At 67.3% G+C, this 112,991-nt stretch carries 100 protein-coding genes (2 of these 100 only partly in view); 64 read left to right on the top strand and 36 right to left on the bottom strand.

What is annotated here, in order from left to right:
- From PYV55_RS12065 to PYV55_RS12025, 9 genes are all read left to right on the top strand, one after another.
- Window positions 1-1,006 carry the 3' portion of an MFS transporter gene (locus PYV55_RS12065; RefSeq protein WP_275851503.1) on the top strand. It extends 266 nt beyond the left edge of the window, so the window shows 1,006 of its 1,272 coding nt (coding positions 267-1,272); its start codon lies off the left edge, out of view; the stop codon is at window positions 1,004-1,006.
- Between the two features lie 30 nt (window positions 1,007-1,036).
- Window positions 1,037-2,476, top strand: a complete 1,440-nt coding sequence (locus PYV55_RS12060) for a NarK family nitrate/nitrite MFS transporter (protein WP_275851501.1) — start codon at window positions 1,037-1,039, stop codon at window positions 2,474-2,476.
- A 50-nt stretch (window positions 2,477-2,526) separates the two neighbouring features.
- Window positions 2,527-6,321, top strand: a complete 3,795-nt coding sequence (locus PYV55_RS12055) for a nitrate reductase subunit alpha (RefSeq protein WP_275851499.1) — start codon at window positions 2,527-2,529, stop codon at window positions 6,319-6,321.
- 17 nt (window positions 6,322-6,338) lie between these two features.
- Window positions 6,339-7,871, top strand: a complete 1,533-nt coding sequence (narH, locus tag PYV55_RS12050; RefSeq protein ID WP_275851496.1) for a nitrate reductase subunit beta — start codon at window positions 6,339-6,341, stop codon at window positions 7,869-7,871.
- A gap of 34 nt (window positions 7,872-7,905) precedes the next feature.
- The gene (gene narJ, locus PYV55_RS12045; RefSeq protein WP_275851494.1) at window positions 7,906-8,601 is read left to right on the top strand and encodes a nitrate reductase molybdenum cofactor assembly chaperone; all 696 of its coding nucleotides are present in this window, start codon (window positions 7,906-7,908) and stop codon (window positions 8,599-8,601) included.
- Window positions 8,598-9,314, top strand: coding sequence for a respiratory nitrate reductase subunit gamma (gene narI / locus PYV55_RS12040; RefSeq protein ID WP_275851491.1), 717 nt, complete (start codon window positions 8,598-8,600; stop codon window positions 9,312-9,314). Before narJ ends, narI begins: the two co-directional genes overlap by 4 nt.
- 70 nt (window positions 9,315-9,384) lie before the next feature.
- Window positions 9,385-10,221: a peptidylprolyl isomerase gene (locus tag PYV55_RS12035; protein WP_275851488.1), complete on the top strand. Its 837-nt coding sequence runs from the start codon at window positions 9,385-9,387 to the stop codon at window positions 10,219-10,221.
- Between the two features lie 87 nt (window positions 10,222-10,308).
- Entirely contained in the window at window positions 10,309-13,905 is a 3,597-nt protein-coding gene (locus PYV55_RS12030; RefSeq protein WP_275851485.1) for an LAGLIDADG family homing endonuclease, read from the top strand.
- Window positions 13,906-13,936: 31 nt separating this feature from the next.
- Window positions 13,937-14,533: a hemerythrin domain-containing protein gene (locus PYV55_RS12025; protein WP_275851482.1), complete on the top strand. Its 597-nt coding sequence runs from the start codon at window positions 13,937-13,939 to the stop codon at window positions 14,531-14,533.
- A 121-nt stretch (window positions 14,534-14,654) separates the two neighbouring features.
- On the opposite strand, the gene PYV55_RS12020 is transcribed toward PYV55_RS12025, so the two are convergent.
- The 4 genes from PYV55_RS12020 to PYV55_RS12005 form a co-directional block, all read right to left on the bottom strand.
- Window positions 14,655-14,981 carry a BTH_I0359 family protein gene (locus PYV55_RS12020; protein WP_275851480.1) on the bottom strand — a complete coding sequence of 109 codons (327 nt, stop codon included), beginning with the start codon at window positions 14,979-14,981 and terminating at the stop codon, window positions 14,655-14,657.
- Window positions 14,982-15,166: 185 nt separating this feature from the next.
- Complete coding sequence (locus PYV55_RS12015) at window positions 15,167-16,516, bottom strand: DUF3108 domain-containing protein (protein ID WP_275851478.1); 1,350 nt, start codon at window positions 16,514-16,516, stop codon at window positions 15,167-15,169.
- 309 nt (window positions 16,517-16,825) lie between these two features.
- Window positions 16,826-17,455 (bottom strand): response regulator, encoded by a 630-nt coding sequence (locus PYV55_RS12010; protein WP_275851475.1) that lies wholly within the window; start codon window positions 17,453-17,455, stop codon window positions 16,826-16,828.
- Window positions 17,452-18,669 (bottom strand): hybrid sensor histidine kinase/response regulator, encoded by a 1,218-nt coding sequence (locus tag PYV55_RS12005; RefSeq protein WP_275851473.1) that lies wholly within the window; start codon window positions 18,667-18,669, stop codon window positions 17,452-17,454. Before PYV55_RS12005 ends, PYV55_RS12010 begins: the two co-directional genes overlap by 4 nt.
- Before the next feature lie 145 nt (window positions 18,670-18,814).
- Here PYV55_RS12005 and PYV55_RS12000 point away from each other — a divergent pair, with 145 nt between their 5' ends.
- From PYV55_RS12000 to PYV55_RS11970, 7 genes are all read left to right on the top strand, one after another.
- Entirely contained in the window at window positions 18,815-19,261 is a 447-nt protein-coding gene (locus PYV55_RS12000; RefSeq protein WP_275851471.1) for a hypothetical protein, read from the top strand.
- 72 nt (window positions 19,262-19,333) lie between these two features.
- Complete coding sequence (locus PYV55_RS11995) at window positions 19,334-19,696, top strand: response regulator (protein WP_275851469.1); 363 nt, start codon at window positions 19,334-19,336, stop codon at window positions 19,694-19,696.
- Between the two features lie 58 nt (window positions 19,697-19,754).
- Window positions 19,755-21,881 (top strand): chemotaxis protein CheW, encoded by a 2,127-nt coding sequence (locus PYV55_RS11990; RefSeq protein WP_275851466.1) that lies wholly within the window; start codon window positions 19,755-19,757, stop codon window positions 21,879-21,881.
- Between the two features lie 18 nt (window positions 21,882-21,899).
- Window positions 21,900-22,379: a chemotaxis protein CheW gene (locus tag PYV55_RS11985; protein WP_275851463.1), complete on the top strand. Its 480-nt coding sequence runs from the start codon at window positions 21,900-21,902 to the stop codon at window positions 22,377-22,379.
- A 180-nt stretch (window positions 22,380-22,559) separates the two neighbouring features.
- Window positions 22,560-23,423 (top strand): CheR family methyltransferase, encoded by an 864-nt coding sequence (locus tag PYV55_RS11980; RefSeq protein WP_275851460.1) that lies wholly within the window; start codon window positions 22,560-22,562, stop codon window positions 23,421-23,423.
- Window positions 23,410-24,084, top strand: a complete 675-nt coding sequence (gene cheD / locus PYV55_RS11975) for a chemoreceptor glutamine deamidase CheD (RefSeq protein WP_275851458.1) — start codon at window positions 23,410-23,412, stop codon at window positions 24,082-24,084. The genes PYV55_RS11980 and cheD overlap by 14 nt, the downstream gene beginning before the upstream one ends.
- 23 nt (window positions 24,085-24,107) lie before the next feature.
- Window positions 24,108-25,220 carry a protein-glutamate methylesterase/protein-glutamine glutaminase gene (locus PYV55_RS11970; RefSeq protein WP_275851561.1) on the top strand — a complete coding sequence of 371 codons (1,113 nt, stop codon included), beginning with the start codon at window positions 24,108-24,110 and terminating at the stop codon, window positions 25,218-25,220.
- A 110-nt stretch (window positions 25,221-25,330) separates the two neighbouring features.
- Here PYV55_RS11970 and radA read toward each other — a convergent pair whose 3' ends face one another.
- The 3 genes from radA to PYV55_RS11955 form a co-directional block, all read right to left on the bottom strand.
- On the bottom strand, window positions 25,331-26,710 hold the full coding sequence (gene radA, locus PYV55_RS11965) for a DNA repair protein RadA (protein WP_275851455.1): 1,380 nt from the start codon (window positions 26,708-26,710) through the stop codon (window positions 25,331-25,333).
- A 52-nt stretch (window positions 26,711-26,762) separates the two neighbouring features.
- Window positions 26,763-28,253 (bottom strand): sensor histidine kinase, encoded by a 1,491-nt coding sequence (locus PYV55_RS11960; protein ID WP_275851452.1) that lies wholly within the window; start codon window positions 28,251-28,253, stop codon window positions 26,763-26,765.
- A 73-nt stretch (window positions 28,254-28,326) separates the two neighbouring features.
- The gene (locus PYV55_RS11955) at window positions 28,327-29,001 is read right to left on the bottom strand and encodes a response regulator (protein ID WP_144731525.1); all 675 of its coding nucleotides are present in this window, start codon (window positions 28,999-29,001) and stop codon (window positions 28,327-28,329) included.
- Window positions 29,002-29,113: 112 nt separating this feature from the next.
- Here PYV55_RS11955 and dcd point away from each other — a divergent pair, with 112 nt between their 5' ends.
- Window positions 29,114-29,680: a dCTP deaminase gene (gene dcd / locus PYV55_RS11950; RefSeq protein WP_275851447.1), complete on the top strand. Its 567-nt coding sequence runs from the start codon at window positions 29,114-29,116 to the stop codon at window positions 29,678-29,680.
- Between the two features lie 28 nt (window positions 29,681-29,708).
- On the opposite strand, the gene aqpZ is transcribed toward dcd, so the two are convergent.
- The gene (aqpZ, locus tag PYV55_RS11945) at window positions 29,709-30,395 is read right to left on the bottom strand and encodes an aquaporin Z (RefSeq protein WP_275851444.1); all 687 of its coding nucleotides are present in this window, start codon (window positions 30,393-30,395) and stop codon (window positions 29,709-29,711) included.
- Window positions 30,396-30,552: 157 nt separating this feature from the next.
- On the opposite strand from aqpZ, the gene ypfJ reads away from it, so the two are divergent.
- On the top strand, window positions 30,553-31,428 hold the full coding sequence (gene ypfJ / locus PYV55_RS11940) for a KPN_02809 family neutral zinc metallopeptidase (protein ID WP_275851441.1): 876 nt from the start codon (window positions 30,553-30,555) through the stop codon (window positions 31,426-31,428).
- Between the two features lie 50 nt (window positions 31,429-31,478).
- Entirely contained in the window at window positions 31,479-32,948 is a 1,470-nt protein-coding gene (locus tag PYV55_RS11935; protein ID WP_275851439.1) for a DEAD/DEAH box helicase, read from the top strand.
- 427 nt (window positions 32,949-33,375) lie between these two features.
- Here the strand turns inward: PYV55_RS11935 and PYV55_RS11930 are convergent, their stop codons facing one another.
- Complete coding sequence (locus tag PYV55_RS11930; protein WP_275851437.1) at window positions 33,376-34,227, bottom strand: symmetrical bis(5'-nucleosyl)-tetraphosphatase; 852 nt, start codon at window positions 34,225-34,227, stop codon at window positions 33,376-33,378.
- Window positions 34,228-34,252: 25 nt separating this feature from the next.
- Here PYV55_RS11930 and PYV55_RS11925 point away from each other — a divergent pair, with 25 nt between their 5' ends.
- The 3 genes from PYV55_RS11925 to PYV55_RS11915 all read left to right on the top strand — a co-directional run bounded on the left by PYV55_RS11925 (window position 34,253) and on the right by PYV55_RS11915 (window position 36,952).
- Entirely contained in the window at window positions 34,253-35,563 is a 1,311-nt protein-coding gene (locus tag PYV55_RS11925) for a hemolysin family protein (RefSeq protein WP_275851435.1), read from the top strand.
- 109 nt (window positions 35,564-35,672) lie between these two features.
- Complete coding sequence (locus PYV55_RS11920) at window positions 35,673-36,251, top strand: BPSL1445 family SYLF domain-containing lipoprotein (RefSeq protein ID WP_275851434.1); 579 nt, start codon at window positions 35,673-35,675, stop codon at window positions 36,249-36,251.
- A 122-nt stretch (window positions 36,252-36,373) separates the two neighbouring features.
- Window positions 36,374-36,952 (top strand): BPSL1445 family SYLF domain-containing lipoprotein, encoded by a 579-nt coding sequence (locus PYV55_RS11915; protein WP_275851432.1) that lies wholly within the window; start codon window positions 36,374-36,376, stop codon window positions 36,950-36,952.
- Between the two features lie 34 nt (window positions 36,953-36,986).
- On the opposite strand, the gene flhC is transcribed toward PYV55_RS11915, so the two are convergent.
- From flhC to PYV55_RS11885, 6 genes are all read right to left on the bottom strand, one after another.
- Entirely contained in the window at window positions 36,987-37,577 is a 591-nt protein-coding gene (flhC, locus tag PYV55_RS11910; RefSeq protein WP_275851429.1) for a flagellar transcriptional regulator FlhC, read from the bottom strand.
- Window positions 37,578-37,606: 29 nt separating this feature from the next.
- Entirely contained in the window at window positions 37,607-37,933 is a 327-nt protein-coding gene (flhD, locus tag PYV55_RS11905) for a flagellar transcriptional regulator FlhD (RefSeq protein WP_275851427.1), read from the bottom strand.
- A gap of 247 nt (window positions 37,934-38,180) precedes the next feature.
- Complete coding sequence (locus PYV55_RS11900; protein WP_275851424.1) at window positions 38,181-39,044, bottom strand: sulfurtransferase; 864 nt, start codon at window positions 39,042-39,044, stop codon at window positions 38,181-38,183.
- Between the two features lies 1 nt (window position 39,045).
- Window positions 39,046-39,207, bottom strand: a complete 162-nt coding sequence (locus PYV55_RS11895; protein WP_275851421.1) for a hypothetical protein — start codon at window positions 39,205-39,207, stop codon at window positions 39,046-39,048.
- Between the two features lie 342 nt (window positions 39,208-39,549).
- Complete coding sequence (locus PYV55_RS11890; protein ID WP_275851418.1) at window positions 39,550-40,686, bottom strand: aromatic ring-hydroxylating oxygenase subunit alpha; 1,137 nt, start codon at window positions 40,684-40,686, stop codon at window positions 39,550-39,552.
- Window positions 40,687-40,884: 198 nt separating this feature from the next.
- On the bottom strand, window positions 40,885-42,111 hold the full coding sequence (locus PYV55_RS11885; protein ID WP_275851416.1) for a helix-turn-helix domain-containing protein: 1,227 nt from the start codon (window positions 42,109-42,111) through the stop codon (window positions 40,885-40,887).
- A gap of 217 nt (window positions 42,112-42,328) precedes the next feature.
- Here PYV55_RS11885 and PYV55_RS11880 point away from each other — a divergent pair, with 217 nt between their 5' ends.
- The 11 genes from PYV55_RS11880 (at window position 42,329) to PYV55_RS11830 (ending at window position 54,591) form a co-directional block, all read left to right on the top strand.
- A complete protein-coding gene (locus PYV55_RS11880) occupies window positions 42,329-42,796 on the top strand; it encodes a (2Fe-2S)-binding protein (RefSeq protein WP_275851414.1) in 468 nt (155 codons plus the stop codon).
- A gap of 32 nt (window positions 42,797-42,828) precedes the next feature.
- Window positions 42,829-45,216: a xanthine dehydrogenase family protein molybdopterin-binding subunit gene (locus PYV55_RS11875; protein ID WP_275851412.1), complete on the top strand. Its 2,388-nt coding sequence runs from the start codon at window positions 42,829-42,831 to the stop codon at window positions 45,214-45,216.
- 11 nt (window positions 45,217-45,227) lie between these two features.
- Complete coding sequence (locus tag PYV55_RS11870; RefSeq protein ID WP_275851409.1) at window positions 45,228-46,019, top strand: FAD binding domain-containing protein; 792 nt, start codon at window positions 45,228-45,230, stop codon at window positions 46,017-46,019.
- Window positions 46,020-46,124: 105 nt separating this feature from the next.
- Window positions 46,125-47,042: an AAA family ATPase gene (locus PYV55_RS11865; protein WP_275851407.1), complete on the top strand. Its 918-nt coding sequence runs from the start codon at window positions 46,125-46,127 to the stop codon at window positions 47,040-47,042.
- Window positions 47,043-48,269 (top strand): vWA domain-containing protein, encoded by a 1,227-nt coding sequence (locus PYV55_RS11860; protein WP_275851406.1) that lies wholly within the window; start codon window positions 47,043-47,045, stop codon window positions 48,267-48,269.
- A 50-nt stretch (window positions 48,270-48,319) separates the two neighbouring features.
- Window positions 48,320-48,913: an SRPBCC family protein gene (locus PYV55_RS11855; RefSeq protein WP_275851404.1), complete on the top strand. Its 594-nt coding sequence runs from the start codon at window positions 48,320-48,322 to the stop codon at window positions 48,911-48,913.
- 52 nt (window positions 48,914-48,965) lie between these two features.
- Window positions 48,966-50,057, top strand: a complete 1,092-nt coding sequence (locus tag PYV55_RS11850) for an XdhC family protein (RefSeq protein ID WP_275851401.1) — start codon at window positions 48,966-48,968, stop codon at window positions 50,055-50,057.
- A 105-nt stretch (window positions 50,058-50,162) separates the two neighbouring features.
- Entirely contained in the window at window positions 50,163-50,414 is a 252-nt protein-coding gene (locus PYV55_RS11845; RefSeq protein ID WP_275851398.1) for an exodeoxyribonuclease VII small subunit, read from the top strand.
- Window positions 50,411-51,364, top strand: a complete 954-nt coding sequence (locus tag PYV55_RS11840; protein ID WP_275851394.1) for a polyprenyl synthetase family protein — start codon at window positions 50,411-50,413, stop codon at window positions 51,362-51,364. Before PYV55_RS11845 ends, PYV55_RS11840 begins: the two co-directional genes overlap by 4 nt.
- A gap of 95 nt (window positions 51,365-51,459) precedes the next feature.
- On the top strand, window positions 51,460-53,367 hold the full coding sequence (gene dxs / locus PYV55_RS11835) for a 1-deoxy-D-xylulose-5-phosphate synthase (protein WP_275851391.1): 1,908 nt from the start codon (window positions 51,460-51,462) through the stop codon (window positions 53,365-53,367).
- Window positions 53,368-53,508: 141 nt separating this feature from the next.
- The gene (locus PYV55_RS11830) at window positions 53,509-54,591 is read left to right on the top strand and encodes a TRAP transporter substrate-binding protein (protein WP_275851389.1); all 1,083 of its coding nucleotides are present in this window, start codon (window positions 53,509-53,511) and stop codon (window positions 54,589-54,591) included.
- A gap of 97 nt (window positions 54,592-54,688) precedes the next feature.
- Here PYV55_RS11830 and PYV55_RS11825 read toward each other — a convergent pair whose 3' ends face one another.
- From PYV55_RS11825 to PYV55_RS11800, 6 genes are all read right to left on the bottom strand, one after another.
- Window positions 54,689-56,521 (bottom strand): TRAP transporter large permease, encoded by a 1,833-nt coding sequence (locus PYV55_RS11825; RefSeq protein WP_275851387.1) that lies wholly within the window; start codon window positions 56,519-56,521, stop codon window positions 54,689-54,691.
- A 21-nt stretch (window positions 56,522-56,542) separates the two neighbouring features.
- Window positions 56,543-57,160, bottom strand: coding sequence for a TRAP transporter small permease subunit (locus tag PYV55_RS11820; protein WP_275851384.1), 618 nt, complete (start codon window positions 57,158-57,160; stop codon window positions 56,543-56,545).
- A gap of 195 nt (window positions 57,161-57,355) precedes the next feature.
- Entirely contained in the window at window positions 57,356-59,053 is a 1,698-nt protein-coding gene (locus PYV55_RS11815) for an ABC1 kinase family protein (protein ID WP_275851382.1), read from the bottom strand.
- Window positions 59,054-59,156: 103 nt separating this feature from the next.
- On the bottom strand, window positions 59,157-60,731 hold the full coding sequence (locus tag PYV55_RS11810) for an alkaline phosphatase D family protein (protein WP_275851380.1): 1,575 nt from the start codon (window positions 60,729-60,731) through the stop codon (window positions 59,157-59,159).
- A gap of 50 nt (window positions 60,732-60,781) precedes the next feature.
- Window positions 60,782-62,320, bottom strand: a complete 1,539-nt coding sequence (locus PYV55_RS11805) for a GGDEF domain-containing protein (RefSeq protein WP_275851378.1) — start codon at window positions 62,318-62,320, stop codon at window positions 60,782-60,784.
- Between the two features lie 55 nt (window positions 62,321-62,375).
- Window positions 62,376-63,353, bottom strand: a complete 978-nt coding sequence (locus tag PYV55_RS11800) for an NADPH:quinone oxidoreductase family protein (protein WP_275851376.1) — start codon at window positions 63,351-63,353, stop codon at window positions 62,376-62,378.
- A gap of 102 nt (window positions 63,354-63,455) precedes the next feature.
- Here PYV55_RS11800 and surE point away from each other — a divergent pair, with 102 nt between their 5' ends.
- The 15 genes from surE (at window position 63,456) to der (ending at window position 78,802) form a co-directional block, all read left to right on the top strand.
- Window positions 63,456-64,205 (top strand): 5'/3'-nucleotidase SurE, encoded by a 750-nt coding sequence (gene surE / locus PYV55_RS11795; protein ID WP_275851374.1) that lies wholly within the window; start codon window positions 63,456-63,458, stop codon window positions 64,203-64,205.
- A 10-nt stretch (window positions 64,206-64,215) separates the two neighbouring features.
- A complete protein-coding gene (locus tag PYV55_RS11790; protein WP_275851371.1) occupies window positions 64,216-64,983 on the top strand; it encodes a protein-L-isoaspartate(D-aspartate) O-methyltransferase in 768 nt (255 codons plus the stop codon).
- Window positions 64,984-64,996: 13 nt separating this feature from the next.
- Window positions 64,997-65,884, top strand: coding sequence for a peptidoglycan DD-metalloendopeptidase family protein (locus PYV55_RS11785; protein ID WP_275851369.1), 888 nt, complete (start codon window positions 64,997-64,999; stop codon window positions 65,882-65,884).
- Window positions 65,885-65,905: 21 nt separating this feature from the next.
- Window positions 65,906-66,940, top strand: coding sequence for an RluA family pseudouridine synthase (locus tag PYV55_RS11780; RefSeq protein WP_275851560.1), 1,035 nt, complete (start codon window positions 65,906-65,908; stop codon window positions 66,938-66,940).
- A gap of 135 nt (window positions 66,941-67,075) precedes the next feature.
- Complete coding sequence (gene scpB / locus PYV55_RS11775) at window positions 67,076-67,720, top strand: SMC-Scp complex subunit ScpB (RefSeq protein WP_275851368.1); 645 nt, start codon at window positions 67,076-67,078, stop codon at window positions 67,718-67,720.
- A gap of 61 nt (window positions 67,721-67,781) precedes the next feature.
- Window positions 67,782-69,170 carry a pseudouridine synthase gene (locus PYV55_RS11770; RefSeq protein ID WP_275851366.1) on the top strand — a complete coding sequence of 463 codons (1,389 nt, stop codon included), beginning with the start codon at window positions 67,782-67,784 and terminating at the stop codon, window positions 69,168-69,170.
- Between the two features lie 93 nt (window positions 69,171-69,263).
- A complete protein-coding gene (gene ndk / locus PYV55_RS11765; protein WP_275851364.1) occupies window positions 69,264-69,689 on the top strand; it encodes a nucleoside-diphosphate kinase in 426 nt (141 codons plus the stop codon).
- Between the two features lie 122 nt (window positions 69,690-69,811).
- Window positions 69,812-70,963 (top strand): dual-specificity RNA methyltransferase RlmN, encoded by a 1,152-nt coding sequence (gene rlmN, locus PYV55_RS11760; protein ID WP_275851362.1) that lies wholly within the window; start codon window positions 69,812-69,814, stop codon window positions 70,961-70,963.
- A 30-nt stretch (window positions 70,964-70,993) separates the two neighbouring features.
- Window positions 70,994-71,827, top strand: a complete 834-nt coding sequence (gene pilW / locus PYV55_RS11755) for a type IV pilus biogenesis/stability protein PilW (protein ID WP_275851360.1) — start codon at window positions 70,994-70,996, stop codon at window positions 71,825-71,827.
- A complete protein-coding gene (locus PYV55_RS11750; protein ID WP_275851358.1) occupies window positions 71,820-72,836 on the top strand; it encodes a helix-turn-helix domain-containing protein in 1,017 nt (338 codons plus the stop codon). Before pilW ends, PYV55_RS11750 begins: the two co-directional genes overlap by 8 nt.
- Window positions 72,836-74,149, top strand: a complete 1,314-nt coding sequence (ispG, locus tag PYV55_RS11745) for a flavodoxin-dependent (E)-4-hydroxy-3-methylbut-2-enyl-diphosphate synthase (RefSeq protein ID WP_275851356.1) — start codon at window positions 72,836-72,838, stop codon at window positions 74,147-74,149. Before PYV55_RS11750 ends, ispG begins: the two co-directional genes overlap by 1 nt.
- A gap of 93 nt (window positions 74,150-74,242) precedes the next feature.
- Window positions 74,243-75,574: a histidine--tRNA ligase gene (hisS, locus tag PYV55_RS11740; protein ID WP_275851354.1), complete on the top strand. Its 1,332-nt coding sequence runs from the start codon at window positions 74,243-74,245 to the stop codon at window positions 75,572-75,574.
- Window positions 75,575-75,592: 18 nt separating this feature from the next.
- On the top strand, window positions 75,593-76,285 hold the full coding sequence (locus tag PYV55_RS11735; RefSeq protein WP_275851352.1) for a YfgM family protein: 693 nt from the start codon (window positions 75,593-75,595) through the stop codon (window positions 76,283-76,285).
- Entirely contained in the window at window positions 76,282-77,430 is a 1,149-nt protein-coding gene (gene bamB, locus PYV55_RS11730; RefSeq protein WP_275851350.1) for an outer membrane protein assembly factor BamB, read from the top strand. The genes PYV55_RS11735 and bamB overlap by 4 nt, the downstream gene beginning before the upstream one ends.
- 28 nt (window positions 77,431-77,458) lie before the next feature.
- Window positions 77,459-78,802: a ribosome biogenesis GTPase Der gene (der, locus tag PYV55_RS11725; RefSeq protein ID WP_275851348.1), complete on the top strand. Its 1,344-nt coding sequence runs from the start codon at window positions 77,459-77,461 to the stop codon at window positions 78,800-78,802.
- Window positions 78,803-78,841: 39 nt separating this feature from the next.
- On the opposite strand, the gene PYV55_RS11720 is transcribed toward der, so the two are convergent.
- The gene (locus PYV55_RS11720) at window positions 78,842-80,284 is read right to left on the bottom strand and encodes a bifunctional serine/threonine-protein kinase/universal stress protein (RefSeq protein ID WP_275851346.1); all 1,443 of its coding nucleotides are present in this window, start codon (window positions 80,282-80,284) and stop codon (window positions 78,842-78,844) included.
- Window positions 80,281-81,048: a metallophosphoesterase family protein gene (locus PYV55_RS11715; protein WP_275851344.1), complete on the bottom strand. Its 768-nt coding sequence runs from the start codon at window positions 81,046-81,048 to the stop codon at window positions 80,281-80,283. The genes PYV55_RS11720 and PYV55_RS11715 overlap by 4 nt, the downstream gene beginning before the upstream one ends.
- A gap of 411 nt (window positions 81,049-81,459) precedes the next feature.
- Between PYV55_RS11715 and PYV55_RS11710 the strand changes: the two genes are divergently transcribed.
- From PYV55_RS11710 to PYV55_RS11700, 3 genes are all read left to right on the top strand, one after another.
- Entirely contained in the window at window positions 81,460-82,170 is a 711-nt protein-coding gene (locus PYV55_RS11710) for a TerC family protein (protein WP_275851342.1), read from the top strand.
- Between the two features lie 7 nt (window positions 82,171-82,177).
- Window positions 82,178-82,651, top strand: coding sequence for a hypothetical protein (locus PYV55_RS11705; protein ID WP_275851340.1), 474 nt, complete (start codon window positions 82,178-82,180; stop codon window positions 82,649-82,651).
- Window positions 82,652-82,779: 128 nt separating this feature from the next.
- Entirely contained in the window at window positions 82,780-84,090 is a 1,311-nt protein-coding gene (locus tag PYV55_RS11700; protein WP_275851338.1) for a lipase family protein, read from the top strand.
- Between the two features lie 60 nt (window positions 84,091-84,150).
- Here the strand turns inward: PYV55_RS11700 and PYV55_RS11695 are convergent, their stop codons facing one another.
- From PYV55_RS11695 to purE, 4 genes are all read right to left on the bottom strand, one after another.
- Window positions 84,151-85,107: an SGNH/GDSL hydrolase family protein gene (locus PYV55_RS11695; RefSeq protein WP_275851336.1), complete on the bottom strand. Its 957-nt coding sequence runs from the start codon at window positions 85,105-85,107 to the stop codon at window positions 84,151-84,153.
- An 89-nt stretch (window positions 85,108-85,196) separates the two neighbouring features.
- Window positions 85,197-86,408 (bottom strand): L-threonylcarbamoyladenylate synthase, encoded by a 1,212-nt coding sequence (locus tag PYV55_RS11690; protein ID WP_275851334.1) that lies wholly within the window; start codon window positions 86,406-86,408, stop codon window positions 85,197-85,199.
- 19 nt (window positions 86,409-86,427) lie between these two features.
- The gene (locus PYV55_RS11685; RefSeq protein WP_275851332.1) at window positions 86,428-87,600 is read right to left on the bottom strand and encodes a 5-(carboxyamino)imidazole ribonucleotide synthase; all 1,173 of its coding nucleotides are present in this window, start codon (window positions 87,598-87,600) and stop codon (window positions 86,428-86,430) included.
- Complete coding sequence (purE, locus tag PYV55_RS11680; protein ID WP_275851330.1) at window positions 87,597-88,097, bottom strand: 5-(carboxyamino)imidazole ribonucleotide mutase; 501 nt, start codon at window positions 88,095-88,097, stop codon at window positions 87,597-87,599. Before purE ends, PYV55_RS11685 begins: the two co-directional genes overlap by 4 nt.
- 102 nt (window positions 88,098-88,199) lie before the next feature.
- On the opposite strand from purE, the gene trxA reads away from it, so the two are divergent.
- Window positions 88,200-89,114 carry a thioredoxin gene (gene trxA / locus PYV55_RS11675; protein WP_275851328.1) on the top strand — a complete coding sequence of 305 codons (915 nt, stop codon included), beginning with the start codon at window positions 88,200-88,202 and terminating at the stop codon, window positions 89,112-89,114.
- An 11-nt stretch (window positions 89,115-89,125) separates the two neighbouring features.
- On the opposite strand, the gene PYV55_RS11670 is transcribed toward trxA, so the two are convergent.
- Complete coding sequence (locus PYV55_RS11670; protein WP_275851326.1) at window positions 89,126-90,178, bottom strand: sensor domain-containing diguanylate cyclase; 1,053 nt, start codon at window positions 90,176-90,178, stop codon at window positions 89,126-89,128.
- Between the two features lie 105 nt (window positions 90,179-90,283).
- A complete protein-coding gene (locus PYV55_RS11665) occupies window positions 90,284-91,204 on the bottom strand; it encodes a phosphoribosylaminoimidazolesuccinocarboxamide synthase (protein WP_275851324.1) in 921 nt (306 codons plus the stop codon).
- Between the two features lie 224 nt (window positions 91,205-91,428).
- Here PYV55_RS11665 and hpf point away from each other — a divergent pair, with 224 nt between their 5' ends.
- From hpf to hprK, 3 genes are all read left to right on the top strand, one after another.
- Entirely contained in the window at window positions 91,429-91,764 is a 336-nt protein-coding gene (gene hpf / locus PYV55_RS11660; protein WP_275851322.1) for a ribosome hibernation-promoting factor, HPF/YfiA family, read from the top strand.
- A 136-nt stretch (window positions 91,765-91,900) separates the two neighbouring features.
- Window positions 91,901-92,371 carry a PTS sugar transporter subunit IIA gene (locus PYV55_RS11655; protein WP_275851320.1) on the top strand — a complete coding sequence of 157 codons (471 nt, stop codon included), beginning with the start codon at window positions 91,901-91,903 and terminating at the stop codon, window positions 92,369-92,371.
- Window positions 92,372-92,427: 56 nt separating this feature from the next.
- Complete coding sequence (gene hprK, locus PYV55_RS11650) at window positions 92,428-93,390, top strand: HPr(Ser) kinase/phosphatase (protein WP_275851318.1); 963 nt, start codon at window positions 92,428-92,430, stop codon at window positions 93,388-93,390.
- Between the two features lie 26 nt (window positions 93,391-93,416).
- Here hprK and fur read toward each other — a convergent pair whose 3' ends face one another.
- Window positions 93,417-93,842 carry a ferric iron uptake transcriptional regulator gene (fur, locus tag PYV55_RS11645; protein WP_275851316.1) on the bottom strand — a complete coding sequence of 142 codons (426 nt, stop codon included), beginning with the start codon at window positions 93,840-93,842 and terminating at the stop codon, window positions 93,417-93,419.
- 83 nt (window positions 93,843-93,925) lie between these two features.
- On the opposite strand from fur, the gene PYV55_RS11640 reads away from it, so the two are divergent.
- The 8 genes from PYV55_RS11640 to PYV55_RS11605 all read left to right on the top strand — a co-directional run bounded on the left by PYV55_RS11640 (window position 93,926) and on the right by PYV55_RS11605 (window position 103,872).
- Complete coding sequence (locus PYV55_RS11640; RefSeq protein WP_275851314.1) at window positions 93,926-94,498, top strand: outer membrane protein assembly factor BamE; 573 nt, start codon at window positions 93,926-93,928, stop codon at window positions 94,496-94,498.
- A 90-nt stretch (window positions 94,499-94,588) separates the two neighbouring features.
- Entirely contained in the window at window positions 94,589-95,422 is an 834-nt protein-coding gene (gene dapB, locus PYV55_RS11635; protein ID WP_275851312.1) for a 4-hydroxy-tetrahydrodipicolinate reductase, read from the top strand.
- 26 nt (window positions 95,423-95,448) lie between these two features.
- On the top strand, window positions 95,449-96,192 hold the full coding sequence (locus PYV55_RS11630) for a MotA/TolQ/ExbB proton channel family protein (RefSeq protein ID WP_275851310.1): 744 nt from the start codon (window positions 95,449-95,451) through the stop codon (window positions 96,190-96,192).
- A 12-nt stretch (window positions 96,193-96,204) separates the two neighbouring features.
- Window positions 96,205-96,630, top strand: a complete 426-nt coding sequence (locus PYV55_RS11625; protein ID WP_275851308.1) for an ExbD/TolR family protein — start codon at window positions 96,205-96,207, stop codon at window positions 96,628-96,630.
- A 97-nt stretch (window positions 96,631-96,727) separates the two neighbouring features.
- Complete coding sequence (gene leuS / locus PYV55_RS11620) at window positions 96,728-99,442, top strand: leucine--tRNA ligase (protein ID WP_275851306.1); 2,715 nt, start codon at window positions 96,728-96,730, stop codon at window positions 99,440-99,442.
- 5 nt (window positions 99,443-99,447) lie between these two features.
- Window positions 99,448-100,056 carry an LPS-assembly lipoprotein LptE gene (locus tag PYV55_RS11615; RefSeq protein ID WP_144731337.1) on the top strand — a complete coding sequence of 203 codons (609 nt, stop codon included), beginning with the start codon at window positions 99,448-99,450 and terminating at the stop codon, window positions 100,054-100,056.
- 73 nt (window positions 100,057-100,129) lie between these two features.
- Window positions 100,130-101,185 carry a DNA polymerase III subunit delta gene (gene holA, locus PYV55_RS11610; protein WP_275851303.1) on the top strand — a complete coding sequence of 352 codons (1,056 nt, stop codon included), beginning with the start codon at window positions 100,130-100,132 and terminating at the stop codon, window positions 101,183-101,185.
- Between the two features lie 350 nt (window positions 101,186-101,535).
- Window positions 101,536-103,872 carry a protein-disulfide reductase DsbD family protein gene (locus PYV55_RS11605; RefSeq protein ID WP_275851301.1) on the top strand — a complete coding sequence of 779 codons (2,337 nt, stop codon included), beginning with the start codon at window positions 101,536-101,538 and terminating at the stop codon, window positions 103,870-103,872.
- A gap of 46 nt (window positions 103,873-103,918) precedes the next feature.
- On the opposite strand, the gene argB is transcribed toward PYV55_RS11605, so the two are convergent.
- From argB to PYV55_RS11590, 3 genes are all read right to left on the bottom strand, one after another.
- Window positions 103,919-104,809, bottom strand: coding sequence for an acetylglutamate kinase (gene argB, locus PYV55_RS11600; RefSeq protein ID WP_144731329.1), 891 nt, complete (start codon window positions 104,807-104,809; stop codon window positions 103,919-103,921).
- Between the two features lie 74 nt (window positions 104,810-104,883).
- The gene (locus tag PYV55_RS11595) at window positions 104,884-105,984 is read right to left on the bottom strand and encodes a glycosyltransferase family 4 protein (RefSeq protein WP_275851298.1); all 1,101 of its coding nucleotides are present in this window, start codon (window positions 105,982-105,984) and stop codon (window positions 104,884-104,886) included.
- A 107-nt stretch (window positions 105,985-106,091) separates the two neighbouring features.
- Window positions 106,092-107,069 (bottom strand): GMP reductase, encoded by a 978-nt coding sequence (locus PYV55_RS11590; protein WP_275851297.1) that lies wholly within the window; start codon window positions 107,067-107,069, stop codon window positions 106,092-106,094.
- A 240-nt stretch (window positions 107,070-107,309) separates the two neighbouring features.
- On the opposite strand from PYV55_RS11590, the gene PYV55_RS11585 reads away from it, so the two are divergent.
- Entirely contained in the window at window positions 107,310-109,769 is a 2,460-nt protein-coding gene (locus PYV55_RS11585; protein ID WP_275851295.1) for a UvrD-helicase domain-containing protein, read from the top strand.
- A 164-nt stretch (window positions 109,770-109,933) separates the two neighbouring features.
- Here PYV55_RS11585 and PYV55_RS11580 read toward each other — a convergent pair whose 3' ends face one another.
- From PYV55_RS11580 to PYV55_RS11570, 3 genes are all read right to left on the bottom strand, one after another.
- Entirely contained in the window at window positions 109,934-111,889 is a 1,956-nt protein-coding gene (locus PYV55_RS11580; RefSeq protein ID WP_275851293.1) for a PhoX family protein, read from the bottom strand.
- Between the two features lie 115 nt (window positions 111,890-112,004).
- On the bottom strand, window positions 112,005-112,805 hold the full coding sequence (locus PYV55_RS11575) for a BPSS1780 family membrane protein (RefSeq protein WP_275851292.1): 801 nt from the start codon (window positions 112,803-112,805) through the stop codon (window positions 112,005-112,007).
- Between the two features lie 112 nt (window positions 112,806-112,917).
- Window positions 112,918-112,991, bottom strand: the 3' portion of a protein-coding gene (locus PYV55_RS11570) for a homoserine kinase (protein ID WP_275851291.1). The gene runs 877 nt beyond the window's last position; 74 of the gene's 951 nt are visible here — the last part of the coding sequence; the start codon falls outside the window, past its right edge; the stop codon is at window positions 112,918-112,920.

The raw sequence follows: 112,991 nt of genomic DNA, 5'->3' as shown, positions 1-112,991 counted from the left end.
GCCGGCGATCTGGCTGATGAGCTACGCCACCGCGTTCTGGCATTTCATCGTCATCGGCCTGTTCGTGGGGCTGGCGGGCGGTGCCTTTTCGGTGGGCACACCCTATGTGGCGCGCTGGTTCCCCAAAAACCGCCAGGGCATGGCCATGGGGGTGTACGGCGCGGGCAACTCGGGCGCGGCCGTGAACAAGTTCGTCGCCCCGGTGCTGCTCGTGGCGTTCGGCTGGGCCATGGTGCCCAAGGTCTATGCGGCCATCATGCTCGGCGCGCTGGTGCTGTTCTGGCTGTTCAGCCACCAGGACCCCGCCCACCTGGTGCCCAGCAACGTCCGCTTCAGCGATCAGCTCAAGGCCCTGAAAGACCCGCGCGTCCTCAAATACTGCCAGTACTACAGCATCGTGTTCGGCGGCTACGTGGCGCTGTCACTGTGGATGGTGCAGTACTACGTGGGCGAATATGGCCTGGACATCCGCATCGCGGCGCTGCTCGCGGCCTGCTTCTCGCTGCCCGGCGGCGTGCTGCGCGCGATCGGCGGCATCCTGTCGGACAAGTACGGCGCGCACCAGGTCACTTGGTGGGTGATGTGGGTGAGCTGGATCTGCCTGTTCCTGCTCTCGTACCCGCAAACGGACTTCACCATCGTGACCGTCAACGGCCCCACGACCTTCCACATCGGCCTCGGCGTCTATGCCTTCACCGCGCTCATGGCCGTGCTGGGCGTGGCCTTTGCGTTCGGCAAGGCCAGCGTCTTCAAGTACATCAGCGACGACTACCCGCAGAACATCGGCGCCATCAGCGGCATCGTCGGCCTGGCCGGCGGCCTCGGGGGCTTCGTGCTGCCCATTCTGTTCGGCATCCTGCTGGACTGGACCGGCATCCGCTCCAGCGCCTTCATGCTCATGTACGGCGTGGTCTGGGTGTCGCTGATCTGGATGTATTGGACGGAGGTGCGCCGCGTCGACGTCATGGGCCCGCAAGGCGGTCGCAAGGCACACGCCGCACTCTGATCTGCAAGCTGAAAGTGAAAGGACCTCGTCATGTCAACCCCAAGCACAACCCATCTGCGCCCCGGCCGCACGCTCACGGTCTGGACGCCTGAGGACAAGGCCTTCTGGGAACGCGAAGGCGAGGCGATCGCCAAGATCAATCTGTGGATTTCAGTGCCCGCGTTGTTCCTGGCCTTTGCGGTCTGGCAGCTCTGGAGCGTGGTCGCCGTGAGCCTGCCGGCGCTGGGCTTCAAGTATTCGACCAACCAGCTGTTCTGGCTTGCCGCCTCGCCTGCGCTCAGCGGCGCCACATTGCGCATTTTTTATTCGTTCATGGTGCCGCTTTTTGGCGGGCGGCGCTGGACGGCGCTCTCCACGGCCTCGCTGCTGATTCCGGCCGTAGGCATAGGGCTGGCCGTGCAGGACAACACCACGAGCTACCCGACCATGCTGATCCTTGCGCTGCTGTGCGGTCTGGGCGGGGGCAATTTCAGCTCCAGCATGGCCAACATCAGCTTCTTCTTTCCCAAGGAGCGCAAAGGCTCGGCGCTGGGCGTGAACGCGGGCCTGGGCAACCTGGGCGTGTCGGTGGTGCAGTTCCTGAGCCCGCTCGTGGTTACGGCCGGCATCTTCGGCATCTTCGGCGGCGAGGCGCAGACCATCGTCAAGAACAACCAGACCGTACAGGTGTGGATGCAGAACGCCGCCTTCATCTGGGTGCCCTGGATCGCGCTGGCCTCGCTCGCCGCCTGGTTCGGCATGAACGACATCGCCGACGCCAAGGCCAGCTTCGCCGCGCAGGCCGCGATCTTTCGGAGCAAGCACAACTGGCTGATGTGCGTGCTCTACCTGGGCACCTTCGGCTCGTTCATCGGCTTTGCCGCGGGCTTCCCGCTGCTCATCAAGAGTCAGTTCCCTGCCGTCAATCCGCTTGCCTACGCCTGGCTGGGCCCTCTGGTGGGCGCGTTGATCCGCCCCGTGGGCGGATGGCTCGCCGACAAGGTGGGCGGCGCGCGCGTGACGCTGTGGAACTTCGCCCTCATGGCGCTGGCTGTGCTCGGCGTGCTGTATTTCCTGCCCAAGAGCGCAAGCAGTTATGCCCTGCCCTTCGGGCCACACGAAGGTAGCTTTGCAGGCTTCTTTCTCATGTTTTTGCTGCTGTTTTTCACGAGCGGCATAGGCAACGGCTCGACTTTCAGCATGATCCCCACGATCTTCCTGAACCTTAAGCTGCGCGAAGTGCGCGGCAAAGACGAAGCCGCCCGCGCCCAGGCCATCAAGGATGGCAACACCGAGGGCGCAGCCGCGCTGGGTTTTGCCGGTGCAATCGGCGCCTATGGTGGTTTTTTCATCCCCAAGAGCTACGGTAGTTCGATCGCTGCCACCGGCGGCCCCGAGCTCGCACTGTGGGCCTTTGCTCTGTTTTACGTGCTGTGCATCGTGATCACGTGGTGGTACTACGCACGCAAGAACGCCGAAATGCCGTGCTGAGTGCCCGGCCCCAAACACCACGACAAGACACCACGGACAAGGAGTTTTCGATGAGCCATTTTCTCGACCGCCTGACCTATTTTGCGCAGCCGCGCGAGGGCTTTGCCCAGGGCCACGGCCAAACCACCGGCGAAGACCGCACCTGGGAAGACGCCTACCGCAACCGCTGGGCGCACGACAAGATCGTGCGCTCTACGCACGGCGTGAACTGCACGGGCTCGTGCTCATGGAATATCTACGTCAAGGGCGGCATCGTCACCTGGGAGACGCAGCAGACCGACTACCCGCGCACCCGGCCCGACCTGCCCAACCACGAGCCGCGCGGCTGCGCGCGCGGCGCCAGCTACAGCTGGTACCTCTACAGTGCCAACCGCGTGAAGTACCCCATGGTGCGTGCGCGCCTGCTCAAGCACTGGCGCGCGGCGCTGGCCGTGGCGAAAAGCCCGGTCGATGCCTGGGCCAGCATCGTCGAAAACCCTGAGGCGCGGCGCGAATGGCAGCAGCAGCGCGGCCTGGGCGGCTTCGTGCGCAGCAGCTGGGACGAGGTCAACCAGCTCATCGCGAGCGCCAACGTCTACACCGCCAAGAAATACGGGCCTGACCGCGTGATCGGCTTCTCGCCGATTCCGGCCATGTCCATGATCAGCTACGCGGCTGGCTCGCGCTACCTGTCGCTGATCGGCGGCGTGTGCATGAGTTTTTACGACTGGTACTGCGACCTGCCGCCGGCCAGCCCGCAGGTCTGGGGCGAGCAGACCGACGTGCCCGAATCGGCCGACTGGTACAACTCCACCTTCATCATCGCCTGGGGCTCGAACGTGCCGCAGACGCGCACGCCCGACGCGCATTTTTTCACCGAGGTGCGCTACAAGGGCGCGAAGACCGTTGCGATCACGCCCGACTACGCCGAGATCAGCAAACTCTGCGACCTCTGGCTGCACCCCAAACAGGGCACCGACGCCGCCGTGGCCATGGCCATGGGGCACGTGATCCTCAAGGAGTTCTACTTCGACCGGCGCAGCAGCTATTTCGACGACTACGTGCGCCGCTACACCGACATGCCCAAGCTGGTGCAGCTCGAGGAACGCACCCTGGCGGACGGGCGCAAGGTGCTCGTGCCCGGGCGCTACCTGCGCGCGAGCGATTTTGCGGGCCAGCTGGGGCAGACGAACAACCCCGAGTGGAAAACGGTGGCGCTCGACCACAGCGACCAGGTCGTGCTGCCCAACGGCTCCATCGGCTTTCGCTGGGGGGCCGAAGGGCGCGACGACGCCGGCAAGTGGAACCTCGAAGACAAGGAAGCCTGCCACGGCAGCCAGGTGCAGCTCAAGCTCAGCCTGATGGAAGGCGAAGGCAGCGCCTACGAGGTCGGCGACGTGGCTTTCCCGTACTTTGGCGGCCTGGAGACGCCGCACTTTCCGGCCAACAAGCAGGTTGCGGCCGTGGGTGACGTGCTCGTGCGCAAGGTGCCCATGCGGCGCATTGCACTGGCGCAGCAGGGCGAGGGTGGCCACGCGCTCGTGGCCACGGTGTTCGACCTCACGGTGGCCAACTACGGCGTGGCGCGCGGTCTGCCGGGCGAGAACGCCGCGCTCGGTTACGACGACGACACCCCCTACACGCCCGCCTGGCAGGAGAAGATCACCGGCGTGCCGCGCGGCCAGGTGATCGCGGTGGCGCGCCAGTTTGCCGACAACGCCGACAAGACGCGCGGCAAGTCCATGGTCATCATCGGCGCCGCGATGAACCACTGGTACCACAGCGACATGAACTACCGCGGCATCATCAACATGCTGATGATGTGCGGCTGCATAGGCCAGAGCGGCGGCGGCTGGTCGCACTACGTGGGGCAGGAAAAGCTGCGCCCGCAGACCGGCTGGACGGCGCTGGCCTTCGCGCTCGACTGGGTGCGCCCGCCGCGCCAGATGAACAGCACGAGCTTTTTCTACGCCCACACCGACCAGTGGCGCTATGAAAAGCTTGGCGTCGAGGAAATCCTCTCGCCGCTCGCTGACCCATCCCAATTCGGCGGCAGCCTGATCGACTACAACGTGCGCGCCGAGCGCATGGGCTGGCTGCCCAGCGCCCCGCAGCTACAGACCAATCCGATCCAGGTGGTGAAGGATGCGCAGGCCGCGGGCCTGGACCCCAAGGACTACGCCGTCAAGGCGCTGCAGGACGGCAGTCTCAAGATGAGCTGCGAAGACCCGGACAACCCGCTCAACTGGCCGCGCAACATGTTCGTGTGGCGCTCCAACATCCTGGGCTCCTCGGGCAAGGGGCACGAATACTTCCTCAAGCACCTGCTGGGCACCACGCACGGCGTGCAGGGCAAGGCCCTGGGCGCGGACGACGCCAAGCCCGCCGAAGTGCAGTGGCACGACAAGGCCCCCGAAGGCAAGCTGGACCTGCTCGTGACGCTGGACTTTCGCATGAGCACGACCTGTCTGTATTCCGACATCGTGCTGCCCACGGCCACCTGGTACGAAAAGAACGACCTCAACACCAGCGACATGCACCCCTTCATCCACCCGCTGTCCACGGCGGTGGACCCGGCATGGCAGAGCAAGAGCGACTGGGAAATCTACAAAGGCTTCGCCAAGGCCTACAGCGAGGTCTGCGTCGGCCACCTGGGCGTCGAAAAAGAGCTGGTGCTCACGCCGCTGATGCACGACTCGCCCGCCGAACTGGCGCAGCCCTTCGACGTGAAGGATTGGAAGAAGGGCGCATGCGCTCTGATCCCCGGCAAGACGGCGCCCGCGATCACCGTGGTCGAGCGCGACTACCCCAACACCTATGCGCGTTTTACCGCGCTGGGGCCGCTGATGGAAAAAATCGGCAACGGTGGCAAGGGCATTGCCTGGAACACCGTGGACGAGGTGCGCCAGCTGGCCGAGCTCAATGGCAAGGTGCACACCGCGGGCGCCACGCAGGGCATGGCCCGGATCGACAGCGACATCGACGCCTGCGAAGTGGTGCTGCAGCTCGCCCCCGAAACCAACGGCCACGTGGCCGTCAAGGCCTGGGAGGCATTGGGCAAGATCACCGGGCGCGACCACACCCACCTGGCGCTGCACCGCGAAGACGAGAAAATCCGCTTCCGCGACATCCAGGCGCAGCCGCGCAAGATCATCAGCTCGCCCACCTGGTCGGGACTGGAGAGCGAGAAGGTGTCCTACAACGCCGGCTACACCAACGTGCACGAGCTGATTCCATGGCGCACGCTCACGGGGCGCCAGCAGTTCTACCTCGACCATCCGTGGATGCTCGCCTTTGGCGAAGGGCTTTCGAGCTACCGCCCGCCCGTGGACCTCAAGACCACCGGCGAGGTGATGCACCGCACGCCCAACGGCCACACGGAAATCACGCTGAACTTCATCACCCCGCACCAGAAGTGGGGCATACACAGCACCTACAGCGACAACCTGCACATGCTCACGCTCAACCGCGGCGGGCCGGTGGTGTGGCTCAGCGAAGACGACGCGCGCCGCGCCGGCATTGCCGACAACGATTGGATCGAGCTGTTCAACGCCAACGGCGCCATCGCCGCACGCGCGGTCGTGAGCCAGCGCGTCAAGCCGGGCATGGTGCTCATGTACCACGCGCAGGAAAAGACCATCAACACCCCGGGTTCGGAAATCACCGGCACGCGCGGCGGCATCCACAACTCGGTCACGCGCATCGTCACCAAGCCCACCCACATGATCGGCGGCTACGCCCAGTTCAGCTACGGCTTCAACTACTACGGCACCATAGGCACGAACCGCGACGAATTCGTCGTGGTGCGCAAGATGCGCAAGATCGACTGGCTCGACGACGAAGCCCCCGCGGCCACCCAGGCCTGAGCAACAAGGAGAACACGATGAAAGTTCGCGCGCAAATCGCCATGGTGCTGAACCTGGACAAGTGCATAGGCTGCCACACCTGCTCGGTCACCTGCAAAAATGTCTGGACCAGCCGCCCCGGCGTCGAATACGCCTGGTTCAACAACGTCGAAACCAAGCCCGGCATAGGCTACCCCAAGGAATGGGAAAACCAGGACAAATGGAACGGCGGCTGGGTGCGCCGGAACGATGGCTCCATCGTGCCCAAGCAGGGGGGCAAGTGGTCGCTGCTGATGAAAATCTTCAGCAACCCCAACCTGCCGCAGATCGACGACTACTACGAGCCCTTCACCTACGACTACGACCATCTGCAGTCCGCCCCCGAAGCCAAGGCGCCGCCTACCGCGCGCCCGCGCTCGCTCATCACCGGGCAGCGCATGGAAAAGATCGAGTGGGGCCCGAACTGGGAAGAGATCCTGGGCGGTGAGTTCAGCAAGCGCAGCAAGGACGCCAACCTGGCCAGCTTCGAGCAGGTGCAAAAAGACATGGTGGGCCAGTTCGAAAACACCTTCATGATGTACCTGCCCCGGCTGTGCGAGCACTGCCTGAACCCCGCCTGCGTGGCCAGCTGCCCCTCGGGCTCGATCTACAAGCGCGAAGACGACGGCATCGTGCTCATAGACCAGGACAAATGCCGCGGCTGGCGCATGTGCGTCTCTGGCTGCCCCTACAAGAAAATCTACTACAACTGGCAGACCGGCAAGGCCGAGAAGTGCATCTTCTGCTACCCGCGCATCGAGGCCGGCCAGCCCACCGTGTGCAGCGAAACCTGCGTGGGCCGCATCCGCTACCTCGGCGTGGTGCTCTACGACGCCGACCGCATCGCCGAAGCGGCCAGCGTCGCCAACGACAAGGACTTGTACCAAGCCCAACTCGACATCTTCCTGAACCCGCACGACCCGCGCGTGATCGAGCAGGCGCGCAAGGACGGCATCCCCGAGTCCTGGCTCGAAGGCGCCAAAAACAGCCCGGTCTACAAAATGGCCATAGACTGGAAGGTCGCGCTGCCGCTGCACCCCGAGTACCGCACGCTGCCCATGGTCTGGTACGTGCCGCCGCTGTCGCCCATCACCTCGGCGGCGAATGCCGGGCACATCGGCGTGAACGGCGAGCTGCCCGACATCGCGCAGATGCGCATCCCGCTGCAGTACCTGGCCAATCTGCTCACGGCCGGCGACACGCAGCCCGTCGCGCGCGCCCTGGAGCGCATGCTTGCGATGCGTGCCTTCCAGCGCGGCAAGCACGTTGACCAGGTGCAGAACCTCGCCGTGCTCGAGCAGGCCGGCCTCACGGTCGCGCAGGTCGAGGAGATGTACCAGATCATGGCCATCGCGAACTACGAAGACCGCTTCGTGATCCCGTCCAGCCACCGCGAATACGCCGAAAACGCCTTCGACCTGCGCGGCGGCTGCGGCTTCTCGTTCGGCAACGGCTGCTCGGACGGCAGCTCGCAGACCAGCCTGTTCGGCGCCAAGAAGCGCCGCACCATCCCGATTCAGTCCGTGGTCTGAATCCCGCGCACCGACGCACCCCAAGGAGCCCATCGTGCCCGCCCCCCATCACTTGCAGCGCCACCCCCAGCGCTATTCCCTCAGAGCCCTGGCCGCCCTGTTGCGCTACCCGGACGCGCAGTTGCGCGCCCACCTGCCGGAACTGATCGCGGCCATAGATGACGAAGCCGTGCTGCCCGCGGCGCGGCGCGCCGAGCTGCGCGCCCTGGCCGCCGATATTGGGCGCCTGGCCATGGAGGCCGAGGCGCGCTACGTCGAAACCTTCGACCGCGGGCGTTCGACCTCGCTGCACCTGTTCGAACACGTGCACGGCGACTCGCGCGACCGCGGGCCGGCCATGCTGGACCTGGTTCAGACCTACGCACAGGCCGGCCTGTACCTCGCCCCCGAGGAGTTGCCCGACCATCTGTGCGTGGTGCTCGAGTTTGCCTCCACGCAGCCACCCAAGCTCGCGCGGGCCTTTCTGGCGGAAATGGCGCATATCCTGCAGGCCATCTTCAGCGCTCTGCGCGCGCGCGGCAATCCCTACGCCAGTGTCCTCGCCGCCGTGCTCGAACTCGCCGGCGAGAAAGTCCAGGCCGTCGCCTTCGACCCCGACGTCCCCATGGACGACAGCTGGGCCGAGCCCGAGGCCTTCGCCGGCTGCAGCACACACGGGCAGTCGCGCCCGGGCGAGGCCCAACCCATCCACATCGTTCGCAAGACGCCCACCCAAGGAGTTCCAGCATGAAGGACTACCTCACCCACTTCCTGTTCGGGTACTACCCGTACATCTGCCTGACCGTGTTTCTGCTCGGCAGCCTGATCCGCTTCGACCGCGACCAATACACCTGGAAGAGCGATTCTTCCCAGCTGCTGCGCGCAGGCCAGCTGCGCTGGGGCAGCAACCTGTTTCACGTCGGCATCCTGTTTCTGTTCTTCGGGCACAGCGTGGGCATGCTCACGCCGCACTTCGTCTATTCGCCCTTCATCAGCGCGGGCGCCAAGCAGCTGCTTGCCATGGTTTCGGGCGGCCTGTTCGGCCTGTTCGGCTTCGTGGGCGTGTCGCTGCTGCTGCACCGCCGCCTGTCGGACGTGCGCATCCGCGCCACCTCCAAGACCAGCGACATCGTGCTGCTGTGGCTCTTGTGGCTGCAATTCGCGCTGGGCCTGGCCACGATTCCGCTGTCGGCCCAGCACCTCGACGGCGGCATGATGCTGCTGCTGGCCGAATGGGCGCAGCGCATCGTCACCTTCCGCAGCGGCGCGCCCGAGTTGCTGGCCGAGGCGAGCTGGGTGTTCCGTGCGCACATGTTCCTCGGCATGACGATCTTCCTGGTGTTTCCGTTCACGCGCCTCGTGCACGTGTGGAGCGGTTTCGGCACCCTGGCCTATCTGTGGCGCCCCTACCAGCTCGTGCGCAGCCGCCGCGTGGGCCTGGGTGGCCCGCAGGCGACGCGCTGAGGCGCGGCAATGGCTGCAAACGGCTGATCTTCCCGGCATGGTCTGAACTTTCGTACCCTCGAGGCGTTCCATGAGACCCCATACCTCCACCGTCACCGGCTGCGGCCACACCGCCTGTGCCTGCACGTCCGAGCCGTCCGCCCCCGCCCGCATCAACGGCGTGGCCTTGCACCGTACCGATGAGCACCCCGGCGCCGACGCCTTGCGCGAGCGTGCGTATGCTGAGCTGCTGCGCCAGGAAGCCGTGCGCGCGGGCCTGTTGCCCGCCCCCGACACAGCGCTCGCGCCCGAACTCGGCGCCGCCGAGCGCGCCGTCATCGAAGCCATGGTGGAGCGCGCCGTGGCCTCGCCCCAGCCCACGCCCGAAGAAGTGCGGCGCTACTACGAGGCCAACCCCCAGCAGTTCATGCAAGGGCAGGCCGTGCACCTGCGGCACATCCTGTTTGCGGTGACGCCGGGCGTCAACGTGCATGCGCTCACCGTGCGCGCCGAGCAGGCCTTGCTGGAGCTGGTGGGCAAGGACGCGCCCGCCCCGCGTTTTGCCGAACTCGCGGCGGAGCTCTCCAACTGCCCCTCGGGCGCGCAGGGCGGCGACCTTGGCTGGGTGGCGCCCGAGGACTGCGCGCCCGAACTCGCGAACGAGCTGTTCCAGCAAAAACACGCGCAATGGGGGCTGGGCGTGCACCCGCGGCTCGTGCATACGCGCTATGGCTTTCACATCATCGAGGTGCTGGAGCGGCGCAAGGGCAAGCTGGCCAGCTTTGACCAGGTGCGCGACCGCATCGCGGCGCAATTGGCGCTGCAGTCGCGCGCCCGGGCGTTGCACCAATACATGCGGCTGCTCGCGGGCCAGGCCGAGGTCGAGGGCATAGCCCTGGGCGCCGCCCAGACGCCACTGGTGCAATAGCGGTCACTGCATCCCTGCACGACGGTGCCGCTGCGGTGCGGTGCACAATCCCCTACTCCCATTTGATTCGTACCGCACCCCTTCGCCATGAAACGCGACACCCTCCCATCTGAACCCCTGCCGCCGCAGCCCATCAGCCTCGATGTGCTGCGCGAAAAGTACCTCAAACCCGGTGAAAGCAGCCTGGAAGAGCTGTACCAGCGCGTCGCGCGCGCGCTCGCCTCGGTCGAGGCGCCCGAGCTGCGCACGCGCTACGAAAAACTGTTTCTCACCAACCTGCACGCGGGCGCCATCGGCGCGGGGCGCATCATGAGCGCGGCGGGCACCGACATCCAGGCCACACTCATCAACTGCTTCGTGCAGCCCGTGGGCGACTGCATCCAGGGCGTCGATGACGAGGGCTACCCCGGCATTTACGAGGCGCTGCGCGAGGCCGCCGAAACCATGCGCCGCGGCGGCGGCGTGGGCTACGACTTCTCGCGCATCCGTCCGCGCGGCGCCGAAGTGCGCGCCACCGCCTCGCTGGCTTCGGGGCCGTGCAGCTACATGAACGTGTTCGACCAGTCCTGCTCCACGGTCGAGAGCGCCGGCGCGCGCCGCGGCGCGCAAATGGGCGTGCTGCGCATAGACCACCCCGACGTGCGTGAATTCATCACCGCCAAGCGCACGCCCGGGCGCTGGAACAACTTCAACGTCTCGGTCGCCGTGACCGACGCCTTCATGCAGGCCGTCGAACAAGACCAGCCCTGGGAGCTCGTGCACCGCGCGCGCCCCAGCGCCACGCTGATCGCCCAGGGCGCCTACCAGCGCGCCGACGGCCTGTGGGCCTACACGCGCCTGCCCGCACGCACGCTGTGGGACAGCATCATGCAGTCCGCCTACGACTTCGCCGAGCCGGGCATCCTGTTCCTCGACCAGATCCAGCGCGACAACAACCTGCGCTACTGCGAAACCATAGAGGCCACCAACCCCTGCGTCACGGCCGACACCTGGGTCATGACGGCCTGCGGGCCCGCGCAGGTGGCCGACCTCGTGGGGCAGCCTTTCAGCGCGCTGGTCGATGGCCGCGCCTACCGCGTGCAAAGCCAGGGCTTTTTCAAAACCGGCACCAAGCCCGTGCTGCGTCTGCAAACGCGCGAAGGCTACCGCCTGCGGCTCACGGCCGACCACCGCGTGCGCCGCGTGGCGCGCAAAACCCGCTACAGCCTCGAGGTGGAGTGGACGCCCGCCGCGCAGCTCGCCCCCGGCGATGAAATCCTGCTGCACGACCACCGCGCAGCCGCCGGCTGGGGGGGGCCCGGCACCGAGGCCGAGGGTTATCTGCTGGGCCTGCTGATCGGCGACGGCACGCTGCAGGAGCGCAAGGCCGTGCTCTCGGTCTGGGCGCCCGAGCTGCGCGCCGTGGGCAATGGCGGGCAGGGCAGCGTGGCCTACGCCGCGAGCGGCGCTGCAGGCATCATGCAGGCTGCCGAAAACGCCATGGGTACATTGGCGCACCGTGCCGATTTCGCGGGCTTTCAGCGCCCCATCCCTGCGCGCGGCGAAGCACGCCTGGCCAGCGCCGCGCTGTGCCGGCTGGCACACCGCCTGGACATGTCGCCGCGCCGCAAAACCATCACGCCGGCGATGGAGCGGCAATCATCGGCCTTCGCCTGCGGCCTGCTGCGTGGCCTGTTCGATGCCGATGGCTCCATACAGGGCAGTCAAGAAAAAGGCGTCAGCGTGCGCCTGGTGCAAAGCGACCTGCCGCTGCTGCAAGCCGTGCAGCGCATGCTGCTGCGCCTGGGTATGGCCTGCACGCTGTACCGCGAACGCCGCCCCGCGGCCGTGCGCGCATTGCCCGATGGGCGCGGCGGCATGCAGCACTACGCCACGCGCAGCCAGCACGAGCTGGTCCTCAGCGGTGACAACCTGCGCGTGTTTGCCGAGCGCATCGGCTTTGCCGACACCGACAAAGCCGCGCGCCTGCAGGCCGCCTTGGCCGGCTATAGCCGCGCTTTGAACCGCGAGCGCTTTACCGCCACCGTCGAATCCCTGGCCGACGACGGCTGCGAAGACGTGTTCGACGTCACCGTGGCCGACGTGCACGCCTTCGACGCCAACGGCCTCGTGGTGCACAACTGCGGCGAGCAGCCCCTGCCGCCCTATGGTTGCTGCGACCTCGGCCCCATCATCCTGCCGCGCTTCGTGCGCCATGCGTTCGGCTTCGACGGCGTGCCCGCGTTCGACTTTGCCGCCTTCGAAAAAGCCGTGGCGCTGCAGGTGCGCGCGCTCGACAACGTGCTCGACCTCACCTGGTGGCCGCTGCCGCAGCAGCGCGCCGAGGCCATGGCCAAGCGGCGCATCGGCGTGGGCTTCACGGGTCTGGGCAACACCTTGAGCATGCTGTGCCTGCGCTACGACGCGCCCGAAGGCCGCGAAATGGCGCAGCGCATCGCCACGCGCATGCGTGACGCGGCCTACGCCGCCTCGGTCGAGCTCGCGCGCGAAAAAGGCGCGTTCCCCAAGTTCGACGCCGCCGGCTACCTCGCCGAAGGCACTTTCGCGAGCCGCCTGCCCGCGGCGCTGCAGCAGGCCATTCGCACCCACGGCATACGCAACAGCCACCTGCTGTCGATCGCGCCCACGGGCACCGTGAGCCTGGCCTTTGCCGACAACGCCTCCAACGGCATCGAGCCCGCGTTCTCGTGGACTTACACACGCAAAAAGCGCGAGGCCGACGGCAGCACCAGCGAATACGAGGTGCAGGACCACGCCTGGCGCCTGTACCGCGCGCTCGGCGGTGACGTGCAGGCGCTGCCTGCGTACTTCGTCTCGGCGCTCGAAATGTCCACCGCAGGCCACATCGCCATGATGCAGGCCGTGCAGCCGCTCGTGGACACGGCCATTTCCAAGACCGTCAACATCCCCGCCGACTACCCCTTCGACGACTTCAAGGGCCTGTACCTGCAAGCCTGGCGCGCAGGGCTCAAGGGCCTGGCCACCTACCGCCCCAACGCCATCCTCGGCGCAGTGCTAGAAGCGCCCGAAAGCGCCGCCCAGTCTGCGCAAAAAGCTCCTGAAAACGAAGCGCAACCGCCCACCGACCCGATGCGCAGCGTGATCGAGAGCCGCCCCAAGGGCGCGCTCTCGGCCGTGGCCGAAAAGCTCGAATACTGGACGCAAGAGGGGCACAAGACGCTGTACCTGCTGGTGTCCTTCCTGCCCGTGCCCACGCCCGACGGCCAGGGCACGGTCGATCGCGCGATCGAATTCTTCATGCCCGTGGGGCAAAGCGGCGAATCGCAGCAGTGGATCACCTCGAGCATGCGCCTGCTCTCGCTCGCCGCGCGCGGCGGCTTTTTGGAGCGCGCCCTGCGCGACATGCGCAAAGTGGCCTGGGACCGAGGCCCCGTGCGCTTGGGCAGCTATGAAAAAGCAGACGGCACGCGCGTGCCCATGTGGCACGACTCGGAAGTCGCGGCCATTGCCTACGCCGTGCAAAACATCCTCGCGCACCGCGCCGCAGCCAACGCAGCCGGCGCCAGCGCCATGCCCGAGGCATTGCAAAACGCCGAGCCGCCCGCAGGCATGCCGCCGATCATGCTCGGCAAAAAATGCAGCGAATGCGGCGCGCACGCCGTGATCCGCAAGGACGGCTGCGACTACTGCACCCAGTGCGGCCACATCGGCGCCTGCGGTTGAGGGCGCGCGGCAGCCTCGGGCGGTCTTCACCATGCGCGCTACACCCGCCACCCCCGCCACCCCCGCCACCCCCGCCTTCCCCGGTCTGCACACGCCTGCCGCGGGCTTCGAGCAGCCGTTTGCCATGCTCGAGGCCTGCCACGAGCGTGTGCAACGCATGCTCGCGCTGCTGCAAAAGCTCTGCGCCCACCTGTACGCGCAAGGCTGCGACGCTGCGGCGCGCCAGGCCGCGCGCGACGTGCTGCGCTACTTCGACCAAGCCGGCCCGCTGCACCATGAGGATGAAGAGAAACACATCTTTCCGCTGCTGCGCGCGCAGGGGGATGCCGATGCGCGGGCTTTGGTGGAGCGCCTCGCGCAAGACCATGTGCACATGGCCGCGGACTGGGCGCAGCTGCGCACGCCCTTGCAGGCACTCGCGCATGGGCAACGCTCCAACTTCAGCGCGCAGGAAGAGGCTGCATTCGACGCTTTCGCGGCGCATTACGCACGCCATATTGCAGACGAAGAGCAGCGCGCCTACCCCGCCGCGCACAAGCTGCTCGGCGCAGCGGCGCTGCAGGCCATGGGGCGGGAAATGGCAGCGCGGCGTGGGGCCACGCCGCCATCTTTGATTGCTCCTGAATAAAGAGCTGCTCGTGCTCTATTTATAAGGACTTAAGGCGGATTTCACCCTAAAAACCGCAAGACGCCGACCCGTCCTCACCGCACGTGCGGGCCTTGCCAGGCAGCCGGAGCGGCTGCCTGGCTCAGTGCATCACCACCGGGTTTTGCGCGAGGCTGGCGTAGCGGTCCAGCGTGTCTTCGACTTCTTCCTGCGTGGGCGTCTTGTGTTGCCAGGCGACGATCTGCTGCTGAAAGAGCTCGGCCCAGGAGCCGTCGAGATAGACCTCTTTGCCCGAGCGTTTGTCCACGATTTCAAAGCCGTGGCGCACCATTTGCGGTATGGCGCAGAGGGCGTCACCTGCGGCGCCAGCTGCGTCCCCTTGCGCGGTGGTGGTCGGGGCAGCAGAGTCCATCGCTTCCGGCAGCATGTGGACCACTACAAAGGATTCGGAGTCGTAGAGCATTTGCATGATGGTTCCCCCAGTCGGTATGCGCATCAGATGACCGCTGCTTGACAAACTTCAAGACGCGGCATCGCTTGCAGTATTTCACGAAACATCCAAGCCTGCGCGCCATGCACCTTGCGCGTTGCGCAAAAGCCCCACGTGGCGTGCCGTTTCCACGACGCGGTAACGCCGCTCCCGGCAGCGGCGCATCATGGCGGACCGCTGCTGCGCAGCTGCAAATCGACGTAGTCGCCATTGCTCTGCGTGAGGCGGATGCGCACGGGCAGGTAGCCGAGGTCTGGGGAAAGCCAGAGCTCGGCCTTCTGGTCGTAGTCGCGCTCGGGCAGGCGCTCCAGCCTCCAGGCGGGCATGTCGCCGGCCGGCAGGTGCAGGGTTTCAAGCCCGCGCACGGCAAAGATCCAGCGGTCGGCGCTGCGCGGGCCTATGGTGGGTACGCTGATGCGCGTGCCGGGCACGAAGCGCTGCGGCTGCGCGGCGAACAGGGCGCCAAGCTGGATGAAGACGCTGAGCCGGTCCTGCGCACCTGCGCGCAGCGGCGCCTGCGGCGTGTTGGCGCTGAAGATGACGCGGCCCTGCGCGTAGTCGAAGTGCGCCGCAAGCTCACGCCGCGCGATGTCGCCAAAGCGCTCGGGGCGCAAACCCTGCGCGGTGATGCTGCCAGTGCTCGTCTGCGCGCGCGTGCCCAGCAAAAACACGCGCACTTCCTGGCGCGCTTGGTAGCGGCTGCCATCGTGTTGCCACAGCAGCTGTGCACTGGCCGTGTAGTGCAGCCCTTTGACCAGGCCTAGCGCGTCGAACTCCAGGCGCATGGGCGGCGGTATGCGCACGGGCGGCGTTTGGCTCATGCGCGCGGCGTGGGCGCTGTCGCCTGCGGCGAATATCTCCAGCCCCGCATCGGCACCGGTTTCTGCCGCGCTGGCAGCCTGGGCTGTGCGCACGGGTGCATCTGCCGCCGCGGATGCGGCGGGGCTGGCGGGGGTAGCAACGGGAGCACTGGCGGCAGCGAGCGCCGGGCTGGCGGGGGAATCTGCGGGTGCAGCGGCCGTGCCCTGCGCGGCTGTGCCCGACTCGGACGCAGCCTCTGCAGAGGTTCCGGTGGAGGCCGCGGCAGCAGCAGAGTCCGCAGGCTCTGCGGCCAGGGCAGGGGGCGCAGGTGCTTGCGGCGCCGCGTCGGGCAAGGCCGGGGGGGCAGGGGAGGGCGGGGAGGGCGGGGAGGGGGCCGACTCAGCTACTTTGGCTACTTCGGCTGGTGCGGCGGCCGGTGCCGGCGGCGCTGGTTTGCGCCGCGGTGCCGGTGGTTTTGTCTTGCGCGCCACTGCAGGTGGCGAGGCGGTCAGGGGCGCAGGCGCGGCTTTGTCAGAGGGAGCCTGCACCTGCGCGGGTGCGGCCGGGATGCTGCGCGTGCTGAACACCAGCGGCCCGCTGGCGGCCACAACCCCGGCACCCACGCCACCCCCGCGCAAGGACAGGCCGCCGAGCAGCAGCAGGTGCAGCGTCAGCACGAACAAGGTCAGCGCGATGAGGCGGCGGGTTTGCATGAATGAAATTGGAATCTTCCCCCAAAAAGGACCTAGTGTAGTGTTCGACGCTATCTGCGACATAAAACCGCGTCTTTTCGGCCCGGGCCGCGTTGCAAATCCTCGCGATACCACCCGGTATCGCTGCGGTTTGCGCCTTGCCCAGACCAAAAATCCATCGGTTTTATTTGTCGCATCAAGCATCAAACACTACACTAGCGTAGCGAAGGCCCGCATGGTATTGCAAGCCCTTCTGTCACCGCCGCAGGGCACATATCCCGGCATCTGCCCTTTGCCCCTCCACCTCCGCCCCAATTTCCGGTTTCGCCCTCAAACCAGGTTGTTGCGGATGGCATAGACCGTGAGTTCGGCGTTGTTCGAGAGTTTGAGCTTTTCGAGCACGCGGGCGCGGTACACGCTTACGGTTTTGGGGCTGAGCATGAGCTCCTCGGCGATGTCGGAGAGCTTGCGGCCCGAGGCGATTTTCACGAGGGTCTGCAGTTCGCGCTCCGAGAGTGCGGCATGCGGTAGCTCGGGGCTGGGCTGCGCCAGGCTGTCGGCGAGCAGCTGCGCGACCTCGGGGGTGAGGTGTTTGCGCCCCTGGGCCACGGTGCGCACGGCCTGGGCGAGCGCGGCGGGGTCGCTGGCCTTGTTGACGTAGCCTTGCGCACCGGCGCGCAGGCAGCGCAGCGCATACTGGTCTTCGGGGTACATAGAGACCACCAGCACCTTGATTGCGGGGTGCGTCTCGCGCAGGCTCGCGAGCACCTCGAGGCCGCTGCGCCCGGGCAGGTTCAGGTCGAGCAGCAGCACTTCGCAGGCCGCGCTGCGCAAGGTTTCGCGCAACTCGCCGTAGCTGCCCGCTTCGCCCGTCACGCGGATGTCGGGCTCTTCGCTGAGCGTGTCGCGGATGCCGCGGCGCAGCACGGCGTGGTCATCGCAGAGGACGACGTGGATCATGGCGTGTTTCCTGGCGCATCAGGCGCTGCCGGAGGCAAGGACGCTTGCGCTGGTGCTCGCGCGGGCGACGGTGCGCCCTCCGTGCTCTCCGTGTTGTCTGGGAGATTTTCTCGCGGTGCCGGCACGAGCGACTGCGCGGGCGGCAGGGGGATGGACAGAATCACGCTCGTGCCGCGCCCGGGCTGGCTGCTCACGTCGAGCCAGCCTCCGACCGTGCGCGCACGCTCCTGCAGCCCTTTGAGGCCGAAGGCCTTGGGCTTGTCGCGCTGTGCGGGCGCCATGCCGCGACCATCGTCGGTCACTTCGAGCGTGAGCATGCCTTCGCTGTCTGCGAGCTCCAAGCGAACCTGCCGCGGCTGGGCGTGTTTGATGATGTTGGTCAGGGCTTCTTGCGCGGTGCGATAGGCTACGAGCTGCACTGCGGGCGGCACGGCGATGTATTCACCGCCTGTGCGCACCCGCGCCGGCACGCCGGTGCGCCGCTCGAAGTTCGCCGCGAGCCACTGCACGGCCGCGACCAGGCCCTGGTCGAGAATGGGCGGGCGCAGGTTCATCATGATGCGCTGGCTCGCGCCGAGTGCCTGCTGCAGCGTCTCGGCGGCGCTGTCGGCGCGCCGTTGCAGCTTGGGGTCATGGCTGTGGCGCCGGATCCAGGCGATGTCAAAGCGCAGCGCGGCCAGCGCGCCGCCGATGTCGTCGTGGATTTCGCGCGCGATCGCTGCGCGCTCCTGCTCGATCGAGCTTTGCAAATGCTCGGTGAGCTCGGCGAGACGGCGTTGCGACGCCGCGAGCTCAGCCACGGCCTGCGCACGCGCACGCCGGGCTTCATGCACCTCGATGGCGCGCGTGATCACGTGCGCCAGGCGTGCCATGTCGTCCTTGGCCACAAAGTCGGCCATGCCCAGGCGCATGGCATCGACGGCCGCGGCCTCGCCGATCGCGCCCGACAGCAGCACGAAGGGTGGCGGCGCCGGCAGCGGCGCGACCAGTTTCCAGGCGTCGAGCGCGGTGAAGCCGGCGAGCCGGTAGTCAGCCAAAATCACGTCGAAGCGCTGCGCGGCGAGGGCGCGCTCGAAGTCCGGCAGCGTGTCCACCTGCTGCAGCGTGCATTCCACGCCCGCGCGGCGCAGCGCCAGGCGCGCGAGCGCGTGGTCCGCAGGCGAGTCTTCGAGGTGCAGAATATTCAGGGCTGGGCCCGATGTTGCGCAGTGCATAAGCGCGCTATCATAGGGTGCGATACATTTTGGAACAAAGCGGGTGCGTCTGTAAGAGGGGCATCGGCTTGAAAACGCCCCACGAGCCGTTCAGCGCCCGCTCGGATAACACCTTTTCGTTTCGTGCATCTAACACTGGAACCCCATGCAAACCATGCCACCGCCCTCCGAGGAGCCCAAGGTCGAGGTACCCGTCATGGCCGCGGCAGAGATCCAGGATGCGCTGCTGGTCGTGATGCACGATTTGCGGCGCCTCGAAGGGTTGCTCGACCACGCGACGGAAGTCCTGCTCGCGCGCTTTCATGAGGCCAATGCCTTGCTGAGCGTCGAGGCCGTGACCGCTTCCCCCGCGCTCGCGGCGGTGCGCGAAGCACTGCGCGGCGCGGTGACGGAGTTGCAGTTTCACGATATGGCGGTGCAGTTGATCACGCACACCCAAAAGGTCTTGCAGGGCTGTGCGTTTCGACTCGCGGCCGAGGTCATTCCGCCCGAGGAGGGCGAAGATGCGGCGTCGTGCGCGCCCCGTTTGCCAGAGCGGCCCAACCCGGTGACGCAGGGCGAGATGGATGCCGGCTCGGTAGAGTTGTTCTAGCCGGTGCGTCGCCGCGCGCCATTACAGTTAACCTATGCAGTCCTTTCAGTTTTCAGCCTCCTGGAGCATTCCATGCCGTCGATTCTTGCCGTAGATGATTCACCCTCCATGCGAAAGATGGTGGCGTTCACCCTCACGGCAGCCGGTTACCAGGTGATAGAAGCCGTGGATGGGCAGGATGCCTTCGAAAAGGCGCAGGACCAGGCCGTGGACCTGGTGCTGGCGGACCAGAACATGCCGCGGCTCGATGGCATAGGGCTCACGCGCAAGCTGCGCGAGCTGCCGCACTTCAAGACCACGCCCATTCTGATCCTGACGACGGAGTCGAGCGACCAGATGAAGCAGGCCGGGCGCGCCGCCGGAGCCACGGGCTGGCTGGTCAAGCCTTTTGACCCGAACCGCTTGATCGAAGTCATCAAGAAGCTCGTTTCTTGAGCATTTTCCCTAGACCCAGTCCCTTGCCGGGCACATATCGCAGCACACAGGAGCCCCCATGGCGCAGACCCAGCACGAAGCAACGGGCGCAGGCGCGGATTTCGATCTGAGCCAGTTCTACCAAATCTTTTTCGAAGAAGCGGGTGAAAACCTCGACCAGTTCGAGCAGATCCTGCTGCACCTGGACCTGCAAAGCGCCAACGATGAAGAGCTCAACGGCATCTTCCGCTGCGCGCATTCGATCAAGGGCGGCGCCGCCACCTTCGGTTTTACCGACGTGGCCGAGCTCACACACCAGATGGAGTCCTTGCTCGACCGTTTGCGTCGCCACGAGCTGCAGCCTGTGCCCGAAATGGTCGATGTGCTGCTCGAGTCGGCCGACGCTGCGCGCAGCCTGCTCGCACGCCACCAGGCTGGCGAGCAGGGCGAGGCCGTGCCCACGCACGACCTGGTGCGCCGCATCAGCGCGCTTGCTTCTGGTGCCGCCGCACCTGCCGCTCCAGCACCGGCACCGGCACCGGCACCAAGTCCCGCCCCGGCGCCCGCACCTGCGGCTGCGGTCGTTGCCGGTCCTGCCGTGGCAAGCCCGGCTGCGGGTCAGCCACGCCAGCTCGAGCTCGAAGTGGGCCCGCTCGCACGGCCCGAACTGGCCGACGCGATCAAGGAGTTGTTCCGCGACATCCCGGGCCTCGGCACCATTAGCGATCTGCCAGCCCCTGGCCCGGACATGCGCCGTTTTGCCGTGCAGACCAGTTCTTCCAATGACGACTTGCTCGACCTGCTCGCTTTCCACGTCGCCAAGGAGCAGGTGCGCATCACCGAGCTTGGCGCGCCGCAGGCGGCTGTGCCGGTCGCAGAGCCGTCGGCAGGGTATGGGTTTTTCAGCGACGCGGTCCCGGCCGCTGCCGCAGCCCCGGTGCAGGCGCCCGCCCCGGCCACGCCGGCTGCCGCGCCGCGCAGCGCACCCACGCCAGCCGCACCAGCCGCACCAGCCGCACACTCCGCACCCGCGCAGTCGCTCGAATCGACCTCCATCCGCGTGGCCGTGAGCAAGGTCGATCAGCTCATCAACCTGGTGGGCGAGCTCGTCATCACGCAGGCCATGCTTGCGCAAAACAGCCGCGGGCTCGATCCGGCAGTGCACCAGCAGCTGCTCGCGGGCCTGGCCGATCTGGACCGCAACACGCGCGACTTGCAGGAATCGGTCATGTCCATCCGCATGATTCCGATGTCGGTCGTGTTCAGCCGCTTTCCGCGCATGCTGCGCGACCTCGCGCACAAACTCGGCAAGAAGGTCGAAATGGTCACCGTGGGCGAGGCTACCGAACTCGACAAGGGCTTGGTCGAAAAAATCACCGACCCGCTCACGCACCTGGTGCGCAACAGCTGCGACCACGGCATCGAATTGCCGGCCGAGCGTCGCGCCAAGGGCAAGCCCGAGCACGGCACGATCACGCTCGCGGCCTCGCACCAGGGCGGCTCCATCGTGATCGAGGTGCGCGACGACGGGCAGGGCCTGTCGCGCGAGAAAATCCTGCGCAAGGCGCGCGAGCGCGGCCTCGACGTGTCCGACCAGATGAGCGACGCCGAAGTCTGGCAGCTCATTTTTGCCCCGGGCTTTTCCACCGCCGAGGTCGTCACCGACGTTTCGGGCCGCGGCGTGGGCATGGACGTGGTCAAGCGCAACATCACGGCGCTCAACGGCACGGTCGAAATCGACTCGGTCGAAGGCCAGGGCACGCGCGTGGCCGTGCGCCTGCCGCTCACCTTGGCCATCATGGACGGCATGTCGGTGGGCGTGGACAACGAGGTGTACATCCTGCCGCTGTCTTCGGTGGTCGAGTCCTTTCAGGTGCAAACCGCAGACCTCAACACCGTGGCGCAGGGGGCGCAGCTCGTCAAGGTGCGCGACGAATACATGCCCGTGATCGCGCTCGAAAAAATCTTCGAGGTACCGCGCCTCGATGCCAGCAAGTCGAGCGACATCATGGTGGTCGTGGAGGCCGACGGCAGCCGCGTGGCCGTGCTCGTCGATGAATTGCTGGGGCAGCACCAGGTGGTGGTGAAAAACCTCGAGACCAATTACCGCAAGGTGTCCAACGTCTCCGGCGCGACCATCCTGGGCGACGGCCGCGTGGCCTTGATTTTGGACACCGCGAGCCTGGTGCGCCGCGCGCGGCACTGATTTTGGAGAGGGAAAACCATGGAAGCAGTAGCAAGCAAGACGGAAGAAGCCGCGGCGGCCGCCGCGCGCGAATACCTCACGTTTCGCCTCGGGCAGGAGGAGTACGGCATAGACATCCTCAAGGTGCAGGAAATCCGCGGCTACGAGCCGCCCACGCGCATCGCGCATGCGCCCGAGTTCGTCAAGGGCGTGGTCAACCTGCGCGGCACCATCGTGCCCATCGTCGATATGCGTCTGCGCTTTCACTGCGCGCAGGCCGCGTACGACAGCCTCACCGTGGTCATCGTGCTGAACCTGCACCAGCGCGTCGTGGGCATCGTGGTCGATTCGGTCAGCGATGTGCTCGAACTCATGCCTGAGCAGGTCCGCCCCGCGCCCGAGGTCGAGAGCACCATAGACAAGGGCTGCATCACCGGCCTGGGTTCCGTGGGCGAGCGCATGCTGATCCTGCTCGACATCGAAAAATTCATGACCAGCACCGACATGGGGCTGGTGTAGCGGCTGCCAGTACCCAAGGGCAAATACGCATGCCAATGGCAGATTGTTTGCACGCGCGCAGGAGTCTTGCGCACTTCCCCGAAGCCCCCGCGGCGGCGGCTTGGCGCTGACGGGGGCGATGGCGCGATGTCTCTTTCACCACCTTTTTCTTCATCCCGTTCGCACCCCGCTGCGGCCGCAATGCCGCACTCCGCGCCGGTTGCCGATGCGCCCAGCCCCTTGCTGCAGGGGCGCGAATTTGCCTGGACGCCGGCCGACTTTGCGCGCGTGCGCAAGCTGATCTACGAGCGCGCCGGCATCAGCCTGCACGAGGGCAAGCAGGCCATGGTCTATAGCCGGCTTGCGCGCCGCCTGCGCGAGACCAGGCATGCCAGCTTTCAGGCCTACCTCGACTGGCTCGAATCGCAAGAAGGCGTCGAAGGCCGCGAATGGCAGGAGTTCGTGAACGCGCTCACGACCAACCTCACGGCCTTTTTTCGCGAGCCGCACCACTTCGAACTGCTCGCCGCGCATCTGCGCAGCAAGCCCGCAGGCACGCGCTGGCGCGCCTGGTGCAATGCGGCCTCCACGGGTGAGGAGCCCTATTCGATTGTCATCACGGCGCTCGAAGCGCTGGGCCCGCAAGCATCATTCCAGCTGATGGCGAGCGACATCGATTCGCGCGTGCTCGCCACGGCCGCGCAAGGCGTCTATCGCCTCGACAACGTCAAAGGCCTGAGCCAGGAGCGGCTGCAGCGCTTTTTCCTGCGCGGCAAGGGTGCGAATACGGGCTTGGTGCGCGTCAAACCCGAGCTGCGGCGCATGATCGAATTCCTGCAGGTCAACCTCATGAGCGAGTCCTGGCCCTTCAAGGAGCCGTTCGACCTGGTGTTTTGCCGCAACGTGATGATTTACTTCGACGCGCCCACGCAGCGCCGCGTGCTCGAGCGCATCCACCGCGTGCTCAAGCCGGGTGGGCTGCTGTTCGTGGGCCACGCGGAAAACTTCAGCGAATCGCGCGACCTGTTCACGCTGCGCGGAAAGACCGTTTATGAGCGCCGCTGAATCTGCCGCTCGCTCCGCTCCAGGCCACGCAGGTGCGGCGCAAAAAGCCTTGCTCGCGCAGCTCAAGGCGCGCGCGCGCCAGCCCGGTGAGGCGGGCTTTTTCTACCTCGACAACCACTTCGGCCGCGTGGCCGTGAAAGTGCTGCCCGGCGAATACTTCGTGACCGGCGCGGACATGCTCATCACCACGGTGCTGGGCTCGTGCATCGCCGCGTGCCTGTGGGACGGGCGGGTGCGCATAGGCGGTATGAACCACTTCATGCTGCCCGAGGGCGAGCAGGGCGATGTTTCGGGCCGCTACGGCTCGTATGCCATGGAGCTGCTGATCAACCAGATGCTCAAGCTCGGTGCGCGGCGCGAAAATCTGCAGGCCAAAATCTTCGGCGGCGGGCAGGTCATGCACAATTTCACCACCATGAACGTGGGTGAACGCAACACGCATTTCGTGCGCGAATACCTGCGCACCGAGCACATCCCCATCGTGTCGGACGACGTGCTCGACATCTATCCGCGCAAGGTGGCGTTCTTCCCGGTCACGGGCAAGGCCATGGTCAAGCGCCTCGCGCATGCCCACCCCGAAACGCTCGAGGTGCAAGAGGCACGCGGCAACGCCGCCACAGTCGCCAGGACCACGGCCGGCGGCTCGATCGACCTGTTTTGACATTTTTTGCGATAGCCATGCCAGTGAAGCCAAAAATCCGCGTGATCGTGGTCGATGACTCGGCGCTGGTGCGCAGCCTGCTGGCCGAGATCATCAACCGCCAGCCCGACATGGAGTGCATAGGCACAGCCAACGATCCGCTGATCGCGCGCGAGATGATCCGCGAGCGCAACCCCGACGTGATCACGCTCGACGTCGAAATGCCGCGCATGGACGGCATCGACTTTCTCGAGCGCCTCATGCGCCTGCGCCCCATGCCGGTGCTGATGGTCTCCACGCTCACGCAGCGCGGTGCCGAGGTCACGCTCCGTGCGCTCGAGCTCGGTGCGGTGGACTTCGTCGCCAAGCCGCGCGTGGGGCTTGCGAGCGGCATCAACGCACTCGCCGACGAGATCGTCGAAAAGATCCGCATCGCCGCGGCCTCGCACGTGCACCGCATCGTCGCCAAGGCGGCGGCCCGGGCGGCAGCCAGTGCGCACGCTGGTGCCGCCGCGGCGCAGGCCAGCGCAGCGCCTGCGCCGCCCTTGGGCCGCATTTCGACCGAAAAACTCATTGCCATCGGCGCCTCCACGGGCGGCACCGAGGCCATCAAGGAGGTGCTGCTGCCCATGCCCGCAGATGCGCCGGCCATCGTCATCACGCAGCACATGCCGCCGGGCTTCACCACGAGTTTCGCCGCGCGCCTCGACAGCCTGTGCCGCATCAGCGTCAAGGAGGCCCAAAACGGCGAGCGCATCCTGCCCGGTCACGCCTACATCGCGCCCGGCGGCACGCAGTTTCGCATCGCGCGCAGCGGCGCCAATTACGTCGCGGTGGTCGAAGACGCCCCGCCCGTGAACCGCCACAAACCTTCGGTCGAAGTGCTGTTCAAATCGGTCGCGGCGGTAGCCGGGCCCAATGCCTACGGCATCATGCTCACCGGCATGGGCAACGACGGCGCTGCCGCGATGCGCGAGATGAAAGACGCCGGTGCCACCAACTTCGTGCAGGACGAGGCCACGTGCGTCGTTTTCGGCATGCCGCGCGAAGCCATCGCCCACGGCGCCGCCGACGAGGTGCTGCCGCTATCGCAGATCACCCCAGCCCTGCTCGCGCGCCTGCGCAGCAGCACCGACCGGCTGCACCATCGGATTTGAGGTGCCCTGCTGCGGTTGCGGGGCGAGGCTTTTCGCTCTGTTTTGAGGAGCTGCTAGCGCTTGTAAATTCTGCCTGAAGTGCCGAATTGGCTTGTAATTTCTGGGCGGCTTCAGCCCAGTCCATGCACCACTTCGAGCGCTTCTTCCACGCGCTCCACGGCATGGATGGTGAGGCCCTCGATGGGCTTTTTGGGCGCGTTGGCCTTGGGCACCACGGCCACGCTGAAGCCCAGTTTGGCGGCTTCGCGCAGGCGTTCCTGGCCGCGCGGCGCGGGGCGCACTTCGCCCGCGAGGCCGACCTCACCGAACGCGAAAAACCCCTTGGGCAGCGCCTTGCCGCGCAGGCTCGAGGTGATGGCCAGCAGCACGGCAAGGTCGGACGCGGGCTCGCTGATGCGCACGCCGCCCACGGCGTTCACGAACACGTCCTGGTCGGCGCAGGCCACGCCCGCGTGGCGGTGCAGCACGGCCAGCAGCATGGCCAGGCGGTCGCGGTCCAGCCCCACGCTCAGGCGCCGCGGGCTGGGGCCGCCGCTGTCCACCAGGGCCTGGATTTCGACCAGCAGGGGGCGCGTGCCTTCGAGCGTGACGAGCACGCAGCTGCCGGGCACGGGCGTGCTGTGCTGGCTCAGAAAAATCGCGCTCGGGTTGCTCACGCCCTTCAGGCCGCGCTCGGTCATCGCGAACACGCCGATCTCATTGACCGCGCCAAAGCGGTTTTTGATGGCGCGCACGAGGCGGAACGGGCTGTGCGTGTCGCCCTCGAAATACAGCACGGTATCGACCATGTGTTCGAGCACGCGCGGGCCGGCGAGCGCGCCTTCCTTGGTCACGTGCCCGACGAGCACCACGGCCATGCCCGAGGACTTGGCCGCGCGCGTGAGGTGCGCCGCGCACTCGCGCACCTGCGCGACCGAGCCCGGCGCCGAGCTGAGCTGGTCGGAATACACGGTCTGGATCGAGTCGATCACCACCACGGCGGGCTGGTGCGAATCCATGGTGGCGAGGATTTTTTCGAGCTGGATCTCGGCCAGCACCTGCACCGGGCTGTGCTCGAGCCCGAGCCGGCGCGCGCGCAGCGCCACCTGCGCGCCGCTTTCCTCGCCCGTCACGTACAGCGTGGGCAGGCCCGTGCGCTGCAGCGCGTCGAGCGCTTGCAGCAGCAGGGTGGACTTGCCTATGCCCGGATCGCCGCCGATCAGCACCACGCCGCCTTCGACGATGCCGCCGCCGAGCACGCGGTCGAGCTCTTCGAGGCCGCTGGCCGTGCGCGCAAAGTCGCGCGCCTCGATCGCCGCGAGCGGCTGCACGGCCTGCGCCTGCGCGAGCCCCGCAAAGCTGGCGGTGCTGTAGCGGTTGTTGCCCGGAGCGGCCTCGGCCACGGTTTCGACGAGCGTGTTCCAGGCGCCGCAGGACGGGCATTTGCCCAGCCAGCGCGGGCTGGTGCCGCCGCAGGCGCTGCAGGTGAACAGGGTTTTTTCTTTGGCCATGGGGGCGTGAATGTGCGAGGGGATGCGAGCGAGTGAAGGCGATGGCGAGGCACTATAGGACACCGCCCGCGGGCGTGTCTTGCTGCATTGGTAGCGCCGCAAAGCGCACGCTAAAGCGCGCGCCCGGCGGACGGCGGCCCGGGTGCGCGTCTTCGAGCAGCACCTGCGCGCCGTGCTGGCGCGCGATCTCGCTGACGATGGGCAGGCCCAGACCCGAGCCGTCGGCCTCGTTGCCGAGCGCGCGGTAAAACGGCTGGAACACGAGCTCACGCTCGGCCTCGGGCACGCCCGGCCCCGAGTCTTCGACCTGCAGCAGCACGACTTCGCCCAGCGGGTCGGCGAGCACGCGCGCGGTGACCACGCCGGGCTGCGCGGCGTTCGACGGCGTGTAGTTGATGGCGTTGTCGAGCAGGTTGCGCACCAGCTCCTTGAGCAGCGTGGGGTTGCCCTGCGCCCACACGCCAGGCGCCGTGGGCGGGGCGCCGTCGTAGCCCAGATCGAGGTGCCTTTCGAGCGCGCGCGGCACCGAGTCGCGCACCACTTCCATGGTCAGGCGCGCGAGGTTGCAAGGCTGGTGCGCGAGGCGCGTGCCGCTCGCCTCGGCACGCGCGAGCGCGAGCAACTGGTTCACCGTGTGCGTGGCGCGCATGCTCGCGCGCCCGATCTGCTGCAGCGAGCGCTTGAGGTCTTCGGTGCTGGTGCCTTCGCGCTGCGCGAGGTCGGCCTGCATGCGCAGGCCCGCGAGCGGCGTCTTGAGCTGGTGCGCGGCGTCGGCGAGAAAGCGCTTTTGCGTCGCGATGGAGTCATCGAGCCGCATGAGCAGGTCGTTCACCGAGGCCACGAGCGGCGCCACCTCGAGCGGCACCGTGCGCTCGTCGAGCGGGCTCAGGTCGTCGGGGCGGCGCGCGCGGATGCGCTGCTCGATCTGGCTCAGCGGCTGGATGCCGCGCGCGAGCGCGAGCCACACGAGCAGCACCGCGAGCGGCAGGATCACGAACTGCGGCAGCATCACGCCCTTGACGATTTCCGTCGCAAGCATGCTGCGCTTTTCGCGCGTCTCGGCCACCTGCACCAGCGCCAGTGCGGGGCTGCCCTGCGTGGCGGGCAGCGCGAGCGGCACCCAGACCGCGGCCACGCGGATGTCCACGCCGCGCAGCTCGTCGTCGCGCAGCCACACCGCATCGACGGCATCGGCGCCCGTGCGCTCGTCCACACCGGGTTGCGGCAGGCTCGCGTCGCCTGCGAGCAACGCTCCGCTGGGGGCAAGTACCTGGTAATACACGGTGTCGGCGGCGTCGGCGCGCAACATCTCATAGGCCGGCTGCGGCAGGCTGAACTGCACCTTGCCCTGCGCCACGCTCACGAGCTGGGCCAGCGTCTGCGCGTGGTGTTCGAGCGCGCGGTCGAAAGGCTTGTTGGCGAGCGTCTGCGCGACCAGCCAGGTCAGCGCGAGGCTCAGCGGCCACAAGAGCAGCAGCGGCGTGAGCATCCAGTCGAGGATTTCACCGAACAGCGAGCGCTGCGTGCGCTGGAAGATTTTCAAGGTCGTTGGGGTTATGGATAAAAACAGCCTTTTGCGCCCGTAGATACTGCGTAAGCAGCTCTTGTTTCGAGAGTCAGGCAGGGATTTTTTCGAGGCAGTAGCCGAGCCCGCGCACGGTGGCGATGCGGATCGGGCCGCGCTCGATCTTCTTGCGCAGGCGATGGACGTAGACCTCGATGGCGTTGAGGCTCACTTCCTCGCCCCATTCGCACAGACGCTCGACCAGCTGCTCCTTGCTGACCAGGCGCCCCGCGCGCTGCAGCAGCACTTCGAGCAGGCCGAGCTCGCGCGCCGAGAGCTCCACCATCTTGCCGTCTATGGTGGCCACGCGCCCGGCCTGGTCATAGACCAGCGGCCCGTGGCGGATGACGCTGCTCGTGGCGCCGGCCTTGCGCCGCGTGAGCGCGCGCACGCGCGCCTCGAGCTCCTGCAGGCTGAAGGGCTTGGCCATGTAGTCGTCGGCGCCGAAGTCCAGTCCCTGCACGCGGTCTTCCACGCTGTCGGCAGCCGTGAGGATGAGCACGGGCAGCGCAGAGCCGCGGCCGCGCAGCTTTTTGAGCACCTCGAGCCCGTGCATGCGCGGCAGGCCCAGGTCGAGGATCAACAGGTCGAACTCGGTGTGCGTCATCAGCGCCGCATCGGCCTCGCTGCCGCTGGCCACATGGTCCACCGCCGCGCCCGAATTGCGCAGTGTGCGCAGCAGGCCGTCGGCCAGCACCTGGTCGTCTTCGGCAATGAGGATGCGCATGGGGGCTCGTCTCCGGGGGCGTTTTCGCGCGATTGTGGCATGCGCCGTGTCGCCGCAGGCATCGCGTACTGGGCCCTGCTTACAATGCCGCGGCACAACCAGGGCCCCCAGCATGACCATCAAAAGCGACAAATGGATACGCCGCATGGCCGAGCAGCACGGCATGATCGAACCCTACGAGCCCGGCCAGGTGCGCGAGGTCGATGGGCGCAAGATCGTGAGCTACGGCACCAGCAGCTACGGCTACGACATCCGCTGCGCGCCCGAATTCAAGATTTTCACGAACATCCACAGCACCGTGGTCGACCCCAAGAATTTCGACGAAAAGAGCTTCGTCGATTTTCATGGCGAGGTGTGCATCATCCCGCCCAACAGCTTTGCGCTGGCGCGCACCGTCGAATACTTCCGCATCCCGCGCAACGTGCTCACCATCTGCCTGGGCAAGAGCACCTACGCGCGCTGCGGCATCATCGTCAACGTCACCCCCTTCGAGCCCGAGTGGGAGGGTTACGTGACGCTCGAATTCAGCAACACCACGCCGCTGCCCGCCAAGATTTATGCCGGCGAAGGCTGCGCGCAGGTGCTGTTTTTCGAGAGCGACGAGGTCTGCGAAACCAGCTACAAAGACCGCGGCGGCAAGTACCAGGGGCAGGTGGGCGTGACGCTGCCCAAGGCGTGAGGGATGAGTGCCGGCAAGGACGCGGCCATCACTCTTTTGCTATGCCGCGATACATCAATGCGCCCAGCGCGCCGCCCACGATGGGGGCCACCCAGAAAAGCCACAGCTGCGCCAGCGCCCAAGCGCCCACGTAAACCGCCACGCCCGTGCTGCGCGCTGGATTGACCGAAGTGTTGGTCACGGGGATGGAGATCAGGTGGATGAGGGTCAGGCACAGGCCGATGGCGATGGGCGCAAGGCCTTGCGGGGCACGTTGGTCGGTGGCGCCCATGATGACGAACAGGAGGATCGCCGTCATGACCACCTCTGTCACCAAGGCGGCTACAAGGCTATAGCCGCCCGGCGAATGTTCGCCGTAGCCATTCGAGGCGAATCCGCCAGCCAGGTCAAAACCTGCCTTTCCGCTGGCGATGACGTAGAGCACGCCGCCTGCAATGATCGCGCCGATGACTTGGGCCACGATATAGGGGATCAAGTCGGCTTTGGGAAAACGCCCGCCCACGCACAAGCCCACCGAGACGGCCGGGTTCAGGTGGCAGCCGGAGATGTGCCCGATGGCGAAGGCCATGGTGAGCACGGTCAGGCCGAAGGCCAGCGAGACCCCGGCCAGGCCAATGCCGACATCAGGAAAGGCGGCGGCCAATACGGCACTGCCGCAACCTCCGAGAACCAGCCAGAAGGTGCCGATGCATTCAGCGAGGTAGCTGTTTTTCATGTCGAAACTCCCAGATTGTTGAAAATCAGAAGATTGCGCGCCTCAAACAAGCGCAATGGCGCACGAGGGTGAAAGTGCCCCGTAGCTGCCACAAGGCACGGGACAGCTACAGTAGCGGCAATTTAACGTGTGCACGTGTCAAGTCAAGGAGTCAGCGATGCGGTGGGAAGGTGAACGGCAGTCAGACAACATGGAAGATCGCCGTGATGACGACGGTGGTGGCGGTTTTGGGCTGGGCGGGCGCAGCATAGGCATCGGCACCATCGTGCTTGCGCTGTTGGGCAGTTGGGTGCTGGGCGTCAGCCCCGTGACGCTGCTGAACCTTTTGAGCGGTGGTGGCAGCCCGGCAGTCGTGCAGCCACAGAGGCCGGCGCACAAACCGCCGGCCGCAGACCAGAGTGCGACCTTCGTTTCGACCGTGTTGGCCTCGACGGAAGATGCCTGGACGCAGGTTTTTCAAGAAGACAATGCGCAATATCAGCCGCCGCGCCTGGTGCTGTACCGCGGCGCCACGCCCACGGCTTGCGGGACCGGGCAGGCCGCCATGGGGCCGTTCTATTGCCCGGGCGACCGCAAGGTCTATCTGGACATGGATTTTTTCGACACCCTCAGCCATGACCTCGGTGCGCCCGGCGATTTCGCGCGCGCCTACGTGGTGGCCCATGAAGTGGGGCACCATGTGCAGAACCTGCTCGGTCTGACCGCTAAAATCGACGGTTTGCGCGGCCGGGTGAGCCAGGTACAGCAAAATCAGCTGTCCGTGCGCCTGGAGCTGCAGGCCGACTGTCTGGCCGGCGTGTGGGCCAACAGGTCGCAGCAGGCCAGGCACTGGCTGGAGCAAGGCGATGTCGAATCCGCAATGAACGCGGCTTCGCACATCGGCGACGATGCGCTGCAAAAGCGCAGCCAGGGTTATGTGGTGCCCGACAGTTTCACCCACGGCACCAGTGCGCAGCGCCAGCACTGGTTCCAGGCCGGCATGGACGCTGGCCGCATACAAGCGTGCGACACCTTTGGCGCACGGCAGCTTTGATCGAATGCCCGCAGACATGCTTGGCACAACCAGGTGAATCCTGACGTTTCATGACCTCTTCATTTTCCGAACTGCAACTTTCCCCCACCATCGACCGCGCCGTGGCCGAGATGGGCTACACGGCGATGACGCCCATCCAGGCGCAGGCCATTCCGGTCGTGCTGCAGGGGCGCGACGTCATGGGCGCGGCGCAGACGGGCACGGGCAAGACGGCGGCCTTTTCGCTGCCGCTGCTGCAGCGCCTGCTGGTGCACGAAAACAGCTCCACCTCGCCCGCGCGCCATCCGGTGCGGGCACTCGTGCTGCTGCCCACGCGCGAGCTCGCCGACCAGGTGGCGCAGCAAGTCGCGCTCTACGCCAAATACACCAAGCTGCGCAGCGCCGTGGTGTTCGGCGGCATGGACATGAAGCCGCAGACGCTGGAGCTCAAAAAAGGCGTGGAAGTCCTCGTCGCGACGCCGGGGAGGCTGCTCGACCACATCGAGGCCAAGAACGTGGTGCTCAACCAGGTCGAATACGTGGTGCTCGACGAGGCCGACCGCATGCTCGACATCGGCTTTCTGCCCGACCTGCAGCGCATCCTTGCCTACCTGCCGCGCCAGCGCACCACGCTCTTGTTCTCGGCCACCTTCTCGCCCGAAATCAAGCGCCTCGCGGCGAGCTACCTGAACGATCCGGTAACCATAGAGGTCGCACGCCCGAACGAGACGGCATCCACCGTGGAGCAGCGCTTTTACGCCGCAGGCGAGGACGACAAGCGCCGCGCGCTGCAGCAGTTGCTGCGGACACTGGAAGTGAAGCAGGCCTTCATCTTCGTGAACAGCAAGCTCGGCTGCGCGCGCCTGGCCCGTGCGCTCGAGCGCGAGGGCTTCAAAACGGCGGCGCTGCACGGCGACAAAAGCCAGGACGAACGCCTGAAGGCGCTCGAGGCGTTCAAGTGCGGCGAGGTCGATCTGCTCGTGTGCACCGACGTGGCCGCGCGCGGGCTGGACATCAAGGACGTGCCTGCGGTGTTCAACTACGACGTGCCATTCCACGCCGAAGACTATGTGCACCGCATCGGCCGCACCGGGCGCGCAGGCGCCTCGGGCCTGGCCGTGACGCTCGTCGCACCGGGCGACGCGCGCCTTGTGGCCGAGCTCGAAAAACTCCTCAAGAAAAAAATCGCCCCTGAGCCGCTCGCCCTCGAGCACGAGCGCCCGCGCAGCCGCGAGGGCCGTTACGGATCGGCCGACGATGCAGGGCGGACGTCGGGACGAGACAGAGGCCGGGAATCAGGCCGGGAGTCGGGTCGGGAATGGGGCCGAGGATCGGCGCGCGAAGACCGCCCGCAGCGCGGCTTCCGCTCGCCCGCGCCCGCCCACGATCCGTTTTTCGACAAACCCTACGAACCCAGCCCCGGCGGCACCCCGGCCGCGTGGGAGGCCGTGGAAAAGGTGCTCGCGCCGCCACGCAACGGCGTCTCGCCGAACATCAAGCCCAAGCGCAAGATCGCCGCGCTGCTCAAGGCGGGCTCCTGAGGAAATTGGGGTCAGATTCGAATTTCGGGCGTGGATGATGGGGCGAAGGTCGGGTGCCGGGAGTTGCGCCCGGCGGCGCACCTTCTTTTCTTGTCTCGCCAAGAAAAGAAGGCAAAAGAAGGCGACCCTGCTGTCTGCGTCCCTGTGCGCCTGAGCGGCGCCCAGGGCAACCTGCGGTGCTCGCGCCCGGCGGGGTCGCGCGAAACTCGCTGCGCTGCGCTGCGCTGCGCTGCGCTTCGCTCAAACAATCGCGCGCCCTTTATCCGCCGGGCGCTGCGCTCCTCGGCGCATCCAGAAGGGCGGGGATACCACACGGGCCATCGCTGCGCTCGGCCCTTTGGGAAAATTGGAATCTGACCCCAATTACAAGTGTTTTTGACCTTAGACGCTTGTCCGGTCAGTGCGAGAAGCTATCAAAATAATAGCATCACGCCCCCGGCCTCTGCGCCTGCGCACACCGCACCTGCAGCAGTTCACGCTCGGCCAGGGTGTGGCCGAAGCGTACCGCGCTCAGGGCGCCGCCCCAGACGCAGCCCGTGTCGAGGGCGAGCAGGTCAGGGCGGTTGAGCCAGCCCAGCGTGGACCAGTGGCCGAACGCGATCGGCTGGTCCGCCGTGCGCCGCCCGGGTACGTCGAACCAGGGCAGCAGGCCCGGCGGTGCGGTGCTGGCGCTTTCGGTGCTCGAAAAATCCATGGTGCCTTGCGGTGTGCAAAAGCGCAGGCGGGTGAGCGCATTGACGATCACGCGCAGGCGCTCCACGCCGTGCAGGCCGTCGTGCCATTGCGCGGGCGCGTTGCCGTACATCTGGTGCAGGAAGTCGCCGAGGTCGGCGCTGCGCAGCACGGCGTGCACCTCGTCGGCAAGCGCCAGCGTGTCCTGCGCGCTCCACTGCGGCAGCACGCCTGCGTGTACGAGCAGGAGTGCTTCTTCACTTTGTCCATGCACATGCCGGCGCGCAAGCGGTTGCTGGCGCAGCCAGTCGAGCAGGGCCGCGCGGTCGGTCGCGGCTAGCAGTTCCTGCAAAGTGTCCTGGCGGCCGGGTTTGCGCGCGCCGTGCGCCAGCGCGAGCAGGTGCAGGTCGTGGTTGCCCAGCAGCGGGCGCAGCGCGTCGCCGTGCGCCATGCAGCGGCGCAGTACCGCGGCCGAGTCGGGCCCGCGGTTGACGAGGTCGCCGAGCAGATAGACGGTGTCGCGGCTCGGGGAAAAGCCGATGCGATCGAGCAATTGCCCCAGGGCGCGGTCGCAGCCCTGCACGTCGCCGATACAGTAAAGTGCCATGGTGTTCAGTTTTTAACGAATTTCCATGGATTTTCTGCTGATCGCGCTGCTGACGCTGCTCAATGGCGTGTTCGCGATGTCTGAGCTCGCGCTCGCGTCGAGCCGCAAGCTGCGCCTCGTGGCCCTGGCCGAAGAGGGCGACAAGGGCGCGCAGGCGGCGCTCGCGCTGCTCGACGATCCGACGCAGTTCCTTTCGTCGGTGCAGGTGGGCATCACCTCGATAGGCATGCTCAACGGCATCATCGGCGAGGCCGCGTTCAGCGAGCGGCTCGCGCACTGGCTGCAGGGCCTGGGCGTGGCCCCGGGCGCGGCGGGCGTGGCGGCCACGGCGCTGGTGGTCACGGTGATCACCTTCATCACCATCGTGTTCGGCGAGCTCGTGCCCAAGCGCATCGGGCAGCTCTACCCCGAGCCCGTGGCGCGGGTGATCGCGCTGCCCATGACCTGGGTGGCGCGCGTGGCCAAGCCTTTCGTGCGCCTGCTCGCGCTTTCTACGCAGGCCGTGTTGCGCCTGCTGCGCGTCGATGATTCGGCCGTGCATTCCATGACCGAGGAGGAAATCATCGCGAGCCTCGAAGAGGGCCGGGCCGCGGGCGTGATCGAGCACCACGAGCACCAGATGGTGCGCAACGTCTTCCACCTCGACGACCGCCCGCTGACTTCGCTGATGGTGCCGCGCACCGACGTGCAGTGGCTGGACGCGCGCGCGTCGGTGGCAGAGTGCCTGCGCCTCGTGGCGCAGGGCGAGCGCGCGCATTCGTGGTATCCGGTGTGCCGTGGCTCGCTCGACGAGGTGGTCGGCATCATCAGCGTGGCGCGCCTGCTTGCGCTGGGGCCCGAGGCGAGTGGCGGCATAGAGGCGCACGTGCAGCCCGCCCTCTTCGTGCCCGAGACGCTCACGGGCATGGAGCTGCTCGATCAATTTCGCACGCGCGCCGGGCGCATGGTGTTCGTGGTCGATGAATACGGCGTGGTGCAGGGCATCATGACGTCGCACGACTTGCTCGAGGCGATCACCGGCGAGCTGCAGCCCGGCGCCGCAAGCGAGGCCTGGGCCACACAGCGCGAAGACGGTAGCTGGCTGCTCGACGGCCTCATGCCCGTGAACGAGCTCAAGGCGCGGCTGGGCATCCGCGAGCTGCCCGACGAGGAGCGCGCGCGCTACAACACCCTTGCGGGGCTGCTTTTGGCCGAGTCGGGCCATTTGCCCGTCGTGGGCGAGCGCATCAGCTGTGCGGGCTGGGTGTTTGAAGTGGTGGACCTCGACGGCAAGCGCATCGACAAAGTGCTGGCCCAGCTGTCGCCCCCCGTGCCCGACCATGCAGAGGGTGAATAGCCAAAGCGCGCCGAAACAAGCGCAAACAAGGCTGCAGGATTGCTACAGATTTGGGTAACGCCCAGCGCTTACACTGCGCCCAATCGGTGATTTTGGAAGGATTTTGTCCATGCGTTTTCCCACCCTGCGTACGCTGACCCTGGCCGCGCTGGCCGGCAGCCTGCTTTTGACGGCCTGCACGACCACCGGCGAAGCAGACACGGCGCCCAACACTTCGGCGCGCGTGGCACTGGACGCCGAAGTCAGCGACACGCTGAACCGCCTCTACAAAGTCGCGCCCGATGCACGCGAAATGGTGGCCAAGGCCGCGGGGGTGCTGGTGTTCCCCGCGGTCGTAGGCGGGAGCTTTGTGGTGGGTGGCGGCTACGGGCGCGGCGCCATGCTCGTGGACGGGCGTACCCAGGGTTACTACAGCCTGGGCACGGGCTCCATAGGCTGGCAGATCGGCGCGCAGTCCAAGTCGGTCCTCTATGTGTTCAACACCCGCGAGGCCCTGGCGAAGTTCCTCGACAGCACGGGCTGGGTTGCCGGTGTTGATGCCAGCGTGGCTGTGGCGCACATCGGTGCGAATGGCCGCATAGACAGCGAAACCATCAAACAGCCCGTGGTCGGCTTCATCATGAACAATGCCGGGCTCGAGGCCGGCGTGTCGCTGCAGGGCACGAAGATTTCGCGCATCAGCCTTTGAGACCTGTTCTGAGCGCGCGGCTTGCATGAGGCGCGGCCGGGAGTGTCGGCTTTTCCCGTGTTTTGCGCCGACAGGCTCCCCGGGTTGGTTTTCGCATTTTCCCAAAGCAAAGGAGTTTGACCATGCGTTCTCCCCTCTTGCGTACCTTGGCGCTGGCCGTGGTGGCGGGCAGCGTGCTCTTGACAGCGTGTACCACCACCGGTGAGAAAGACACGGCACCCAAACCTTCGGCGCGTGCGGCGCTTGACGCCGATGTGAATGCCGCGCTGAACCGCCTCTACAAGGTGTCGCCCGATGCGCGTGAGATGGTGGCCAAATCCGCCGGCGTGCTGGTGTTTCCCTCGGTGGTCGGCGGCAGCTTCGTGGTGGGCGGCGAGTATGGCCGTGGCGCGCTGCTGCAGCATGGCCGCATCCAGGGTTACTACAGCCTGGGCGCGGGCTCGCTCGGCTTCCAGATTGGCGCGCAGTCCAAGGCCATCATCTACGTCTTCAACACCAGCGATGCGCTGCAGAAGTTCCTCAGCAGCGAAGGCTGGGTGGCCGGCGTCGATGCCACCGTGGCCGTGGCGCACATCGGTGCCAACGGACGCATAGACAGCGAAACCGCCAAACAGCCCGTGGTCGGCTTCGTGATGAGCAACGCCGGCCTCGAAGCTGGCGTGTCGCTGCAGGGCGCGAAGATCACCAAGACCAAGCTCTGAGTTTGCTTTTGTGCTTGCGCTGCGCTGACTTTGGCTACAAGGTCAGCGCTCCGGCACTCTTGCTCTTGCCCGCGCGCGCCGGTGGATTGCACAGGCCGCAGGTGTAGTGGCGTGCGTTTTCATAGGGCTCGGTGATGAACTGCCCGCTGCATTGCTTGCACGCCGTGCGCGTGAGCATGCCCGCATCGACGAACTTCACGAGGCGCCAGGCGCGCGTGAAGGACAGCAGCGGCTCGATCTGTGCGATGCGCATCTGCTCGTCGTAAAGGCGGTAGGCCTTGGTCAGCAGCTCGACTGCGTCCAGGCTCGCACCTTTGGACAGGTACTGGTAGATGTTGAGGAACAGCGAGCTGTGGATGTTTTCCTGCCAGGTCAGGAACCAGTCGGTCGAAAACGGCAACTGGCCTTTGGAGGGTGACTTGCCCGCAATTTCTTTGTAAAGCCGGATCAGACGCTCGTAGGACAGCGTGGTTTCCGACTCGAGCACCTGCATGCGCGCGCCCATCTGGATCAGCATGGCCGCCCGCTCGATCTGGCGCGATTCGTCGAGCACGCTCTTGGGGCTTGACTTTGCGGGCGCTGCTGCTTTTGTTTTCGTAGCTGTATCGGCAATGGCGGCGGTCATGATGGCGTCCTTTTATCGATAAATCCTGCTCAGAGCACTTCGGAGATGCGCCCCGCCATGAGGATGTTCGCGTGCAGGGTGTTGACGGCTTCGTTGTCCGACTTTTTCTGCGTGTGGTTCGTGAGCAGGCCCCAGACCAGGTTGTCGTCGACGCGGAAGCTGCAAAGAAGGGTGTTTCTCGAGGCCAGTTTGAGCACTTGCGCCGCCGACAGCGATGCCAGAATGTCGGCAGCGTCTTCGTTGATGCCCAGGCGGAACACGGCTTCGGCCTTGTCCTGGCGAATCAGGTTTTGCGCCAGCATCAGGTAGGTGAGGTTGGCTTCGCGGATTTCGGCGAGGAGTTGGTCGTTGGTCATGGCGGCAATCCTTTCAGGGCCGGATCGGTGCATGGCAGAAGTGGTAGTGCCCGATCCGTTGAAATGGATTGTGATTTCGCCCCAATCAAAAATTAAGTCGGCGTTTGGCGGTTTCGCGTGTCAGTCTGTGCGCCGGACTTTGTAGGAATTTGTCTGACAAGCGCCGCAGGGAAAGGGCGCTTTTTTGCACTGGGCGCGCCTGCTGCACGCCACCCCGCCGCACGGCTTTTGTGATCGCTGCGCGCTCTCAGCCGCGCGCCACGGGCCGTGTGGGGTCGCTGCACCACTCGCTCCAGCTGCCGGCAAAAAGGGCCGTCTGCCCGAGCCCGGCCGCTTCCATCGCGAGCAGGTTCGGGATCGCGCTCACGCCGCTGCCGCAGTAGTGCACCACGCTCGCGGGCGGGCGGTTTTCCAGCAGCGCCTCGAATTCGGCGCGCAGCTGGGCCGCGGGCTTGAAGCGCCCGTCCTCTTGAAAATTGAGCGTGAACGGGCGGTTCAGCGCGCCCGGAATGTGCCCCGCGACGGGGTCCAGCGGTTCGACTTCACCGCGGTAGCGCGGCGTGGCGCGCGCATCGATGAGGGTTTGCGTGGGCTTGCCCAAGACCGCCAGCACCTCGGCCGCGCTGAGCAGGCGGCGCAGCGCGGGGCCCTGGACGAACGGCGTTGGATCAGGCGTGGGCTCGGGGCCGCTGCGCACCGCGCCGCCGGCGGCTTGCCAGGCGTGCAGGCCGCCGTCGAGCACGGCCACGGCCTCGTGCCCCAGCCACTTCAGCATCCACCACAGGCGCCCGCAGAAGTTGGCGCCGTTGCGGTCATAGACGACGACCTGCATCTCGCGGCGCAGGCCGCGGCGCGCGAGCCAGTCGGCGAAGACTTCGCGCAGCGGCAGCGGGTGGCGCCCGCCCGAGGCGCGCGGCTGCTGCGGTGCGGCGCTCAGGTCGTGGTCCAGGTGCGCGTAGTGCGCGCCGGGGATGTGCGCGGCGTGGTACTGCTGCGCGCCCGCGTCGGGCTGTGCGAGGTCGAAGCTGCAGTCGAAGACCAATAACGGTGCGCCGCCCGCTTGCAGGGCTTGCAGCTCGGCGGGCGTGATGAGGGTGGTGTAGCTTGGCATGTCAATGCTCCTGTACGCATGGCCGCCGCTGACCACCGGCGTGCCGTCGTGGCCGCAAGCCTGGCAGCAATGCAAATTTTTGCCCATGGCCGAAAGCCAGTGTGGTGACCACGCCCACCAGCGCAGAAAAGAGCGCGGCGGCGATCATCCAGGTAGCTTGCATGGCGCAGGATTATGAATCTTGACTTACGCAAACAAGGATGCAGCAAAGTGTTTTGCCATGGGGCGAGGGCCTTGCCTGACCCCGATTTGCGTAAGTCGTGTGAATAAAAAAACGGCCTGCGCGCTTTGTGGATGCGCGCAGGCCGCTATTGTTAAACCCAGATTGTCCATTAGGCGGTGCTTCGCACCTACGCGGGCGTTGGCGGACGTCTGCCGGTCATTTTGGCCGCGGCTTCGGCGTCCATGGCACTGGCCATGGACTTCTCACCCGCGACCAAACTGCCACGCCAGCCGCCTCGCCACCATCCCGCGTCCTAATGAACAATCTGGGTTAAAGTAGTTTTCAGGTGGTGACGCGCATGCCCATCACGCGCCGGTACCACTCGTGGAAGTGCTGCATGCCGTCTTCCATGGGGCTTTGGTAGGGGCCGACTTCGTTGTCGCCGCGCGCAAACAGCGCTTTGCGGCCCGCGTCCATGCGCTCGGCGATTTCGTCGTCTTCGATGCAGGTTTCCATGTAGGCCGCCTGCTGCGCCTCGACGAATTCGCGCTCGAAGGCGACGATTTCCTCGGGGTAGTAAAACTCCACCATGTTCAGCGTCTTGTCGGTGCTGAGTGGGTGCACGGTGGAGACGGTGAGCACATGCGGGTACCACTCGATCATGATGTGCGGGTAGTACGTGAGCCAGATCGCGCCGCGCTCGGGCATCTTGCCGTTGCGGTACTTGAGCAGCACCTCGTGCCACTTCTTGTAAACGTCCGAGCCGGGCCGCCCGAACGTTGCGGCCACGCCCACGGTCTGCACCGAGAAGTTCTCGCGGAACTCCCAGCGCAGATCGTCGCAGGTCACGAAGTTGCCCAGGCCGGGGTGGAACGGGCCGACGTGGTAGTCCTCCAGATAGACCTCGATGAAGGTCTTCCAGTTGTAGTTGCACTCGTGCAGCTCCACGCGGTCGAGCGCATAGCCGCTGAAGTCGAGCTCGGCGCGCGGGCCGAGCTGCGCGAGGTCGGCGTCTATGTCGCGGCCGTTGTCTGCGAACAACAGGCCGTTCCAGGAGCGCAGCGGGACGTTGCGCAGGTTCAGGCACGGGTCTTGCGCAAAGTGCGGCGCGCCCAGCAGTGCGCCCTGCGCGCTGTAGGTCCAGCGGTGCAGCGGACACACGATGTTGCCGCCTGCGCTGCCTTTTTGCTGCGTGTAGAGCGAGCCGCGCCCCTGCAGCATCACCGCCTGGCGGTGGCGGCAGACGTTGGAGATCAGCTGCACCTGGCCCTGTGCATCGCGCACCAGCGCGCGGCCGCCGTTTTCCTGCGGCAAGGCATAGTAGTCGCCCGCGTTCGGGACGCAGAGTTCGTGCCCCACATAGCGGGGCCCAGACTGAAAGATGCGCTCCAGTTCGCGCTGGAACAGCGCCTCGTCGAAATAGCTGGAAACTGGTAGTTGGCTTGCGGCCTGCTGCAGTCGAAGACTTAAATCAGACATGGGTGTCCTGACCTAAAGACTCCCCACAGGGAGGATGCGCCGTGCATCTGGACAATGAAACCGGCAGGAGCAAAAGCCGCCACCCGCCGGAAGGGGGATGGGATTGTAGCGAGTAGGGTTATTTGCAGGGCGATTCCCGCAGGCCTCGTGCGTGAATTGACGCGCGGCCCGAATCGAATGTTTGGCGTGTGCAGGCGGCTACGGTTTCTTTAGGTTGCCGAGTTTGCGATAGACCGTGGCGCGGCTGATGCCCAGAGCGCGCGCCGCTTGTGCGACGTTGCCGCGCGCGGCCCGGACGGCCTGGCGGATCAGCGCTGTTTCGGTTTCGCGCAGCGGTGTGGGCACGGCAGCTGCGGTTTCGACGCTGGCACCAGGCGTGCCAGGCGTGCCAGGCGCTGCGGCGACTTCGGCGACTTCGGCGACCGCAACGAGCGTGCGTTGGGGCGCGGCCAGCAGTGCCAGGCCATGCAGGCGCAGGCCCGACCAGAGTGGCAATTCGAGCGGCGCGGGCCCGTGGCGCGCGGCCTGCTGCGCCGCGCCCAGCAGCAAGCCCCACGGCAGCGCGCAGAGGTGGCTCCAGTGCAAGGCGGTGCCCGGCGGCAGTTGGGGCAGCGGCATGAGCTGGCGCGCCATGCCGTTGCTGCCGAGCACCTGGCCGTCGGCGCCCAGCACGAGCAGGCCGCCTCCAGCGCCGAGTGGGCTGCCAGGCCAGTTCACGCGCAGCAGCAGCGCGTGCGGCTGTTGCAGCAGCAGCGCGTCTTCGATCGCGCGTGCCGAGCGCACTGCGAGGTGGCGCAGCTCGGGGCGCTCTGGCACATCGACGCCCGTCAGGTCGAGCATGCCCATGCAGCGCCCCCAGGGGTCGAACAGCGGTGCGCCGGCGCAGCTGTAGCAGGTGTTGTCCTCGAAGAAATGCTCGCCGCGGTGCAGCCACACGGCCTGCAATTCGGTCAGCGCCGCGCCTATGGCCGTGGTGCCCACGGCGGCTTCGGACAGGTTGATGCCCACACGCGCGATGGCGCGGGCGCGCGGGTCGCCGTCCGCGGGCAGGCCGTGCAAGCCCTGCACCGCGAGCACGATGCCGTGCGCGTCGGTCAGCAAGGCGAAGTAGCGCATGCCGGTGATGGTGCGCGCAAGCTGTTCGAGCACGGGCCGCGCCGCCTGCAGCAGACTGTGGTGCTGCTCGTGGGTGCGGCGCAGCGCGGCAGCGCTCACGGCGTCGAACACCACGCGCTGCGTGGGCTGCAGGCCGCTGGACAGGCAGCGCTGCCACGAGCGCGCGATCCAGGGCTCCAGGCCCGCCGGGGCGGGCGGCATGGCGGTGGCGCGGGCCGCTTCGGCAGCTGTCCCGGCGCGCAGCGCCTGGCGCGCCTGCGCGACGAGCGTGTGGCGATCGGTCGGCGGTGGCAAGGCGGTGACGGACATCCGGACCTCTCGAATGGGGAGTGCGCAGGGAAATGCGCGGCCGCGCAGCAGGGCGGGGAAAGATCATGCCCACGGCTGCCATGCGGCATGTCGCATTTTGAGAATATCCGCGCAGATACCAAGGAAATTCAGGGTTTTCCCCGAAAAACGGCGCACGAAGGCGACCCACAATGCGATTCGATCCGCCCCATCCCACCCGCTTCGAGGAGACCAACCGATGCAAGTCCAGTTCACCGTCAACGGGCGCGCCGCCAGCGTCGATGTGCCGCCCAACACCCTGCTCGTGCAAGCGCTGCGCGAGCAGCTTGCGCTCACGGGCACGCACGTGGGTTGCGACACCAGCCAGTGCGGCGCATGTACGGTGCTCGTCAACGGCCGCGCCGTGAAGTCCTGCGCCATGCTGGCCGTGCAGGCGCAGGGCGCCGAGGTGCAGACCATCGAGGGCCTGGCTGCGCCCGACGGCACGCTGCACCCCATGCAGGCCGCGTTCAAGGAATGCCACGGCCTGCAGTGCGGCTTTTGCACGCCGGGCATGGTGATGAGCGCGGTGGACCTGGTCAAGCACCACCCGAAGGCCAGCGAGGCCGAGATCCGTGAGCTGCTCGAGGGCAACCTGTGCCGCTGCACGGGCTACCAGAACATCGTGCGCGCGGTGCAGCAGGGCCGCGAGGCCATGGGCGCCTGAAGCGCTCCCGCCATCTTTCGAGGAGATCAGACATGGGTGCTTCCGACTTTTCCCGCCTGCCGCACATCGGCGAATCCGTGCGCCGCAAAGAGGACTACCGCTTCCTCACGGGCGCGGGCCAATACACCGACGACATCACGCTGGCCGCGCAAAGCTACGCGGTGTTCGTGCGCTCGCCGCATGCGCACGCCACAATCAACAGCATCAACACCGAAGCCGCCAAGGCCGCGCCCGACGTGCTCGCCGTGTTCACGGGTGCCGACGTCGCCGCCGACAAGATCAACGGCCTGCCCTGCGGCTGGCTCATCACGAGCACCGACGGCCAGCCCATGAAGGAGCCCGTGCACCCCATCCTCGCGCAGGGCAAGGTGCGCCACGTGGGCGACCAGGTGGCCATGGTGGTGGCGCTCACGCAGCAGCAGGCGCGCGACGCGGCCGAGCTCGTCGAGGTCGATTACGACGTGCTGCCTGCCGTGGTCAACGTGGCCGACGCCGCAGCGGGCGCGGTGCCCGGCGCCGTGGTGCACGACGAGGCGCCCGACAACCGCTGCTTCCAGTGGGCCATAGGCGACAAGGCCGCGGTCGATGCGGCTTTTGCGAACGCCGCGCACGTCACGCGCCTGGACCTTGTGAACAACCGCCTGATCCCCAACGCCATGGAGCCGCGCGCCGCGATCGGCGCCTACAACCGCGCGAGCGACGAATACACGCTCTACGTGGCCAACCAGAACCCGCACGTCGAGCGCCTGCTGCTCACGGCCTTCGTGATGGGCCTGCCCGAGCACAAGGTGCGCGTGATCGCGCCCGACGTGGGCGGCGGCTTCGGCTCCAAGATATACCTCTACGCCGAAGACGTGTGCGTGACCTGGGCCGCGAAAAAGCTCAACCGCAGCGTCAAATGGGTGGCCGAGCGCAGCGAATCCTTCGTGAGCGACGCGCACGGGCGTGACCACGTGAGCCACGCCGAGATGGCCATGGACAAGGACGGCAAGTTCCTTGCGCTGCGCACGCACACGCACGCCAACCTGGGCGCCTACCTTTCGACCTTCTCCACCGTGGTGCCCACCATCCTGTACGCGACGCTGCTCGCGGGCCAGTACGGCACGCCGCAAATTTTTGCGCAGGTCGATGGCTGGTTCACCCACACCGTGCCCGTCGATGCCTACCGCGGCGCGGGCCGGCCCGAGGCGACCTACCTGATAGAGCGCCTGGTGTCGCGCTGCGCCTGGGAGATGGGCCTGTCGCAGGACGAAATCCGCAAGCGCAACTTCGTCACGCAGTTCCCCTACCAGACGCCGGTGGCGTTGCAGTACGACACGGGCGACTTCCACGCCTGCATGAACAAGGCGCAGGAGCTCGCCGACGTGGCCGGCTTCGAGGCGCGCCGCGCCGCGAGCGCCGCCAAAGGTCTGCTGCGCGGCATAGGCTACAGCAGCTACATCGAAGCCTGCGGCCTCGCGCCGAGCAACATCGCGGGGGCGCTGGGCGCGCGTGCGGGCCTGTTCGAGGCCGGCGAGGTGCGCGTGCACCCCACGGGCAGCGTGACGGTGTTCACCGGCTCGCACAGCCACGGCCAGGGGCACGAGACGACCTTCGCGCAGGTGGTCGCGGCGCGCCTGGGCATTCCGGTCGAAAACGTCGCTATCGTGCACGGCGACACCGGGCGCGTGCCCTTCGGCATGGGGACGTATGGCTCGCGCTCGCTCAGCGTGGGCGGCTCGGCGATCATGAAGGCGCTCGACAAGATCGAGGCCAAGGCCAAGAAGATCGCCGCGCACCTGCTCGAAGCGAGCGACGCCGACATCGACTTTCAGGGCGGCGAATTCATCGTGCGCGGCACCGACAAAAAGATTCCTTTCGCGCAGGTCGCGCTCACGGCCTACGTGCCGCACAACTACCCGCTCGACAAGCTCGAGCCGGGCCTGAACGAAACCGCGTTCTACGACCCGACCAACTTCACCTTCCCCGCGGGCACCTACATCTGCGAGGTCGAGGTGGACCCGGCCACGGGCGCCACGCGCGTCGCTCGCTTCACCGCGGTCGATGACTTCGGCGTCATCATCAACCCCATGATCGTCGAAGGCCAGGTGCACGGCGGGCTGGTGCAGGGCATTGGCCAGGCGCTGCTCGAAAACTGCGTCTATGACCGCGAAACCGGCCAGCTGCTCACGGGCAGCTACATGGACTACGCGATGCCGCGCGCGGACGACTTCCCCACGTTCCAGATCGGCCATGTGTGCACGCCCTGCACGCACAACCCGCTGGGCTCCAAGGGCTGCGGCGAGGCCGGGGCGATCGGCTCGCCGCCCGCGGTGATCAACGCCGTGCTCGACGCCCTGCGACCGCTGGGCGTCAAGGACTTCGACATGCCCGCATCGCCGCACCGCGTGTGGCAAGCCATCCAGAACGCCAAAGCCTGAGGAGAACCCGCATGTACGCCTTCACCTACGAAACCCCCGCCAGCGTGGCCGAAGCAGCCAGCCTGGCCGCGGCCGGCGGCAAGCCCATCGCCGGCGGGCAGAGCCTGCTGCCCTCGATGCGCCTGCGCCTGGCCAACCCGGAGCGCATCGTCGACCTCAACGGCATCGCCGAACTCGCCGGCATCCGCCGCGAGGGCCAGGCGCTGCGCATAGGCGCCATGACGCGCCACATGGACGTGGCCGCGAACGCCGAGGTGCAGTCGGCCATCCCCGCGCTGGCGCACCTTGCCGCGCACATCGGCGACCGCCAGGTGCGCGCACGCGGCACGCTGGGCGGCTCGGTGGCCAACAACGACCCCGCCGCCTGCTACCCGAGCGCCGTGCTGGGCCTGGGCGCCACCGTGATCACGAACCGGCGCGAGATCGCCGCGGACGACTTCTTTCTCGGCATGTACGCCACCGCGCTCGAAGAGGGCGAGCTCATCACCGCGATCCGCTTCCCCATTCCGCAGCGCGCGGCCTACCTCAAGTTCAAGCAGCCGGCCTCGCGCTTTTCGCTCGTGGGCGTGTTTGCGGCGCAGACTGCGGGTGGCGTGCGCGTGGCCGTCACGGGCGCGGCCGGCTGCGTGTTCCGCCACGCCGGGCTGGAGGCGGCGCTGAACCAGCGCTTCACGCCCGAGTCCGCCGCCGCGGTCAAAATCGACGCCAGCGAGCTCAACGCCGACATCCACGCGAGCGCCGCCTACCGCGCCCAGCTCATCAGCGTGCTGACGCAGCGCGCCGTGGCGCAGATGCTGGGGTGAGCGTTTGCATGCGCCGGGGTGGGCGCTGCAGAGTCCTCGAAATTTAAGCAAAATCGGCGTTTTGCGCAGATGTGACAAGCGCCAGTAGCTATCGAAACATAAGCAATGCAAGCACCCACTCCGCTACCGCAGCCCCTCAGCGTCGATGCGCTGCTGCACGCCCTGCAAGCCGAGGGCTATTTCGCCGACCGGCGCCTGGCAACCGCGGTGTTTCTGGCGCTGCGGCTGCAGCGTCCGCTGCTGCTCGAAGGCGAGCCCGGCGTGGGCAAGACGGCGCTTGCGCAGGCGCTCGCGCGCGTGCTCCAGCGCAGCCTGATCCGCCTGCAGTGCTACGACGGCCTCGAGCAGCGCGAGGCGCTGTACGAGTGGAACTACGCCGCGCAGCTTCTGCACATGCGCGCCGCCGAGGGCCGCGGCGGTGCCGACACCGCGCAGCTCGAGCGCGAGGTCTATCAGGAGCGCTACCTCATCCGCCGCCCGCTGCTGCAGGCGCTGCAGGCGCCCGCGCCCGGCGCGGTGCTGCTGATCGACGAGGTCGATCGCGCCGACGAGCCCTTCGAGGCCTTCTTGCTCGAATACCTCGGCGAGTACCAGGTCAGCATCCCCGAGCTCGGCACCATCCGCGCCGCCGCCACGCCCGTGACCATCCTCACGAGCAACCGCACGCGCGACCTGCACGACGCGGTCAAGCGCCGCTGCCTGTACCTCTGGCTCGACTATCCCGAGCGCGAGCGCGAGCTCGCCATCGTGCGCGCGCAGGTGCCCGGCGCGAGCGCGGCGCTCGCGGTGCAGGTGGCCGACTTCGTGGCGCGGCTGCGCAGCCCGCCTTTTGCCGATGCCTTCCAGCGCGTGCCGGGCATTGCCGAGAGCGTCGAATGGGCCAAGGCGCTCGTCGCGCTCGACACGCTGGTGGTTGACCCCGAAGTCGTGCGCGACACCGCGGGCGTGCTCTTCAAGCAGCGCGAGGACGTGGCCGCGCTCACGCAGGACATGGCCGCCGCACTGCTGCAGCCCGCGGCTTGAATGGGAAGTACGGAGGTGGCAGCCGCAGCCCCGGTCTCTCAGCTCGGCGACGCGCGCCGGGGCAAGCTCGCGGAAAACTTGAGCGGCTTTGGCCGCGCGCTGCGCCGCGCCGGTGTGCGCGTCGATGCTGCGCGCATGGCCTTGGCGCAGCAGGCGCTGCTGCTCGTGGGGCTGGAGCGCGCAGATTTTCGCGCCGCACTCGAGGCCGTGTTCGTGGGCCGCGCCGAAGACATCGCGGTGTTTCGCGAGCTGTTCGACGTCTATTTCCGCAACCCCGAAGTCGCGCAGAAACTGCTCGCGCAAATGCTGCCGCGCGGCCCCACCCCGACGCCCGCGCCGCCGCGCCGCCCGCGCGTGGCCGAGGCGCTCGCGCCCTTGCAGTCCGCACGCCAGGCTCCGCCGCCCGCAGACGACAAGTTCGAGCTCGACGCCGCGCTGACCCCGAGCGCACTGCAGCGCCTGCGCCAGGCTGACTTTGCGCAGCTCTCGGCGAGTGAATACCGGCTCGTGGAGCGCCTCGCGCGCGAGATCGCGCTACCGCTGCCGCAGTACGCCGCGCGGCGCACGCGCCCGGGCCTGCGTGGCGCGCGCCTGCACTGGCCCGGCGCGCTGCGCCGCGCCACGCGCCACGGCGGCGAAATCGTGCAGCTGCCGCGTCTGGCGCGCCAGACGCGATCCCTGCCGCTGCTGGTGCTCGTCGACGTGTCGGGCTCGATGGAGCGCTACGCGCGCCTGCTGCTCGCCTTTTTGCATGCGGCCACCGCGCCCAGCGGCGTACAAGGCACCCTGCGCCGCGACGTATTCGCCTTCGGCACCGACCTGACCGACCTCACGCCCGCGTTCCGCCAGGCCGACACCGACGCCATGCTCGCCGCGGCGGGCCGCGCGATCACCGACTTTGCAGGCGGCACGCGCATGGGCGCGAGCCTCGCGCAGCTGCGCACGCGGCACGCGCGCCGCCTCGTGGGGCGGCGCACGCTGGTGCTGCTCATCAGCGACGGCCTGGACACCGGCGCGCCCGCGCTGCTCGAGCAAGAGCTGGCCTGGCTGCGGCGCCACAGCGCGCGCCTGCTCTGGCTCAATCCGTTGCTGCGTTTTGCCGACTACACCCCCAGCGCGCGCGGCGCCGCAGTGCTGCACCGCCAGGCGCACGCCATGCTCGCCGTGCACAACCTCGAACACCTGCAGCAGCTCGCCGCGAGCCTCGCGCGCCTGCTGCGGGCATAGCCTCACGGCATCGCCGATCATTCAAACTTCTTGCAACAGAGGAAAAAACCATGGAAATGCAAGCCAGCCGCACCCTCGCCGTGAGCCAGCAACAGGCTTGGGATGCGCTCAACGACCCCGAGGTGCTCAAGCTGTGCATCCCCGGCTGCGAAAAAATCGAAGCCACGGGCGAGAACCAGTTCAGCGTCGCGCAGGCGCTCAAGATCGGCCCGGTGTCGGCCAAGTTCGCGGGCAAGATCAAGCTCGCGGACATCGTCGCGCCGCAGAGCTACACGCTCGCTTTCGATGGCTCGGGCGGCGTGGCGGGCTTCGGCAAGGGCACGGCGCAGGTGCAACTGGCCGAGTTGCCACCCGACGAGTCCGGGCGGCCGCGCTGCGAGCTGCGCTACACCGTGCACGCCACCGTGGGCGGCAAGATCGCACAGCTCGGCCAGCGCCTGATCGACGGCGCGGCCAAGTCCATGGCCGAAGACTTTTTCCAGCGCTTCGAGGAAGAGCTGCAGCGCCGCTACCCTGCGCCTGCGGTGGCTGCTGCCGCGCCCGCACCAGCGCCGGCACCGGCCGCGGGCGGCATCCCGGCCTGGGTGTGGGTCGTGGGCGGCGCCGTGGTAGTGCTGTTGCTCGCGTGGTGGTTCACCAAATAAGCCGTTTTGATCGATGGCTTGGTGCACAAATGCGTGAGTGAAGGAGCGAACGATGGAAAACCTCGATCTCGTGGTGCTGCGCAGCCTGCACGGCTGGCGCGCGGCGGGCCGGCATGCGCTGCTGGCCACGGTGGTGCGTACCTGGGGCTCGTCACCGCGGCCCGTGGGCTCGATCATGGCACTGTGCGAAGACGGCGCCGTGGTCGGCTCGGTCTCGGGCGGCTGCATCGAAGACGACCTCATCGCGCGCTACACGAGCCGCTATCAGCGGCCCCAGGCGACGCAGGAGCCCGCGTCACAACCCGACCCAGACCCGCACCAGATCGCGCCCGGCGCGCCCGAGTTCGTCAAATACGGCATCAGCGCCGACGAGGCGCACCGCTTCGGCCTGCCCTGCGGCGGCACGCTGGAGCTGCTGCTCGAATACGACCCCGCGTCCGAGCCGCTGGGCGAGCTGATCGCCGCGCTCGACGCAGGCCGGCTGATGCAGCGCAGCGTGCGCCTGGCCGACGGCGCGGTCACGCTCACGCCCGCCGCCGCGCCTGCCGCGCTGGCGCTGGACGCGCAGCAGCTCAGCAACACCTTCGGCCCCGGCTACCGCATGCTCTTGATCGGCGCGGGCCAGCTCGCCGAATACCTCGCCACCATGGCGCTGTTCAGCGGCTTTGCCGTCACGGTCTGCGACCCGCGCGAGGAATACCGCAGCGCCTTCCAGGTGCCCGGCGCCACCCTTGTGACCGACATGCCCGACGATGTGGTGCAGGCCTTCAAGCCCGACCGGCGCAGCTGCGTGGTCGCGCTCACGCACGACCCCAAGCTCGACGACCTCGCGCTCATCGAGGCGCTGCAGACCGAGGCTTTCTACATCGGCGGCATAGGTTCGCGCCGCAACAACGCCGCACGCCGCGCGCGCCTGATCGAGCACTTCGGCCAGACCGAAGAGAGCCTGCGCCGCCTGCGCGGCCCGATCGGCATCTACATCGGCAGCAAGACGCCGCCCGAGATCGCCGTGAGCGTGATGGCCGAAATCCTGGCCGTGAAAAACGGCGTCACCCTGCCGCGCGACCTCGAAGTGGCGCAAGCCAAGGACCTGCGCGAGCTCGCGCACAACGATGCGGGCGGGCAGGTTTGCGGGGTGGGGTAGAAGTGAAGGGCGTTGGAGTTTGCAGCGCAATGTCCTCGCGAAATTCCCTCATTAGGCGGCGGTCTAGAATTGCCATTTCCGTCCCACGCCCAGCCCCTTTTGCCCATGCCGCAGGCCCCCACCCCCGTTTCCGCTTCTTCTTCCGATGCCATGCCGGTGAGCTACGAAGCCGCGCTCGCGGAGCTCGAACAGCTCGTGGCGCGCATCGAATCGGGGCAGCTGCCGCTCGACGACATGCTCGCGGCGTACCAGCGCGGTGCTGCGCTGCTGGCCTTTTGCCGCGAACGGCTCGAAGCCGTGCAGGAGCAGATCAAGGTGTTCGACGGCGGCCAGCTGCAGCCCTGGACACAGGAATGAGTCGCGTGCAGGACGCCAGCATCTCGGAATTTGCGCTCGACGCCTGGAGCCGCGCCGAGCTCGCGCGCGTGGAGCGGGCGCTGTCGCAGTGGGTGGGCGTGGACGCGCCGGGCGACCTCGCGGAAGCCATGCGCTACGCCGTGCTCGGCGGTGGCAAGCGCCTGCGTGCATTGCTCGTGCGCGCGGCCTTCGAGGCCGTGCGCAGCGGCGCAGCCCCCCAAGACGCCGTGACGCAGTGCGCGCTCGAAGACATGGCGCTGCGTGCGGCCTGCGCGGTGGAGCTGATCCACGCCTATTCGCTCGTGCACGACGACATGCCCTGCATGGACGACGACGTGCTGCGCCGCGGCAAGCCCACGGTGCACGTGCAATACGGCGAGGCGCTGGCGCTGCTCGCGGGCGACGCGCTGCAGGCATTTGCCTTCGAGCTGCTCACGCCCGACGACGCGCCTGCTCTGGCCGAAGTCCAAGCCGCGCTGTGCCGCCTGCTCGCACGCGCTGCGGGCTCTGCAGGCATGGCGGGCGGGCAGGCCATAGACCTCGCGAGCGTGGGACGCACGCTCGACCTTGCGCAGCTACGCCGCATGCACGAGCTCAAGACCGGTGCGCTCTTGCAGGCCAGTGTGCGCATGGGCGCGGCCGCTGCGATGGCTTTGCAGGCGCCCGCGGGGGCCGCGCTCGCGCGCTACGGCGCTGCGCTGGGTCTGGCTTTCCAGGTGGTCGATGACATTCTGGACGTGACCGCCGACTCGGCCACGCTGGGCAAGACCGCCGGCAAGGACGCCGCGCACGGCAAGCCAACTTACGTTTCGCTGCTTGGCCTCGAAGGCGCACGCGCGCAGGCGCAGCAGTTATGGGCCGAGGCGCATGCTGCGCTCGCCGCGAGCGGCCTGCCCGACACCCGCGCCCTCGCCGCGCTCGCCGACATGGTGGTATGCCGCTCCCACTGAATGCACAGGCACCATGGCAGCCCCTTGAATATTCGTACAAAATCGGGCTCTAGCGCCCATCCCACAAGCGCAAGCAGCTATTGAAAAAGTAGTCTATGTCCCAGTCACCTTACGCTTTGCTGCAGACCATCAACGACCCGGCAGACCTGCGCCGCCTGCCGCGCGCGGAGCTCAAGCGCCTGGCTGCCGAGCTGCGCGCCTTCGTGCTCGACAGCGTCTCCAAGACCGGCGGGCATCTGAGCTCCAACCTCGGCACGGTGGAGCTGACCGTCGCGCTGCACTATGTCTTCAACACGCCGCACGACCGCCTGGTGTGGGACGTGGGGCACCAGACCTACCCACACAAAATCCTTACAGGCCGGCGCGAGCGCATGGCCACGCTGCGCCAGCTCGGCGGCATCTCGGGCTTTCCGCTGCGCAGCGAAAGCCCCTACGACGCCTTCGGCACCGCGCACTCGAGCACCAGCATCTCGGCGGCGCTGGGCATGGCGGTCGCGGCCAAGCTCGAGGGCGAGCAGCGCCACTGCGTGGCCGTGATCGGCGACGGCGCCATGACCGCGGGCATGGCTTTCGAGGCGCTGAACAACGCGGGCGTGGCCGAGGCCGACCTGCTCGTCATCCTCAACGACAACGACATGAGCATCAGCCCGCCCGTAGGCGCGCTGAACCGCTACCTCGCGCAGCTCATGAGCGGGCATATCTACTCCGCGGCAAAAAGCGTCGGCAAAACCGTGCTGCGCCCCGTGCCACCGCTGCTCGAGCTCGCCAAACGTTTCGAGCAGCAGGCCAAGGGCATGGTGGTGCCGGCCACGCTGTTCGAAAAATTCGGCTTCAACTACATCGGCCCGATCGACGGCCACGACCTCGATTCGCTCCTCCCCACGCTGGAGAACATCAAGGAGCTCAAAGGCCCGCAGTTTTTGCACGTGGTGACCAAGAAGGGCCAGGGCTACAAGCTCGCCGAGGCCGACCCCGTGGCCTACCACGGCCCGGGCAAGTTCGACCCCGCCGTGGGTCTGGTGCCGCCCGCCGTGGCGCCGCGCCAGACCTTCACGCAGGTGTTCGGCCAGTGGCTGTGCGACATGGCGGCGCAGGACGAGCGTCTCGTGGGCATCACGCCCGCGATGCGCGAGGGCTCGGGCATGGTCGAATTCGAGCAGCGCTTTCCCGCGCGTTATTTCGACGTGGGCATTGCCGAACAGCACGCCGTGACCTTCGCCGCGGGCCTGGCCTGCGAAGGGCTCAAGCCCGTGGTCGCGATCTATTCCACCTTCCTGCAGCGCGCCTACGACCAGATGATCCACGACGTGGCGCTGCAAAACCTGCCCGTGGTGTTCGCGCTCGACCGCGCGGGCCTGGTCGGCGCCGACGGCCCCACGCATGCGGGCGCGTACGACATCGCCTTCATCCGCTGTATCCCCAACATGGCGCTGGCCTGCCCGGCCGACGAGCGCGAGTGCCGCCAGCTTCTGAGCACCGCGTATGCGCAAAACCGCCCCGTGGCCGTGCGCTACCCGCGCGGCGCGGGCGTGGGGGTGGCGCCACTGCCCGAACTTGAGGGGCTGCCCTTCGGCAAAGGGGAAATCCGCCGCCTGCGCCGCGGCCACGCGGGCGAGGCGCCCGAGACCGCGCCGCGCATCGCGATCCTCGCGTTCGGCACGCTGCTGTACCCCGCGCTGCAGGCCGCCGAGGCGCTCGACGCCACGGTGGTCAACATGCGCTGGGCCAAGCCGCTCGACGAAGAGCTGCTGCTCGAAGTCGCCGCCAGCCACGACGCCCTCGTGACCGTGGAAGAAGGTGCCATCACGGGCGGCGCGGGCAGCGCCGTGACCGAGGCGCTGAACGCTGCAGGCCTGCTGCGGCCCGTGTTGCAGCTGGGCCTGCCCGACCGCTTCATCGAGCACGGCGACCCGGTCAAGCTGCTTGCGCTGCAAGGGCTGGATGCGGCAGGCATGGAGCGCAGCGTGCGCGCGCGCTTTGAGCTGCCTGCGGCGACGGTGTAAGCGGGCAATGCATTGCCCGCCGCTTCGGGGTAAAAACAGGGGTTTTCCCGTAGGGCAGAAGGGCTGCAGATTTTTACAATGTCTGCTTCGGGGGCTGGAGCGCGGTGCGTCCAGCCTATGTTTTTATTCAGGAGAAACCTTATGGATCGTCGTTCCTTGATCAAAAATGCCGGCATCGCCGGCGTGCTGGCTGCAGGCGCAGCCCCTGCAGTGCACGCCCAGGCGGCAGTGCGCTGGCGCATGGCGTCGAGCTTCCCGAAGTCGCTCGACACCATCTTCGGCAGCGCCGAGAAGTTTTCGCAAACCGTCAAGGAACTCTCGGGCGGCAAGTTCGAGGTCTCCGTGCACCCGGCGGGCGAGCTGATGCCGGCGTTCGGCGTGGTCGATGCGCTCGAAAAGGACACGATCGAAATGGCGCAGACGGCGGCGTACTATTTCGCCGGCAAGGACCCCATCTTCTCGATGAGCTGCGCCGTGCCCTTTGGCCTGACCACGCTGCAGATGAGCGCCTGGAAAGACCACGGCAACGGTCGCAAGCTGCTCGACGCCTTCTTTGCCAAATACAACTTCCGCACCATGAGCGCGGGCAACACCACCACGCAGATGGGCGGCTGGTACCGCAAGGAAATCAAGACGCCGGCCGACCTCAAGGGGCTCAAGATGCGCCTGGGCGGCGGCATCTTCGGCGAGGCCATGGCCAAGCTGGGCGTGGTGTCGCAAAGCATGCCTGCGGGCGACGTGTACCAGGCGCTCGAAAAGGGCACCCTCGACGCGACCGAGTTCGTCGGCCCCTACGACGATGAAAAGCTGGGTTTCAACAAGGTCGCGCCTTTTTACTACTACCCCGGCTGGTGGGAGGGCGGCGCCGACCTGGAGTTCTTCATCAACAACAAGGCCTTCGAAAAGCTCTCGGCTGAAAACAAGGCCATCGTCAAGGCGGCCGGCGCGGTCGCGGCGGCGGACATGACCGCCAAGTACGGCGCCCTGAACCCGCAGGCGCTCAAGCGCCTGGTGGCCAGCGGCACCAAGCTCAAGATGTTTCCCAAGCCGGTCATGGACGCGGGCTTCAAGGCTTCCATGGAGGTTTATGAGGAGCATCGTGCCAAGTCGCCCGAGTTCAAGAAAATCTACGATGACATGCGAGCTTTCCAGCGCGACCAGATTTTGTGGAACCGCTTCTCGGAGTTCCCGTACAACCAATACATGAACACCGTCAAAATCTGAGGTGTCTGGAAACAGCGCTTGGGATATTCGCATCCCAAGCGCTGCACAAAAAAGCCGCGACATGTCGCGGCTTTTTTGTGGGTCGAAATAGTCGGCGCTATTTCTTTTTCAGCGCATCGTTCAAGGCCTTCATCGGGTCGTCGCTTTCTGCGCCATAGCCCTGTGCACCGGGGGGGGTGGGCTCGCTGGGGCTCGCAGCATCGGGCTCCTGCGTGCCCTGGCTGGCGGCATTTGCATCAGGCGTGGTCGCGGCGTCGTCGCCCGTGCCGTAGCCGCTGCTGCCTTCCAGGCTGTCGCGCATCTCGGCACCCACGGCGTCCATATCGACCTTGACCTGCGCGTCCAGGCTGCCCGTCACAAGGCCCGGGAAGGCGATCAGCACGCCCACGATGACCAGCTGCATCAGCACGAAGGGTATCGCGCCCTTGTAAATCTGCATGGTGGTCACGGGCTCCATGCGTTTGCCGGTGGCCTTGTCGATATAGGGCTTTTCGGGCGCCACCGAGCGCAGGAAAAAGAGCGCAAAGCCGAAGGGCGGGTGCATGAACGAGGTCTGCATGTTCACCGCGAGCAGCACGCCAAACCAGATCAGGTCTATGCCCAGCTTGTCCGCCACCGGCCCCAGCAGCGGCACGACGATGAAAGAGAGCTCGAAATAATCGAGGAAGAACGCGAGGAAAAACACCACGAGGTTCGCAAAGATCAGAAAGCCCACCTGCCCGCCGGGAAGGTTGCGCAGCAGTTCTTCCACCCATTTGTGCCCGTCGGCCGCCTGGAACACCATGCTGAACACGGTGGAGCCGATCAGGATGAACATCACGAATGAAGCGAGCTTGGTGGTCGATGCCAGCCCCTGCTTGAGCAAAGACCAGCTCATGCGCCTGCGCAGGGCGGCCATGATCAGCGCGCCCACCGCGCCCATGGCGCCGCCTTCGGTCGGCGTGGCCACGCCCAGAAAAATGGTGCCCAGCACGAGGAAAATCAGCAGCAGCGGCGGAATCAGCACGAAAGTCACGCGCTCGGCCAGGCGTGACAGCAGGCCGAGCTTGAGCAGGTGGTTGGCTACCGCGATCAGCCAGGCCACGAACACGCCGCCGCACATCGCGACCACGACTTTTTCGTCGGTGGGCACGACATCGACCGCTTCGCCCTGCCACCAGGTGTGCAGTTGGGGCATGTAGTGCGCCATGGCCCCCGCCACCACGGCGGAAATGGCCAGCACCACGAACAGCGAGGGGTAGCCGCTGCTGCCGTTGGGCTCGCGGTAGGTGCGCGCCTCGGGCGGCAGCGCGGGCACCAGCGCGGGGCGGAAGATGGCCAGCGCCACCACGAACAGCACGTACATGCCTACGAGGATGAAGGCCGGCAGGAAGGCGCCTTTGTACATGTCGCCCACGCTGCGGCCCAGCTGGTCGGCCATGATGATCAGCACCAGCGACGGCGGGATGATCTGCGCGAGCGTGCCCGAGGCCGCGATCACGCCCGCCGAGACCGGGCGGTTGTAGCCGTAGCGCAGCATGATGGGCAGCGAGATCAGGCCCATGGAGATGACCGACGCGGCGACCACACCCGTGGTGGCCGCGAGCAGTGCGCCCACGAAGATCACGGCCAACGCGAGCCCGCCGCGGATCGGGCCGAACACCTGCCCCACCGTGTCGAGCAGGTCCTCGGCCATGCCGCTGCGCTCCAGAATCAGGCCCATGAACGTGAAAAAGGGCACGGCCAGCAGCGTATCGTTGGCCATGATGCCGATCAGGCGCTGCGGCAGCCAGGCGACGATGGAAGCCGGGAACACCCCGAGCTCGATACCGATCAGGCCGAAAAACAGGCCGCAGGCCCCAAGGCTGAAGGCCACGGGAAAGCCCAGCAGCAAAAAGAGAATCAGCCCCGCAAACATGAAGGGGGCGAAGTTGGCGGTCAACAATTCCATGGTGGTGGCTCCTGCCGGGGTTCAGCGAGCGCCGCCGGCAGCGGGCGCGGTGTCTTTGTTCTGGGTGGTGCGCAGCAGTTCTTCGGCGAGCTCTTCTTCGGCCGATTTATCGCCCAGGCGCCCCATGGGGTCCGGCCCCTGGCCGCGCAGGTAGGCGACGCGCTTGATCAGCTCCGACCAGCCCTGCAAGAGCAGTAGCGCAAAGCCCACGGGCAGCGCGAGCCACACGGGCCAGCGCACCAGGCCGCCGGCGTTGGCCGACATTTCGCCCGACTGGATTTTCTCGATCACCATCGGGATGTTCAGGTACAGCGCCACCATGCACAGCGGCGTGAGGAACAACGCGAAGCCCAGAATGTCTATCCACACCTGCACCTTTTTGGGCAGGCGGCTGTTGAGCACGTCGATGCGCACATGCTCGCGCTGCAGCAGCGTGTAGCCGGCAGCCACCAGAAACGACCAGGCAAACAGGTACCACTGCACCTCGAGCCAGGCGTTGGAGCTGTAGTTGAACACCTTGCGCACCACCGCATTGCCCGCGCTGATGAGGGTGGCGGCAAAGATCAGCCAGATGGCGTATTTGCCGACCTGGGCGTTGAGCCAGTCGATCGCTTTGGATAATTTGAGCAATGCCTGCATGCGGTCTCCTTGGTAAGGTGCCAGTCGCGCGATCGATCCATGGATACAGGGATCGGCGAACAAAATTTGACAAACCTGCCATTGTACGAAGCACTGTACGCCCCCAACAGGTGGCGCGGTGGCGGTGTTATCCCTGAGGATGCGCGTGCCTGCCCGGCTCGTGTGGCTGAGCAGGCGAGTTCACGCGTGGCGGGGTCACTCGTCCTCGCCGCGGTGGCTGCTGCGCCAGATCGCGCGCACCAGCCACAGGCCGCAGGCCACGGCCGCCGTGAAGCCCAAAAAGCCGAAGGCCGGCAGCCCGAACAGCGTGGGGCCGCCCTGCACGGTCATGACGATGGACGAACCCACGATCAGCGCGGCGATCACCAGCGCCATGGCCAGGCGGTTGGCCGAGCGGTCGATCTGGTCGCCCACGCGCTTGAGGTGCGCGACCTCCACGTTCACCTGCACGTGCCCGCGCCGCGCGTTGCGCAGCAGCCGCGTGAGGTCGTCGGGGAGGTGCTCCAGCGTGGCCAGGCTGCGGCGCAGCGCCTGCCAGGCACGCCGGCCCACGGCGCGCGGCGTGTAGCGGGCCCGCGCCACCTGTTGCAGCAGCGGCTCGGCCTCGGCCGCCATGTGAAAGTCGGGGTCCAGGCCGCGGCCCATGCCTTCGAGCGTGATGAAAGCCTTGATCAGCAGCGCCAGGTCGGAGGGCAGGCCCAGCCGGTGCGTGCGCAGGATCGCGGTGACGTCGGTGAGCATCTGCGCGAGGCTCAGCTGCGCGAGCGGCACGTTCTGGTACTGATCGACGAAAGCCTCGATCTCGGTCTCGAGCTGCGCCAGGCTCACCGTGTGCGCATTGCTCGTCCAGTCGAGCAGGACTTCGGCCACCGTGGATGGCTGTGGCTCCACGAGGCCCAGCAGCAGGTGCAGCAGTTCGTCGCGCCGGCGCTGCGAGAGCCGCCCGACCATGCCGAAGTCGATGAAGGCGATGCGGTTGGCGGGCAGGTAGAACACGTTGCCGGGGTGCGGGTCGGCATGGTATAGGCCGTCCTCGACGATCGTTTTGAGCACCGTGAGCGCTCCGCGGCGTGCGAGCAGCTTGCGGTCGAAGCCGGCCTCGGGCGTGAGCTGTTCGAGCGCGTTGCCGGGCACGCCCGCGATGAAGTCCTGCACGTTGATGCGCTCGCCGGTGTAGCGCCAGTGCACGCGCGGGATCACGATGTAGGGCCGCGCCGCAAGGTTGGCCGCGATGCGCTCGGCGTTGCGGCATTCGCCCGCGAGGTCGAGCTCTTGCCGCAGCGAGCGCGCGAACTCGCGCACCAGCTCCTGCGGGCGGAAGGGCCTGAGGCTGGGCAATTCGCTTTCGGCGAGCGCGGCCAGGCGCTGCAGCAGGCGCAGGTCGGCTTCGATGACCTCGGCGATGCCGGGGCGGCGGATCTTGACCACGACTTCGGTACCGTCGCGCAGCAGCGCGCGGTGCACCTGCGCGATCGACGCGGCGGCGAGCGGCTCGGGGTCGAAACGCGCGAACACTTCCTCGGGCTCGCCGCCGAGGTCGGCGCGCAGCTGCGGGCGCAGCGCGTCCAGCGGCAGCGCAGGCACGTTGCTGTGCAGCTTTTCGAGCTCTGCGATCCACGGCGGGCTGAACAGGTCGGCGCGGCCCGCGAGGATCTGCCCGAATTTGACGAAGGTCGGCCCCAGCTCTTCGAGTGCCAGGCGTACCTGCACGGGCGGTTCGAGCCGCGCCAGGTTCGTGGGCGGATTCCAGTGCAGCCGGGCGCCGGCGCGCTCGAGCGTGTCCACCAGCCCGAGCCGGCGCACCGTGTCGCCAAAGCCGTGGCGCACCAGCACGCCCAGGATTTCGCTGAGGCGTCCCAGATCGCGTGCAGTTTCCAGGGTTTCTAGCAGCATGGCGTGGGGTGTGGGCGTGCGCGAAGAGGGCGCAAGAAAAAATAGGTCATTTTGGCCTTTTGTGACCGTAGCACTTGCATGAGAAGCTATGAAAAACTGAGTTTCAGGCAAGCACGGGCCCGGCCCGGCCATCTTCGACCACGAAGCGTGCCTGGGTGCTGATGCCGCTGTCCGCGTCCATCGCGTCATCGAGCACGCGCAGCGAGGTCGTCCAGCGCCCGGGGGTGATGTCGGCCAGGCCGTAGCCGCGCTGCTCGCAGCGCGCGAACAGCACGTGCGGGTTGTGGCGCGCGATCGCGTCCACCCGGGCCTGCGTGGTGCCGCTGCGCGAGCTGATCGAAGTGCCGCAGAACTCGCTGGCCAGCACGCGCGGCGCGGTGCCAGTGCCGGGCACCGCGTCCTCCTGCACCTGGCACACGTAGTTCTGGTGGATGTCGCCGCCCAGCAGCACGGTGTTGCGCGGCGCATGGCGCGCGATCGATTGCAGCAGGCGCGCGCGTGCCGCCGGATAGCCGTCCCAGCTGTCGGTGGACTGCAGGCCCGAGGGGTAGCGGCGCGGCGAAAACAGCGTCTGCTGCGCGATCACGCTCCACTGCGTGGTTTTGTGCTGCGCGTCTGCGGCCAGCCCCGCGTCCAGCCAGTGCTCCTGCGCCGTGCCCAGCAGGCTGCGCTGCGGGTCGGCAAGCTCGGGGCAGTCCGCGGGATGCACGGCGCCCGCGCTGCGGGTGCCCGGCTTGCGGCAGGCCTGCCAGTGGCGGTACTGGCGGTTGTCGAGCAGGTGCAGGTGCGCAAGCCGGCCCCAGCGCAGGCGGCGGTAGATCTGCAATGAAGAAAATTCCGCATTCAACATGCTCGCGGCGCGCAGCGGCATGTGTTCGTAGAACGCCTGCCAGCCGGCGTTGCGCTGCGCCACGAAGGCGGACGCATCCAGGCTGCCTCGGTCGGCTGCGTAGTCGTTTTGCACTTCGTGGTCGTCCCACACCACGGCCCAGGGGCAGGCAGCGTGCGCCGCCTGCAGCGCCGGGTCGCTTTTGTGCAGGGCGTAGCGTGCGCGGTAGTCGTCCAGGGTGCGCGCCGGCGGCAGCGTGTGCACCCGGGCAAGCCCCGTGCTGCCCGGGGTGATGGCGTTTTCATAGATGTAGTCGCCGAGGAACAGCACCAGGTCGGGCGCGTCGGCGCACAGGTGGTGCCAGGCGGCGTAGTGCCCGTCTTCCCAGCGCTGGCAGGACGCAAACGCCAGGCGCAGGGCTGCGGGCAGCTGCGCGTCGGCGGGCGTGGTGCGCGTGCGGCCCGTGGCGCTCACGGCGTCGCCGAGCATGAAGCGGTAGTGGTACCAGCGATCGGCCTGCAGTCCGCGCAGCTCCACATGCACACTGTGGCCGAGGGCCGGCCAGGCCTGCGCCTGCCCGCGCTGCACGATGCGCCTGAAGGCTGCGTCGTGCGCGAGCTCCCAGTGCACGGTGAGCGGCCCCTGCAAGGCATCGGGGGCCGCTGCGGGGTCGGGCAGGATGCGTGTCCACAGCACCACGCCGTCGGCCGTGGGCTCGCCGCTGGCCACGCCCAGGCGAAACGGGTCGTGCTGCAGCGCCGGGCCCCGGCTCCAGGCCCAGCGCGGCAGGGTAGCGGCCACTGCCGCCAGGCTCGCGGACTGCAAAAAAGTGCGACGGTGCAGGTTCATGGGTGGCTCCTTTCACGCCGGCTTCGGTAGGGAGGCCGGCATGCAGAAATTCAGGCTGCGACGACGCGATTTTTGCCCGCGCGCTTGGCCAGGTACATGGCGGCGTCGGCGCGCAGCAGGGCCTCGGTGCTGGTTTCCGTGTCCTGCAATTGCACCACGCCTGCGCTGAAGGTGATCAGCACCTTCTCCCTGCCTTGCAGGAAAAGCCGCGTGGACAGCTCGCGCTGCAAGCGCTTCATGGCTGTGACGCCGCTTTCCAGCGCGGTGTCTGGCAGCAGCAGCACGAATTCCTCACCGCCGTAGCGCGCCAGCAAGTCCTGCGGGCGCATGACCGCACGCGCCACCTCGGCCAGATGAACCAGCGCGGCATCGCCGCTCACGTGGCCCAGGCGGTCGTTGAGCTCCTTGAAATTGTCGAGGTCCAGCAGCGCCAGGCACAGCGGCGCACCGATGCGGCGCGCGCGCGCGATTTCGCGCTCCATGGCTTCGTCGAGGCCCTTGCGGTTGAGCGCGCCGGTGAGCGGGTCGTGGCGCGCCTGGGCGCTCACTTGCTCGAGCTCCTCTTGCAGGCGCACGATTTCTTCCTGGCGCTGCTCGGTGCGGGTGCGCAACTCTTCCAGTTCGGCGTGCATCAGGCGGCTGTCCAGTGCCATGTTGCGGGTCGCCTGCATGGCCTCCTGCAGCACGGGCGCGATTTCTTCGAGCGTGGCGGCCTGGCCGATCTGCGTCGCGCAGCGCTCCATGGTCTCGTGGTAGCTGCCGCTGGCCGCGGTCATCTTGGCCAGGCGCTCGATGAAGCTGGCCAGCAAGGCCTTCATCTGCTCCTGCGCCTCGAGGCTGCGCCCGTGCGCTTCTGCCTGTTTGATGATCACGTCCTTCAGGCGGTTTTGCACACCGTCGAGCCGGCGCAGCGTGATCGGCGGCGTGGCCGCGGATTGCAGCGCTTCGGCCTGGCCCTGCAGCCAACGGTCATCGGCGCTCAGCACGGCGATGTTCTCGAACACCATGTGCAGCAACTCGAGCAGGCGTGCGCGGATGGCGGCCTGCTCCTCCGTGGCGAAGGACAGGCGGTAGCTGAAATCGCCCAGCATCCGCTGCACGGTGGACAGCGCAGGGGCCGGCGCGCGCAAAAAGGCGACGAACTGCTGTGCCATGTCGTGGATGCGCAGGTCTTCCTCGCCGAGCGCGGGCAGCGTGGTCTCAATCAGCCGGGCCAGCAGTTCGGCCAGTTCCTCGGGCAGGGTGGCCATGTCAGGCGTGCCCGGCTGCGCGCCGCCCGCGGCCGCGGCGGTGGCGTCGGGCGACAGTCCCAGGCCGGCGTAGCCCACCATGACGTTTTGCAGCAAAGCCCAGTCTTTTTGCGCCACCGCACGCTCGAACTGATCGAGCAGACGTTTTTGCGCCGGCGTCTGCGCCGGCAGAACGCGCAGGATGCCGCGCAAGTTGGCCTCTGGAAAAGGCGCAGGGGTGCGCGCACCGGAAATCTCCTCGTACAGCGCGCGGTAGTGGTCCGGCGTGGGCGGCAGGCGGCGCGCTGCCAGCTGCTTGAGCGTTTCTCGGGCAATCTCGGAAGCGGGGCGTTCGGCCATGGGGTGCGGCAATGGAGGTGTCAGGGGCGGCAGGCTGGAGGAGGCAAGAAGGGGGTCAGGCGTTTACCAGCACCAGCTTGCCCTGCACGCTGCGCGCGCCCATGTGCGCATACGCGGCCGGCAGTTCGGCCATGGGCAGCGCGCGGTCGATCACGGGCTTGATCCTGCCCTGCAGATACCCATCGATCAGCTCGGCCATCATCCTGGCGTACGCCTGCGGCTCGCGTTTGGCGCATTCGCCGAGCGACACACCGACCACGGAGGCGCCGCGCAGCAGGGCCAGGTTGAGCGGCAGGGATGGGATGGTGCCCGAGGCAAAGCCCACGACCAGATAACGGCCGCGCCAGGCGATCGAGCGGAAGGCCGGTTCAGCCAGATCGCCCCCCACGGGGTCGTAAATCACATCAGGGCCCTTGCCGCCCGTGAGCGCTTTGAGGGCCTCGCGCAGGTTTTGCTGGCTGTAGTTGATGGTCTCGTCGGCGCCTATGGAGCGGCACAGGGCGCACTTGCTGTCGTTGGATGCTGCCGCGATCACGCGCGCTCCCAGGTTCTTGGCGATCTGTATGGCCGCCGTGCCCACGCCGCCCGCCGCACCAAGCACGAGCACGGTTTCACCCGCCTTGAGCTGCGCGCGATCGACGAGCGCATGGTGCGAAGTGGCATAAATCATCACGAAAGCGGCCGCGTCCACGTGCGAAAAACCCGCCGGCAGCGGCAGACACTGTGCGGCCGGCACTACGGCGTGCGTGGCAAAGCCGCCTACCCCGGGCATGCACACCACGTGCTGGCCCACCTGCAATTGCGTGACGCCCGGCCCGAGCGCCTGCACCACGCCGGAAAATTCCGAACCTGGCACGAAGGGCAGCGGCGGCTTGATCTGGTACTTGTTCTGCACGATCAGCAAGTCGGGGAAATTCAGGCTCGCCGCCTTGATCTCTATCAGGACCTCGCCCTCCTTGGGCGTGGGAGTGGGCAGTTCGCTCCAGGTGAGCGCGTCGGCGCCAATGGGGTTGCTGCAAAGCCAGGCGTGCATGGAAAGTCTCCTGTCGTGAATGGGTACTGCGGTCTGCACAAGGGATCATAAGCGTGCGCCGTGCTCCTACAATGCCGCTCCATCTCCATACACGAACCCAGGATGAAGATTCTCCTTAGCAACGATGACGGCTACCAGGCCCCGGGCATCGTGGCCTTGCATGCAGCGCTCCAGGCCATCGCCGAGGTGGAAGTGGTCGCGCCAGAGCACAACAACAGCGCCAAGTCCAACGCCCTCACCCTGCATTCGCCGCTGTACGTGCACCGCGCGGCGAACGGTTTTCGCTACGTGAACGGCACCCCTGCGGACTGCGTGCACATCGCCCTCACGGGCTTGCTCGGCTACCGGCCCGACCTGGTGGTCTCGGGTATCAACAACGGCGCCAACATGGGCGACGACACGATTTACTCAGGCACCGTGGGCGCCGCCATGGAAGGCTATCTTTTCGGCATTCCGGCGATCGCTTTTTCGCAGGTGGACAAAGGCTGGGGCGAACTCGAGGCCGCCGCGCACAAGGCATGCGAAGTCGTTCAGCAGCTGCTTGCGCTGCCGCGGCCCGATCAGGAGCCCTGGCTGTTCAACGTCAACATCCCGAACATGCCGCTGACTGCGTTGCGCGCGTCCAGGTTCTGCCGGCTCGGGCGGCGCCACGCAGCCGAGCGCGTGATCACCCAGCAGAGCCCGCACGGCGAGGTGATGTATTGGATCGGCGGTGCCGGCCCGGCGAAGGACGACGCCGAGGGCACGGATTTCCATGCCACGGCGCAAGGCCATATAGCCATTACGCCACTGCAGATCGACCTCACTGACCACGCCAGGCTCGCCCACTGGGCCCGTGCCGCAGCGTGGTGAACAGGTTCTGATGGCCCGCAAACCCGGTTTTCCCGCCCAGCTCGACCTGCCGGCGGCCGCAGCCAGGGCTGCGCGCCCGGCGCCGGCGCCGCTGTCTGCACCAGCGGCCGCGCCGCAAGGGCTGGGCCTGGATTCGTCTGCGGTGCGCACGCGCATGGTGCAAAAGCTGGCCGCCAGTGGCATACGCAATGCCACCGTGCTGCATGCCATGGCCACCGTGGAGCGCCATCGCTTCGTGGACAGCGCGCTTGTCAACCAGGCCTATGAAGACACCAGCCTGCCTATTGGCCTGGGACAAACCATCTCCAAGCCCAGCATCGTGGCACGCATGAGCGAGCTGCTGCTCGGGGCGGAGGCTGCGCGCGGCGCAGGACTTGGGCGCGTGCTCGAAATCGGTACCGGCTGCGGTTACCAGGCGGCCGTGCTGAGTTGTCTCGCTCGCGAGGTCTATAGCATGGAGCGCCTGCGCGCCTTGCACGAAAAAGCGCGCGACAACCTGCGCCCCTTGCGCCTGGCCAACGTGCACTTGCTGTTTGGCGACGGCATGCTCGGCTATGCCCAAGGGGCGCCGTATGCGGGCATTCTGGCCGCGGCGGGCGGCGCAGCGGTGCCACAGGCCTGGACGGAGCAATTGGCCGTCGGTGGGCGGCTGGTGGCCCCGATGGCGCTTGCGGGGGGGCAGCAGGCGCTGCTGGTGCTCGACAAAACCGCACACGGGCTGCAACAAACCTTGCTCGAGCCCGTGCACTTCGTCCCCCTAAAATCGGGGATTGCCTGAAGGGAAGTCGATCATGTTGCTTTCGCGTAGTCTCGTCACTGCTTGGTTCATGGTGCTTGCCGCAGCGGCGCTCGTCGGCTGCAGCTCGACCCCTTTGGGCAAGGCGCCTGTCGAGGATCGCAGCAGCGGGTCTGGCGCAGCTGCCGCAGTCAAACCACCGCCGCCTGGCATAGAAAACGCCGGCAAACCAGGGTACTACACGGTCAAGCCGGGCGACACCCTGATCCGCATCAGCCTCGAGAACGGGCAGAGCTGGAAAGACGTGGCGCGCTGGAACAATCTCGACAACCCCAATCTGATCGAAGTCGGGCAGGTGCTGCGCGTGGTGCCGCCGGGTACGGCCGTGCCTTCTTCGGCCACTGCCGCAGCCGGCCCCGGTGTGGTCACGCACCCCGTGGCGTCCTCGAGTGTGGCTGCCACCGCCCCTGCCGCCACCGCCGCCAGTGCGCCCAAGTCCGCAGCCTCTGCGGCCACTGCGACCGCCGCCGTTGCGCCATCCGCCACCTCTGCAACTGCCGCCGCTCCGGTCGAGGACGACGTTTCCTTCATCTGGCCGGCCTCGGGCAGCCTGCTCGCGGGTTTCGACGAGGCGCGCAACAAGGGCTACGACATCGCCGGCAAAGCAGGCGACCCTGTTTACGCTGCCGCCGATGGGCGCGTGGTGTACGCAGGCGCCGGGCTGCGCGGCTACGGCAACCTCATCATCCTCAAGCACAGCAACACCTTCCTGACGGCCTACGCGCACAACCAGGCCCTGCTCGTCAAAGAGGACCAAACCGTGAAGCGCGGGCAGAAAATCGCCGAAATGGGCAGCACGGACGCCGACCGCGTGAAGCTGCACTTCGAAATCCGCAAGCAGGGCAAGCCGGTCGATCCGGCGCGCTACCTGCCTTCGCGCTGAACCTTGATTTCTGCGCCAGCGATGCGCCGTTGCGGGCCGCAGACCGGAATTCCTGCGCCAAGCCTTGCGCAGGAGCCGGGCGACGCAGATACCTTCGCGGAAGAGATTGGCGAGCTCGCCACTGCCGCCGCCGAGTTGCGGCAACTCGAGATCAACGCCGCCCAGCATGGCGCGCGCCTCGATCGGGCGCTGGCCGAGCTGGTGCCCGAGTTCTCGCGCAGCTACCTGCAGCAGCTGCTCGCGCAGGGGCTGGTGCAGCGCAACGGCCAGCCCGCGCTCAAGGCGGCCGCGCGCGTGCACGCGGGCGACCGGGTACTGGTGGAACTGCGCCCCACCCAGCAAAGCCAGGCCTTCACGCCGCAGGCACTGCCGCTGGACGTGGTCTATGAAGACGCCCACCTGCTCGTGATTTATAAGCCCGCCGGCATGGTGGTGCACCCGGCGCCCGGAAACTGGAGCGGCACCCTGCTCAACGGCCTGCTCGCGCGCGACCCCAGGGCTTTCGAGGTGCCGCGCGCGGGCATCGTGCACCGGCTCGACAAAGACACCAGCGGCCTGCTCGTGGTGGCCCGCGAGCGCAGCACCATGGACGCGCTGGTGCGCATGATCGCCGCGCGCAGCGTGCGCCGCGAGTACCAGGCAATCGCGCACCAGCGCTGGACAGGGCCCAAGCTGCGCCGCATCGACGCGCCGATTGGCCGCGACCCGCGCAACCGCCTGCGCATGGCCGTGGTGGACTTGGCCGTGCACGCGGGCAAACCCGCGCGTACCGACGTGCGCTGGCTCGGCGGCGATGACGCTTTTTGCTGGGTCGAGTGCAGCCTGCACACGGGCCGCACGCACCAGATCCGCGTGCACATGGCCTCGATCGGGCACCCGCTGGTGGCCGATGCCTTGTACGGCGGCGCCCCCGCGCTGGGTTTGCAGCGCCAGGCCTTGCACGCCTGGCGCCTCGCCTTCGCGCACCCGGTGACGGGGCAGGCCATGGAATTCGTCGCGCCCCTGCCACAGGACATGCGGCAGGCCCTGCAAAGGCTGGGCTACAATCCGCCCTGATTTTTTGGCTCTGTTGACGACGAGCCCGCCCGGTGTGACAGGCCAGAAGGCTGCGCTCATGCACTCCAGGGTGATGGACGCGAGGCCCTGCTTTCGTGACGCAGCGAGCATGCACGCAGCACTTTTCCTGAACCGATGAACACGATGGATGCCCCGCGCGTCCTCGAAGCCGCCTTGCTTTGCGCCCCGCAAGCGCTTGCGATGCGCCAGTTGCGCGCCCTGTTCGACGATGCGCTGGACGCCCAGGCGCTGGAGCAGATATTGCAGGCCTTGCAGCAGGAATGGGCAGAGCGTGGTCTCGAGCTGGTGCAGGTTGCGGGCGGCTGGCGCTTTCAAAGCCGGCCACAGCTGCAGCCGTATCTGGAGCGGCTGCATGCAGAAAAACCGCAGCGCCATTCGCGTGCAGCGCTCGAGACGCTGGCCATCATCGCGTACCGGCAGCCGGTCACACGCGGCGACATCGAGGACATCCGCGGCGTCACGGTGAACAGCCAGACGCTGCGGCAGCTCGAAGAGCGCGGCTGGATCGAGGTCGTGGGGCACAAGGAAACGGTGGGCCGACCGGCACTGTTTGCGACCACGCGCCAGTTTCTCGACGACCTGGGGCTGCAGTCGCTCGACCAGCTGCCTGCGCTCGACGAGCTCGCGGGCGGGGCACAGGCATTGATGGACAGGGTCATGCAGGTGACGGATGGGGATGGCGCTGCGCGCGGCGAAGTGGCCATGCCCCCCGCAGTCGCGCAGCCGACCCCGGCGGAGCAGGCCGGGACTGGCTCCTGACGACTCTGTGCGCGCATGAAAAAAGTGGGGTGCCCGAAGCGGTGCCCGGAGGAAGTGATTGATGAACGATTCCACGCTGGACTTGCAAAGTGCCGCTGGCGAAACCGCACCCGCTGCCAAGCCGGCGCGCCAACGCGCGGCACGTCCCAAAAAGGCGGCGCCCGAGAGCGCTGCGGCGGCCACGGCAGCGCCCGTTGTGCGCACCGACGATCCCACGCCGCAAGCGCCGCTGCCGGGGCAGGCCCCCGCGGGCGGGGATGGTGCGCAGGCGGTGCCCCCAAGGGCGCGTCGTGATGCGCCGCGCGCGCGCAGCCAAGGGGCGCGCGGCAAGCAGCCGCCGCCTGCTGCGGCCCACGGCGCGCAGGGCTACCAGTTTGCCGACGTGGTGTCGGGGCGCTTCGATGCCGACGAAGCCAGCGAGCTACCTGCGTTGCACAAGCGCGTGCTGCTGCCGCAGGCCGAAACGCCCAAGCTGCACAAGGTGCTTGCGCAGGCGGGGCTGGGTTCGCGCCTCGAGATGGAGCAGCTGATCCTCGAAGGGCGCATCTCGGTCAACAACGAGCCCGCGCACATCGGCCAGCGCATCCAGTACGGCGACCAGGTCAAGGTCAACGGCAAGCCGCTGCGTGTGCGCATCGCCCCGCCGCCCACGCGCGTGATCGCCTACCACAAGCCCGTAGGCGAGGTGGTGACGCACGACGACCCGCAAAACCGCCCGACGGTGTTCCGCAAGCTGCCCAGGCTGGTGCAGGGCAAGTGGCAGTCCGTGGGGCGGCTGGACCTGAACACCGAAGGGCTGCTGCTCTTTACCAATTCCGGTGCGCTGGCCAACCAGCTCATGCACCCGCGCTTTGGCCTCGAGCGCGAATACGCGGTGCGCGTGCTCGGCGCGCTGAGCGAGGAAGAAAAGCAGCGCCTGCTCGAAGGCGTGCGGCTCGAAGACGGCATGGCCTCGTTTCGCAGCATCGAGGAAGGTGGCGGCGAGGGCGCGAACTGCTGGTACCGCGTCACGATCGCCGAAGGGCGCAACCGCGAGGTGCGGCGCATGTTCGAAGCCGTGGGCCACGCGGTCAGCCGCCTGATCCGCATCCGCTACGGTGCCATGGTGCTGCCGCGCGGGCTGCGGCGCGGCGCCTGGCTGGAGCTCGACCCGCAGGAGGTACGGGCGCTCATGCAGGCCGCCGGTGTCGATGTCGATGAAGGCCAGGGCCGCGGCGCCAACGCCGCACGCCAGCGCGGCGCGAAACAAGGTGGTGCATCCGCGGGCAAGGGCAGCCCTTTGCGCAGCCCCCCATCCCGGCGTGACAAGGCCGACGGCCAGGGCCCGCGCGCAAACGCCCAGCCCGACCCCATGAAGACCTCGGTAGGCTACATCGGCCGGGACAGCCTCTCGCGCCAGCGCCAGACGCAGCGGCGCTCCGGCGGGGGGCGCTATGGCGGGGGACGTTGAGCGACGCACGCAGCGATGTGTAAATTCGGCGGTTTAGAATCAAAAGCTTTGCCCGCTGGGTGAGAATTTTTCAAAACCACCAAGGAAATTTTTATGGCCATCGAACGCACCCTTTCCATCATCAAACCCGACGCCGTCGCCAAGAACGTGATCGGCCAGATTTATGCCCGCTTCGAAGCCGCCGGCCTCAAGATCGTGGCCGCGCGCATGGCGCAGCTCTCGCACCGCGAAGCCGAGCAGTTCTACGCGGTGCACAAAGAGCGCCCCTTCTTCAAGGACTTGGTGGACTTCATGGTCTCCGGCCCGGTGATGATCCAGGTGCTCGAGGGCGAAAACGCCATCCTCAAGAACCGTGATCTCATGGGCGCCACCGACCCCAAAAAGGCGGCTGCCGGCACCATCCGCGCCGATTTCGCCGACAGCATCGATGCCAACGCCGTGCACGGCTCCGACGCTGCCGAGACCGCACAGGTCGAAATCGCCTTCTTTTTTGCCGGCTTGGACATCTGCTCGCGCTGACGTGCCGGCCTGTGCCTGAGAGGTTGAGAGTTTTCGGCCGCGACCGAAAAACTCTCAGCCTCTGACTTGGCGCAGCGGCTGCGGGCGCGGCACTCCCGGCACACCGGGGCAAGGGGATGCGTATGACGACCAACCTGCTGGAGTTCGACCTCGACGGGCTCGCGGCTTGGTGCGCGCAGCTCGGGGAAAAGCGCTTTCGCGCGACGCAGCTGTTTCGCTGGATCCACCAGCGCGGTGCGCGCGATTTCGACGCCATGAGCGACCTCGCCAAGTCGCTGCGTGACAAGCTCAAAGCACTGGCCTGCGTGGAATCGCTGCCCGTAGTGAGCGAGCAGGTTTCGCGCGACGGCACCATCAAGTGGCTGTTCGACGTGGGTGATGGCAATGCCGTCGAGGCCGTCTTCATCCCCGAAGACGACCGCGCCACCCTGTGCGTTTCGTCGCAGGCGGGTTGCGCCATAGGCTGCCGCTTTTGCTCGACCGGGCACCAGGGCTTCAGCCGCAACCTCACGACGGGCGAGATCGTCGCCCAGCTCTGGTGGGCCGAGCACGAACTGCGCCGGCGCTTTGGCACGAGCGAGCGCGTCATCTCCAACGTCGTGATGATGGGCATGGGCGAGCCGCTGCAGAACTACACGGCCCTCGTGCCGGCGCTGCGCGTGATGCTCGACGACCATGGCTACGGCTTGTCGCGCCGGCGCGTCACCGTGTCCACCTCGGGCGTGGTGCCCATGATGGACCGGCTCGCGCAGGACTGCCCCGTGGCGCTGGCCGTGTCGCTGCATGCACCCAACGACGCGCTGCGCGACAGCCTGGTGCCGCTCAACCGCAAATACCCGCTGCACGAGCTGCTCGATGCCTGTCGGCGTTATCTGGCGCACGCGCCGCGCGACTTCATCACCTTCGAATACTGCATGCTCGACGGCGTGAACGACCAGCCCGAGCATGCCGAGCAGCTGATCGCCTTGTTGCGCCCTACTGCCGCCGGCGGTGGGGTGCGCTGCAAGCTGAACCTGATTCCGTTCAATCCGTTCCCCGCCTCGGGCCTGCAGCGCTCCCCGGCAGCGCGGGTGGCGGCCTTTGCCAAAATGCTCTGCGACGCAGGCATCGTCACCACCGTGCGCAAGACGCGCGGCGACGACATCGACGCAGCCTGCGGACAACTCGCCGGCGACGTGCAGGACCGCACGCGCGCCGCCGAACGCATGGCGCGTCAACGTACCGTGGTACTGCACCGGGCGCCGGTGCAGCCGCGCGATTCCGTGCTGCCATAGGCATGACCGCATGACCTGGAGGTGTTCCGTATGAAGGCGAGAGAGGTTCTTGGCAGCCCGCTGCCGCGCTGGGGTTACCGTTGGGTGCTCGCAGGCCTGACGGCGGCGGCCCTGGCCGCTTGCGTGGCGCCACCGGGGACGGCGACGGGCGCGCATTCGGGCGAAATCGTTACTGCGTCGGACGAAACCGAGGGGCAGCGGCGCGCGCGCATCCGGCTGGAGCTGGCCGCGGGTTATTTCGAGTCGGGCAAGACCACGGTGGCGCTCGATGAGGTCAAGCAGGCGCTCATCGCCGACCCGAATTCCGCCGACGCCTACAACCTGCGCGGCTTGATTTACATGCGTCTCAACGACTACGGCATTGCCGAAGACAGTTTTCGGCGCGCCCTGGCCTTGCGCCCCGGCGATCCCGACTTGCGGCACAACTATGGCTGGCTGCTGTGCCAGCAGCGCCGGTTTGTCGAGGCCGAGCAGAATTTTGCCGCTGCCCTGGCCAGCCCCATCTACCAGGCCAAGGACAAGACGCTGATGGCGCGCGGTCTGTGCCAATCGGCCGCGCAGCAATACGCCGAGGCCGAACAGTCCTTTTTCAAGGCCTATGAACTCAATCCGGGCAATCCGGTGGTCGGCTACCACCTGGCCTCTCTGCTGCTGCGCCGCAACGATGCCGAAAGGGCGCGCTTTTACATCCGGCGCGTGAACAACAGCGAATTCGCCAACGCCGAGTCGCTGTGGCTGGGCATCAAGATAGAGCGCGCCTTGGGCAATACCGTGGCCATGGGGCAATTGGCCGAACAGCTGCACAAGCGCTTCCCCGAGTCCCGCGAGTGGACCGCCTACGAGCGCGGATCTTTCAATGACTGATGCGCATGTGACGCCCGAGGTGCCTGCGCAGGATGCTTCCAATATGGAAGCGGATGCGGTGCGCGCAGGTGCCCTGCTGCGCGCCGCGCGCGAGGCCGCGGGGGTGCACATCGCGACCCTTGCGGGCACGCTGAAGGTGCCGCTGGACAAACTGCAGGCGCTCGAAAACGGCGATCTCGCCGCGCTGCCGGACCGGGTGTTTGCGCGTGCGCTGGCTTCGAGCGTGTGCCGCAACCTCAAGATCGACCCCGCACCGGTGCTGGCGTTGTTGCCGCGGGCGGCGCCGGGTCCGCTGCCCTGGCAGGCGGAAGGCATCAACACGCCCGTCAAAACCGTGGCCGGAAAATCGCTGGATTTTTCCACCCAAGGAAAACACCGTTGGCTGGGCTGGCTCGTGCTGGCTTTGCTGCTGGGCGCGCTGGCCCTTGTTTTCTGGCCGCACGGTGCGCCTGTCAGCGGCGCCGCAGGGCCGAAGCCGGCGAGCGCGGCTGGCGCAGTGGCCTCTGCCGCGAGCGTGCAGCAAGAGCCCGAACCGCAGACGCCTTTGCCCCCATCCCCGACGCCGGGGCCTGCGACGGCGCAAGCGGTCGAGGCGCAAACCCCCGCCCCCGCCCCTGCTTCTGTCGCTTCTGCGGCATTTGCCGTGGCCGACGAAACACAGCGACCCAGCGTTTCGACCACGGCCACCGCCCCGGACGGCGGCGCCGCAGCCGCTGCTTCGGCTGCGGCGCCTTCCTCCGCAGCCCCGGCGCTTGCTGCCCCTGCGACGGGGGCAGACCTGCTGCTGCTGCGCGCACGCAGCGCGTCCTGGGTGCAGGTGCGCGACGCCGCCGGCAAGGTGGTGCAGGAGCGCACGCTGCAAGCCGGTGAGTCCTTGCCCGTGGCGGGCACGCCGCCGCTGGCAGTGGTGCTGGGGCGCGCCGATGCGGTCGAAGTGTTCGTGCGCGGCCAGCCGTTCGCGCCGCCTGCGGTGTCCAAAGGCAATGTGGCCCGTTTCGAGGTGAAGTAGTGGCAAACAACGCTCCTGGCAGTTCTCTTTCCCCCGCGCCCATCCCCCTGGCGCAGCCAGCGCCGCGGTGCGCGCGCCAGGCGCGCGTGGCCTGGGGCGGGCACGTGGTCACCGTGGGGGGCGATGCGCCCGTGCGCATCCAGTCGATGACCAACACGGACACGGCCGACGCCGTGGCCACGGCGATCCAGGTGCGCGAACTTGCGCGCGCGGGCTCGGAGCTCGTGCGCATCACTGTGAACACGCCCGAGGCTGCGGCCGCCGTGCCCTACATCCGCGAGCAGCTCGACCGCATGGGTGAGAGCGTGCCGCTGGTCGGCGACTTCCACTACAACGGCCACCGCCTGCTCACCGAATACCCGGACTGCGCGCAGGCGCTGTCCAAATACCGTATCAACCCCGGCAACGTGGGCCACGGCGACAAGCGCGACAAGCAGTTCGCGCAGATGATCGAAGCCGCCGTGCGCTGGGACAAGGCCGTGCGCATCGGCGTGAACTGGGGCAGCCTCGACCAGGCCCTGCTGGCCGAGCTCATGGACGCCAACAGCCGCCGCAGCACGCCCTGGGACGCGCGCCAGGTGATGTACGAGGCGCTCATCAGCTCGGCCATCGATTCGGCGCGCCAGGCCGAGCGCCTGGGGCTCGCGGGCGCGCAGATCATGCTTTCGTGCAAGGTCAGCGGTGTGCAGGACTTGATCGCGGTGTATCGCGAGCTCGCGCGCCGCTGCGACTATGCGCTGCACCTGGGCCTGACCGAAGCGGGCATGGGCACCAAGGGCACGGTGGCGTCGAGCGCGGCACTCGCCATCTTGCTGCAGGAGGGCATCGGCGACACCATCCGCGTCTCGCTCACCCCCGCGCCCGGTGAGGCGCGCACGCAGGAAGTCGTGGTCGCGGCAGAGATTTTGCAGGCGCTCGGGCTGCGCAGCTTCGTGCCCAGCGTCACGGCCTGCCCCGGCTGCGGGCGCACGACCAGCACCACCTTCCAGGAGCTGGCCAAGCAGATCGACGACTTTTTGCGCGCGCAAATGCCGCACTGGCGTGCGCGCTACCCCGGCGTCGAGGGCCTCAAGGTCGCGGTGATGGGCTGCATCGTCAACGGCCCCGGCGAGAGCAAGCACGCCGACATCGGCATCAGCCTGCCCGGCACGGGCGAGGCGCCGGCCGCGCCTGTGTTCATCGACGGCGAAAAAGCCCTGACCCTGCGCGGCGAACACATCGCGCGCGATTTTCAGCAGGTGGTGGAAAACTACGTGCAAAAGCGCTTCGGCGCGCAGCCAGGCGCTGGGCAAAGCCCTGTCGCGTCGGTTTGATACGAAAGCGCCCGCGGGCGCTGTAAAAAAACAGGAAAAAACGCCTGCAGTGCAGTATTTGCGCGCGATGGGTCATCAAAAAACAGAGCAAACATGACAGAGAGCATCGAGAAAAAAGCGCCTGCGGCCAAGCCCGAAAAGCTGGTCGCCGTGAAGGGCATGAACGACATCCTGCCGCCCGAATCCGCGCGCTGGGAATGGCTCGAAGGCAAGGTGCGCGGCCTCATGGAGCGCTACGCCTACCGCAATCTCCGCACGCCCATCGTCGAGCCCACGGCGCTGTTCGTGCGCGGCCTGGGCGAAGTGACGGACATCGTCGAAAAAGAGATGTATTCGTTCGAAGACAAGCTCAACGGCGAGCACCTGACGCTGCGCCCCGAGGCCACGGCCGGCGTGGTGCGCGCCGTGGTCGAGCACGCACTGCTGTACGACGGCGGCAAGCGCCTGTACTACATGGGGCCGATGTTCCGCCACGAGCGGCCGCAGCGCGGGCGCTATCGCCAGTTCCACCAGATCGGCGCCGAGGCGCTGGGCTTTGCGGGCCCCGAGGTCGATGCCGAACTGATCTTGCTCGCGCACGCGCTGTGGCAGGAGCTCGGTCTGCACGACGTGCGCCTCGAACTCAACAGCCTGGGCCAGCCCGAGGAGCGCAAGGCGCACCGCAGCGCCTTGATCGCGCACTTCGAGCGGCACCTCGAGCAGCTCGACGAAGACGCGCGCCGGCGCCTGCACAGCAACCCTTTGCGCATCCTCGACACCAAAAACCCGGCCATGCAGCCCATCGTCGAGGCCGCGCCGCGCCTGCTCGACTTCCTGGGCGCGGCGTCGCGCGCGCATTTCGAGCGCGTCACGGCGATTCTGGACGCGAGCGGCGTGGCCTGGCGCGTCAACCCGCGTCTCGTGCGCGGCATGGACTACTACAACCTCACGGTGTTCGAGTTCATCACCGACCAGCTCGGCGCGCAGGGCACGATCTGCGGCGGCGGGCGCTACGACTACCTGATCGAGCAGATTGGCGGCAAGCCCGCGCCTGCCGTGGGCTGGGCGCTCGGCGTCGAGCGCGTGCTCGAGCTCGTCAAAGAACAGGGCGAGGCCCCGCCCGCACCCGTGCCCGACGCCTACGCCATCGTGCCTGATGCGGCTGCGCTGCCCACCGCCATGGCCACGCTGCAAGGCTTGCGTGCGCTGGGCGTGCGCGTGCAGATGCACGCCGCACCAAGCGCGGACGCAGGCATGGGCAGCATGAAGTCGCAGTTCAAAAAGGCCGACGCGAGCGGCGCACGCTTCGCGCTCGTGTTCGGCGCGGATGAGCTCGCGCGCGGCGCGCTCACCTGCAAGGCGCTGCGCGATGGCAGCGGTGCACAAACCGAGCACGCGCTCGCCGACCTGCCCCCCCTGGCCGCCACCCTACAATCGCAGCGCTGATTTCCCTCACCACCACCCATGGCCCAACACCTAGACCTCGAAGAACAAGAGCAGATCGAGCAGCTCAAGCATTTCTGGAACACCTGGGGCAACCTGATCACCGCCGTGCTCGTGCTGGCGTTTGGTGCGCTCGCTGCCTGGAATGGCTACCAATACTGGCAAAACCGCCAGGCCACGCAGGCGGCCGCCCTGTTCGACGCGCTCGACGTGGCGGCAAGTGCCGGTGACGTGCAAAAAATGGAGCAGGCTTTCGCCGATCTGCGCGCCTCTTATGCCAGTACGGTGCAGGCCGCGCAGGCCGGCTTGCTGCTCGCCAAGGCGCAGGTGGACAAGGGCCAGCTCGACGCAGCCAAAGGCACGCTGGCCTGGGTGGCGAATGATGCGGGCGAAGAGGCCTACCAGGCGCTCGCGCATTTGCGCCTGTCTGGCGTGCTCATGGAGCAAAAAGCCCTGGACGAGGCGCTCAAGCAAGTCTCAGGCAACTTTCCCGCGCAGCTCGCAGCGCTCGTCGCCGACCGCAAGGGCGACATTCTGATGCTCATGGACAAGCGCAAAGAGGCCGCATCCGCTTACGCCGATGCCTACAAGGCTTTCGATGCCGAGAGCCCATACCGCCGCCTCGTCGAAATCAAGCTGCAAGCGCTGGGCGCAGCGCCCGAAGCGAACGCGGCTTCCGCGCCCAGCCCGGCAACCAAAGAGGAACGCTCATGACGACCAAAGCCAGCGCTTTTTTGCGCTTTGCGCTCCTGCTGGTGCTCGCTGCCGTGCTCAGCGCCTGCTCGTGGCTGGGCATAGGCGGCGGCTCCAAGCAAAAACCCGCTGACCTGGGGCCTAACGTGCCCGTGCTCGCGGTGCGCCAGTCGTGGACGGCGCGCATTGGCAGCGTCGAAAGCCTGCCACTCGAGGTGCAGGTCAACGGCCATGTGGTCACGCTCGCCGCGCGCGACGGCACGGTGGCTGCGCTCGACGGGCGCACGGGCGGCGACATCTGGCGTACCGACCTGCGCACCCCGCTGTCCGCGGGTGTGGGCAGCGACGGTAAGTGGGCGGCCGTGGTCACGCACGACAACCAGCTCGTGGTGCTCGAAGGCGGCAAGGAGCTGTGGCGTCAGCGCCTGGGCACGCAGGTGTTCACGCCGCCGCTGGTGGCGGGCTGGCGCGTGTTCGTGCTTGGCGCGGACCGCTCGGTGAGCGCTTTCGACGCCGCCACGGGCCGGCGTCTGTGGGCGCAGACGCGCACCAGCGATCCGCTGGTGCTGCGCCAGGCCGGGGTCTTGCTGCCCGTGCGCGACACGCTCGTGGCCGGCATTTCCGGGCGCATGGTGGGCTTCAACCCCGACAACGGCAGCATCCGTTGGGAGGCGCCAATCGCTAGTGCGCGCGGCACGAACGACCTCGAACGCCTGATCGACCTCGTCGGGCGCGTGAGCCGTGAGGGCGACAGCGTCTGCGCGCGCGCCTTCCAGGCGGCCGTAGGCTGCGTGGACACGGCGCGCGGCACGGTGGCGTGGACGCAGCTCGCGAGCGGCGCCGAAGGCGTGCACGGCGACGCGGACTACGTCTATGGCACCGAAAGCAATGGCATCGTCGTGGCCTGGCGGCGCCTGGATGGCACGCGCGCCTGGACGGTGGACCGGCTCAAATTCCGCAAGCTGACCGCGCCGCTCGCGCTCGGCCGCGCCGTGGTGATCGGCGACAACACCGGCCTGGTGCACCTGCTCGCACGCGACGACGGCGCGCCGCTCAATCGCCTGAGCACCGACGACTCCGGCGTCGCCGCTGCGCCTGTCGTAGCCGGCGAAACGCTGATCGTCGTCACGCGCAAGGGCAACGTCTATGGCTTTCGCCCCGAATGATCACCATGAATGATCGGATACCAAGCGCATGAAACCCGTGATCGCCCTCGTCGGGCGGCCGAATGTCGGTAAATCGACGCTGTTCAACCGCCTCACCAAGTCGCGCGATGCGATCGTGGCCGACTTCGCGGGGCTCACGCGCGACCGCCACTACGGCCAGGGCCGCCAGGGCAGGTACGAATACATCGTCATAGACACCGGCGGCTTCGAGCCCGACGCGGCCAGCGGCATCTACCACGAAATGGCCAAGCAGACGCAGCAGGCCGTGGCCGAGGCCGACGTGGTGCTGTTCGTGGTCGATGCGCGCGCGGGCCTTTCGGCGCAAGACCACGACATCGCAAACTACCTGCGCCGCCTGGGCAAGCGCAGCGTGCTCGTGGCCAACAAGGCCGAGGGCATGCACGAAGGTGCGCAGCTCACCGAGTTCTACGAGCTCGGCCTGGGCGAGGTGCTCCCCGTCTCGGCCGCGCACGGCCAGGGCATACGCAGCCTGATCGAGCTCGCGCTCGAACCCCTGCAAGGGCCCGAACCCGAGGAAGCGCCCGAGGACGCTGCCGCGCAGGGTGTGATCCGGCTTGCCGTCGCGGGGCGCCCGAACGTGGGCAAGTCCACGCTCATCAACGCCTGGCTTGGTGAAGAGCGCCTCGTCGCCTTCGACCTGCCGGGCACCACGCGCGACGCCATCAGCGTGCCCTTCGAGCGCAACGGCCAGCGCTTCGAACTCATAGACACCGCGGGCCTGCGCCGCAAGGGGCGCGTGTTCGAGGCCATCGAAAAATTCTCCGTCGTCAAGACCCTGCAGGCCATAGAGTCGGCGCACGTGGTGCTGTTGCTGCTCGACGCGACCCAGGGCGTGACCGACCAGGACGCGCACATCGCAGGCTTCGCGCTCGAGAGCGGCCGCGCCGTGGTGCTCGCGGTCAACAAGTGGGATGCGGTGGACGAGTACCAGCGCCAGCTGCTCGAGCGCTCGATCGAGACGCGGCTGGCCTTTCTGAAGTTCGCCAAAATCCACTTCATCTCGGCCAAAAAGCGCCAGGGGTTGGGCCCGCTCTGGGCCTCCATCATCGAAGCCTACCAGTCGGCCACGCGCAAAATGCCCACGCCGGTGCTCACGCGCGTGCTGCACGAGGCCGTGCAATACCAGGCGCCCAAGCGCGCCGGCATGTTCCGCCCCAAGCTGCGCTATGCCCACCAGGGCGGCATGAGCCCGCCCGTGATCGTGATCCACGGCAACTCGCTCGAGCATGTCGCGGACGCCTACAAGCGCTACCTCGAAGGGCGTTTCCGCAAGGAGTTCAAGCTCGTGGGCACGCCCTTGCGCATCGAGTTCAAAACTTCGCAAAACCCCTACGCCGACAAAGGCGAGTGAGCGCAGCAAGCCGTTTTCGGCGTTCCGCGGCAACGATTTTCAGGCGCCGCCATCCGCCGCCTCGATGCGCGCAAGCGCCTCGAACGGCAGGGTCTGCTTGACCAGAATCAGCGTGCAGGGCGCATCGCGCGCCACGCGCATGGGCACGGTGGCAACGAAGCGCTGCAGCTGCAGGCCGTGCGTGGCCGCGCCCAGGATCATCAGGCTGACGTGGTTGCCCGCGGCGTAGCGCACCAGTGCCTGCGCCACGTCACTCGCCTCGAGCACGTGGTAGCTCACGCTGTGGCCGTGCAGGTCGAGCGGCGCCACCCATTCCTTGAGGCGTGCGATGTGCTGGCGGTGCAGGCTGGTTTCGCTGCGCGCGCTGTCGCTGGTGCTGCTGGCCGAGGGCGAAAGCACCGTCACGCAGGCCAGCCGCGCGCCCGGACGTATGCCTAGCGAGCGCGCCAGGGCCTGGCGCAGCGAATACAGCGTGGCGTCGCTCACGTCCTCATGCGGCACGGCCACCATGACGATGGGCACCTCTTCGATCTGCCGCGCGGGCAAGGGGCTGGGCTGGTAGTGCATGCCCATGGCCTTGATCCAGCGCCGCAGCTGGCTGCGCAGGGTGGGCCCGCGCAACTGTTGGCCGCGCTCGGTCAGCGGCACTTGCTCGGGGTTGCGCAGGTCGAAAGCCAGGTGCGCAGCCGAGGGGTAGCGCTGCGCGGCCTCGGCTTCGAGGCAGCGCAGGACGACTTCCTGCAGCCAGGGCGGCAAGTCGGGCCGGTGGCGGCGCGGCGGCGTGGGCGCCATCCACAGGCGCTGGCGCATGCCGCCGCGCGTGGTCGGGGCGCCAAAGGGCAGCTCGCCCGTCGCCAGTTCGTAGAGCATCACGCCGATGGCGAAGATGTCGCTGCGCGGGTCGCCGCGCACGCCCACCACCTGCTCGGGCGCGATCCAGGCGGGCGAGCCCACGGCCAGGCGCAGCTCCTCGGCGAGCAAGTCGGGGTAATGCGCATGCCACGACAGCCCGAAGTCGAGCAGTACGGCGTGGTCGGGCGTCTTGAACAGCACGTTGCCGGGCTTGAGGTCGAGGTGGCAGGCGTTTTGCTGGTGCAGGCTGTGCGCGGCGTCGGCCATGGCGGCGCCCAGGCGCGCGATCTCTTGCGGCTCCAGGCGCTGGCCCAGCCAATGCTCAAGCGTCTGGCCGGGCACGTATTCCATCACCAGGTAGGGCAGGCGCTGCAGGTCGCCGGCCGCGACGAAGCGCGGCACGTGCGGGCCCGTGAGCGCGGGCAGGATTTGCAGCTCGACCTCGAAGCTCACGATGTTTTCAGCGCCGTCCCCTGCGGTCATGCGCGGGATTTTCATGGCCATCGGAAAGCCCGGATCGGGCGCGCCCTGCGCGTATTCGACGCGGTAGATGTGCGCCATGCCGCCCGCGTGGATGCATTCGAGCACGCGAAAGCCATCGACGAGGGCGCCGGCCTCGAGCAGCTTCATTGCCCCTGCTCCAGCCGCTGGGCAAAAAACTCCGGCAGCGCGCCTGTGGCACGGATCGCTGCGGCCGCGGCCTCGTGGTCGTATGCCACGCGCTCGAAGCGCAGCAGCCAGGCGCGGGTATCGAGCAAGGCGTACATGGCGCGCGCATCACCGTCGCGCGGCTGCCCGACCGAGCCCACCGTGGCCAGCCACTGCCGGTGCGGCGCGACCGGGATAGCCACGCCAGCCACCGGCGCAAAGCGCATCAGGCCGCGCCCCGTGCCGCGGTAAAAAAGGCTTTGCTGGTGCACATGGCCGCAAAACACGTGCTGCACTCCAGGGTGCTGCGTGGCGGCGTCCAGGCTTTGCTGCGCGACCACCGCGTTGTCTGCGTAGCGCCAGCGCTCGGGCGCGTCGGCACTTGCGTGCACGAGCAAGACGCCATCGAGCACGGCCGTGAGCGGCAGCGCCGCGAGAAAGTCGCGCTCTTCGGCGGCCAGCTGCGCATGCGTCCAGGCCGCACTCAGCGCCGCCATCGAAGGGGCCTGCTGCGCCGCTGCGGGCGTCGGGCGTACAGCCTGCGCGTCGTGGTTGCCCTGCACGAGCAGCGCGCCTTGCGCCGCAAGCTCCATGGCCTGCTGCACCACGTAGCGCGGATCGGCCCCGTAGCCCACGAGATCGCCGAGCAGCGCAAAGCGCTCGGCACCTTGCGCGCGCGCGTGCGCCATACAGGCATCGAAAGCCTGGCGGTTCGCGTGCAGGTCGGACAAAAGAGCGAGTTTCATGGCGGTGCTGGCAAAGCTCCATGGTAAACGCCCGGAACACCGGCACGCAGCAGGCAAAGGACTCCCGTCTTGCGTGCGGTCTCGCGCCCGGTTTTGCGCTGCCCAGCCGAACATGGTGCACAATCGCTGCTTCGAAGGGGAGTAGCTCCCTGCGTGCGGCGCAGCTTGCAAATGCCGCACAGCATCGGAAACGTCGTCAATACGAGGCGCGATGGTGGGTACCACCGTGGCGCCTCCGGCCTTCCGGGCAAATGGTCAGTGCCGTTTGCCGAGCAAGACCTTCGGTTGGACCCATTGCCGGGTTGGCCGAAGTGCGCTTGCGTCCCGCCTGTTTGAGCAAGGCGCGGACAGGGCACCAGATCCAGCGGGCAAATGGGTGATCCCCGTGTTTTCACCCGAATGGAACTGCCCATGGAAATTTTTTCTGCCCAATGGTTCACGGCCCTGCTGGCCATCGTGCTCATAGACCTCGTGCTCGCGGGCGATAACGCCATCGTGATCGCGCTGGCCGCGCGCAGCCTGCCCAAGCATCTGCAGCGAAAAACCATCGTCTGGGGCACGGTGGGCGCCATCGTGGTGCGCGCGCTCATGACGCTGGTGGTCGTGTGGCTGCTCAAGATTCCTGGACTCATGCTCGTCGGCGGGCTGGGCCTGCTGTGGATCGCGTTCCAGCTGCTGGCCGAAAAAGACGAGGATGACGCGCATGGCGCAGCCACAGTCACCTCTTTCTGGGGCGCGATGAAGACCATCATCGTCGCCGACGCGCTCATGGGCATAGACAACGTGCTCGGCGTCGCGGGTGCGGCACAAGGCTCGATGGCGCTGGTCATCGCCGGCCTTTTGATCAGCGTGCCTATCGTGGTGTTCGGCAGCACCGTGGTGCTCAGGCTGGTCGAGCGCTTTCCGGCCATCATCCAGCTGGGGGCAGCGGTGCTGGCGTTCACGGCGGGCAAGATGATCGTGAATGAAAAATTGCTTGCGCCCGTATTCAAAGGCCCTGAATGGACACACCAGCTGGCGTATTGGGGCTTGATCGTTCTTGCCGTCGCTGCCGTCCTGGGTGCCGGCGCATGGCAAAAGCGCCGCCGGGCGATTGCCATTCAAAAACAAACGACACACTGAGGCTGCCATGAACACACCGATTTCCTCTTCGCGCGCATCCAGCCCGGCAACGGCGGCCATGCCGGTGCTCGTCTATCTCGACGATGCGGAGCATGCGCAGCAGCACATGGCGCAGCTGGCCGCTTGCGCCCCGGCTTCCCACTGGATTCTGGTGGCCTGCGCGCCGCGCATCACGCACCGCATCAGCAAATGGGTCAGCCACAGCAGCCGCGAAAACTGGCGCAAACGCTGGGCCGACAAACTTTTTGCCCAGATGCAGCCCTGGTTGCAGGAGCGTGGCGCGCAGGCCACCACGGTGCTTGCCACGGGGCCGCTGGAAGAGCTCACGCAGGCGCTGCAAGCCGAATGGGGTGCCTTGCACATCGTGGACGCGCGCCGCCCCAAACTGGAGGCTGCGTTCACGTCCAACCCGGCGGCATCCGGGGCGCTGCGCAGCTTTTTGCTCGGATTTGGCGTGCTGCTGGCGTTGCAGGGAGATTGACTTCCCGGGGCATTGTTTTGCGCAATGCCCGAGGGAATGGCCGGTCGTTGTTTTTTGATTCGCGTTAATCCCGATGGCCTGGGCCGCCGAATTGCAGGCATGATGAGAAATATTTCCAAAGGATTCCCATGCTGCCCTTTCGCCTCACCTGCATCGCTGCGAGTCTGCTGGCCCTGAGCGCCTGCGGCGGCGGCTCCGACGAGCCTGGCCGCGGCGCTTTGCTGGAACCGCCCACCACGGTGGCCACGCTCAGCGTCGCGCAAATCGATGCGACTTCTGCCAGCCTGGGCCTGCAGCCCTTGAGCGGCACGGCGCACTGCGATGTCAAGGTGGTGGCGCTGCACTACGCCACGCCGGGCGCGCGTGCGGGTGAGCACAGCGATGCCTCGGGCGTGCTGCTCGTCCCTTCGGGGAGCTATGCCGGCTGCTCTGGCCCCGCGCCGCTCGTGGCCTACGCACCCGGCACCTCGGTGGAAAAGCCGCGCACCCTCGCAGACCCTCAAAACGATGAAACCTTTCTGCTCGCGGCCATGTACGCCGCGCAGGGCTATGCCGTGGTGGCGACCGATTACCTGGGCTACGCCAGGTCGAGCTACAGCTTCCACCCCTACCTGCATGCGGATTCCGAGGCCAGCTCGGTGCTCGATGCGATCCGCGCCGCACGCACGGCCGCTTCATCGGTGGGGGCCAGCCTGTCGGGCAAGGCCATGCTGGCCGGCTATTCGCAGGGCGGACATTCTTCGGCCGCGGCGCAGCGCGCCGCCGAACGCGACGCGCCCGCGGAGTTCAACATCGTGGCCGCCGCGCACATGGCTGGGCCCTACAACCTCTCGGGCTCGCTGCGCGTGCCCGAAGCCATCGCGGGCATACAGTTCTTCGTGCCGTTTTTCATCACCGCCTGGCAAAAAATCTACGGCGACGTCTATACCGATGTGAAAACGGTGTTCAAAGACCCCTACGCGGCCACGATCGAAAATCTGCTGCCCAGCCCCACGCTGACCGACACCACGCTGATCACTACAGGCAAGCTGCCCGGCGGCACGCCCACGCAGGCGCGCGACGCGCTGTTCCAGCCCGCGTTCCTCACGGGCATACAGACCGACCCGAACCACCCGCTGGCAGTCGCGGCGCGCCGCAACGACTTGCTGGGCTGGACGCCGCGCGCCAAAGTGCTGTTGTGCGGCGGCGCCGGCGACCCGACCATCCCGCCCGCGGTGCACCAGAACGTTTTGAAGGCGGACTTCGACAGCCGCGGCGTCACCAACGTCGTGTCGGTCGATGTCGATGCGCAGGTGCAGGCCACGTTCGGCCCGGGCGGCGCAGCGCCGACCGACCCCACTTCCGCCGACTATGCGACCTATTACGGCAATTACCACGGCAGCTACGAGCCGCCGTTCTGCCACGCGCAGGCCAAAGCGCTGTTCGACAGCGTGAAGTGAGCTCCACGCTCGGGAACGAAAAAGCCGCCCTGGGGCGGCTTTTTCGTTTAGCGGCAGCTTTTACCAGCGCAGCGTGAGCTGGTCGTAAGCGTAGTCGCCAAACTGGCGGTGCGCCGAGGGCGTGAGGTAGATCGGGTCGGCGAAGACGTACCGGAGCGGGTCTGCCCCGGCGACCAGCGTCGCACTGGTGCACAGCGCCGAGTTGACCTGGTTCGTGCCTATGCCAATGCCGTTGCCCGGGTCTATGGACGTGCACACGGGCTTGTCGGTCACGGAAAAACTGAACGAGCCGGGCGAGTTGACGTAGAGGTTTACGTAATACTCGGTGTCGAGATACAGCACGTTGGCCCCCAGATCGACGATGCTGACCTTGAGGCTGTCGTTGAGCGCGCGGCTGGCCCTGTAGAGCAGGTCTTTCTGGTTGATGGTCGCAGCCCAGGGCGTCTTGCTGAGATCGTCGGCGCTTGCGAGCAGCACGTGCGCGGCGCCGGCGTTGACCAGGCGACGCACCTGCGCGCCCAGATCCTTGCCCGTCTGGGTTGCGGCAGCGACCATGGCGTCTGCCGTCATGCTGCCGGCAATCACGGCCTGCATATCCGCAATCAGGTCGCTGGCGCCGCCGTTGACCACGATCAGGTCGCTCGAAGAAAACTGGTTCGCGGCGAGAAAGGCGTCGATCTGCGCGGCAAGCGGCGGCGCGCTGCCACCCGCGGCGTCGGGCGTGGCGAGCACGCGCGCGTTGCCCGTGGCGTAGCTCAGGCCGCCCGCAGACGAGGGCGTGATGCTTTTGCCGTAGTGCGCGGCCAACTGCAATGTCCAGTTGTTCACCGAGCCGTCGTTGACCGTATAGCGCTTGCCGCCGTTTTGTCCGATGTCGCTGAGCGCATCGCCGAAGACGATGAAGCGGTTCGGTGTGAGTGCCGATGACACGGAGCTCGAGCCGCATGCTGCGAGCACCATGGCCGTAGCGCCCGCACACAAGGCGAGGGCGATGCGGCGCATCCAATTTGCTGCCATAGAAGTTTCTCCAAAAACGAAGCGCTAAGTTTAACGATGCAGAGAAAAGAAAGGTGGCGCGCAAGGCGGGTGCGTACCAGCGAAGAGGTTCAAGCCGCCGCCGCTGCGCGCAGCAGCCGATCGCGCACGCCCTCCCAGGCGGGGGTGTCGGGCGGGGTTTCGATCCAGATCAGCGCCACGCCTGCGGCGTCGAAGGCGCGCAGCGCGGCGAACAATTCCTGCGCCACGGCGGCGGCATCCTCGGGCATGCGGCGCAGCACGACCTGTGGCGCCACGCCACGCAGCGGCGTGCGCGCATACACGCCGAGCCGCGCCGCATCGGCGCCGAGCAGGTCGAGCGCCGTCTGCAGCGCGCGCGCGTCCATGAGGCGCACCTTGGCCGTCGGCGCATAGTGGGCTTCCAAGGTGCCCGAGGCGCGCGGGGTCTGCGCTGGAAGCTCCTCTTTCGAGAGCGGTTGGAGCCCGCAGGCGGCCGCGATTTGCGCGCGCGTGATGGCGCCGGGGCGCAGCAGCACAGGCCGCCCGCGCGTGCAGTCGATGATGGTCGATTCGATCCCCACGGCGCAGGGGCCGCCGTCGAGCACTAGCAGTTCCTCGCCGAACTCGGCCTGTACGTGTGCGGCGGTGGTTGGGCTCACGCGGCCGAAGCGGTTGGCGCTGGGCGCGGCGAGGCCCAGCAGCCTGTCGGACTTTGGAATCGTCGGCTGCGAATGCGCCGCAGCGGCCCATTTTTGGCTTCGCCGCTCTTCGAGAACACCGTCTTCTTGCCCCATAGTCCCGCTATGGGGCGGCGAATCCGGCAAAAATTGGTCTCGCTGGGGTGCATTCTCGCTTTCGACGCCCAAAGTCCGACAGGCTGCTAGGACGTGGCGCTCGCCCTTGCCCGCATCGGGCGGCGCCGCGCAGGCGCGCAGCACGGCCTGCGCCACAGGGTGCGCGGGGCAGCGCAGGCCCACGCTGGGCTGGCCGCCTGCCGCGGCCGTGGCGACGCCCGCGCGGCGCGGCAGGATCAGCGTGAGCGGGCCGGGCCAGAAGGCATCCATGAGCGCTTGCGCAAACGGCGGCACCTCGCTCGCGAAATGCGCGACGGCTGCGGCACGGTCGCTGTCGGCCACGTGCACGATCAGCGGGTGGTCGCTCGGGCGGCCTTTGAGCGCAAAGATCTGCGCCACGGCGGCCGGGTCGTCGGCGTCGGCGGCGAGGCCGTACACCGTTTCGGTCGGCAGGCCCACGAGCGCACCCGTGCGCAAGGCGTGCGCGGCGGCGGCGATGGCGGCGGGGTCGGTGCCGGGCAGGATCATGGTGCGAGCAGGGCCGGTGTCAAAACGGCGCGATGCCCAGCAGCGCCGCGGCCTGCAAGGCGGTCTCGCGCGCGGCCTCGGGCGTGGCCGCGGTGACGGTCAGGTGGCCCATCTTGCGCCCGCGCCGCGGCTGCGCCTTGCCGTACAGGTGCAGGTGGGTGCCGGGCAGCGCGAGCAGCGCGGCCCAGGGTGGGGTTTGTGCCGCCTCGCCGTGCGGGAACCACAGGTCACCGAGCAAATTCAGCATGACGGCCGCGCTGTGCAGGCGCGGCGGCGTGAGCGGCAGGCCCGCGAGCGTGCGCACCTGCAGCTCGAATTGCGACAGGTCGCAGGCGTCGAGGCTGTAGTGGCCGCTGTTGTGCGGGCGCGGCGCGATCTCGTTCACGACCAGGCGGCCGCCGTGCAGCACGAAAAATTCCACGCACAGCACGCCCACGTAGGCCAGGCCATTTGCTATTGAAATTGCAGCTTCCAGCGCTTGCTGCATAAGGGCTGGAGGCATATTTAGCTCATAAACCTCGGTCACGGCCAGGATGCCGTCGCGGTGCAGGTTGCGCTGCGGCGGCAGGTGTACGCACTGGCCGTCGCTGCCGCGCGCGACGATGACCGAGCATTCGAAATCGAGTGGCAGCAATTGTTCGAGCACGCAGGGCACGCCGCCCAGCGCCTGCCAGGCGGCGGCGAGCTCGGGCAGCGTGTGCACGCGCGCCTGGCCCTTGCCGTCGTAGCCCAGGCGCGCCGTCTTGAGGATGCCCGGCAGCAGCGCGGCGTGCGCGGGCGCGGTGCAGTCCTGTGCGCTCGCAATCAGCGCATGCGGTGCGCAGGGCACGCCGCAGCGCACGAAGTGCGCCTTTTCCGCGGCGCGGTCCTGCGCCACGGCCACGGCTGCCGCCGCCGGTGCCACGCGGCGGCGCTGCGCGAGCGCCTCCAGCACCTGCGCGGGCACGTTTTCGAACTCGGTAGTGATGGCGTCGCACAGCTGCACGAGGCGCGCGAGGCCCTCGTGGTCGTCGTAGGCGGTCTGGATGTGGTGGTGGCTCACGCGGCCGGCGGGGCTGTGCGGGTCGGGGTCGAGCACGGCGGTGTAGTAGCCCATGCTCTGCGCCGCATGCACGAACATGCGCCCGAGCTGGCCGCCGCCGAGTACGCCCAGCGTCGCGCCGGGCAAAAGGGGCGTGGCAGCGGGCTTCATACGGCGGCGGGCGGGGGCAGGGTCATGGCGCGTGCGGCGGCCGTCTGCTCGGCGCGAAAGGCCAGCAGGCGCGCACGCAGCGCCGCGTCTTCGTTGGCCAGCAGCGCCACCGCGAACAGCGCCGCATTCGCCGCGCCGGCCGCGCCGATGGCGAACGTGGCCACCGGGATGCCCTTGGGCATTTGCACGATGCTGTGCAGCGAATCCACGCCCTGCAGGTGGCGCGAGGCCACGGGCACGCCGAGCACGGGCACGGGCGTCTTGGCCGCGAGCATGCCCGGCAGGTGCGCCGCGCCGCCCGCGCCCGCGATGATGGCCTTGAGCCCGCGGCCCGCGGCGGCCTCGGCGTAGGCGAACATGTCGTCGGGCATGCGGTGCGCCGAAACCACGCGCGCCTCGTGGGCGATGTCGAATTGCTGAAGAATCGCTACTGCGTGCTGCATGGTGTCCCAATCGCTGCTGGAACCCATGACGACGCCGATCTGGATGCTGGTCATAATGCTTGTGTGCGGCGCTGCGCCGGTGGCCGGTATTGGCAGCGCGCGATTTTACTTTTGCCACTCCAAGTCATTCTCAAGCTACTTCAAGGCCCAGCTCCCATGATCGATGTCACCCTGGAAAATTTTGAAACCGAGGTCGTGAACGCCTCGTTGAGCGTGCCCGTGCTGGTCGATTTCTGGGCGCCGTGGTGCGGCCCGTGCCGCTCGCTGGGCCCCATCCTCGAAAAGCTCGAAACCGAATACGCGGGTCGCTTCAAGCTGGTCAAGATCAACTCCGACGACGAGCAGGAGCTCGCGGGCATGTTCGGCATCCGCAGCATTCCGACCTGCGTGCTGCTCCAGGGCGGCCAGCCCGTCGATGGCTTCATGGGCGCGCTGCCCGAAGGCCAGGTGCGCGCCTTTCTAGACAAACATGTACCCCCTGCCGATGAGGCGCAGGCCGAAGCCGAGGTGCAGGAAGCATCCGCGCAGGACGCCCTGGCCGCGGGCGACGTCGAAGCCGCGCTCGAACAACTGCAGCACGCCGTGGCCACCGACCCGGCGAACGACGAGGCGCGCTTCGATTACGTCAGGCTGCTGCTGCAACTGGGCCGCATCGCCGAGGCCCAGGCCGCGTTCGCGCCCGTGCAGGCCAAGGCCGCGGTGGATCGGCGGCTGGGGGCGCTCAAAGCCTGGCTGGATGCTATTGAATTCATTGCTGCCCATGGTTATGGTGCCTCGGCTGGAGCCGGATTTGACGCAAAAATCGCGGCAAACAAGCGCGACTTCGAGACGCGCTTTGCGCGTGCGCGCTGGCTCATGGCGCAGCAGCGCTGGACCGATGCCATGGACGAGCTGCTCGAAATCCTCATGCGCGACAAGCACTGGAGTGACGACGCGGCGCGCAAGGCGTACGTCGCCATCCTGGAGATCATCGAGCCGCCCAAACCCAAGGTGGCCGAGGGCCAGATTCCGCCCGAAGACCCGGTGGTGGCGAGCTACCGCCGCAGGCTCTCGAGCGTGGTGCTGAGCTGAGAGGTTGAGCGTCAGCCGCTCAGCCCTGCGAGTTCGACGCGGTTGCGCCCCAGACCCTTGGCGCGGTACAGCGCCTCGTCGGCGCTGCGGATCAGCGCCTCGGCCGAGTCGCCGTGCTCCGGGAACGTGGCCACGCCGGCAGACAGCGTCATCGGGATGGACGCATCCCCCACCTGCAAAGGCTGCGCCGCGAGGCTTGTGCGGTATTGCTGCGCGCGCTCCAGCGCCGCGGCCTGCGGCATTTCGGGGCACAGCAGCAGAAATTCCTCGCCACCGTAGCGGCAGACCACGTCGCCCGCACGGGCATGCTGGCGCAGCAGCTGGGCGAGGTGGACGATCACCGCATCGCCCGACTGGTGTCCGAAGGCGTCATTGATGCGCTTGAAGTGGTCTATGTCCACGAGCAGGATGCTCAGCGGCAGCCCGGCGCGCGCGCAGCGCGACAGTTCGCGCTCCATGGCCTCCACGAGGTAGCGGCGGTTGAACAGGCCCGTGAGCGGGTCCTGCGTCGATTGCTCCTGCAACCGCTGCTGCAGCGCCAGGACTTCTTCCATCTTGGCGCGCAGCTGCTGGCGCGTCTGGAACAGCATCAGCGACCGGGCATAGGCGTCCTTGGCCACGACCAGCAGGTACAGCGACAGCGTGGCGATGCTCAGGCTGGTCGTCAGCGGCCCCGTAGCGGGCTCGGTATGCACGCCGAACACTGCCGCCCCCAACAGAGTGCCGCAGGCGATGACCGCCGCAGCCAGCAAGGCCCCTGCGGCGCCGCGGAACACCGTCATGTTGATGGCCGCGCAGATGAACAGCGTGTAGCTGGGCCAGAGCGGGAACCTCAGCGCCGCCATCCAGATGCCGAACATCAGGCCGTCGAGCAGCATGTTGCCGAACTCGGTACGCATCTGGTTTTTGGAACGTACCGCGACGAAATACGCTACGTGCGGATAGACCAGAAACTGCAGGCCCAGCAGCACCCAGGCCACCGGGCCAAAGCCGCGCCCCCACATATGGGCCGCAAGCACCAACAGCACCCAGACGAAGGACATCGTGCGGTTGCGACGGTTCATGCGCACGATCCAGTGCACCGGAGGTTTCGCGCTCTGTGGCATGGGCGCTTTGCTGCCGAAGGTGGTGGGCATATTTCTGGGCACTGCCATGCCCGGGATTTGTTCTCAGCCCACGAGCCGCTGCAGTGCCTCGCGGTATTTTTCGGCGGTTTTTGCTATCACCTCGGCGGGCAGCCGCGGCGCCGGTGGCGACTTGTTCCAGGGCTTGCCGCTGACCTGCGCCTGCTCGAGCCAGTCGCGCAGAAACTGCTTGTCGAAGCTCGGCGGGTTCTGGCCCGCGGCCAGGGCGGCTTCATAGCCCTCGACGGGCCAGTAGCGCGAGCTGTCGGGCGTGAGCACCTCGTCCATCAGCACCAGGCTGCCGTCCGGGGCCAGGCCGAATTCGAACTTGGTGTCGGCAATGATCAGGCCGCGCCCGAGCGCGAATGCCGCCGCGGCACGGTACAAGGCAATGCTCAGCGCACGAATCTGCGCGGCAAGGGCCGGGCCCACCATGTGCACGGTGCGCTCGTAGCTGATGTTTTCGTCGTGCTCGCCCACGGCCGCCTTGGCCGCAGGGGTGTAGATGGGTTCGGGCAGGCGCGCGGCATTCGAGAGGCCCGCCGGCAGCGGCACGCCACACACCGATTGCGTCGCCTGGTATTCCTTCCAGCCACTGCCGGCCAGATAGCCGCGCACCACGGCTTCGATCGGCACGGGTTGCAGGCGGCGCACGAGCATGGAGCGGCCGCGCACCTGTTCGACCTCGTCGGGCTGCACCACGCTTTCGGGCGCCTGGCCCGTCAAGTGGTTGGGGCAAATGCCTTGCAGCCGCTCGAACCAGAACAGCGCCATCTGTGTCAGCAGCACGCCCTTGCCGGGTATGGGGTCGTCCATGATCACGTCGAAGGCCGAAATCCGGTCGCTGGCGACCATGAGGATGCGGTCCTCGCCCACGGCATAGTTGTCGCGCACCTTGCCGCGCGCCAGCAGGGGCAGGGAGTGCAGGTGGGAGGTGTGCAATGCGGGAAGGTGGGGCTCGGCCATGGTGAAAAAGCATGAGGAAAACCAACCGGCCATTCTACGAGGCCGGCGCGCGCCCACTGACACGCAGTTACCCGCCCAGCAAAGCAGGATTGAGGCGCCGTATTGCTTTTCGTGGTCGTGGGGCGCATAGTGAACTCGCGTTCATTTTTTGGCCGCGCCGCCCGCGCCTCGCCACGTCGCAGTGGGCGGCAGATGTTTCCCTCGAAACCCTAGGAGACTTTCTCATGAACCTGACGATCAGTGGTCACCACCTCGAAGTCACCCCGGCATTGCGCAGCTACGTCGCCAGCAAGCTGGAGCGGGTCACAAGGCACTTCGATCAGGTGGTCGACGTGAAGGTGCTGCTCTCGGTGGAAAAGCAGAAGGAAAAAGAAAAGCGCCAGCGCGCCGAGTGCAACATCCACGTCAAGGGCTGCGACCTGTTCGCCGAAACCGCCCATGTCGACCTGTACGCAGCCGTCGATGAACTGATGGACAAAATGGATCGGCAGGTCGTGCGCCACAAAGACCGGCTGCAAAACCACCACCACGAGGCGGTGAAGCGCGAGTTGCAGGTCTGAAACGCAAGAAGCTCGCCCGCTCCAGCCGCCCTCCGTGGGCGGCTTTTCGCGTGCGATGCAGCACCCCCGCAGTCGAACCGTTAGGGCATTTGGCGCCGGGGAGCTTTGCAAACCTTGTGCATAATCGTTAATCACCATGAACCGACTTGCCTCCATCCTGCCCGCCGCGCAAGTGCTCGTGCACGTCGATGCCACCAGCAAAAAGCGCGCCTTTGAAGAAGCGGGGCTGTTGTTCGAGAGCCAGCAAGGACTCTCCAGGGCCTTGATCACCGACAGCCTGTTTGCGCGCGAGCGCCTGGGTTCGACCGGGCTGGGTCATGGCGTGGCGATTCCGCATGGCCGCATCAAGGGTCTCAAGGCGCCCATGGCGGCGGTGTTTCAGCTGCAAAACCCGATAGGCTTCGATGCGCCCGACGAGCAGCCCGTGAGTCTGCTGATCTTTCTGCTGGTACCTGAGGCGGCAACGCAAAAACACCTGCAGATCCTCTCCGAGATCGCCGAGTTGCTCAGTGACGCCACGCTGCGCGAAAAGCTCAAAACCTGCGCTGACGCTGCCGAATTGCATGACCTGATCGCCCACTGGCATTCGGCCCAGCAACCGGCCTGAGAAGGCATCAGCGAACCCGTTGTGCGGCGCGCCGTTTATTCCACCGTGTCCCTGCCATGAAGCCCAATGTCATCAGCGCCGACGTGCTGTTCGAAGAATTTCGCAGCACGCTGAAGTGGGAGTGGGTGGCAGGGCTTGGGGCTTCGGAGCGGCGTTTCGATGAGGAAGTCGTGCGGTCGGCGCGCTCCGGTGCCGATCTGGTGGGGCATCTGAACTACATCCACCCCTACCGGGTGCAGGTGCTGGGCGCGCGCGAAATCGCCTACCTCACCAACGCCACGCCCGAGGATTGCAAGCGCCGCATCGCGCGCATCGTCACGCTCGAGCCGCCCGTGCTCGTGCTGGCCGACGACCAGATCGTCCCTGAAGCGCTGTTGTCCATGTGCGAGCGCGCCCAGATTCCGATGTTTGCCACGCGCGAATCCTCGGCCTTTGTGATCGACGTGCTGCGCACCTACCTGTCCAAATATTTTGCCGAGCGCACCACCATGCACGGCGTGTTCATGGACATTCTGGGCCTGGGCGTGCTGATCACGGGGGAGTCCGGCCTGGGCAAGAGTGAACTCGGGCTCGAACTGATCTCGCGCGGCAATGGGCTCGTGGCCGACGACGCGGTGGACCTGTACCGCATCAACCAGGGCACGATCGAAGGCCGTTGCCCCGAGCTGCTGCAAAACCTGCTCGAAGTGCGCGGCATAGGTCTGCTCGACATCCGCGCGATCTTTGGCGAAGCGGCGGTGCGGCGCAAGATGCGCCTGCGCCTCATCGTGTACCTGGTGCGCAAGGAAACGATGGAGCGCGAATACGAGCGCCTGCCCTACGAGCCGCTCACGCAGGATGTGCTGGGCGTGCCCATCCGCAAGGTGGTGATCCAGGTGGTTGCCGGGCGCAACATGGCCGTGCTCGTCGAGGCCGCGGTGCGCAACACCATCTTGCAGATGCGCGGCATCAACACCTACCAGGAATTCGTCGCGCGCCACCGCCGCGCGATGCTGGGCGATTCCGCGCAGCTGGACTGACAGGGGCGCACGCGAACCGCGCGCTCTCAAGTCGCCTGTTTTTGGGCGCAGCCCGCACATTGCCCGTACAGGGCCAGCGTGTGGTCTTGCACGCGCCAGCCCTTGGCCTTGGCAATCGCCTGCTGGCGCTGCTCGATGTCGGGGTCGTAAAACTCCTCGACCTTGCCGCAGGAGGTGCAGACGAAGTGGTCGTGGTGCTGGCCTTCGTTGATTTCGTAAATCGCCTTGCCGCTCTCGAAATTGCTGCGGATCAGGATGCCTGCCTGCTCGAACTGCATCAGCACGCGATAAACCGTGGCCAGGCCGATGTCGGAACGCTCGTCGAGCAGCACGCGATAGACATCCTCGGCCGTCATGTGGCGCTGCCCGCCGCGCTGGAAGATTTCGAGGATCTTCAGGCGTGGCAAGGTGGCCTTGAGGCCTGTGCTCTTGAGTTCGTCGATGTTCGCCATGGCGCTGGTTCTTGGGCTTTTGGAGCGCGGCCCGAAAAGGCCAGCCGCTACAATGGGTCGATCATATCCCGCATGCTTTTTCCATGTCCGTCAATGCCCATCGCAGCGCCCGCCCGGGGCTGCCCTTGCTGCTTGCTGCCACCGCCTTGCTCGCCAGCGCCTGCAGCAGTCTGAACAACGCCACGAACAGCCTGGCCGGGATGGTCAGCCCTTACCGCGTGGAAGTGGTGCAGGGCAACTTCGTCTCGCGCGAGCAGGTCGAGGCGCTGCAGCCCGGCATGAGCCGCGAGCAGGTGCGCGAAATTCTGGGCACCCCGCTGGTCACCAGCCTGTTCCATGCCAACCGCTGGGAATACGTCTTCACGATCAAGCGCGCGAACGAGGCGCCGCAGACGCGCAAGCTGACGGTGTTTTTCGAAAACGACGTACTGCAGCGCCACGAGGGCGATCCCATGCCTTCGGAGACCGAATTCGTCGCCTCGCTGGGCAAACGCACCGCGCCGGGCAAGGTGCCGCCGCTCGAAGCCACCGAGGCGCAGCTCGCGCGCTTTCCGGCGCCGGCGCATGCAGCGGCCTCCGAGCCGGCCGGCGCCGACGCCGCAGAGCCAAGCCCGGCCACGCCCAGCTACCCGCCGCTCGAATCCTCGTTGCGCTGAAGCCCGAGGCTCCACGGGCAACTGCGCACGCACCCAAAGCTCCCTGCGCGCGCAGCACGAGGCCCGCTCCCCACCTGTTCCTTCGCCCCCATGACCTCAACCTCTTCCCCTGCATCCGCCGCGCAACCCTGCCGCATCGCCGTTGCCGGCGCCTCGGGCCGCATGGGCCGCATGCTGATCGAGGCCGTGCGTGCCAGCGACGACTGCGTCCTCGCCGGTGCGCTCGACCAGCGCGGCAGCCCGGCAGTCGGCACCGACGCGGCGGCTTTTCTGGGCCAAAGCAGCGGCGTGCTGATCACCGATGACCTGCAGGCTGGCCTGCAAGGTGCCGACGTGCTGATCGACTTCACGCGCCCCGAGGGCACGCTTGCGCACCTCGCGGTGTGCGGCGCGCTTGGCGTAAAGGCGGTGATAGGCACCACGGGCTTCAGCGAGGCGCAAAAGGCCGAGATCGCCGCCCACGCGCAGCGCGCGGCGATCGTGTTTGCGCCCAACATGAGCGTGGGCGTGAACGTCACGCTCAAGCTGCTCGAGCTGGCCGCAAAAGCGCTGGCCACCGGGTTCGACATCGAAATCATCGAGGCGCACCACCGCCACAAAGTCGATGCACCCTCGGGCACGGCGCTGCAGATGGGCGAGGTCGTCGCGCAGGCGCTGGGGCGCAATCTGGCGGACTGCGCGGTCTATGAGCGCCACGGCGTGACGGGCGAGCGGGACCCTTCGAGCATAGGCTTTGCCACCATCCGCGGCGGCGACATCGTGGGCGACCACACGGTGCTGTTCGCGGGCACGGGCGAGCGCATTGAAATCACGCACAAGTCGTCGAGTCGCGCCACCTACGCGCAGGGCAGCTTGCGCGCGGCGCGCTTTCTGAGGGCGCACGAGCGCGGCCTGTTCGGCATGGCCGACGTGCTGGGTTTGTAAGGGTTCCAAGTTCCAAGGCCCGGCGCATGTCTTTGCTCGCTTGGTGGCTCAAAACGGATGCGCTCACGCAAGTCGCGGCGCTGGTGCTGCTGGCCATGTCCGTCATGGGCTGGGTGGTGATTCTGTGGAAGGCGCGCCAGCTGCGCCGCGCGAGCGCCGACCTGCCGCGCTGCCTCGCGGCGTTCTGGCAGGCGCCCGATCTCGCCGCGGCGGCCCAAAAGCTGGAGCATTTCGACCGTGAGGCGCTCGTCCTTCCTATGGTGCTAGCTGCAAATTCGGTAGCGATAAAAACGGCCGACGGCTCGCTCGCCACGTCCGGCGCGCGCGCGCAGCGGCTCACGCGCGCGCTGCGCGACGCGCTGCATGGGGTGCTCACACGGCTGCAATGGGGCCAGGTGCTGCTGGCCACGGCGGGCGCCACGGCGCCGTTCGTCGGGCTGCTCGGCACGGTGTGGGGCATCTACCACGCACTGCGCGTGCTGGCCCAGACCTCGAGCACGCAGGTCACGCTCGCGCAGCTCGCGGGCCCGGTGGGCGAATCGCTGGTCATGACTGCGGCGGGCCTGGCCGTGGCGATTCCGGCGGTGCTGGCCTACAACGGCTTCGGCCGCGTGCTGGCGCGCATCGAGGCCGATCTCGAAGGCTTTGCGCTCGACCTGCGCGAGTTGCTTGCCGATGGCGCGCCCGGCGTGGCCGAAGCGCCCGACGCACCCGGCGTGGCCGCGTCTGCGCCGGCAGCGTCCGCCGAAGCCGCGCATTCGAACTTTTGAGGTGCCCGCACCATGCCCTTTGGCCGCCTCGAACGCCGCGCTGCGCCGCAGCCCATGAGCGAGATCAACATCACGCCCATGGTCGATGTGATGCTGGTGCTGGTGGTGATTTTCATCCTCACGGCGCCGCTGCTCGCGAGCGCCCTGCGGCTGGAGCTGCCGCGCGCGCAGGGCACCACCACGGCCGGCGCGGCGGCGCCCGCAGTCACGCTGGTGCTCGATCGCGCGGGGCAGGCCTACCTGGGCGACCAGCCGCTCACGCAGGCGCAGCTCGCCGAACGCCTTGCGCGCATTGGCGCGAGCCAGCCCGACACCGAAGTGCAGTTGCGCGCCGACGCCCGCGTGCCCTATGGCCGTGTGGTCGAAGTCATGGGCCTGGCGCACCAGGCCGGGCTGCATCGCATAGGCTTCGTGGCCGAGCCGCAGCCCGCGCGCTGAGGCCGCCCGCGCAAGCTACGTCGAACGCGCGCCGCAAGCCAACGCCTAAAATCGGCGCGGCCGGGCCTGCACAGGCCCTTTTCTTTCCTTCGCCCTCATGCAAGAAAAATACTCCCCCCAAGACATAGAGCGCCAAGCCCAGGCCGAATGGGCCGCGCGCGACGCCTACCGCGTGACCGAAGACGCGAGCAAGCCCAAGTTTTACGCCTGCTCCATGCTGCCCTACCCGAGCGGCAAGCTGCACATGGGCCACGTGCGCAACTACACCATCAACGACATGCTCACGCGCCAGTTGCGCATGAAGGGCTACAACGTGCTCATGCCCATGGGCTGGGACGCCTTCGGTCTGCCGGCAGAGAATGCGGCGCTGAAAAACGGCGTGCCGCCGGCGCAGTGGACGTACGACAACATCGCCTACATGAAGCGGCAGATGCAGGCCATGGGCCTGGCGATCGACTGGAGCCGCGAAATCGCCACTTGCGACGCGAGCTACTACAAGTGGAACCAGTGGCTCTTCTTGAAGATGCTGGAAAAGGGCATCGCCTACCGCAAGACGCAGGTGGTGAACTGGGACCCGGTCGATCAAACCGTGCTTGCGAACGAGCAAGTCATCGACGGACGCGGCTGGCGCACCGGCGCGCTCGTGGAAAAGCGCGAGATTCCGGGCTACTACCTCAAGATCACCGACTACGCCGAAGAGCTGCTCGATTACGTCACGGGCGACAAGCTGCCGGGCTGGCCCGAGCGCGTCAAGCTCATGCAGGAGAACTGGATCGGTAAAAGCGAGGGCGTGCGCTTTGCCTTCCCGCACGACATCCGCGGCGACGACGGCGCGCTCATCGGCGCTGGGCGCATGTACGTATTCACGACGCGCGCCGACACCATCATGGGCGTGACGTTCTGCGCCGTCGCGCCCGAACACCCGCTGGCCATGCACGCCGCGCGCACCAATCCTGCGCTCGCGGCCTTCATTGAAGAATGCAAGACCGGCGGCACCACCGAGGCCGAGCTCGCCACGCAAGAGAAAAAGGGCCTGCCCACGGGCCTCACGGTGACGCACCCGCTCACCGGCGCAGCGGTGCCGCTGTGGGTGGGCAACTACGTGCTCATGGGCTACGGCGACGGCGCCGTGATGGGCGTGCCCGCGCACGACGAGCGTGATTTTGCGTTTGCGCGCAAGTACGGCATCCCCATCCAGCAGGTCGTGCAGGTGCCCGGCGAGCAGTTCGACGCCACGCGCTGGCAGGACTGGTACGCCGACAAGCAGCGCGGCGTCACGGTCGATTCGGGCCCGTTCAGCGGCCTGCCGTGCAAGGCCGCCGTCGATGCCGTGGCCGCGGCGCTCGCGGCCAAGGGCCTGGGCGAGAAAAAAACCACCTGGCGCCTGCGCGACTGGGGCATCAGCCGCCAGCGCTACTGGGGCACGCCGATCCCCATCATCCACTGCGAGTCCTGCGGCGCCGTGCCCGTGCCCGAAAAAGACCTGCCCGTGGTGCTGCCGCAAGACCTGGTGCCCGACGGCAGCGGCAACCCACTGAACAAGTGCGAGGCCTTCCTGCACGTCGCCTGCCCCTGCTGCGGCAAGCCCGCGCGGCGCGAGACCGACACCATGGACACCTTCGTTGACAGTTCGTGGTATTACATGCGCTACTGCGATCCGCACAAGGATCAGGCCATGGTGGCCGAGGGCGCGCGCTACTGGATGCCGATGGACCAATACATCGGCGGCATAGAGCACGCCATCTTGCACCTGCTGTACGCGCGCTTTTGGACCAAGGTCATGCGCGACCTGGGCCTGGTGCAGATCGACGAACCCTTCACGCGCCTGCTCACGCAGGGCATGGTGCTCAACCACATCTACAGCCGTCGCACCGAAAAGGGCGGCAAGGAATACTTCTGGCCGCAGGACGTGGAGCAGGTGCTGGACGAGCACGGCAAAGTCGTGGGCGCGCGCCTCAAGCGCGCCGTGGGTGAGCTGCCCGCAGGTACGCCGGTGGACTACGAGGGCGTGGGCACCATGTCCAAGTCCAAGAACAACGGCGTCGATCCGCAAGACCTGATTGAAAAGTACGGCGCCGACACCGCGCGCCTGTACACCATGTTCACCGCGCCGCCCGAGGCCACGCTCGAATGGAACGACGCAGCCGTCGAGGGCAGCTACCGCTTCCTGCGCCGCGTGTGGCAATTCGGCGTGCAGCTTTTTGCTATGGATATGCAAGCTGCCAGCGCACTTGCAGCAAGCCTTGGTGGCCAAAATGGCTCAAAAGACTCCAAGGGCTTGCAGGACGTGCGCTTCGGCAAGCAGGCCCAGGCGCTGCGCCGCGAGGTGCACAGCGTGCTCAAGCAGGTCGATTACGACTACCAGCGCATGCAATACAACACCGTGGTCTCGGGCGCGATGAAGATGCTCAACGCGCTCGAAGACTTCCGCGCCGCTGCCGCCAATGACGACGCCGGCGCGCAGATCGCGCTCGCCGAGGGTTTTGGCATTTTGCTGCGCTGCCTTTACCCGGCCACGCCGCACCTCGCACACCACCTCTGGCAAGAACTCGGCTACGCCAAAGTGTTCGGCGAATTGCTCGACGCGCCCTGGCCGCAGGTCGATCCCAGCGCGCTGGTGCAGGACGAAGTCGAGCTCGTGCTGCAGGTCAACGGCAAGCTGCGCGGCGCGATCCAGGTGCCCGCGCAGGCCGACAAGGCGGCGATAGAGCAGATCGCCCTTGCGAGCGAAGCCTTCCAGAAGCAAGCGCAAGGCGCCGCCGCGAAAAAAGTCGTGGTCGTGCCGGGCCGGCTCGTGAACATCGTGGTCTGAACGCCATGCGCACGCTGCATCGCCCGCCTCTTGCATCTACGGATGCGCCCACAGCTGCGCCCGTTGCGCCGGCCGGTTCGGATTTGGCCGCCGCGCCGAATCTCCACCGCCGGCGCCTGCTCGGCCTGGCCACCGCGGCAGCGCCCGCACTCGCGCTCTCGGCCTGCGGCTTTCGCCTGCGCGGCGTGCCCGAGTTCGCCTTCCGCTCGCTCTACATCATGGCGCCGCCGGGCATGCCGCTCGCACGCGAGCTCCAGCGCACCATCGAATCCTCAGGCAGCAGCCTGCAACTCGTGACCGACCCGGCAGCCATGCCCACAGCCGAAGTCATCCTCGAGCTGCTGTCGGCGCGGCAGGAGCGCGTCGTCGTGGGCCGCAACGCCTCGGGCGAGGTGCGCGAGCTCGAGCTGCGCCTGCGCGTGCAGTTCCGGCTGCGCACGCCCACGGGCGTCGAGCTGATTCCACCCACCGAACTGCTGCAAAAGCGCGACATCAGCTACAGCGAATCCATCGCGCTCGCCAAGGAGGCCGAAGAAGCGCTGCTGGTGCGCAACATGCAGACCGACGTCGTGCAGCAGCTCATGCGCCGGCTCGCCGCGGTGCGCATGCCTTGATGCTGCACTAATAGTAGCTTCTTGCGCATGTATTCATTGGGCTGAAGGCCGATATGGCTCTTAATTTCCCCCCATGCAGCTCGCCCTGAATCAGCTCGCCGCACACCTGCAAAAAGGCCTGCGCGCGCTCTACACGCTGCACGGCGACGAGCCGCTGCAGTTGCAGGAGGCGGCCGACGCCATCCGCGCCGCGGCGCGCGCGCGCGGCTACAGCGAGCGCAGCGTGTTCAGCGTGAGCGGCGCGCATTTCGACTGGAGCGGGGTGCTCGCCGCACGCAACAGCCTGAGCCTGTTCGCCGACAAGCAGATCGTCGAGCTGCGCATCCCCTCGGGCAAGCCCGGCAAGGAGGGCGCCGCCGCCTTGCAGGAGCTCGCCGCCGCGACGCAGGACGGCGGCGGCACGCTCATGCTCGTGCACCTGCCGCGCCTGGACAAGGCCACCAAAAGCACGGCCTGGTTCGGTGCGCTCGAGGCGCACGGCGTCACCGTGCAGATCGAGCCCGTCGCGCGCGCTGCGCTGCCGCAGTGGATTGCGCAGCGTCTGCAGCAGCAGGGCCAGCGCGTGGCCGCGGGCGAAGCGGGGCAGCGCACGCTGCAACTCTTTGCCGACCGCGTCGAAGGCAATCTGCTCGCGGCGCACCAGGAGGTGCAAAAGCTAGGCTTGCTCTACCCGCCGGGCGAACTCACGCTCGCGCAGGTGCAGGAGGCCGTGTTCAACGTCGCGCGCTACGATGTGTTTCAGCTCTCCGAAGCCGTGCTCGGCGGCCAGCCCGCGCGCGTGCAACGCCTGCTCGACGGCCTGCAGGCCGAGGGCGAGGCCCAGGTGCTCGTGCACTGGGCGCTGGCCGAAGACATCCGAGCGCTGCACCGCGCGAAAGCCGCGCTGAACGCCGGCCGCCCCCTGCCCATGGTGCTGCGCGAGCAACGCATCTGGGGCCCCAGGGAACGCCTGTTCGAACGCTTGCTGCCACGCCTGAACGAGGCCACGCTCGCGCAATGGCTGCAAGCCGCGCACGTGGTCGATGGCATCGTCAAAGGCCTGCCCCAGCCCGACTGGCCCGCCGACGGCTGGCAGGCGCTGCAGCGTCTGGCGCAGCAGGTGTGCACGCTGGCGCAGGGGGCGAGGTAAGCGGGGCGTTTTTTCCAGGAGCCGAGCGCAGCGAGTTTCGCGCGCCCCCGCCGGGCGCGAGCACCGCAGGTTGCCCTGACCGCCGCGAGGCGGGCAGGGACGCAGGCAGTAGGGTCGCCTTCTTTTGCCTTCTTTTCTTGGCAAGACAAGAAAAGAAGGTGCGCCGCCGGGCGCACATCCCGGCACCCTCCCTCTGCCCCCGCACCATCTTCACCACCCTCGATAATCCCCACCAATCACCCACCCGCAGTAGCCCACTCTGAACCTGTCTCAAAATAGCAGGTGTTCAGGTTTCTTTCCCGCAGTCAAGTCGCTGCCGCGACGCCCTCGAAACTCACCGCCTGCACCCCATGCCTTCCACTTCGTTGTCGCGTCTTCTGCGTATCCTGTTTTTGATAGCACTCAGCGCAGTTTGGGCGGGCGCGCATGCTGAATTTGCCCTGCAACTCGGTGGGCGCAAGGACGCCCAGGGCGCCGCCAGCGTGAGCACGCCGCATGTGCGCGCCGAGCTGCTCGCGCATGCGCCCGAGGGTGTGGCGCCGGGGCGGCCGCTGTGGCTGGGCCTGCAGATCAGCCACCAGCCCGGTTGGCACACCTACTGGAAAAACCCCGGCGACTCTGGCCTGCCCACCGAGCTGCGCTGGCAGCTGTCGCCTGGCCTGCAGGCGGGCGAAGTCGCCTGGCCCGTGCCGCGTGTGCTGCGCGTGGGTGATCTGGTCAACTACGGTTACGAAGGCCAGGTGCTGCTGGCCGTGCCGGTGCAGATCGCGCCGGGCTTTGCCGCCCCCGCGGGGCAGGACGCGCTGCCCGTGCGCCTGCACGCGAGCTGGCTCGTGTGCCGCGTGGAGTGCATCCCCGAAGAGGGCGAATTTGCGCTGCAGCTGCCGCTGCGCGGCGCCATTGCCCTGAACGCGGCGGCGTTCGCGCAGGCGCAGGCGGCGCAGCCCGCCGCCCTGCCCGGCGCCAGCAGCGCGCAGGTCGAAGGCGAAAGTCTGCGGTTGCGTGTGGCGGGCCTGCCCGCAGATTTGCGCGGCCAGAAACTGGCGCTGCTGCCCGAGACGCCCGAAGTGCTGGCGCCGTCCGTGCTGGCGGGCCAGAGCTGGCAGCAGAGTTGGGACGGCGCGGTCTGGTCGGCGCAGCTGCCGCTGGCGCCGCAGCGCGGCCCCACGCCTGCGGCGCTGGCGCTGGTGTTGATGCCTGCTGCGGCCACAGCGGGATTGGGCGCGCATGCCGGCGCGGGCGCCGCCCAGCCGCGCGCCTCGCCCTCCCAGCGCGCCTGGCGCGCCATGCCCACGGTGCAGGGGCAGTGGAGCACGCCGCAGCGCGCCGAAGTGCCCGCTGCGCTGACAGCCGCGCTCGCCGCCAATAAGGCAGCGCAGGCGGCGCCGGTCGCGTCGTCTGCCTTGCCTTCCTCGCCGGCGCTCGCCTCTGCCGTGGCGCCTTCCGCCGCAACCTCGGGCGGCGCGGTGTCCGGCACCGGCCTGCTCGCGCCCTTGCTCGGCGGTTTGCTGGGGGGCTTGCTGCTCAACCTGATGCCCTGCGTGTTCCCGGTGCTCGCGATCAAGCTGCTGGGCCTGGCGCGCCACGGCGGCCAGCGCCGCGCGCAGCGCCTCGCGGGCCTCGCCTACACGGGCGGGGTGCTGCTGTCCTTCCTCGCGCTCGGCGGCCTGCTGCTGGCCCTGCGTGCCGCGGGCGCGCAGCTCGGCTGGGGCTTTCAGCTGCAGTCGCCCGCGGTGGTGGCGCTGCTCGCGGCGCTGTTCACGCTGCTGGGTCTGAATCTGGCCGGTCTGTTCGAATTCGGCGGCTTCGTGCCCAGCCGCCTTGCCACGTTGCAGGCGCGCCATCCGGTGGTGGATGCGTTTTTGTCGGGCCTGCTCGCGGTACTCGTGGCCTCGCCTTGCACGGCGCCTTTCATGGGGGCGTCGCTGGGCTTTGCGCTCGCGCTGCCGCCCGCGCAGGCGCTCGCGGTGTTTGCCGCGCTGGGGCTGGGCATGGCCTTGCCTTTTCTCGCGGCCGCGCTGGTGCCCGCGGTGGTCGGCTGGCTGCCGCGCCCCGGCGCGTGGATGCAGACTTTTCGCCATGCCATGGCCTTTCCCATGTTTGCCACGGTGGCCTGGCTGGTCTGGGTGCATGGCCAGCAAACCGGCATGGACGGCGCCGGCGCGCTGCTGCTGCTGCTGGTGGCGCTTGCGGCCGTGGTCTGGGCGCTCACGCTGCGCGGGCGCACGCGCCTCGTGCTTGCAACCTTTTTGATAGCTGCTGGTGCTTTACTGCTGGGCGCTACTGGCCAAAATGTGCTCAAGCCCGTGGGTGCGGGGGCAGAGGGCGCTGTGGCGCGCGGCGCAGACGAATCGAGCCCCTGGCAGCCATGGTCGCAGGCGCGCGTGGCCGAACTGCTTGCGCGCGGCCAGCCGGTGTTCGTCGATTTCACCGCCGCGTGGTGCGTGACCTGCCAGTTCAACAAGCGCACCACGCTTTCCGACGCAGGGCTGCTCGCCGACTTTGCCGCGCGCCGCGTGGCGCTGCTGCGTGCCGACTGGACGCTGCGCGATCCCGCCATCACCGCCGCGCTCGCGCAGCTTGGGCGCAGCGGCGTGCCCGTGTACGTGCTCTATGCGCCGGGCCGGGCCCCGCAGGTGTTCAGCGAGATTTTGAGCGTGCAGGAAGTGCGCGCGGCGCTGCCGTAACGAAGAGATCGCTGCGCCCCGCCGCCGCGCGGACGAAGGCCGCCGCTCAATGGCTGCGGATCATGGTGCCGTAGGCTTGGTCGGTGAGGATTTCGAGCAGCATCGCGTGCGGCACGCGCCCGTCGATGATGTGCACTGCGTGCACGCCCGCCTTGGCGGCGTCGAGCGCGCCGGATATTTTGGGCAGCATGCCGCCCGAGATGGTGCCGTCGGCAAACAGGGCGTCGATCTCGCGCGCCGTGAGGTCGGTGAGCAGGCGGCCTTGCTTGTCGAGCACGCCCGGCGTGTTGGTCAGCAGCATCAGTTTTTCGGCCTGCAGCACCACGGCGAGCTTGCTCGCGACCACGTCGGCGTTGATGTTGTAGCTCTCGTTGTTCTCGCCAAAGCCGATCGGGCTGACGACCGGGATGAAGGCGTCGTCCTGCAGCGCCTTGACCACGCTGGGGTCGATCGCCACGATGTCGCCGACCTGGCCCACGTCGTGTTCGATGTTCGGGTCTTTGGGGTCGAGCATGCGCAGCTTTTGCGCGCGGATCAGCCCGCCGTCGCGCCCCGTGAGGCCCACGGCCTTGCCGCCGGCCTGGTTGATCAGGCCCACGATGTCCTGCTGCACCTCGCCGGCCAGCACCCATTCGACCACCTCCATGGTCTCGGCGTCGGTCACGCGCATGCCCTGGATGAATTCGCCCTTCTTGCCCAGGCGATGCAGCGCGGTCTCGATCTGCGGGCCGCCGCCGTGCACCACCACGGGGTTCATGCCCACGAGCTTGAGCAGCACCACGTCCTCGGCAAAATCGGCCTGCAGCGCCGGGTCGGTCATGGCGTTGCCGCCGTATTTGATGACGATGGTCTTGCCGTGGAATTTGCGGATGTAGGGCAGCGCCTGGGCAAGGATTTCTGCCTTGTCGCGCGGGGAGATCGAGAGCAGGTCGGTCATGGCAGCGGGCCGTTCGGTGGTTGATGCACAAGGCGCAAATTGTGCCGCATCGCCATGGCACGAAAGGTGGCAGTTCAACGCTGCAGCCAGGGTGGCACCTTGAAGCGCACGATGGCCAGGTAGGCCACCACGTAAATCACGACGAAAAGCAGGCAAAACGCCATGAGCACCGGCGTATTGCCCCAAAACAGCAGCGCCGGCGCCACCGAGAGCATGGTGAAGCCCCACAAATAGGGCGAGGTGCGGTTGTTGCGCATCAGCATGCGCCGCGCCTCGTCGTCGTGGAACACGCTGCGCACGATGCGCCGGTAGATCAGCTGGTGAAAGTGCAGCGCATCGGCCACGCCCGGCGACACGCCGCGCGCGAGCTTGCGGTAGATCGAAAACAGCGTCTCCCACACGGGGTAGACGAGCAGCAGCATGGGAAACCATGGCGACACCTGCGGGTGGCGCTGCACCAGCGCGATGCTCCCGAGCGCGATCACCACGCCCCAGACGTAGGCGCCGCCGTCGCCTGCGAACAGCATGCCGCGTGGGTAGTTCCATAGCAAAAAGCCGGCCGTCACGGCCGCCGTGGAGACCATGAGCGCCGCGAGCGCGCGGTCGCCCACCTGCAGCGCCACGTGCGCCAGCGCCAGGCACACGATCAGCGCCACCATGCCGGCCAGGCCGTTGTAGCCGTCGATGATGTTGAACGCATGCGGCAGGCCCGCGACCGCGAGCAGTGCGATGCCTGCGCCCAGCCACGGCGCGGCGCCGATCAGCGCGTCCAGCCAGGGCAGCCCCAGGCGCGGCACGGCAAGGCCCAGCCAGGCAACGGCAAGCACCGCCGAGACGCCGGTCAGGGCCAGCCGAAAGCGCACCGGCAGGCGCTGCGTCAGGTCTTCGGCGATGCCGCCGAGCACTGCGGGCAGCAGCGTCACGAGCCACGCGCCCACCCAGCCGCCGAGGTACAAGTTGCTGACATTGCCGACGCTGGTATGCCAGATGCCCAGCAGCCAGCTGCAAGCGAGGCCGAGCAGCATTGCCGCACCGCCGAGCCGCGGCACGTCGCCCCAATGAAAGCGCTGCGGCACATTCTGGCCGTAATGTTGCGCATGACCGCGCAGCCAGCGCACGACCAAGCCCGAAGACAACCAGGCCACGCAAAAGGCCACCATGGACAACCAAATCATGCGCCGATGGTAACGGCGCCGCGCGGACGGCACGTAAGCTGTTGTGGCATGGCCGCCGCGCCGAGGCTGAGCACATTGGCTTTCCGGACGTCAGAGGCGACATTGGCTCATATCAGCAGATGCTCGCCCGCGTTGTCGCCGCCGAGGATCACGTAGTTCACCTTGCGGATGTCGAGCAGACGTGTGCCGCCCGCGTAGCTGATGGAGCTTTGCAGGTCTTGCTCCATTTCGATGAGCGTGTCGGCGATCCTGCCCTTGATGGGCTCGAGGATGCGCTTGCCCTCGACGTGCCGGTATTCGCCCTTGTTGAAGTCGCTTGCGGAGCCGTAATACTCTTTGTAGAGCTTGCCATCGACCTCCACCGTCTGGCCCGGCGATTCTTCATGGCCTGCGAGCAGCGATCCGACCATGACCATGGTGGCGCCGAAGCGGATGCTCTTGGCGATGTCGCCGTGCTCGCGGATGCCGCCGTCGGCGATGATGGGGCGCGTGGCCACGCGCGCGCACCACTTGAGCGCGCTGAGCTGCCAGCCGCCCGTGCCAAAGCCCGTCTTGAGCTTGGTGATGCACACCTTGCCCGGCCCGATGCCGACCTTGGTCGCGTCCGCGCCCCAGTTTTCGAGGTCTATGACGGCCTCGGGCGTGCCCACGTTGCCCGCGATCACGAACGCGCCGGGCAGCTTGCGCTTGAGGTGGGCGATCATCTTCTTCACGCTGTCGGCGTGGCCGTGGGCGATGTCTATGGTGACGTATTCGGGCGTGATGCCTTCGGCCGCGAGCCGATCGACCGCCTCGCAGTCGGCCTTTTTCACGCCCAGCGAGATCGAGGCGTAGCAGCCGCGCGCGTGCATGGCGCGGGCGAAATCGACGCTGTCGAGGTCGAAGCGGTGCATCACGTAAAAGTAGCCGTGCTGCGCGAGCCAGGTGCACAGCGGCTCGTCGACCACGGTTTTCATGTTCGCCGGCACCACGGGCAGGCGAAAGCTGCGCCCGCCGAGCTCCACGCGCGTGTCGCACTCGGCGCGGCTTTGCACGCGGCACTTGCGCGGCAGCAGCAGGATGTTGTCGTAGTCGAAGATTTCCATGGGATTCCAGGCTCCAAGTTGAACGTCAGGGCAGCAGAGGGCGCCTGGCTCGGGGCTCGGTATCGTGGGCGCGGGGCGCGCAGGCACAAAAAACCGGGCGCCAAGAAAATTGGGCCCGGTGCTTGATTCTAGACTTGTGGCGGCCAGCTACGTCGTCGCGTGCTGAATCCTGCACGGTGAAATGGGTTTGCGCCGCAGCGTGCCTGTGGCTTCCCACGGCACGCTTTTTACAATCCCCTCATGCCCCCACACTCTTTTGCACCGGCCGAGCCTTCGGGCCTGGCTGATTCGCCCACCTCCGAGCCATTGCTCGCGGGCCTGAACCCTGAACAGCGCGCCGCCGTCACCTTGCCGGCGGGGCACGCATTGATTTTGGCGGGCGCGGGCTCGGGCAAGACGCGCGTGCTCACCACGCGCATTGCCTGGCTGCTGCAAAACGGCTACGCGACGCCGGGCGGCATCCTGGCCGTGACCTTCACGAACAAGGCCGCGCGCGAGATGCTCACGCGCCTTTCGGCCATGCTGCCCGTGAACGTGCGCGGCATGTGGATAGGGACCTTCCACGGCCTGTGCAACCGCATGCTGCGCGCGCACCACAAGGCCGCGGGGCTGCCGCAGACGTTTCAGATTCTCGACACGCAAGACCAGCTCTCGGCCATCAAGCGCCTGTGCAAGCAGCACCAGATCGACGAAGAGCGCTACCCGCCCAAGCAGTTGCAGCAATTCATCGCGCATTGCAAGGAAGAGGGCATGCGCCCGCGCGACGTGCCCCAGCACGACAGCGTGGCGCGCAAGAAGGTGGAGGTTTACCAGCTCTACGAAGACCAGTGCCAGCGCGAGGGCGTGGTGGACTTCGGCGAGCTGCTGCTGCGCAGCTACGAGCTGCTGCGCGACCACGACCCCATCCGCGCGCACTACCAGCGCCGCTTTGCCTACATCCTCGTCGATGAGTTCCAGGACACGAACCGGCTGCAATACGCCTGGCTCAAGCAGCTCGCTGGCGATGTGGTCGAGGGCCGCTTGCAGACGCAGGGCAGCGTGATGGCCGTGGGCGACGACGACCAGAGCATCTACGCCTTTCGCGGCGCGCGCGTAGGCAACATGCAGGACTTCGTGCGCGAATTCGACGTGCGCCAGCAGATCAAGCTCGAAGAGAATTACCGCAGCTATAGCAACATTCTCGACTCGGCAAATGCGCTGATCCGCCACAACAGTCGCCGCCTGGGCAAGGAACTGCGCACGCAGCAAGGCCCCGGCGAGCCCGTGCGCGTCTATGAAGCCGCGAGCGACCTGGCTGAGGCGCAGTGGCTGGTCGATGAAATCCGCCAGTTGGTGAAAGATGGCATGTCGCGCCGCGAGATCGCCGCGCTGTACCGCAGCAACGCGCAAAGCCGCGTGATCGAGTCGGCGCTGTTCAACGCCGGCGTGCCGTACCGCGTCTATGGCGGCCTGCGCTTTTTCGAGCGCGCCGAAGTCAAGCATGCGCTCGCGTACCTGCGCCTCCTGGAGAACCCGCACGACGACACGAGCTTTTTGCGCGTGGTGAACTTTCCGCCGCGCGGCATAGGCGCGCGCAGCATCGAGCAGTTGCAGGACGCCGCGCGCAGCGCGGGCTGCTCGCTGCACGACGCCGTCGCCGCCGTGGCGGGCCGCGCGGGCACGCACCTGGGCGCGTTCGTGGCGCTCGTTGATGTGCTGCGCGAACAGACGCAGGGGCTGAACCTGCGCGCCATCATCGAGCGCATGCTCGAAGCCAGCGGCCTGATCGAGCACTACCGCAGCGAAAAAGAAGGCGCAGACCGCATCGAAAACCTCGAAGAGCTGGTCAACGCCGCCGAGAGCTTCGTCATGCAGGAGGGCTTCGGGCGCGACGCCGTGGCGCTGCCGCTGGACGAGCAGCGCGCCGCGCTGCGCCAAAGCCCGGCAAGCCAGGGACTGAACCCCGAGGCGCCACGGCTCGACCTGCCGCTGCCCGCCGTGGATGCGGCGGCACGCCCCGGCGCCGGGGCCGCCGATGTGGATTTGGAAACGGGCGAAACCCTGTCGCCGCTCGCGGCCTTTCTGACCCACGCGGCGCTCGAGGCGGGCGACAACCAGGCGCAGGCGGGGCAGGACGCCGTGCAGCTCATGACCGTGCACGCGAGCAAGGGGCTGGAGTTCGACGCGGTGTTCCTCAGCGGCATGGAGGAGGGGTTGTTCCCGCACGAAAACGCGCTCTCCAGCCAGGACAGCCTCGAAGAAGAGCGCCGCCTGATGTACGTGGCCATCACGCGCGCGCGCCGGCGCCTGTACCTGAGCCACGCGCAAACGCGCCTGCTGCACGGCCAGACGCGCTACAACCTGCGCAGCCGCTTTTTCGACGAGCTGCCCGAGCACGCGCTCAAGTGGCTCACGCCCCGGCACCCCGGGCTCGCCTCTTTTGCTCGCACTTCAGGAGCTGCTTACGCAGGTGCATCAAGCGCTACAGGCCAATTTGGCTTGAAATCCGAGAGCCCGGCCAATGCGCCTTTGCCGGCGCAGAAAACGCCCCCGGCGCATGGTCTGCGCGTGGGCACGGCGGTGTTCCACACCAAGTTCGGCGAGGGCAAGGTGCTCGCGCTCGAAGGGCAGGGCGAGGATGCGCGCGCGCAGGTGCAGTTCCCGCGCCACGGCACCAAGTGGCTCGCGCTGGCCGTGGCCAAGCTTACGGTGGTGGAGTAGTGCGATGAAGCCGGCCGATCCAGGCGCAGCAGCGGCGCCCGAGACTTCGGCGCCCAACCCCGCCGCGCTTTTCGTGCACCCCCTGAAATGAAAAAGCCCAGCCTTGAGCTGGGCTTTGGGCGTCGTTGGCGGCCGGCAAGGCCGAGCCGCCTGCGGATGCTTGCTTACCAGCTCAGCTTGGTCTGCGAGGGCGTGGCCGTGAGGTAGCCCACGGCGGCGCCGTAGCGATCCTTGTAATTTGCGCGGATCAGCGGATCGAGCACGGGCTTGACCACGTCGTGCAGCGGCGACTCCCAGTCGCCGGGGTGCTGGAAGTTGCTCATGAGATAGGTCCAGCCGTTGACTTCGTCCACCGCCTGCAGGCCCGTCGATTCGGCGCCCGAAGGGGTGGACAGCACGCGGCTGAGCTGCTTGGTGTCCACGTTGTAGGCCCACAGGAAGTTGTTCACGTGCATGCCGCTGTCTTCGCCGATGAACAGGGTGCGCATTTTTTCCGAGAACTTGAGGTTGTCGGAATTGGCCACCTTGTCGGCGTTGGCGGTGTTGCCCAGGGCGTCGGGCGTGGCCAGGTCTTCACCGAGCAGCGGCGCGATGAATTGCGAGCTGGCCGGCACCCATTCGCTGTTGATGGCGGCGCCGGCGCTGTCCTTCTGGCCGCCGGTCATGGTGTGCTCGAGCACGCCGCCCGCGTTGATGGCGGCGGGGAAAGCCACGTTGTTCGCGGCGACGAAGCCCGACTTGCCGCTGACCATCGAGTCCCGGATTGCCGAGATGGCCGAGTAGGCTTTCTTGTCCTTCACGTTGACGGTCGTGCCTTCCATCTTGGTGAAGGCCATGCTGGCGCCCTTGAGTGCGGCGTAGCGGTGCGTTTCGAGGAAGGCGGCGGCCTTTTCCTGGCCGGCCTTCACGCGCACCCAGAGCGTTTTTTTGCTCAGCACGATCTTGGTATAGGTTGGGTCGGCCGGATCGGTGGTGACCGAATCCATGATGTCGGTTGCCTTGATGCCGCCATCGACCAGCGCCTTGATTTCGGCGCTGCTCGCGTGGCCCAGGTTGATCCAGCTGATGGCGGCGGACGCGGTGGCGTTGAGCACGCTGGTGTATTTGGCCGCGTACAGCGTGCCGGCGGAGAGGTCTTTTTCCTTGTCGGCGACGAACATGAACAGCGCGCCGTTGGTGAAATCGTCGCCCATCAGCACCGTGCGGTTGTCGGGCATGACCTGGACCAGCTCGTGCGAGATGCGGCCCAGGCAGTAGTGCTTTTGGATGCTGCCAGTGCCGTCGGGGTTCACCGTGACTTCGGGCAGGTGGCCGTAGTCGTAGGGGTTGGCCTTGGCGGGGTCGCCGTACAGGTTCTGGCTGAATGCCTTGACGAGGGCCAGCGGTTGACCCAAGGCGCCCTGGTCGAAGGCGTCGGGCTCGTACTCTTCGCTCGAGAGGTGCGTGCCCCAGGGCGAGAGGCTGGCGCCGCAGGTGATCCACAGACCCTTGACGCCCGAGGTGTCCACGTTGTGGTACTTGACCAGGCTGAGCTTGCCCGTGTTCGGGTCCTGGTCGAGCGTGAGCACGGCGATCGGCGAAGGCAGCATGCCGTACATGCTGTCGCCCTTGAGGTTGCGCGTGGCGTATTCGAACTGCACCACGGCAAACACCGGCTTGCCCTTGACGCCATCGACCTTGGCACCCTGCACCGTGAGCAGCGACATGCCGTCGGGGCAGTCGGAGAAGAACTGGCGCGGCGTGCTGCCTGTGGCGTCCATGATCGGCTTGTTGTTGATGTCGTAGTAGCCGCCGGCCAGAATGGTGCCGCCCTTGCCGTCAGGCACCAGGTCGCCCGTGATGAAAAAGGGCTGGTAGCCCAGCGTGTAGCTGCGCGTCGATGGGTCGCTGAACTTGACCTGCAAGGTCGAGCCCACGGTGGTCGTGGCCATCGCGGCGGCATTGGCCAGCGTGGGCGCCGCCATCGAGGTGAACGCGGCCGAGACGTAGCCGGGGTCGTCGCCACCACCGCCGCAGCCGGAGAGCAGCGAGGCCATGGCGCTCGTGCCCAGGGGCAGCAAAGGGGCGCCAGCGAGAACTTGCAGCGCCTTGCGGCGCGAGGGAAGAGGATGTGCAGACATGTCGGGTTGTGCTCGCAAAAAGAAAGCTGGAAACGACCGGGTGCCGTTTCCAGCGCGCGATGCTAAAAACCCGGTATGTCAGGAATTTGAAAGCGAATGTGCAAGCGCAGTCAGCCTAGCCCTGCGGCGATGCCCCAGCACTGTCGGGCGGCTCGAAGCAGTCGCGGAAGGTGAACACCACCGAGGTGAAGAACATGGCCGCGAGCAGCATGGCCGCAGCCATCATGCTGCCCGCCGCAAAGCCGGCGCCGAGCACGCCCATGAGCAGCCCTGTGGCGAGCGCCACCGCCAGCCCCGTGAGCGCAAACACGCCCATCCAGGCGAACCCGAACACGGTGAAGGCCCAGAAATTGCGCACGCAGGCCACGATGCTGAAAAACAGCGCCTTGACGGGCGGCACCCTGTGCCAATAGACAAGCCCCGGCGCATGCCAAAACAAGAGCGAAAGCGGCAGGTACAGCGCCAGCGCAAGCCACATCGCGGCCTGAAACGACGGGTCATCGGCGAGCTCGCGCGACAGCGGCGCATTGCCCAGATACACCTTGGCGAACTCGCCGCCATCGACCAGGGCCGAGAGTGCGATCACGCCGAGAAAGCCCGCGGCATAGAGCGCGCCCAGCACCAGCATGTGGCGCAGCTGTTCGCGCCCCGCACGGAACGCGGCAAGCAGCACCGTGGGCGTGGGGACGCGCCCCTGCATGGCTTCGGCGGCCGCGACCATCATCGCGAGCGAGGCCGAAGGCAGCAGCGCCAGCGCGAGCGCCGGGCCGATGAGCGGCACCAGCGTGGCGATGGACATGGCCGCCATGGCCATGAAAAACAGCGCGGCGAGCGCCATGGGCCTGCGCCAGAAGGCGCGGATGCCAAGCTGCACCCATTGCAGGCCGGTGCGTGCGGGGACGAGGTGGAGTTTCATGCAACAAGCGAAAACGAGGCGGTGCGGGGCGCACACGCGCGATGCGAAGGAATGTAGCAGTCTTGGTCGCGCGCGTGGTGACGCCGCGTCGTTGCGCCCTTGGGCGGGGCGGTCAAAGTTGCAGCGGATGCGCGATGCGCTCGCGCAGCACGCGCTCGAAGTGCGTGGGGTCGTGCGGCGTGAGCA

Origin of the sequence: Extensimonas soli, from assembly GCF_029211265.1 — a bacterium.
GTDB lineage: Bacteria > Pseudomonadota > Gammaproteobacteria > Burkholderiales > Burkholderiaceae_C > Extensimonas > Extensimonas soli.
The sequence above is the reverse complement of the archived record's forward strand: the minus strand, read 5'-3'. Positions and strand labels throughout refer to the sequence as shown.

Bases quoted from the DNA above. Each gene is read 5' to 3' on its own strand.
- PYV55_RS12060 (WP_275851501.1), top strand. From the start codon at position 1,037: ATGTCAACCCCAAGCACAACCCATCTGCGCCCCGGCCGCACGCTCACG.
- PYV55_RS12055 (WP_275851499.1), top strand. From the start codon at position 2,527: ATGAGCCATTTTCTCGACCGCCTGACCTATTTTGCGCAGCCGCGCGAG.
- narH (WP_275851496.1), top strand. From the start codon at position 6,339: ATGAAAGTTCGCGCGCAAATCGCCATGGTGCTGAACCTGGACAAGTGC.
- narI (WP_275851491.1), top strand. From the start codon at position 8,598: ATGAAGGACTACCTCACCCACTTCCTGTTCGGGTACTACCCGTACATC.
- PYV55_RS12035 (WP_275851488.1), top strand. From the start codon at position 9,385: ATGAGACCCCATACCTCCACCGTCACCGGCTGCGGCCACACCGCCTGT.
- PYV55_RS12030 (WP_275851485.1), top strand. From the start codon at position 10,309: ATGAAACGCGACACCCTCCCATCTGAACCCCTGCCGCCGCAGCCCATC.
- PYV55_RS12025 (WP_275851482.1), top strand. From the start codon at position 13,937: ATGCGCGCTACACCCGCCACCCCCGCCACCCCCGCCACCCCCGCCTTC.
- PYV55_RS12020 (WP_275851480.1), bottom strand. From the start codon at position 14,981: ATGCAAATGCTCTACGACTCCGAATCCTTTGTAGTGGTCCACATGCTG.
- PYV55_RS12015 (WP_275851478.1), bottom strand. From the start codon at position 16,516: ATGCAAACCCGCCGCCTCATCGCGCTGACCTTGTTCGTGCTGACGCTG.
- PYV55_RS12010 (WP_275851475.1), bottom strand. From the start codon at position 17,455: ATGATCCACGTCGTCCTCTGCGATGACCACGCCGTGCTGCGCCGCGGC.
- PYV55_RS12005 (WP_275851473.1), bottom strand. From the start codon at position 18,669: ATGCACTGCGCAACATCGGGCCCAGCCCTGAATATTCTGCACCTCGAA.
- PYV55_RS12000 (WP_275851471.1), top strand. From the start codon at position 18,815: ATGCAAACCATGCCACCGCCCTCCGAGGAGCCCAAGGTCGAGGTACCC.
- PYV55_RS11995 (WP_275851469.1), top strand. From the start codon at position 19,334: ATGCCGTCGATTCTTGCCGTAGATGATTCACCCTCCATGCGAAAGATG.
- PYV55_RS11990 (WP_275851466.1), top strand. From the start codon at position 19,755: ATGGCGCAGACCCAGCACGAAGCAACGGGCGCAGGCGCGGATTTCGAT.
- PYV55_RS11985 (WP_275851463.1), top strand. From the start codon at position 21,900: ATGGAAGCAGTAGCAAGCAAGACGGAAGAAGCCGCGGCGGCCGCCGCG.
- PYV55_RS11980 (WP_275851460.1), top strand. From the start codon at position 22,560: ATGCCGCACTCCGCGCCGGTTGCCGATGCGCCCAGCCCCTTGCTGCAG.
- cheD (WP_275851458.1), top strand. From the start codon at position 23,410: ATGAGCGCCGCTGAATCTGCCGCTCGCTCCGCTCCAGGCCACGCAGGT.
- radA (WP_275851455.1), bottom strand. From the start codon at position 26,710: ATGGCCAAAGAAAAAACCCTGTTCACCTGCAGCGCCTGCGGCGGCACC.
- PYV55_RS11955 (WP_144731525.1), bottom strand. From the start codon at position 29,001: ATGCGCATCCTCATTGCCGAAGACGACCAGGTGCTGGCCGACGGCCTG.
- dcd (WP_275851447.1), top strand. From the start codon at position 29,114: ATGACCATCAAAAGCGACAAATGGATACGCCGCATGGCCGAGCAGCAC.
- aqpZ (WP_275851444.1), bottom strand. From the start codon at position 30,395: ATGAAAAACAGCTACCTCGCTGAATGCATCGGCACCTTCTGGCTGGTT.
- ypfJ (WP_275851441.1), top strand. From the start codon at position 30,553: ATGCGGTGGGAAGGTGAACGGCAGTCAGACAACATGGAAGATCGCCGT.
- PYV55_RS11935 (WP_275851439.1), top strand. From the start codon at position 31,479: ATGACCTCTTCATTTTCCGAACTGCAACTTTCCCCCACCATCGACCGC.
- PYV55_RS11930 (WP_275851437.1), bottom strand. From the start codon at position 34,227: ATGGCACTTTACTGTATCGGCGACGTGCAGGGCTGCGACCGCGCCCTG.
- PYV55_RS11925 (WP_275851435.1), top strand. From the start codon at position 34,253: ATGGATTTTCTGCTGATCGCGCTGCTGACGCTGCTCAATGGCGTGTTC.
- PYV55_RS11920 (WP_275851434.1), top strand. From the start codon at position 35,673: ATGCGTTTTCCCACCCTGCGTACGCTGACCCTGGCCGCGCTGGCCGGC.
- PYV55_RS11915 (WP_275851432.1), top strand. From the start codon at position 36,374: ATGCGTTCTCCCCTCTTGCGTACCTTGGCGCTGGCCGTGGTGGCGGGC.
- flhC (WP_275851429.1), bottom strand. From the start codon at position 37,577: ATGACCGCCGCCATTGCCGATACAGCTACGAAAACAAAAGCAGCAGCG.
- flhD (WP_275851427.1), bottom strand. From the start codon at position 37,933: ATGACCAACGACCAACTCCTCGCCGAAATCCGCGAAGCCAACCTCACC.
- PYV55_RS11900 (WP_275851424.1), bottom strand. From the start codon at position 39,044: ATGCCAAGCTACACCACCCTCATCACGCCCGCCGAGCTGCAAGCCCTG.
- PYV55_RS11895 (WP_275851421.1), bottom strand. From the start codon at position 39,207: ATGCAAGCTACCTGGATGATCGCCGCCGCGCTCTTTTCTGCGCTGGTG.
- PYV55_RS11890 (WP_275851418.1), bottom strand. From the start codon at position 40,686: ATGTCTGATTTAAGTCTTCGACTGCAGCAGGCCGCAAGCCAACTACCA.
- PYV55_RS11885 (WP_275851416.1), bottom strand. From the start codon at position 42,111: ATGTCCGTCACCGCCTTGCCACCGCCGACCGATCGCCACACGCTCGTC.
- PYV55_RS11880 (WP_275851414.1), top strand. From the start codon at position 42,329: ATGCAAGTCCAGTTCACCGTCAACGGGCGCGCCGCCAGCGTCGATGTG.
- PYV55_RS11875 (WP_275851412.1), top strand. From the start codon at position 42,829: ATGGGTGCTTCCGACTTTTCCCGCCTGCCGCACATCGGCGAATCCGTG.
- PYV55_RS11870 (WP_275851409.1), top strand. From the start codon at position 45,228: ATGTACGCCTTCACCTACGAAACCCCCGCCAGCGTGGCCGAAGCAGCC.
- PYV55_RS11865 (WP_275851407.1), top strand. From the start codon at position 46,125: ATGCAAGCACCCACTCCGCTACCGCAGCCCCTCAGCGTCGATGCGCTG.
- PYV55_RS11860 (WP_275851406.1), top strand. From the start codon at position 47,043: ATGGGAAGTACGGAGGTGGCAGCCGCAGCCCCGGTCTCTCAGCTCGGC.
- PYV55_RS11855 (WP_275851404.1), top strand. From the start codon at position 48,320: ATGGAAATGCAAGCCAGCCGCACCCTCGCCGTGAGCCAGCAACAGGCT.
- PYV55_RS11850 (WP_275851401.1), top strand. From the start codon at position 48,966: ATGGAAAACCTCGATCTCGTGGTGCTGCGCAGCCTGCACGGCTGGCGC.
- PYV55_RS11845 (WP_275851398.1), top strand. From the start codon at position 50,163: ATGCCGCAGGCCCCCACCCCCGTTTCCGCTTCTTCTTCCGATGCCATG.
- PYV55_RS11840 (WP_275851394.1), top strand. From the start codon at position 50,411: ATGAGTCGCGTGCAGGACGCCAGCATCTCGGAATTTGCGCTCGACGCC.
- dxs (WP_275851391.1), top strand. From the start codon at position 51,460: ATGTCCCAGTCACCTTACGCTTTGCTGCAGACCATCAACGACCCGGCA.
- PYV55_RS11830 (WP_275851389.1), top strand. From the start codon at position 53,509: ATGGATCGTCGTTCCTTGATCAAAAATGCCGGCATCGCCGGCGTGCTG.
- PYV55_RS11825 (WP_275851387.1), bottom strand. From the start codon at position 56,521: ATGGAATTGTTGACCGCCAACTTCGCCCCCTTCATGTTTGCGGGGCTG.
- PYV55_RS11820 (WP_275851384.1), bottom strand. From the start codon at position 57,160: ATGCAGGCATTGCTCAAATTATCCAAAGCGATCGACTGGCTCAACGCC.
- PYV55_RS11815 (WP_275851382.1), bottom strand. From the start codon at position 59,053: ATGCTGCTAGAAACCCTGGAAACTGCACGCGATCTGGGACGCCTCAGC.
- PYV55_RS11810 (WP_275851380.1), bottom strand. From the start codon at position 60,731: ATGAACCTGCACCGTCGCACTTTTTTGCAGTCCGCGAGCCTGGCGGCA.
- PYV55_RS11805 (WP_275851378.1), bottom strand. From the start codon at position 62,320: ATGGCCGAACGCCCCGCTTCCGAGATTGCCCGAGAAACGCTCAAGCAG.
- PYV55_RS11800 (WP_275851376.1), bottom strand. From the start codon at position 63,353: ATGCACGCCTGGCTTTGCAGCAACCCCATTGGCGCCGACGCGCTCACC.
- surE (WP_275851374.1), top strand. From the start codon at position 63,456: ATGAAGATTCTCCTTAGCAACGATGACGGCTACCAGGCCCCGGGCATC.
- PYV55_RS11790 (WP_275851371.1), top strand. From the start codon at position 64,216: ATGGCCCGCAAACCCGGTTTTCCCGCCCAGCTCGACCTGCCGGCGGCC.
- PYV55_RS11785 (WP_275851369.1), top strand. From the start codon at position 64,997: ATGTTGCTTTCGCGTAGTCTCGTCACTGCTTGGTTCATGGTGCTTGCC.
- PYV55_RS11780 (WP_275851560.1), top strand. From the start codon at position 65,906: ATGCGCCGTTGCGGGCCGCAGACCGGAATTCCTGCGCCAAGCCTTGCG.
- scpB (WP_275851368.1), top strand. From the start codon at position 67,076: ATGAACACGATGGATGCCCCGCGCGTCCTCGAAGCCGCCTTGCTTTGC.
- PYV55_RS11770 (WP_275851366.1), top strand. From the start codon at position 67,782: ATGAACGATTCCACGCTGGACTTGCAAAGTGCCGCTGGCGAAACCGCA.
- ndk (WP_275851364.1), top strand. From the start codon at position 69,264: ATGGCCATCGAACGCACCCTTTCCATCATCAAACCCGACGCCGTCGCC.
- rlmN (WP_275851362.1), top strand. From the start codon at position 69,812: ATGACGACCAACCTGCTGGAGTTCGACCTCGACGGGCTCGCGGCTTGG.
- pilW (WP_275851360.1), top strand. From the start codon at position 70,994: ATGAAGGCGAGAGAGGTTCTTGGCAGCCCGCTGCCGCGCTGGGGTTAC.
- PYV55_RS11750 (WP_275851358.1), top strand. From the start codon at position 71,820: ATGACTGATGCGCATGTGACGCCCGAGGTGCCTGCGCAGGATGCTTCC.
- hisS (WP_275851354.1), top strand. From the start codon at position 74,243: ATGACAGAGAGCATCGAGAAAAAAGCGCCTGCGGCCAAGCCCGAAAAG.
- PYV55_RS11735 (WP_275851352.1), top strand. From the start codon at position 75,593: ATGGCCCAACACCTAGACCTCGAAGAACAAGAGCAGATCGAGCAGCTC.
- bamB (WP_275851350.1), top strand. From the start codon at position 76,282: ATGACGACCAAAGCCAGCGCTTTTTTGCGCTTTGCGCTCCTGCTGGTG.
- der (WP_275851348.1), top strand. From the start codon at position 77,459: ATGAAACCCGTGATCGCCCTCGTCGGGCGGCCGAATGTCGGTAAATCG.
- PYV55_RS11720 (WP_275851346.1), bottom strand. From the start codon at position 80,284: ATGAAGCTGCTCGAGGCCGGCGCCCTCGTCGATGGCTTTCGCGTGCTC.
- PYV55_RS11715 (WP_275851344.1), bottom strand. From the start codon at position 81,048: ATGAAACTCGCTCTTTTGTCCGACCTGCACGCGAACCGCCAGGCTTTC.
- PYV55_RS11710 (WP_275851342.1), top strand. From the start codon at position 81,460: ATGGAAATTTTTTCTGCCCAATGGTTCACGGCCCTGCTGGCCATCGTG.
- PYV55_RS11705 (WP_275851340.1), top strand. From the start codon at position 82,178: ATGAACACACCGATTTCCTCTTCGCGCGCATCCAGCCCGGCAACGGCG.
- PYV55_RS11700 (WP_275851338.1), top strand. From the start codon at position 82,780: ATGCTGCCCTTTCGCCTCACCTGCATCGCTGCGAGTCTGCTGGCCCTG.
- PYV55_RS11695 (WP_275851336.1), bottom strand. From the start codon at position 85,107: ATGGCAGCAAATTGGATGCGCCGCATCGCCCTCGCCTTGTGTGCGGGC.
- PYV55_RS11690 (WP_275851334.1), bottom strand. From the start codon at position 86,408: ATGATCCTGCCCGGCACCGACCCCGCCGCCATCGCCGCCGCCGCGCAC.
- PYV55_RS11685 (WP_275851332.1), bottom strand. From the start codon at position 87,600: ATGAAGCCCGCTGCCACGCCCCTTTTGCCCGGCGCGACGCTGGGCGTA.
- purE (WP_275851330.1), bottom strand. From the start codon at position 88,097: ATGACCAGCATCCAGATCGGCGTCGTCATGGGTTCCAGCAGCGATTGG.
- trxA (WP_275851328.1), top strand. From the start codon at position 88,200: ATGATCGATGTCACCCTGGAAAATTTTGAAACCGAGGTCGTGAACGCC.
- PYV55_RS11670 (WP_275851326.1), bottom strand. From the start codon at position 90,178: ATGAACCGTCGCAACCGCACGATGTCCTTCGTCTGGGTGCTGTTGGTG.
- PYV55_RS11665 (WP_275851324.1), bottom strand. From the start codon at position 91,204: ATGGCCGAGCCCCACCTTCCCGCATTGCACACCTCCCACCTGCACTCC.
- hpf (WP_275851322.1), top strand. From the start codon at position 91,429: ATGAACCTGACGATCAGTGGTCACCACCTCGAAGTCACCCCGGCATTG.
- PYV55_RS11655 (WP_275851320.1), top strand. From the start codon at position 91,901: ATGAACCGACTTGCCTCCATCCTGCCCGCCGCGCAAGTGCTCGTGCAC.
- hprK (WP_275851318.1), top strand. From the start codon at position 92,428: ATGAAGCCCAATGTCATCAGCGCCGACGTGCTGTTCGAAGAATTTCGC.
- fur (WP_275851316.1), bottom strand. From the start codon at position 93,842: ATGGCGAACATCGACGAACTCAAGAGCACAGGCCTCAAGGCCACCTTG.
- PYV55_RS11640 (WP_275851314.1), top strand. From the start codon at position 93,926: ATGTCCGTCAATGCCCATCGCAGCGCCCGCCCGGGGCTGCCCTTGCTG.
- dapB (WP_275851312.1), top strand. From the start codon at position 94,589: ATGACCTCAACCTCTTCCCCTGCATCCGCCGCGCAACCCTGCCGCATC.
- PYV55_RS11630 (WP_275851310.1), top strand. From the start codon at position 95,449: ATGTCTTTGCTCGCTTGGTGGCTCAAAACGGATGCGCTCACGCAAGTC.
- PYV55_RS11625 (WP_275851308.1), top strand. From the start codon at position 96,205: ATGCCCTTTGGCCGCCTCGAACGCCGCGCTGCGCCGCAGCCCATGAGC.
- leuS (WP_275851306.1), top strand. From the start codon at position 96,728: ATGCAAGAAAAATACTCCCCCCAAGACATAGAGCGCCAAGCCCAGGCC.
- PYV55_RS11615 (WP_144731337.1), top strand. From the start codon at position 99,448: ATGCGCACGCTGCATCGCCCGCCTCTTGCATCTACGGATGCGCCCACA.
- holA (WP_275851303.1), top strand. From the start codon at position 100,130: ATGCAGCTCGCCCTGAATCAGCTCGCCGCACACCTGCAAAAAGGCCTG.
- PYV55_RS11605 (WP_275851301.1), top strand. From the start codon at position 101,536: ATGCCTTCCACTTCGTTGTCGCGTCTTCTGCGTATCCTGTTTTTGATA.
- argB (WP_144731329.1), bottom strand. From the start codon at position 104,809: ATGACCGACCTGCTCTCGATCTCCCCGCGCGACAAGGCAGAAATCCTT.
- PYV55_RS11595 (WP_275851298.1), bottom strand. From the start codon at position 105,984: ATGATTTGGTTGTCCATGGTGGCCTTTTGCGTGGCCTGGTTGTCTTCG.
- PYV55_RS11590 (WP_275851297.1), bottom strand. From the start codon at position 107,069: ATGGAAATCTTCGACTACGACAACATCCTGCTGCTGCCGCGCAAGTGC.
- PYV55_RS11585 (WP_275851295.1), top strand. From the start codon at position 107,310: ATGCCCCCACACTCTTTTGCACCGGCCGAGCCTTCGGGCCTGGCTGAT.
- PYV55_RS11580 (WP_275851293.1), bottom strand. From the start codon at position 111,889: ATGTCTGCACATCCTCTTCCCTCGCGCCGCAAGGCGCTGCAAGTTCTC.
- PYV55_RS11575 (WP_275851292.1), bottom strand. From the start codon at position 112,805: ATGAAACTCCACCTCGTCCCCGCACGCACCGGCCTGCAATGGGTGCAG.